The sequence below is a fragment of the Agromyces sp. Soil535 genome (genome assembly GCF_001428255.1).
Lineage (GTDB): Bacteria > Actinomycetota > Actinomycetes > Actinomycetales > Microbacteriaceae > Agromyces.
The window spans coordinates 1-113,988 of sequence record NZ_LMRW01000001.1 but is presented as its reverse complement, the minus strand read 5'-3'; the positions used below and the strand labels follow the sequence as shown (position 1 = coordinate 113,988).

At 68.6% G+C, this 113,988-nt stretch carries 102 protein-coding genes, 1 tRNA gene and 3 pseudogenes (1 of these 106 only partly in view); 66 read left to right on the top strand and 40 right to left on the bottom strand.

Features of this window, described 5'->3' with window-relative positions:
• From ASG80_RS00520 to ASG80_RS23270, 8 genes and pseudogenes are all read left to right on the top strand, one after another.
• A protein-coding gene (locus tag ASG80_RS00520) for an alpha-galactosidase (RefSeq protein WP_056727422.1) crosses the window boundary here: on the top strand, positions 1 to 587 show its end. The gene continues 1,546 nt to the left of window position 1, outside the view; only the last 587 of its 2,133 coding nucleotides appear in the window; the start codon falls outside the window, past its left edge; the stop codon is at positions 585 to 587.
• Positions 588 to 646: 59 nt separating this feature from the next.
• Positions 647 to 1,819, top strand: coding sequence for an ROK family transcriptional regulator (locus tag ASG80_RS00515; RefSeq protein WP_235507886.1), 1,173 nt, complete (start codon positions 647 to 649; stop codon positions 1,817 to 1,819).
• 239 nt (positions 1,820 to 2,058) lie between these two features.
• On the top strand, positions 2,059 to 2,295 hold the full coding sequence (rpmB, locus tag ASG80_RS00510) for a 50S ribosomal protein L28 (protein WP_056727420.1): 237 nt from the start codon (positions 2,059 to 2,061) through the stop codon (positions 2,293 to 2,295).
• Positions 2,295 to 2,454, top strand: a pseudogene (gene rpmG / locus ASG80_RS22655) (50S ribosomal protein L33). Before rpmB ends, rpmG begins: the two are co-directional and overlap by 1 nt.
• Before the next feature lie 3 nt (positions 2,455 to 2,457).
• A complete protein-coding gene (gene rpsN, locus ASG80_RS00505; RefSeq protein WP_056727418.1) occupies positions 2,458 to 2,763 on the top strand; it encodes a 30S ribosomal protein S14 in 306 nt (101 codons plus the stop codon).
• 68 nt (positions 2,764 to 2,831) lie between these two features.
• Positions 2,832 to 2,948 (top strand): annotated as a pseudogene (locus ASG80_RS00500) (30S ribosomal protein S14); the annotation flags it as partial.
• A 93-nt stretch (positions 2,949 to 3,041) separates the two neighbouring features.
• Positions 3,042 to 3,431, top strand: a pseudogene (locus tag ASG80_RS24680) (metal ABC transporter permease); the annotation flags it as partial.
• A 143-nt stretch (positions 3,432 to 3,574) separates the two neighbouring features.
• Entirely contained in the window at positions 3,575 to 3,940 is a 366-nt protein-coding gene (locus ASG80_RS23270; RefSeq protein ID WP_235508085.1) for a Fur family transcriptional regulator, read from the top strand.
• On the opposite strand, the gene ASG80_RS00490 is transcribed toward ASG80_RS23270, so the two are convergent.
• The gene (locus ASG80_RS00490; protein ID WP_056727416.1) at positions 3,930 to 4,925 is read right to left on the bottom strand and encodes an RNA polymerase subunit sigma-70; all 996 of its coding nucleotides are present in this window, start codon (positions 4,923 to 4,925) and stop codon (positions 3,930 to 3,932) included. The two genes, ASG80_RS23270 and ASG80_RS00490, sit on opposite strands and share 11 nt — an antisense overlap.
• A gap of 222 nt (positions 4,926 to 5,147) precedes the next feature.
• Here ASG80_RS00490 and ASG80_RS00485 point away from each other — a divergent pair, with 222 nt between their 5' ends.
• The 4 genes from ASG80_RS00485 to ASG80_RS00470 all read left to right on the top strand — a co-directional run bounded on the left by ASG80_RS00485 (position 5,148) and on the right by ASG80_RS00470 (position 9,133).
• Entirely contained in the window at positions 5,148 to 5,879 is a 732-nt protein-coding gene (locus ASG80_RS00485; protein ID WP_056727413.1) for an SDR family NAD(P)-dependent oxidoreductase, read from the top strand.
• Positions 5,880 to 6,105: 226 nt separating this feature from the next.
• Positions 6,106 to 6,411 carry a 30S ribosomal protein S14 gene (gene rpsN / locus ASG80_RS00480; RefSeq protein WP_056727411.1) on the top strand — a complete coding sequence of 102 codons (306 nt, stop codon included), beginning with the start codon at positions 6,106 to 6,108 and terminating at the stop codon, positions 6,409 to 6,411.
• 187 nt (positions 6,412 to 6,598) lie between these two features.
• Positions 6,599 to 6,886, top strand: coding sequence for an HU family DNA-binding protein (locus ASG80_RS00475; protein ID WP_056727408.1), 288 nt, complete (start codon positions 6,599 to 6,601; stop codon positions 6,884 to 6,886).
• Between the two features lie 309 nt (positions 6,887 to 7,195).
• Positions 7,196 to 9,133 (top strand): cytochrome c oxidase assembly protein, encoded by a 1,938-nt coding sequence (locus ASG80_RS00470; protein ID WP_164470556.1) that lies wholly within the window; start codon positions 7,196 to 7,198, stop codon positions 9,131 to 9,133.
• 1 nt (position 9,134) lies between these two features.
• Here ASG80_RS00470 and ASG80_RS00465 read toward each other — a convergent pair whose 3' ends face one another.
• Complete coding sequence (locus ASG80_RS00465) at positions 9,135 to 10,181, bottom strand: hypothetical protein (protein ID WP_156401580.1); 1,047 nt, start codon at positions 10,179 to 10,181, stop codon at positions 9,135 to 9,137.
• Between the two features lie 182 nt (positions 10,182 to 10,363).
• Between ASG80_RS00465 and ASG80_RS00460 the strand changes: the two genes are divergently transcribed.
• Positions 10,364 to 11,689, top strand: coding sequence for an ATP-dependent RecD-like DNA helicase (locus ASG80_RS00460; protein ID WP_056727403.1), 1,326 nt, complete (start codon positions 10,364 to 10,366; stop codon positions 11,687 to 11,689).
• Positions 11,690 to 11,694: 5 nt separating this feature from the next.
• On the opposite strand, the gene ASG80_RS00455 is transcribed toward ASG80_RS00460, so the two are convergent.
• Both ASG80_RS00455 and ASG80_RS00450 read right to left on the bottom strand, forming a co-directional pair.
• Positions 11,695 to 12,270, bottom strand: coding sequence for a hypothetical protein (locus ASG80_RS00455; RefSeq protein WP_056727401.1), 576 nt, complete (start codon positions 12,268 to 12,270; stop codon positions 11,695 to 11,697).
• Positions 12,271 to 12,281: 11 nt separating this feature from the next.
• On the bottom strand, positions 12,282 to 12,689 hold the full coding sequence (locus tag ASG80_RS00450; RefSeq protein ID WP_056727398.1) for a DUF4383 domain-containing protein: 408 nt from the start codon (positions 12,687 to 12,689) through the stop codon (positions 12,282 to 12,284).
• Between the two features lie 176 nt (positions 12,690 to 12,865).
• On the opposite strand from ASG80_RS00450, the gene ASG80_RS00445 reads away from it, so the two are divergent.
• The 6 genes from ASG80_RS00445 (at position 12,866) to ASG80_RS00420 (ending at position 19,747) form a co-directional block, all read left to right on the top strand.
• Entirely contained in the window at positions 12,866 to 14,149 is a 1,284-nt protein-coding gene (locus ASG80_RS00445; RefSeq protein WP_156401579.1) for a serine hydrolase, read from the top strand.
• A 15-nt stretch (positions 14,150 to 14,164) separates the two neighbouring features.
• On the top strand, positions 14,165 to 14,731 hold the full coding sequence (locus ASG80_RS00440) for a dihydrofolate reductase family protein (protein ID WP_056727393.1): 567 nt from the start codon (positions 14,165 to 14,167) through the stop codon (positions 14,729 to 14,731).
• A gap of 121 nt (positions 14,732 to 14,852) precedes the next feature.
• Positions 14,853 to 16,493 (top strand): MFS transporter, encoded by a 1,641-nt coding sequence (locus ASG80_RS00435; RefSeq protein WP_056727390.1) that lies wholly within the window; start codon positions 14,853 to 14,855, stop codon positions 16,491 to 16,493.
• Positions 16,490 to 17,953 carry a DUF2252 domain-containing protein gene (locus ASG80_RS00430; protein WP_082589612.1) on the top strand — a complete coding sequence of 488 codons (1,464 nt, stop codon included), beginning with the start codon at positions 16,490 to 16,492 and terminating at the stop codon, positions 17,951 to 17,953. Before ASG80_RS00435 ends, ASG80_RS00430 begins: the two co-directional genes overlap by 4 nt.
• A gap of 112 nt (positions 17,954 to 18,065) precedes the next feature.
• On the top strand, positions 18,066 to 19,265 hold the full coding sequence (locus ASG80_RS00425) for a low temperature requirement protein A (protein ID WP_056727387.1): 1,200 nt from the start codon (positions 18,066 to 18,068) through the stop codon (positions 19,263 to 19,265).
• Positions 19,266 to 19,369: 104 nt separating this feature from the next.
• Complete coding sequence (locus ASG80_RS00420; protein ID WP_056727385.1) at positions 19,370 to 19,747, top strand: hypothetical protein; 378 nt, start codon at positions 19,370 to 19,372, stop codon at positions 19,745 to 19,747.
• Here ASG80_RS00420 and ASG80_RS00415 read toward each other — a convergent pair.
• Together ASG80_RS00415 and ASG80_RS00410 are read right to left on the bottom strand one after the other, a co-directional pair.
• The gene (locus tag ASG80_RS00415; protein ID WP_235507881.1) at positions 19,708 to 20,673 is read right to left on the bottom strand and encodes a biopolymer transporter Tol; all 966 of its coding nucleotides are present in this window, start codon (positions 20,671 to 20,673) and stop codon (positions 19,708 to 19,710) included. The two genes, ASG80_RS00420 and ASG80_RS00415, sit on opposite strands and share 40 nt — an antisense overlap.
• 55 nt (positions 20,674 to 20,728) lie before the next feature.
• The gene (locus ASG80_RS00410; RefSeq protein WP_056727383.1) at positions 20,729 to 21,217 is read right to left on the bottom strand and encodes a heme-degrading domain-containing protein; all 489 of its coding nucleotides are present in this window, start codon (positions 21,215 to 21,217) and stop codon (positions 20,729 to 20,731) included.
• A gap of 141 nt (positions 21,218 to 21,358) precedes the next feature.
• Here ASG80_RS00410 and ASG80_RS00405 point away from each other — a divergent pair, with 141 nt between their 5' ends.
• Positions 21,359 to 21,985 (top strand): TetR/AcrR family transcriptional regulator, encoded by a 627-nt coding sequence (locus tag ASG80_RS00405; RefSeq protein ID WP_056727381.1) that lies wholly within the window; start codon positions 21,359 to 21,361, stop codon positions 21,983 to 21,985.
• On the opposite strand, the gene ASG80_RS00400 is transcribed toward ASG80_RS00405, so the two are convergent.
• The gene (locus tag ASG80_RS00400; RefSeq protein ID WP_056727379.1) at positions 21,972 to 23,006 is read right to left on the bottom strand and encodes a Gfo/Idh/MocA family protein; all 1,035 of its coding nucleotides are present in this window, start codon (positions 23,004 to 23,006) and stop codon (positions 21,972 to 21,974) included. The two genes, ASG80_RS00405 and ASG80_RS00400, sit on opposite strands and share 14 nt — an antisense overlap.
• 85 nt (positions 23,007 to 23,091) lie before the next feature.
• On the opposite strand from ASG80_RS00400, the gene ASG80_RS00395 reads away from it, so the two are divergent.
• Together ASG80_RS00395 and ASG80_RS00390 are read left to right on the top strand one after the other, a co-directional pair.
• Entirely contained in the window at positions 23,092 to 24,612 is a 1,521-nt protein-coding gene (locus ASG80_RS00395; protein WP_056727377.1) for an ABC transporter substrate-binding protein, read from the top strand.
• A gap of 88 nt (positions 24,613 to 24,700) precedes the next feature.
• Positions 24,701 to 26,446, top strand: coding sequence for a SulP family inorganic anion transporter (locus ASG80_RS00390; protein WP_082589699.1), 1,746 nt, complete (start codon positions 24,701 to 24,703; stop codon positions 26,444 to 26,446).
• A gap of 27 nt (positions 26,447 to 26,473) precedes the next feature.
• Here ASG80_RS00390 and ASG80_RS00385 read toward each other — a convergent pair whose 3' ends face one another.
• On the bottom strand, positions 26,474 to 27,256 hold the full coding sequence (locus ASG80_RS00385; RefSeq protein ID WP_056727375.1) for an SDR family oxidoreductase: 783 nt from the start codon (positions 27,254 to 27,256) through the stop codon (positions 26,474 to 26,476).
• A gap of 180 nt (positions 27,257 to 27,436) precedes the next feature.
• Here ASG80_RS00385 and ASG80_RS00380 point away from each other — a divergent pair, with 180 nt between their 5' ends.
• The 13 genes from ASG80_RS00380 to ASG80_RS00325 all read left to right on the top strand — a co-directional run bounded on the left by ASG80_RS00380 (position 27,437) and on the right by ASG80_RS00325 (position 39,443).
• Positions 27,437 to 27,634 (top strand): hypothetical protein, encoded by a 198-nt coding sequence (locus ASG80_RS00380; RefSeq protein WP_056727373.1) that lies wholly within the window; start codon positions 27,437 to 27,439, stop codon positions 27,632 to 27,634.
• A 19-nt stretch (positions 27,635 to 27,653) separates the two neighbouring features.
• Positions 27,654 to 29,138: a multicopper oxidase family protein gene (locus tag ASG80_RS00375; RefSeq protein ID WP_369816191.1), complete on the top strand. Its 1,485-nt coding sequence runs from the start codon at positions 27,654 to 27,656 to the stop codon at positions 29,136 to 29,138.
• 403 nt (positions 29,139 to 29,541) lie between these two features.
• Positions 29,542 to 30,195, top strand: a complete 654-nt coding sequence (locus ASG80_RS00370; RefSeq protein WP_056727368.1) for an RNA polymerase sigma factor — start codon at positions 29,542 to 29,544, stop codon at positions 30,193 to 30,195.
• A 270-nt stretch (positions 30,196 to 30,465) separates the two neighbouring features.
• Positions 30,466 to 30,942, top strand: a complete 477-nt coding sequence (locus ASG80_RS00365) for a hypothetical protein (protein WP_056727366.1) — start codon at positions 30,466 to 30,468, stop codon at positions 30,940 to 30,942.
• 180 nt (positions 30,943 to 31,122) lie between these two features.
• On the top strand, positions 31,123 to 31,602 hold the full coding sequence (locus ASG80_RS00360) for a GNAT family N-acetyltransferase (RefSeq protein WP_056727365.1): 480 nt from the start codon (positions 31,123 to 31,125) through the stop codon (positions 31,600 to 31,602).
• Between the two features lie 347 nt (positions 31,603 to 31,949).
• Positions 31,950 to 32,189 (top strand): hypothetical protein, encoded by a 240-nt coding sequence (locus tag ASG80_RS00355; RefSeq protein ID WP_056727363.1) that lies wholly within the window; start codon positions 31,950 to 31,952, stop codon positions 32,187 to 32,189.
• Complete coding sequence (locus ASG80_RS23265; RefSeq protein ID WP_156401578.1) at positions 32,165 to 32,332, top strand: hypothetical protein; 168 nt, start codon at positions 32,165 to 32,167, stop codon at positions 32,330 to 32,332. The genes ASG80_RS00355 and ASG80_RS23265 overlap by 25 nt, the downstream gene beginning before the upstream one ends.
• A 76-nt stretch (positions 32,333 to 32,408) precedes the next feature.
• On the top strand, positions 32,409 to 33,416 hold the full coding sequence (locus tag ASG80_RS00350; protein WP_056727361.1) for a heparan-alpha-glucosaminide N-acetyltransferase domain-containing protein: 1,008 nt from the start codon (positions 32,409 to 32,411) through the stop codon (positions 33,414 to 33,416).
• 127 nt (positions 33,417 to 33,543) lie between these two features.
• Positions 33,544 to 34,842, top strand: a complete 1,299-nt coding sequence (locus ASG80_RS00345) for a sodium:proton antiporter (RefSeq protein ID WP_162256574.1) — start codon at positions 33,544 to 33,546, stop codon at positions 34,840 to 34,842.
• A gap of 100 nt (positions 34,843 to 34,942) precedes the next feature.
• Positions 34,943 to 35,455: a hypothetical protein gene (locus ASG80_RS00340; RefSeq protein ID WP_056727357.1), complete on the top strand. Its 513-nt coding sequence runs from the start codon at positions 34,943 to 34,945 to the stop codon at positions 35,453 to 35,455.
• 101 nt (positions 35,456 to 35,556) lie between these two features.
• Entirely contained in the window at positions 35,557 to 35,988 is a 432-nt protein-coding gene (locus ASG80_RS00335) for a DUF6153 family protein (RefSeq protein WP_056727354.1), read from the top strand.
• A gap of 86 nt (positions 35,989 to 36,074) precedes the next feature.
• On the top strand, positions 36,075 to 36,683 hold the full coding sequence (locus tag ASG80_RS00330; RefSeq protein ID WP_056727352.1) for a DUF305 domain-containing protein: 609 nt from the start codon (positions 36,075 to 36,077) through the stop codon (positions 36,681 to 36,683).
• A gap of 264 nt (positions 36,684 to 36,947) precedes the next feature.
• Positions 36,948 to 39,443, top strand: coding sequence for a cation-translocating P-type ATPase (locus ASG80_RS00325; protein WP_056727351.1), 2,496 nt, complete (start codon positions 36,948 to 36,950; stop codon positions 39,441 to 39,443).
• Between the two features lie 193 nt (positions 39,444 to 39,636).
• Here ASG80_RS00325 and ASG80_RS24060 read toward each other — a convergent pair whose 3' ends face one another.
• From ASG80_RS24060 to ASG80_RS00300, 5 genes are all read right to left on the bottom strand, one after another.
• A complete protein-coding gene (locus ASG80_RS24060) occupies positions 39,637 to 41,139 on the bottom strand; it encodes an ABC transporter ATP-binding protein (protein WP_200952451.1) in 1,503 nt (500 codons plus the stop codon).
• A 92-nt stretch (positions 41,140 to 41,231) separates the two neighbouring features.
• A complete protein-coding gene (locus ASG80_RS00315) occupies positions 41,232 to 43,559 on the bottom strand; it encodes a cation-translocating P-type ATPase (protein ID WP_056727349.1) in 2,328 nt (775 codons plus the stop codon).
• A 2-nt stretch (positions 43,560 to 43,561) separates the two neighbouring features.
• Positions 43,562 to 43,897 carry a heavy-metal-associated domain-containing protein gene (locus ASG80_RS00310; protein ID WP_056727346.1) on the bottom strand — a complete coding sequence of 112 codons (336 nt, stop codon included), beginning with the start codon at positions 43,895 to 43,897 and terminating at the stop codon, positions 43,562 to 43,564.
• Positions 43,898 to 43,950: 53 nt separating this feature from the next.
• On the bottom strand, positions 43,951 to 44,250 hold the full coding sequence (locus tag ASG80_RS00305) for a metal-sensitive transcriptional regulator (RefSeq protein WP_056727344.1): 300 nt from the start codon (positions 44,248 to 44,250) through the stop codon (positions 43,951 to 43,953).
• Positions 44,251 to 44,440: 190 nt separating this feature from the next.
• The gene (locus ASG80_RS00300) at positions 44,441 to 44,713 is read right to left on the bottom strand and encodes an SHOCT domain-containing protein (RefSeq protein ID WP_056727342.1); all 273 of its coding nucleotides are present in this window, start codon (positions 44,711 to 44,713) and stop codon (positions 44,441 to 44,443) included.
• A 211-nt stretch (positions 44,714 to 44,924) separates the two neighbouring features.
• On the opposite strand from ASG80_RS00300, the gene ASG80_RS00295 reads away from it, so the two are divergent.
• The gene (locus ASG80_RS00295) at positions 44,925 to 45,170 is read left to right on the top strand and encodes a hypothetical protein (RefSeq protein ID WP_056727339.1); all 246 of its coding nucleotides are present in this window, start codon (positions 44,925 to 44,927) and stop codon (positions 45,168 to 45,170) included.
• A gap of 382 nt (positions 45,171 to 45,552) precedes the next feature.
• Here ASG80_RS00295 and ASG80_RS00285 read toward each other — a convergent pair whose 3' ends face one another.
• The 3 genes from ASG80_RS00285 to ASG80_RS00275 all read right to left on the bottom strand — a co-directional run bounded on the left by ASG80_RS00285 (position 45,553) and on the right by ASG80_RS00275 (position 48,281).
• Entirely contained in the window at positions 45,553 to 45,981 is a 429-nt protein-coding gene (locus ASG80_RS00285; protein ID WP_056727336.1) for an SRPBCC family protein, read from the bottom strand.
• 138 nt (positions 45,982 to 46,119) lie between these two features.
• Positions 46,120 to 47,571 (bottom strand): FAD-dependent monooxygenase, encoded by a 1,452-nt coding sequence (locus tag ASG80_RS00280; protein WP_056727335.1) that lies wholly within the window; start codon positions 47,569 to 47,571, stop codon positions 46,120 to 46,122.
• Positions 47,572 to 47,627: 56 nt separating this feature from the next.
• Entirely contained in the window at positions 47,628 to 48,281 is a 654-nt protein-coding gene (locus ASG80_RS00275) for a TetR/AcrR family transcriptional regulator (RefSeq protein ID WP_056727332.1), read from the bottom strand.
• Between the two features lie 279 nt (positions 48,282 to 48,560).
• Here ASG80_RS00275 and ASG80_RS00270 point away from each other — a divergent pair, with 279 nt between their 5' ends.
• From ASG80_RS00270 to ASG80_RS00260, 3 genes are read left to right on the top strand one after another with little or no spacing between them, the layout of a single operon-like run.
• Positions 48,561 to 48,956 (top strand): group 1 truncated hemoglobin, encoded by a 396-nt coding sequence (locus ASG80_RS00270; RefSeq protein ID WP_056727330.1) that lies wholly within the window; start codon positions 48,561 to 48,563, stop codon positions 48,954 to 48,956.
• Positions 48,957 to 48,960: 4 nt separating this feature from the next.
• Entirely contained in the window at positions 48,961 to 50,169 is a 1,209-nt protein-coding gene (locus ASG80_RS00265) for a globin domain-containing protein (RefSeq protein WP_082589610.1), read from the top strand.
• A 35-nt stretch (positions 50,170 to 50,204) separates the two neighbouring features.
• The gene (locus ASG80_RS00260) at positions 50,205 to 50,888 is read left to right on the top strand and encodes a DivIVA domain-containing protein (protein WP_056727328.1); all 684 of its coding nucleotides are present in this window, start codon (positions 50,205 to 50,207) and stop codon (positions 50,886 to 50,888) included.
• Between the two features lie 261 nt (positions 50,889 to 51,149).
• On the opposite strand, the gene ASG80_RS00255 is transcribed toward ASG80_RS00260, so the two are convergent.
• Complete coding sequence (locus tag ASG80_RS00255; RefSeq protein ID WP_082589609.1) at positions 51,150 to 54,956, bottom strand: discoidin domain-containing protein; 3,807 nt, start codon at positions 54,954 to 54,956, stop codon at positions 51,150 to 51,152.
• 300 nt (positions 54,957 to 55,256) lie between these two features.
• Entirely contained in the window at positions 55,257 to 56,264 is a 1,008-nt protein-coding gene (locus ASG80_RS00250) for a LacI family DNA-binding transcriptional regulator (protein ID WP_056727324.1), read from the bottom strand.
• A 400-nt stretch (positions 56,265 to 56,664) separates the two neighbouring features.
• Between ASG80_RS00250 and ASG80_RS00245 the strand changes: the two genes are divergently transcribed.
• The 5 genes from ASG80_RS00245 (at position 56,665) to ASG80_RS00225 (ending at position 62,119) form a co-directional block, all read left to right on the top strand.
• Positions 56,665 to 57,717, top strand: a complete 1,053-nt coding sequence (locus tag ASG80_RS00245) for a LacI family DNA-binding transcriptional regulator (protein ID WP_056727321.1) — start codon at positions 56,665 to 56,667, stop codon at positions 57,715 to 57,717.
• 78 nt (positions 57,718 to 57,795) lie between these two features.
• Positions 57,796 to 59,082, top strand: a complete 1,287-nt coding sequence (locus ASG80_RS00240) for an extracellular solute-binding protein (RefSeq protein WP_056727319.1) — start codon at positions 57,796 to 57,798, stop codon at positions 59,080 to 59,082.
• A gap of 62 nt (positions 59,083 to 59,144) precedes the next feature.
• Positions 59,145 to 60,128, top strand: coding sequence for a carbohydrate ABC transporter permease (locus ASG80_RS00235; protein WP_082589607.1), 984 nt, complete (start codon positions 59,145 to 59,147; stop codon positions 60,126 to 60,128).
• 99 nt (positions 60,129 to 60,227) lie between these two features.
• Positions 60,228 to 61,061, top strand: a complete 834-nt coding sequence (locus ASG80_RS00230; RefSeq protein ID WP_082589696.1) for a carbohydrate ABC transporter permease — start codon at positions 60,228 to 60,230, stop codon at positions 61,059 to 61,061.
• A 71-nt stretch (positions 61,062 to 61,132) separates the two neighbouring features.
• Positions 61,133 to 62,119, top strand: coding sequence for a glycoside hydrolase family 68 protein (locus ASG80_RS00225; protein WP_056727314.1), 987 nt, complete (start codon positions 61,133 to 61,135; stop codon positions 62,117 to 62,119).
• Between the two features lie 9 nt (positions 62,120 to 62,128).
• Here the strand turns inward: ASG80_RS00225 and ASG80_RS00220 are convergent, their stop codons facing one another.
• From ASG80_RS00220 to ASG80_RS00195, 5 genes are all read right to left on the bottom strand, one after another.
• The gene (locus ASG80_RS00220; RefSeq protein ID WP_082589606.1) at positions 62,129 to 64,120 is read right to left on the bottom strand and encodes a DNA/RNA non-specific endonuclease; all 1,992 of its coding nucleotides are present in this window, start codon (positions 64,118 to 64,120) and stop codon (positions 62,129 to 62,131) included.
• 37 nt (positions 64,121 to 64,157) lie between these two features.
• Positions 64,158 to 67,433: an ATP-binding protein gene (locus tag ASG80_RS00215; protein ID WP_082589605.1), complete on the bottom strand. Its 3,276-nt coding sequence runs from the start codon at positions 67,431 to 67,433 to the stop codon at positions 64,158 to 64,160.
• Entirely contained in the window at positions 67,430 to 69,244 is a 1,815-nt protein-coding gene (locus ASG80_RS00210) for a serine protease (RefSeq protein WP_056727310.1), read from the bottom strand. Before ASG80_RS00210 ends, ASG80_RS00215 begins: the two co-directional genes overlap by 4 nt.
• Positions 69,245 to 69,602: 358 nt before the next feature.
• Entirely contained in the window at positions 69,603 to 70,445 is an 843-nt protein-coding gene (locus ASG80_RS00200; protein ID WP_162256573.1) for an alpha/beta fold hydrolase, read from the bottom strand.
• A gap of 196 nt (positions 70,446 to 70,641) precedes the next feature.
• On the bottom strand, positions 70,642 to 71,457 hold the full coding sequence (locus ASG80_RS00195; protein ID WP_235507878.1) for a hypothetical protein: 816 nt from the start codon (positions 71,455 to 71,457) through the stop codon (positions 70,642 to 70,644).
• Between the two features lie 209 nt (positions 71,458 to 71,666).
• Here ASG80_RS00195 and ASG80_RS00185 point away from each other — a divergent pair, with 209 nt between their 5' ends.
• The 3 genes from ASG80_RS00185 to ASG80_RS00175 all read left to right on the top strand — a co-directional run bounded on the left by ASG80_RS00185 (position 71,667) and on the right by ASG80_RS00175 (position 73,008).
• On the top strand, positions 71,667 to 71,978 hold the full coding sequence (locus tag ASG80_RS00185) for a hypothetical protein (protein ID WP_056727300.1): 312 nt from the start codon (positions 71,667 to 71,669) through the stop codon (positions 71,976 to 71,978).
• Positions 71,978 to 72,643 (top strand): TetR/AcrR family transcriptional regulator, encoded by a 666-nt coding sequence (locus tag ASG80_RS00180; protein WP_056727298.1) that lies wholly within the window; start codon positions 71,978 to 71,980, stop codon positions 72,641 to 72,643. Before ASG80_RS00185 ends, ASG80_RS00180 begins: the two co-directional genes overlap by 1 nt.
• Positions 72,644 to 72,780: 137 nt before the next feature.
• Complete coding sequence (locus ASG80_RS00175; RefSeq protein WP_056727297.1) at positions 72,781 to 73,008, top strand: hypothetical protein; 228 nt, start codon at positions 72,781 to 72,783, stop codon at positions 73,006 to 73,008.
• Between the two features lie 213 nt (positions 73,009 to 73,221).
• Here ASG80_RS00175 and ASG80_RS00170 read toward each other — a convergent pair whose 3' ends face one another.
• The 3 genes from ASG80_RS00170 to ASG80_RS00160 all read right to left on the bottom strand — a co-directional run bounded on the left by ASG80_RS00170 (position 73,222) and on the right by ASG80_RS00160 (position 75,751).
• On the bottom strand, positions 73,222 to 74,268 hold the full coding sequence (locus tag ASG80_RS00170; protein WP_235507870.1) for an AI-2E family transporter: 1,047 nt from the start codon (positions 74,266 to 74,268) through the stop codon (positions 73,222 to 73,224).
• 204 nt (positions 74,269 to 74,472) lie between these two features.
• Positions 74,473 to 75,006 carry a hypothetical protein gene (locus ASG80_RS00165; RefSeq protein ID WP_056727295.1) on the bottom strand — a complete coding sequence of 178 codons (534 nt, stop codon included), beginning with the start codon at positions 75,004 to 75,006 and terminating at the stop codon, positions 74,473 to 74,475.
• A 139-nt stretch (positions 75,007 to 75,145) separates the two neighbouring features.
• Positions 75,146 to 75,751: a hypothetical protein gene (locus ASG80_RS00160; protein WP_056727294.1), complete on the bottom strand. Its 606-nt coding sequence runs from the start codon at positions 75,749 to 75,751 to the stop codon at positions 75,146 to 75,148.
• Between the two features lie 147 nt (positions 75,752 to 75,898).
• Here ASG80_RS00160 and ASG80_RS00155 point away from each other — a divergent pair, with 147 nt between their 5' ends.
• Positions 75,899 to 77,200 (top strand): CdaR family transcriptional regulator, encoded by a 1,302-nt coding sequence (locus ASG80_RS00155; RefSeq protein WP_056727292.1) that lies wholly within the window; start codon positions 75,899 to 75,901, stop codon positions 77,198 to 77,200.
• Between the two features lie 231 nt (positions 77,201 to 77,431).
• Here the strand turns inward: ASG80_RS00155 and ASG80_RS00150 are convergent, their stop codons facing one another.
• The 4 genes from ASG80_RS00150 to ASG80_RS00135 form a co-directional block, all read right to left on the bottom strand.
• Complete coding sequence (locus tag ASG80_RS00150) at positions 77,432 to 78,532, bottom strand: NAD(P)-dependent alcohol dehydrogenase (protein ID WP_056727291.1); 1,101 nt, start codon at positions 78,530 to 78,532, stop codon at positions 77,432 to 77,434.
• On the bottom strand, positions 78,529 to 80,022 hold the full coding sequence (locus ASG80_RS00145; RefSeq protein ID WP_056727290.1) for an aldehyde dehydrogenase: 1,494 nt from the start codon (positions 80,020 to 80,022) through the stop codon (positions 78,529 to 78,531). The genes ASG80_RS00150 and ASG80_RS00145 overlap by 4 nt, the downstream gene beginning before the upstream one ends.
• Before the next feature lie 67 nt (positions 80,023 to 80,089).
• Entirely contained in the window at positions 80,090 to 80,809 is a 720-nt protein-coding gene (locus ASG80_RS00140) for an alpha/beta hydrolase (protein WP_056727287.1), read from the bottom strand.
• Positions 80,810 to 80,943: 134 nt separating this feature from the next.
• Positions 80,944 to 83,196, bottom strand: coding sequence for a LuxR C-terminal-related transcriptional regulator (locus ASG80_RS00135; RefSeq protein ID WP_056727284.1), 2,253 nt, complete (start codon positions 83,194 to 83,196; stop codon positions 80,944 to 80,946).
• Positions 83,197 to 83,814: 618 nt separating this feature from the next.
• Here ASG80_RS00135 and ASG80_RS00130 point away from each other — a divergent pair.
• Both ASG80_RS00130 and ASG80_RS00125 read left to right on the top strand, forming a co-directional pair.
• Positions 83,815 to 84,819 (top strand): AraC family transcriptional regulator, encoded by a 1,005-nt coding sequence (locus ASG80_RS00130; protein ID WP_162256572.1) that lies wholly within the window; start codon positions 83,815 to 83,817, stop codon positions 84,817 to 84,819.
• Between the two features lie 234 nt (positions 84,820 to 85,053).
• Positions 85,054 to 86,589, top strand: a complete 1,536-nt coding sequence (locus ASG80_RS00125; RefSeq protein WP_235507868.1) for an FAD-binding oxidoreductase — start codon at positions 85,054 to 85,056, stop codon at positions 86,587 to 86,589.
• Positions 86,590 to 87,154: 565 nt separating this feature from the next.
• Here ASG80_RS00125 and ASG80_RS00120 read toward each other — a convergent pair.
• Positions 87,155 to 87,754, bottom strand: a complete 600-nt coding sequence (locus ASG80_RS00120) for a hypothetical protein (protein WP_200952449.1) — start codon at positions 87,752 to 87,754, stop codon at positions 87,155 to 87,157.
• A gap of 581 nt (positions 87,755 to 88,335) precedes the next feature.
• The gene (locus ASG80_RS00115; protein ID WP_056727281.1) at positions 88,336 to 88,539 is read right to left on the bottom strand and encodes a hypothetical protein; all 204 of its coding nucleotides are present in this window, start codon (positions 88,537 to 88,539) and stop codon (positions 88,336 to 88,338) included.
• Positions 88,540 to 88,706: 167 nt separating this feature from the next.
• Here ASG80_RS00115 and ASG80_RS00110 point away from each other — a divergent pair, with 167 nt between their 5' ends.
• From ASG80_RS00110 to ASG80_RS00100, 3 genes are all read left to right on the top strand, one after another.
• The gene (locus tag ASG80_RS00110; protein WP_056727279.1) at positions 88,707 to 89,054 is read left to right on the top strand and encodes a YciI family protein; all 348 of its coding nucleotides are present in this window, start codon (positions 88,707 to 88,709) and stop codon (positions 89,052 to 89,054) included.
• A complete protein-coding gene (locus ASG80_RS00105; RefSeq protein WP_056727278.1) occupies positions 89,048 to 90,235 on the top strand; it encodes an RNA polymerase sigma factor in 1,188 nt (395 codons plus the stop codon). The genes ASG80_RS00110 and ASG80_RS00105 overlap by 7 nt, the downstream gene beginning before the upstream one ends.
• A 320-nt stretch (positions 90,236 to 90,555) precedes the next feature.
• Positions 90,556 to 93,207: a PEP/pyruvate-binding domain-containing protein gene (locus ASG80_RS00100; protein ID WP_056727276.1), complete on the top strand. Its 2,652-nt coding sequence runs from the start codon at positions 90,556 to 90,558 to the stop codon at positions 93,205 to 93,207.
• Positions 93,208 to 93,412: 205 nt separating this feature from the next.
• Here ASG80_RS00100 and ASG80_RS00095 read toward each other — a convergent pair whose 3' ends face one another.
• Positions 93,413 to 94,549 (bottom strand): DUF4232 domain-containing protein, encoded by a 1,137-nt coding sequence (locus ASG80_RS00095; RefSeq protein WP_056727274.1) that lies wholly within the window; start codon positions 94,547 to 94,549, stop codon positions 93,413 to 93,415.
• Positions 94,550 to 94,675: 126 nt separating this feature from the next.
• Here ASG80_RS00095 and ASG80_RS00090 point away from each other — a divergent pair, with 126 nt between their 5' ends.
• From ASG80_RS00090 to ASG80_RS00075, 4 genes are all read left to right on the top strand, one after another.
• Positions 94,676 to 95,029, top strand: coding sequence for a PadR family transcriptional regulator (locus tag ASG80_RS00090; RefSeq protein WP_056727273.1), 354 nt, complete (start codon positions 94,676 to 94,678; stop codon positions 95,027 to 95,029).
• Entirely contained in the window at positions 95,026 to 95,763 is a 738-nt protein-coding gene (locus ASG80_RS00085) for a hypothetical protein (RefSeq protein WP_056727271.1), read from the top strand. Before ASG80_RS00090 ends, ASG80_RS00085 begins: the two co-directional genes overlap by 4 nt.
• Positions 95,760 to 96,500 (top strand): hypothetical protein, encoded by a 741-nt coding sequence (locus ASG80_RS00080; protein WP_156401575.1) that lies wholly within the window; start codon positions 95,760 to 95,762, stop codon positions 96,498 to 96,500. The genes ASG80_RS00085 and ASG80_RS00080 overlap by 4 nt, the downstream gene beginning before the upstream one ends.
• An 82-nt stretch (positions 96,501 to 96,582) precedes the next feature.
• On the top strand, positions 96,583 to 96,975 hold the full coding sequence (locus ASG80_RS00075; RefSeq protein WP_056727268.1) for a cupin domain-containing protein: 393 nt from the start codon (positions 96,583 to 96,585) through the stop codon (positions 96,973 to 96,975).
• 236 nt (positions 96,976 to 97,211) lie between these two features.
• On the opposite strand, the gene ASG80_RS23260 is transcribed toward ASG80_RS00075, so the two are convergent.
• Positions 97,212 to 97,283: transfer RNA gene (locus ASG80_RS23260), tRNA-Ser, on the bottom strand.
• Positions 97,284 to 97,491: 208 nt separating this feature from the next.
• On the opposite strand from ASG80_RS23260, the gene ASG80_RS23255 reads away from it, so the two are divergent.
• Together ASG80_RS23255 and ASG80_RS00070 are read left to right on the top strand one after the other, a co-directional pair.
• The gene (locus ASG80_RS23255; RefSeq protein ID WP_156401574.1) at positions 97,492 to 97,980 is read left to right on the top strand and encodes a hypothetical protein; all 489 of its coding nucleotides are present in this window, start codon (positions 97,492 to 97,494) and stop codon (positions 97,978 to 97,980) included.
• A 115-nt stretch (positions 97,981 to 98,095) separates the two neighbouring features.
• Entirely contained in the window at positions 98,096 to 98,611 is a 516-nt protein-coding gene (locus tag ASG80_RS00070; RefSeq protein WP_056727266.1) for an Imm26 family immunity protein, read from the top strand.
• A gap of 411 nt (positions 98,612 to 99,022) precedes the next feature.
• On the opposite strand, the gene ASG80_RS00060 is transcribed toward ASG80_RS00070, so the two are convergent.
• Positions 99,023 to 100,024 (bottom strand): LacI family DNA-binding transcriptional regulator, encoded by a 1,002-nt coding sequence (locus ASG80_RS00060; protein ID WP_056727264.1) that lies wholly within the window; start codon positions 100,022 to 100,024, stop codon positions 99,023 to 99,025.
• A gap of 78 nt (positions 100,025 to 100,102) precedes the next feature.
• Here ASG80_RS00060 and ASG80_RS00055 point away from each other — a divergent pair, with 78 nt between their 5' ends.
• The 5 genes from ASG80_RS00055 to ASG80_RS00030 all read left to right on the top strand — a co-directional run bounded on the left by ASG80_RS00055 (position 100,103) and on the right by ASG80_RS00030 (position 106,458).
• Positions 100,103 to 101,119, top strand: coding sequence for a carbohydrate ABC transporter permease (locus ASG80_RS00055; protein WP_235507865.1), 1,017 nt, complete (start codon positions 100,103 to 100,105; stop codon positions 101,117 to 101,119).
• Positions 101,116 to 101,919, top strand: coding sequence for a carbohydrate ABC transporter permease (locus tag ASG80_RS00050; protein WP_056727258.1), 804 nt, complete (start codon positions 101,116 to 101,118; stop codon positions 101,917 to 101,919). The genes ASG80_RS00055 and ASG80_RS00050 overlap by 4 nt, the downstream gene beginning before the upstream one ends.
• 7 nt (positions 101,920 to 101,926) lie before the next feature.
• Complete coding sequence (locus ASG80_RS00045; RefSeq protein WP_056727256.1) at positions 101,927 to 103,951, top strand: glycoside hydrolase family 43 protein; 2,025 nt, start codon at positions 101,927 to 101,929, stop codon at positions 103,949 to 103,951.
• 2 nt (positions 103,952 to 103,953) lie between these two features.
• A complete protein-coding gene (locus tag ASG80_RS00040) occupies positions 103,954 to 105,255 on the top strand; it encodes an ABC transporter substrate-binding protein (protein ID WP_056727254.1) in 1,302 nt (433 codons plus the stop codon).
• A gap of 477 nt (positions 105,256 to 105,732) precedes the next feature.
• Positions 105,733 to 106,458 carry an NYN domain-containing protein gene (locus ASG80_RS00030; RefSeq protein WP_056728373.1) on the top strand — a complete coding sequence of 242 codons (726 nt, stop codon included), beginning with the start codon at positions 105,733 to 105,735 and terminating at the stop codon, positions 106,456 to 106,458.
• A gap of 545 nt (positions 106,459 to 107,003) precedes the next feature.
• On the opposite strand, the gene ASG80_RS00025 is transcribed toward ASG80_RS00030, so the two are convergent.
• Positions 107,004 to 109,121 (bottom strand): CHAT domain-containing protein, encoded by a 2,118-nt coding sequence (locus ASG80_RS00025; RefSeq protein WP_056727251.1) that lies wholly within the window; start codon positions 109,119 to 109,121, stop codon positions 107,004 to 107,006.
• 175 nt (positions 109,122 to 109,296) lie between these two features.
• Between ASG80_RS00025 and ASG80_RS23250 the strand changes: the two genes are divergently transcribed.
• Positions 109,297 to 109,776, top strand: coding sequence for a hypothetical protein (locus ASG80_RS23250; RefSeq protein ID WP_156401572.1), 480 nt, complete (start codon positions 109,297 to 109,299; stop codon positions 109,774 to 109,776).
• A gap of 165 nt (positions 109,777 to 109,941) precedes the next feature.
• Here ASG80_RS23250 and ASG80_RS24295 read toward each other — a convergent pair whose 3' ends face one another.
• On the bottom strand, positions 109,942 to 110,151 hold the full coding sequence (locus ASG80_RS24295) for a hypothetical protein (RefSeq protein WP_235508149.1): 210 nt from the start codon (positions 110,149 to 110,151) through the stop codon (positions 109,942 to 109,944).
• On the opposite strand from ASG80_RS24295, the gene ASG80_RS00015 reads away from it, so the two are divergent.
• A complete protein-coding gene (locus ASG80_RS00015; RefSeq protein WP_235508084.1) occupies positions 110,087 to 110,644 on the top strand; it encodes a Gmad2 immunoglobulin-like domain-containing protein in 558 nt (185 codons plus the stop codon). The two genes, ASG80_RS24295 and ASG80_RS00015, sit on opposite strands and share 65 nt — an antisense overlap.
• A 77-nt stretch (positions 110,645 to 110,721) precedes the next feature.
• Here ASG80_RS00015 and ASG80_RS24290 read toward each other — a convergent pair whose 3' ends face one another.
• From ASG80_RS24290 to istA, 3 genes are all read right to left on the bottom strand, one after another.
• The gene (locus ASG80_RS24290) at positions 110,722 to 111,072 is read right to left on the bottom strand and encodes a leucine zipper domain-containing protein (protein ID WP_369816202.1); all 351 of its coding nucleotides are present in this window, start codon (positions 111,070 to 111,072) and stop codon (positions 110,722 to 110,724) included.
• Between the two features lie 562 nt (positions 111,073 to 111,634).
• A complete protein-coding gene (gene istB / locus ASG80_RS00010) occupies positions 111,635 to 112,441 on the bottom strand; it encodes an IS21-like element helper ATPase IstB (RefSeq protein WP_056727245.1) in 807 nt (268 codons plus the stop codon).
• The gene (gene istA, locus ASG80_RS00005; RefSeq protein ID WP_056727243.1) at positions 112,438 to 113,763 is read right to left on the bottom strand and encodes an IS21 family transposase; all 1,326 of its coding nucleotides are present in this window, start codon (positions 113,761 to 113,763) and stop codon (positions 112,438 to 112,440) included. The genes istB and istA overlap by 4 nt, the downstream gene beginning before the upstream one ends.
• Positions 113,764 to 113,988: the final 225 nt, after the last annotated feature.

Sequence of the window (113,988 nt, the reverse complement as noted above, 5' to 3'; positions counted from 1 at the left end):
ACCCACTCGAGCGCCAGGAGATCCAACGCTGGACCAGCCTCGTGATCCCGCCGGAACTGCTGGGAATGCACATCGGACCAACGATCTCGCACACGACCGGGCGTCGGCACAGCATCCAGTTCCGGGCGATCACCGCGCTGTTCGGGCACGCCGGCATCGAATGGAACCTCCTGGAGGCGACCGACGACGAGCGTGCCGCCATCCGGGACTGGGCCGTGTTCTACCGGGCCGAGCGCGACCTGCTCCACTCGGGCCGCGTCGTGCGGGGCGACCACGGCGATCCCGCCGCGCTCGTGCACGGCGTCGTCGCGCGGGACAGGTCGCGTGCGATCTTCGCGTACGTGCAGAAGTCCCCTGCGCAGGGGAGCGTGCCCGACACGTTCGTCCTTCCCGGGTTGGACCCGGACGCCGTCTACCGGGTCTCCAGTCGCGACTTCGGCGGTGCCCCGGCCGTGCAGCACCGCCCCCCGAGGTGGATGGCGGGCGCGGAGCTGACCGGGGCGGCCCTGGGCGAGATCGGCTTGCGCCCACCGATCGTCTTCCCGGAGGAGGCCATCCTCGTCGTCTGCGATCGCATACCCGGCTGAGCCGCAGCCGACGGGCGCGTGCGAGGATGAAGGCGCTGCGGAACTGGAGGTGGACGACGTTGGCCGAGCTGGTCGTACCGGATGCCGCTCCCGCGCGTGATCCGAGCGTGATCGTCGCCCGCTCGATCCTGATCCACGGGCCGATCTCGCGCACGGAGGTGGCCGACCAGCTCGGCTTGTCGCAGCCGACGCTCACCCGGATCGTCAAGTCGCTTATGGACTCCGGTCTCGTCGTCGAGACGGGGGATCGCATCGACGGCGTCGGCCGTCCGTCGCGGCCGCTCCTCGTCCGCGCGAACGGGCGAACGTTCATGGGTGTGAAGCTCACCGGCACCGAGGCCTTCGCGACCGCGACCGACTTGACGGCGAGCGAGGTCGCCGTCGCGAGTCATCCGCTCGACGACCACCGCCCCGAAGCGGTCGTCGCCGTCATCGCCGAGCTCGAGCAGCGGCTCCGCACGGCCACCGGCCGTCCGTTCGAGGCGATCGGCGTCAGCCTCGGCGGGAGCGCCGAAGACGGCCGCCGTGTCGACCGAGCCCCGTTCCTCGAATGGCGCGGCGTCGAACTCGCCGAACTCGTCGAGCGCGCGACGGGCGTCGCCACCATCGTCGAGAACGACGTCACCGCGTTGACCGCCGTCGAGCACTGGTTCGGAGCGGGGCGGGGGGAGACCGACTTCGCCGTGGTGACCATCGGCGCGGGAATCGGCCTCGGCCTCGTCACACGCGACCGCGTCGTCCGCAGCCGGGATGCCGGGCTCGGCCTCGCAGGACACATCGCACTCGACCCGCTCGGGCCGCCATGCATGCTCGGCCACCGGGGGTGCGCGACGGCGATGCTGACGATTCCCAGCATGTGCGCCCAGGCGACCCTCGGACACGGCCGCCCTGTCACCTTCGAGGAACTCCTCGAACACGCCGCCTCGGGCGAACCGCTGTGTTCGTCGATCGTCTCGACCGCGGCCCGCGCGCTCGGGCGACTGATCGCGTTCGTCGCGAATCTCTCGCTCGTCGACGTGGTGGTCGTGAGCGGTGAGGGGATCGCGATTCTCGATGTCGCAGAGGCGGAGCTGACAGACGCGCTGCTCGAGAATCGCGACGCGGACGCCCATCCACTCGACGTGCGCTACGACCGTAGCGATTTCGGCAGCTGGGCTCGAGGCGCGGCGGCGGTGGCGATTCAGGCGGCTCTGCCGAGCGTCGTGGCCGAAGGGAGAGCCACCACACCATAGCCTTCGCGGCCCGACAGGCCGCGATCGAGGTGCTCGCTCGCGAGCCGTACCCATACGCGGCATCCGCTCGTTTCGGCCGATCGGCGCCGGTCTGGTAGGCTTTCCCTTTGGCTGGGCGCTTCCACCGCTCAGACCGTGGACACCCCCTCGGTATCTAAACTGCTCAAGCAGTCGGGGGTTGCCTGCAGACAAGAGACCTTGGGAGGGGCATCCGCCCCTCGGTATTGGAGGAAAGACCAATGGCAGCAGTGTGCCAGGTGACTGGAGCCGTTCCCGGCTTCGGACACAACATCTCGCACTCGCACCGCCGGACGAAGCGCCGCTTCGACCCGAACGTGCAGAAGAAGACATACTACGTGCCGTCGCTTCGTCGTAACGTCACCCTGAACGTGTCCGCCAAGGGCATCAAGGTGATCGACGCCCGCGGCATCGAGGCGGTCATCAAGGACATCCAGGCTCGTGGGGTGAAGCTCTAATGGCCAAGCAGCAGGACATCCGCCCCATCATCAAGCTCCGTTCGACGGCCGGCACCGGGTACACCTACGTGACCCGCAAGAACCGTCGCAACGACCCCGACCGTCTCGTGCTCAAGAAGTACGGTGCGCAAGCACGTCGACTTCCGAGAGGAGCGCTAAGACATGGCGAAGAAGAGCAAGATCGCGCGCAACGACCAGCGCAAGGTGGTCGTCGACCGCTATGCGGCGAAGCGCCTCGAACTGAAGAAGGCGCTCATCGACCCCAGCGGCACCGACGAGAGCCGCGAGGCCGCTCGTCGAGGCCTGCAGAAGCTGCCGCGCGACGCGTCGCCGGTTCGCCTCCGCAGCCGTGACGCCATCGACGGCCGTCCCCGTGGCATGCTCACCAAGTTCGGTGTCTCGCGTGTTCGCTTCCGCGACATGGCGCACCGCGGCGAGCTGCCCGGCATCACCAAGTCGAGCTGGTAAGCAGCAGCGTTCACCGAGAGGGGCGTCCCGAAAGGTGCGGCATCACCAAGTCGAGCTGGTACTCGCGTGACGCCATCGACGGCCGCCCCCGTGGCGTGCTCTCGAAGTTCGGTGTCTCGCGTGTTCGCTTCCGCGACATGGCGCACCGCGGCGAGCTGCCCGGCATCACCAAGTCGAGCTGGTAAGCAGCAGCGTTCACCGAGAGGGGCGTCCCGAAAGGGGGCGCCCCTCTCGTCGTCCCCGGTGACGGATGCCGCGGCATCCGTTCGCGACACGCCGTGTGGAGATCGTCCGAAGTCCCGGAAATCCGCGGGATTCCGCCATCCGTTCGCGACACGCCGTGTGGAGATCGTCCGAAGTCCCGGAAATCCGCGTCCCGAAAGGGGGCGCCCCTCTCGTCGTCCCCGGTGACGGATGCCGCGGCATCCGTTCGCGACACGCCGTGTGGAGATCGTCCGAAGTCCCGGAAATCCGCGGGATTCCGGGGATCTCTGCTGGTCGTCGTCGCGGCCGCGAGCACCGTCGGCACGCTGCTCGTGGTCGCGCTCCTGATCGTGCCCGGCGCGGTCGCCCGCCTCGCGACGAAGCGCCTGTGGTGGCTATTCCCGGTCGCGGCCGTGTTCGCCGCGGTCGGCTTGTGGCTCGGCCTCGCAGCGGGATTCGCCATCTCGGTCGGCGCCAGCGTCGATCTGCCCACGGGCAGCACGATCGTCGCCATCTTCGTTCTCGGCTGCGCAATCACGCTCCTCCTGAATCGAGTGGGCAGAGATCGCCCTCTATCGCGCAACGAAGAGCAATCTCTGCCCACTCAATTGGGTTGGGGGGTGCGCAGGCACGGCACTCCTCGCTGCATGCGAGCGGATCGCCGATCGGCCTCGCCACCGTCTACCGGGCGCTCGGCGACCTCGCATCGAACGGCGAGGCGGATTCGCTGCAGTCGTCCGACGGAGAAGCCCCCTACAGGGCGTGCAGCACGACCGGCCACCACCACCACCTCATCTGCCGCAACTGCGGGCTCACGGTCGAGATCGCCGCCGACGAGGTCGAGACCTGGGCCAAAGGCGTCGCCGCCGTGCACGGCTTCACGCAGGCGGCCCACGTCGTCGACGTCTTCAGTCTGTGCGCCGACTGCAGTGCGGGCGCGACCACGCACCTGACCGGCGCGACTAGGCGCTGATGCGGTTGGGCAGCCCGAAGTAGGGCGCGAGGCTCGCCTCGAACCGAGTGAATTCGCTCACCCCGCCGCAGTCGAGGCCGAGTACCTCGATGCCTGCGATGATCAGCCCGCCCGAGCACGGGTCGCGGTGGTAGTCGCCCCACGCCGGCTGGCCGTTGGCGTGGGTGGGCACGAGCCTTACCGACCCCCTCCGATGCGAGGCGGCGGCAGCGAAGAACTGTTCCGCAGCCTCGCGGCCGTGGTACTCGAACGGCAGCGGAGGCATTCGAACCCAGACGTCATCGTTCATGAGCGCAACCAGACCGGCGATGTCGCCGCTGAGCAGCGCCTCGACGAGTCGGTCGACCAGGCGCTGCTCTTCGACTCCGCCCGAGGGCGGCGGCGATTGCGGGCGATAGCTCGTCGCGAGTGTCGCGCGCGCTCGTTGCAGGGCGCTGTTCGCCGACTCGACGCTGGTGTCGAGCACGCCGGCGGTCTCACGGGCGTTGTATCCCAAGACATCGCGCAGTAGCAGCACGGCGCGTTGCTTCGGCGGCAGCAGCTGAATCGCCGTTACGAAGGCGAGCGAGATCGCCTCGCGTGATTCATGAACGGCGTCGGGGCCGCGCTGAGTCGAAGCGAGTTCGTCGAAGAGCACGTCGGGGTAGGGCTGCAGCCAGAAGACCTCACCGAGGCGTGTCGGTTCGGGAGCGGGCACTGGAAGTGCCTGGTCGGCGCCGGGGCGGCGCCGAGCTGAGCGCAGCAGGTTCAGGCAGCGATTGGTCGCGATGCGGTACAGCCAGGTTCGCAGTGACGAGCGAGCGGCGAAGCCGTCGAGAGCCAGCCACGCCGAAAGCAGTGTCTTCTGCACCGCGTCTTCGGCGTCGTGCAGCGAACCCAACATTCGGTAGCAGTGCACACGCAGTTCGTCGCGGTGCGGCCCGACCAGTTCGTCGAACGCCGCCCGATCGCCCGCCTTCGCCGCATGCATGAGTTGATCCGACATGTCCCCTCCATCCCTGATCCGCTGGCCGGATTTTCCACCAGATGCGGATTCTCCGCCAGCTGCGCCGTTCCAATGGGGTAGACACCTCCGATGGCACGAACTCATCGCTCACGCACCGATCGGTTTCGGCCACTCCGCGTGTCCACCTCTGTGAGACCCGCGTGAACACCCACGCGAGACCACCACTGAGGTCACGCACCTCACGAACGACAGGAGCACACCATGGCCGAGCCATTCACCGTCGACGGCAAGACCGTACTGATCACCGGAGCCAATCGCGGCCTCGGCGAGGCGCTGGTCGCCGAGGCGCTCCGCCTCGGCGCCGACCGGGTCTACGCGGGCACGCGACAGGCATTCGCACACCCAGACGCTCGAGTCACCCCGGTACTGCTCGATGTCACTGATGTCTCGCAGATTCGCAGCGTCGTAGAAACTATCGACGAGGTCGACCTCGTGATCAACAACGCCGGGGTCGCTGCGGGCGACGCGATCACGAGCTGGAGCGACATCGAGAGCCACGTGATGGTCAACCTCCGCGGACCCTTCGAGGTGTCGAACGCGCTGCGACCGCAACTGGCCGCGGCCCGCGGTGCGATCGTGAACGTGCTGTCGCTGGCCGCGCTCGCGTCGGTTCCCATGCTCGCCGCCTACTCCATCTCGAAGGCGGCCGCGTTCTCGCTGACCCAGGCGCAGCGCGCCCACTACGCTCGCGACGGCATCCAGGTGCACGCGGTGCTGGCCGGGCCCATCGACACCGACATGACACGCGATCTCGAGCTGCCGAAGACACCGGCAGCGGATGTCGCGGGCTCGATCTTCGCCGGCCTGCAGGCCGGGCACGACGAGATCTTTCCCGACCCGTTCGCCCAGATGTTCGCCGACGGGTGGCACGCCGGCCAGCTCAAGCAGCTCGAGCGGCAGAACGCCGAGCTGTTGCAGGTGTTGGGGGGCTGAGCGCTGACGACTCCAAGTGGGTCGAAGCGCCCGCGACATCCGCTCGCATTCGCCCCGCGACATCCGCTCGCTCTGCCCTGCCCCTCCCGTCTGGTTCAAGCTGAACCTTTGGCTGGGCACTTCCACTGCCCAGACCGCGACCCTCCCCACCGAACCGCCGCGAGAAATCGCGACATTCGCGTGGGGAGTGCGCAAGCACGTCGACTTCCGAGAGGAGCGCTAAGACATGGCGAAGAAGAGCAAGATCGCGCGCAACGACCAGCGCAAGGTGGTCGTCGACCGCTACGCGGCGAAGCGCCTCGAGCTGAAGAAGGCGCTCGTCGACCCGAACGGCACCGACGAGAGCCGTGAGGCCGCCCGAGTCGGCCTGCAGAAGCTCCCGCGCAACGCGTCGCCGGTGCGCCTGCGCTCGCGTGACGCCATCGACGGCCGCCCCCGTGGCGTGCTCTCGAAGTTCGGTGTCTCGCGTGTTCGCTTCCGCGACATGGCGCACCGCGGCGAGCTGCCGCGCCCCTCTCGTCGTCCCCGGTGACGGATGCCGCGGCATCCGTTCGCGACACGCCGTGTGGAGATCGTCCGAAGTCCCGGAAATCCGCGGGATTCCGCGGATCTCTGCTACATTCGAGGCGGCCCGATCGGCCACGGGGGCGGTAGAACGATCGCTCCCGAATACGCAGAGATAGCTGTACCGAACAGCGAAGGTCCGAGGAGGACATTCAATGGCTGACAAGTCGCTCAACAAGACCGAGCTCGTCGCAAAGGTCGCAGCGTCGACCGGGCAGAGCCAGGCCACCGTCGACGCCGTGCTCGGGGGCCTCTTCGAGGCGCTCGCCGAGTCCGTGGGCTCCGGCACCAAGGTCTCCATCCCGGGCTGGCTCGCCGTCGAGCGCACGCACCGTGCCGCGCGCACCGGCCGCAACCCGCAGACGGGTGCGACCATCGACATCCCAGCCGGCTACTCGGTCAAGGTGTCGGCGGGCTCGAAGCTCAAGGCTGCTGCCAAGTAGCATCCGAGACTCTCGAGGGGCGTGCGGCGATGGCCGTGCGCCCCTTCGGCGTCTGCGGCTTGAGGACGCGCGGATGCGGCGGCGGCGGCCCGCGACCGAGAGAACGCAGGAGATTCCGGCGTATGCATCCGCTGGCGGGTCCATGGGGCGGAATCCCCTGCATTTCCGCAGGCGGTACAGCGGATGCCGGGGCGGGGCGCTCCTCAACCCCCGGAGGCCGCGCACGGCGACGGCGTCTAGGCTGGTTCGGTGCCCCGCTCCGTCCGCGTGCTCGGCCCCGCCGTGCTCCTCGCCGTCGCGCTCCTCGCGATGTTCGCGGCCCTCGCGTACGGCGGCGGCGCTGCACCCCTCCCCATCCAGGACCCTGGCCCTGTCGCCCGCTTCGGCCTCCCCGTCGCCAAGCTGGTGGTGAACCTCGGCGCGGCCGGAATGATCGGCGCGCTCGCCCTCGCCGTGTGGGCACTCACCCCGAAGCAACGCGAGTTCGACGTCGCGCTCGACGTCGCCGCGGCATCCGCCGCCGTGCTCACCGTCGCGAGTGCCGCGACGGGGGTCTTCACGTTCCTCGTCGTCACGGGTGAGCCCCTGGACTTCGGCGAGGCGTTCGGCCAGAAGCTGGGACAGTTCGTCACCTCGATCGAGCTCGGACAGGCCTGGCTCACCACCACGCTGGTGGCGGCCGCGGTCACCGTGCTGTGCTTCGCGGTGCGCAACCACACCGCGCTCGTGTTCGTCACGGTGCTGTCGGTCGCGTCGCTCGTGCCGATGGCGCAGCAGGGCCACGCGGCGGGTGCCGCCGGGCACAACGCCGCGATCGCGTCGCTCGGCCTGCACCTGGTGTTCGCGGCCGTGTGGCTCGGCGGACTCGTCACGATCGTGCTGCTGCGCCGCGTGCTCGAAGGCGAGCGGCTGCCCGTGGTGCTCGCCCGGTACTCCACCGTCGCGCTCATCTGCTTCATCGTCGTGGCCGTCTCGGGCTATGCGAACGCCGCACTGCGGATCGGCACCTGGGACGAGCTCGGCACGCACTATGGCGTGCTCGTGCTCGCGAAGGTCGCCGCCCTCGTGGCGCTCGGCCTGTTCGGTGCGGCGCAGCGCCGCTTCCTGGTGTGGCGGATGCAGCGGCCCACCTCCTCGCATGGCGCAGCTGCCGGAGCATCGATCACACGCGACTTCTGGGTGCTCGTCGTGGTCGAGCTCGCGTTCATGGGCCTGGCGTCGGGGATCGCGGCCGCGCTCGCCCGCACCGCGACGCCGGTGTCGGAGGACGCGGCGGGCTCCCTCGCGCGCACGCCCGCCGAGATCCTCACGGGCCAGCCGCTTCCGCCGTGGCCCGACTGGGCCCGGTATTTCAGCGAGTGGAGCCCCGACCTCATCTGGTTGTTCGCCTGCGGCTTCGGCATCTTCTTCTACCTCGCGGGCGTACGCCGGCTGCGGCGACGCGGCGACCACTGGCCGGTGTACCGCACGGTGCTCTGGGTTGCGGGCCTGCTGCTGCTCGCGTTTGTCACGAGCGGCGGGGTGAACGTCTACGAGCAGTACCTGTTCTCGGCGCACATGAGCGCGCACATGATGCTGACGATGGCCGTGCCGGTGCTGCTCGTGCCCGGCGCGCCCGTGACGCTCGCCGCCCGCGCGATCCACCCCCGCAAGGACGGCTCGCGCGGCGGCCGCGAGTGGATCCTCCTCGCCGTGCACTCGAGGTTCGCGTCGATCATCGCGAACCCGATCGTCGCGGCCGTGCTGTTCGCCGGGTCGCTCTGGGTGTTCTACTACACCCCGCTCTTCCGCTGGACGATGACCGACCACATCGGCCACGAGTGGATGATCGCGCATTTCCTCATCGTCGGGTACCTCTTCGTGCAGTCGCTCATCGGCATCGACCCGGTGCCGTACCGGCTGCCGTATCCGTTCCGCCTCGTGCTGCTGCTCGGCACGATGGCGTTCCACGCCTTCTTCGGCCTCGCGATCATGTCGGGCACCGGGCTGCTGCTCGCCGACTGGTACGGCGCCATGGGCTGGGGCACGGATGCACTCGCCGATCAGCAGCTCGGCGGCGGCATCGCGTGGTCGATCGGCGAGATCCCGACCTTGGCGCTCGCCATCACGGTGGCGGTGCAGTGGGCGGGCAGCGACGAGAAGGAGTCGAGGCGCCGCGACCGGCACGCCGACCGCACCGGCGACGCCGAGCTCGAGGCCTACAACGCGCGGCTCGCGGCGATCGCCGAGCAGGACACCCGCAAGTAGCTCACTTCAGCTGGATCGCGATGCTGCCGTCGGGGCGGATCGACGCGGTGAGTGCGAGCAGGAACGGGCGGTCCTCCTCGAGGGTGTAGAACTCGCCGTCGAACAGCGACTGCAGCTCGACCGAGATGTGCGCCACCCCTTCCGTGGGCGGCATCTCGAACGCGGTCTCGCCGGGAGCGAGCGTCACCACGGGGGTGCTCACCATGGTCCAGACCGGCTCGCTCACGACCCGGTCGTCGATCTCGATGCCGAAGGGGCATCCGGCGGGCTGCAGCACCTGCTGGGTCGTGCACTCCTGCAGGTAGTCGTCCACCTTCACCTGCACCCGCTCGACGAAGGTGGCCGTGGGCACCGAGTCGACCGTGACGGCTGCGCGGGCCGACGGCTCGACCGGCAGGGCCGTCGGCACCGCCTCGAGCAGGGTCGAGGTGTACCCGAACTCGTACACGGCGGGTGCGATCGCGAGGTAGGGCGCCATCTGGGTGAATGCCGCGAGCTCGTCGCCCGACTTCGTCGCGCGGGTGTCGAGGGTGAGCGAGCCAACGGTGAACAGCGGGTTGTGGGCGGCGGTGACGTCGATGACCGCAAGCGGGCTGACCGCGAACTCCCACCGGTTGAGCACGCCGTACAGGGGCTCGATCGGGCGCACGTCGAAGGTCGTCTCGACGATCGCCACGTCGAGCCGGTAGCTCGCCGTGACGGAGTGCGAGCCGTCGGCGTTCGCCACGTCGCTCACGATGCGCACGTCCTCGGGGCCCGCCTCCAGCACGCCGGAGCGGAACATCGCCGTCGAGACGTTCTCGTGCAGCCCGAGTGCGGCGAGCTCCTCTGCGTCGAGGGCGACGCCTGGGGTGGTCGACGCGGTGGCGATGTCATCGTCGGCGATCGCCTCGAGGTAGCGCTCGACGAAGCTCGTCGCGCCGTAGATGGTCTGGTTCAGGGCGCCGAGTGCCGAGAGGAACGCGGCGACGAGGATCACGGCGAGGCCCGCCCAGCCGGCCACGGCCGCGAACGACACCCGACCCTCGCGCACGCCTGAGCTCCCCACCCGCACAGTCTATGTGGGGGCGCGAAGCGGGCCCGTCCTCCCCAACGGCGGGCCCAGCAACGTCCGCCGGGCGGCGACTCGCTCGGCCGCGGCGGGCCCAGTGAGGTTACAGTGGGATCGCGCCCGCACGGGCGCCATCGTCGCGGGAGCCGCCCGCGGCATCCGCTCGCCGAAGGCAACCAGTGCAGAACGTCACGCTCACCCGCGAACAGGTCGCGGTGTTCCAGGCCATCGAGGGCACTCGCGAGCACGTCTTCGTCACCGGCCGCGCGGGCACCGGCAAGTCGACGCTGCTCAACCACCTGAACTGGCACACGCAGAAGCAGATCGTGATCTGCGCGCCCACCGGCGTGGCCGCGCTGAACGTGGGCGGCCAGACGATCCATTCGCTGTTCCGCCTGCCGATCGGGGTCATCGCCGACCAGGACATCGACCAGAACGACGCCGTGCGCAAGATCCTCAACGCCATGGACACGCTCGTCCTCGACGAGGTGTCGATGGTGAACGCCGACCTCATGGACGCGATGGACCGGTCGCTGCGCCAAGCCCGCCAGCGGCCGTACGAACCGTTCGGCGGTGCACAGGTGGTGCTCTTCGGCGACCCGTACCAGCTGGCGCCGGTACCGGGCAGCGGCGACGAGCGTCGCTACTTCGCCGACACGTACGAGTCGATGTGGTTCTTCGACGCGAAGGTGTGGCGCGAGGCCGACCTCCGCATCTACGAGCTCGGAGAGGTGCACAGGCAGCACGACGACGAGTTCAAGCTCATGCTCAACGCGGTGCGGCACGGCATGGTGACCGCCGAGATCGCGGGCGTGCTCAACGACGTGGGCGCGCGCAGGCCGCTGCCCGAGCAGGGTGCCATCACGCTCGCGACCACGAACGACACCGTGAACCGCATCAACCGCACGCAACTCCACCGGCTGCCGGGGCAATCGATCGCGAACGAGGCCGAGGTGAACGGCGACTTCGGCGGCAGGGCCTTCCCCGCAGACGAGCACCTCGAGCTGAAGCTCGGGGCCCAGGTGATGTTCCTGCGCAACGACAACGCTGTGCGCGGCGACGGGCCGCGCTGGGTGAACGGCACGATCGGCACCGTCACGTCGCTGAAGCGCGAGGTGCGCGTCGAGATCGACGGCGAGGAGCACGAGGTCGAGCCCGTCACGTGGGAGAAGTACCGCTACACGTGGGATCCGACGGCGAAGAAGCTGCACCGCGAGATCGTCGCGGAGTTCACCCAGTTCCCGCTCCGTCTCGCGTGGGCGGTCACCATCCACAAGTCGCAGGGGGCGAGCTACGAGACGGCGATCATCGACCTCGGGCCGCGCGCGTTCAGCCCTGGCCAGACCTACGTCGCCCTCAGCCGGCTGATCGCGCTCGACGGGCTGTACCTCATGCGGCCGCTGCGCCCGAGCGACATCATCGTCGACCGTGACGTCGAACGGTTCATGGCGGGCGCGCTGCGCGAGATCGGCGCGGATGCCGCAGGGCCGGTCGCCGCGGGGTAGTCCCGTCAGTGGTGGTGTCCGTCCCCGCCGTGTCCGTCCCCGCCGTGGTCGGCGTCGGTCACCGAGGAGCCGCCGTGCTCCCCGTGGGGCACGGCGAGCTCGCCCGCCTCGGTCGCGGCGAGCGCCGGGGTCGCGAGCCCCGCCACCAGGAGGGCGCCCGCCGCGAGCCCGGCGAGCGAGAGCCGTCCTTCGAGCGCCGGCCGGGTCGGATCCTCTTCGGACATCTCGGCCCGGGCGCGACGGCGCACGACGAATGCGGTGTGCCCGGCGACGACCGCGATGAAGACGGATGCCGCGAGCAGCGGGCCGACACGGACATCCGTCGCCGCGGCGAGGCCGGTGCCGATGAGGGCGCCCGCGCCCACGAGGAGCGCGGCACTCACGCCGAGCGCCACGCCCGGCACGATCGCGCGCCCCGCCCGGAGCGAGAGGACGCCCCAGCCGAGACCGGCGATGCCGGCCCCGGCCAGGACACCCCCCGGTGCTCCCCCTGCACCGGCGCCGAGGGCGAGGAGCACGAGGCCGCCGCCGAGGGCGGACAGCATCGGCCACGTTCGCGCCAGCGACGTCAGTGCGCTCATGGCCGGGCTCCCTAGGCCGTCGCCACGCGTGCTGGCCGCTCGGCTCCGAGCCCCACGCCGAGCAGCACGATGGCGCTCGCGAGGTGCAGGAAGTGGTCGGCGGTGTTGAGGGCGAGGATGTTCGCCGCGGTACCCGTGAGGAAGAAGCCGACGATGCCGAGCAGCAGGTAGGCGCCGCCGACGACGGTGTTCACGATCTTCGAAGCGGCCGCCGTCATGAGCCCGGCGATGAGCAGCGCCGCACCGATGAGGAGGTGCGCGACGTCGTGCGCCGGGTTCACCTGGAAGATGCCGAGCAGCATCCCTCCCTCCGTGGCGAGGAACCCGACCCCGCCGGTGACGGCGAAGCCGAGCAATCCGACGAGCAGGTAGACCGCGCCGAACACGGTTGCGACGATGCGGTTCGGGGAGTTGCGCATGAGGTGCCTCCTTCGTGGGCCCGGCGATCGCCGGGTATGCGGGTGGTTCGACGCGCGCAGCCGATCGGATTGGTCGCCTGCGGGATCCGCTCGATCGCAGGTCGCGCGTCGACCCGCAGTGGTACGCCACCTCTGCGGGTTACAATCGCAACGGACACACGGCTAGGGGGGCTTGGGTGGCTGACCGACTGGGGAGATCCCGGCGGCGGGGGGTCGTCGTCGCGGCCGCGGCCGTGGCGCTCGCCATGGGGCTGAGCGGTTGCTTCAGCGGCTCGGTCGACCCGTCGGCGCAATTCGATCCCGTCGACGTGCCCCTCGGCGAGGAGGTGTCGGCGAACCTCGGGGCCGTGCTCGACCAGGCGGTGGCGCTCAGCGGCTCGAGCGGCGGGATCGCGGGGGTCTGGGCGCCGTGGGCGGGCGAGTGGACCGCGGCATCCGGCACCGTCGGCTTCGGCGAGGGCGACGCACGCGTTCGCACCGGCACCGCGTTCCACCTCACGACCGTCACGACCGAGATCACCTGCACCGTGCTGCTGCGACTCGTCGACGCCGGCACCGTGGCGCTCGACGACGAGGTCGCCGACTACGTCGACTGGATCCCCACCCTCGACGGCATCACGCTCGAACAGCTCTGCCGGCACACGTCGGGACTCGCCGACTACTACCCCACGCTGCGCAGGCACTTCGTGTCGAACCCCGAGCGGCTCTGGTCGCCGACCGAGCTGCTCTCGAACGGGCTCGCGCTGAGCCGCATCGGCCCGCCGGGCGAGCAGGTGCGCGAGTCGCGCACCGGCATCCTGCTGCTCGCCCTCGCCCTCGAGCAGCGCACGGGCAAGCCGTGGGCAGACCTCGCCGAACAGTACGTGTTCGGTCCGCTCGGCCTGGAAGACACGCGGATGCCGCAGCCGAACGCCACCGATCATTCCGGCGCCATGGGCGGCTACGCGTCTGCCATCGCCGCCGACGGCGCGGTCGACTGCGCCGCGCTCCTCGACGACTCCGACCAGTCGAGCTCCATGGGCGGCGCGGCCGCCGGTGCGGTCTCGACGCTCGAGGACACGCGTCGACTCAGCGAGGCCTTCGCGACGGGCGCGTTGCTCAGCGAGAGCTCGGAACGCAGGCAGTGGGCGTCGATCCCCCTCGGCGGGTCCGCGCCGGCCTGGCAGTCGGCCGGCATCGGCGGCCTGCAGTTCGGCCCGATGCGTGGCGCTGCCGGCGAGAGCGCGGGCGCGCTCACCGCCGCCTTCACCGATCCCGAGAGCGGGCTCACCGTGGTGATCGCGCTCAACAACTCGACACCCGGCGCCGGCTTCGTGCGCGAGGTCGCGTTCGCGCTGGCATCCGTGGCGTCCAAGGCCGACCCGGCGAGCGGACGCGAGCGGCCGCTCGTGGAGCTGCCCTGGTCGGTCGACCAGGCCATGGCGAAGATGAACGAACTCGGCATCTGCCCGAAGGCGTGATCGAAAGGAGACCCCGTGGGCTCGCTCATCTGCACCGGGATCACGTCGCTCGACGGGTACATCGCCGACGAGCACGGCGACTTCAGCTGGGGCGTGCCGGATGCCGCGGAGCACACGTTCGTGAACGACCTCGAGCGCCCGGTCGGCACCTACCTCTACGGTCGGCGCATGTACGACGTGATGCGCTTCTGGGAGACCGCAGACGGTATGCCCGACCTGCCCGAGGCGGAGCGAGACTACGCCGCCATCTGGCAGGCGGCCGACAAGGTCGTGTACTCCTCCACCCTCGCCGACACGCCGACCCGGCGCACGCGACTCGAGCGCAGCTTCGACGCCGACGCAGTGCGGCGGATGAAGGCGGAGTCGGTCCGCGACCTGTCGATCTCCGGTCCCGGGCTCGCGGTGCACGCGTTCCGGGCGGGACTCGTCGACGAGGTCCGGATGCTCCTGCACCCGGTGGTGCTCGGTGGCGGCACGTCCTTCCTGCCCGACGGCGTGCGGCTCGACCTGGAGCTGCTCGATGAGCGCCGGTTCGGCAACGGCGTGGTGTTCCTGCGGTACGCGGTGCTCGAGTCGCGCTGACGCGGCATCCGCGCGGCCTCTTCCCGTTCGCGCGGATCGGTGGGAGCATCTGACGTGAGGGCGGCCGGGGGGCCGCCCGAAGGTCGCCTACTCTCCCGGGCTGGGCGGGATCGGGGTCGAGATGAAGAACTGGCCGGTCGTGGCGATCCTCGCGAGCGCGCAGTTCGTGATGGTGCTCGACGGCACGGTCATGAACGTATCGATCTCCGCGGTCGTCGAGGACCTCGACACGACCGTCGACGCCATGCAGGCCTGCATCACGTTCTACACGCTGACGATGGCGGCCCTGATGCTGCTGGGCGCGAAGCTCGGCGACGTGTGGGGGCGGCGCCGGGCCTTCGTCATCGGCTCGATCGTGTACGCGGTCGGCTCGCTGACCACCGCCCTCAGCCCGAACGTCGTCGTGCTCTTCCTCGGCTGGTCGATCGTCGAGGGCATGGGCGCGGTGCTGGTGATCCCGGCGATCGCGGCCCTCATCGCCGACAACTATGAGGGCCACGCCCGGGTGGCTGCCTATGCGATCATCGGCGCAGCCTCGGGCGCGGCGGTCGCCGCCGGACCGCTCATCGGCGGCTTCGTCACGACCTTCTTCAGTTGGCGGTACGTGTTCGTGGCCGAGGTCGTGATCATGGCCGGCGTCGTGCTCTTCTCCGGTCGCGTCACCGACCGCGCAGGGGCCCGGCCGGTGCGCATCGACCTTCTGAGCGTGCTGTTGTCGGCGGCCGGGCTCCTGTTCGTCGTGTTCGGGATGCTGCAGAGCAAGACGTGGGGCTGGGTCATCCCCTTGCACCCGCCGGTCATCGGCGGCGTCGAGGTCGCACCGCTCGGGGTGTCGCCGACCACGTGGTTCATGCTCGCCGGGGCTGCGCTGATCTGGGCGTTCGTCGGCCGCCAGCGGCACCTGGTCGCCACCGGCCGGCCGCCGCTCGTCGACATCACGCTGTTCAGGATCCTGCGCCTGCGCAGCGGGCTCTCGGTGCTCCTGGCGCAGTACGCGATGACCGCGGGCCTGTTCTTCATGTTGCCGGTGTACCTGCAGATGACGCTCGGCCTCGACGCGCTGCAAACCGGCATCCGGATCTTCCCGCTGTCGATCTCGCTGATCCTGTTCTCCATCCTCGGCACCCGGATGTCGCTGCGGTGGTCGCCGCGGCGCATCATCCGGGTGGGACAGGTCATCCTCGTGCTGGCGTCGCTCCTGCTGCTCGGCTCGGTCGACCTCGAACTGAAGGGCATCGCGTTCGGCGCAGGCATGTTCGCCGCGGGTGCGGCGCTCGGCCTGCTCGCGTCGCAGATCGGCAACGTGAACATGTCGAGCGTCGGTGAGGACCAGTCGAGCGAGGTCGGCGGGCTGCAGGGCGTGTTCCAGAACCTCGGCTCTTCGCTCGGCACGGCCCTGATCGGGTCGGTGCTGATCGGTGCCCTCGCGACGTCGTTCGCGACGGGCGTGGCCGAGAGCGACCTGCCCGCAGAGACCCAGTCGGTGGTGAACGAGGCGACGGCGGGCGGGGTCGACATCGTGCCCGCGGACTCCGTCTCCGACCTCGCCACCGAGGCCGGGCTCGACGATGCCGAGGCGGAGGAGCTCGAGCAGGTCTACGCCGAATCGCAGGTCGAATCGCTACGGGTGGCGCTGGTGGGCCTCATCGTGATCGCCGTGGTGTCGTTGTTCTTCTCGCGCGGCATCCCGACGGAGGTCGCGGGCAGGCCGCGCGAACAGCTCCCCGACGGGGAGGGGAAAGCGGAGGAGGTCTCGTCATGAGCGCCACAGGGGGCACGCCAGGAGTCCGGAGCGCGATCGAGGAGCTCGCACCACCGGCGTCGACCGATTTCGCGAGTCGAGCGGAGTACGGCAGGGAAGCGCGCCGACGCACGCCGCGTTCGTCGCACGCGGGATGGGCCCCGTCGCCGGATCGGCCCGACCCGGTCGCAATGCTCGAGGAACAGGCGACCACGCGGGTGCCCGAACTCGTTCCCATCCGCCACGCGCGAATGCTGGTCTCACCGTTCACGTTCTACCGCGGTGCGGCGCTGCTCATGGCGTCGGACCTCGCCGGCACGCCCGTCTCGGGCATCACCACCCAGATCTGCGGCGACGCGCACCTGTCCAACTTCGGCGTCTTCGGCACGCCCGAGCGCAAGATGATCTTCAACATCAACGACTTCGACGAGACGCTGCCGGGTCCGTGGGAGTGGGACGTGAAGCGGCTGGCCGCGAGCTTCGAGGTGGCGTCACGATATCGCGGCTTCAGCGCCGAGGACGGCCGCGAGATCACCCTCACGGTCGTGCGCGGCTATCGCGAGCGGATGCTGCAGGCCGCCGCGTCGCGGGTGCTCGACGCCTGGTACGACCAGCTCGACACCGCTCGATTCATGGAGCAGATCGAGGCGGAGCGCCAGGCGAAGCGCCTCACGGAGAAGCAGGTGAAGGCCGCCGATGCCAACCTCGCCAAGGCCCGCACGAGGGACAGCACGCGTGCGCTGGCCAAGCTCGTCGAGGTGGTCGACGGCAAGATGCGCATCGCTGCCGATCCCCCGCTCATCGTGCCCGTCGAGCACCTCGTTCTCAGCGGCCAGACACGACAGCAGCAGGAGGAGTGGGCGCAGCGGCTGCTGACGTCGTACCAGTCGACCCTCGAGCGGGGGCATCACCCGATGCAGGAGTTCTCGTACGTGCACATGGCGCGCAAGGTCGTGGGCGTCGGCAGCGTCGGAACCCGCGCGTGGATCATCCTGTTGCGCGGCCGCGACGACGGCGATCCTCTGCTCCTCCAGGCCAAGCAGGCCGAGGCGTCGGTGCTCGAGCGCTACCTGTCGCCGAGCGAGTTCGACCACCACGGCGAACGCGTGGTCAGGGGGCAACGGCTCATGCAGGCGGCGAGCGACATCTTCCTGGGCTGGGAGCGTGTGGTCGGAGTCGACGGCGTCGAGCGCGACTTCTACATCCGCCAGTTGCACGACTGGAAGGGCTCCGCGGACGTCGAGGCGATGGTGCCGTCGGGCGCGAAGGTCTATGCACGCTTCTGCGGTGAGACGCTCGCACGGGCGCACTCCAGGTCGGGCGACCGCGTGGCGATCGCGGCATACCTGGGGCACACGGATCGCTTCGACCGTGCCATCGCGGAGTTCGCGGTGGCGTACGCGGACCAGAACGAGCGCGACTACGCGGCGTTCGCGGACGCGGTTGCGTCGGGGCGGCTGGAGGCGGCGGCGTCGGTGTAGCGGCGACACGCGTCAGGGCGGCGCGGCGTCAACGGAACGCCATGAGCGAACACAGGGACCCTCTCGAGGCCGACCCCTCGATCGGCGCGCGGTCGTTCGGCATGCTGTTCCCATGCAGGATGGATCCCGGGCCCCGAACGGCCTCGTCGGACGCGGGCGCGTCGCGGAGGCCTCGAGTCGCGTGACGACGTTCGAGCTGTTCTTCGACCTCGTCTACGTCTTCGCCTTCACGCAGGTGAGCCGCCTGATGGCCGACACGCACAGCGCGTTCGGCATCATGCAGGCGCTCGTCGTGCTCGCGCTGATGTGGTGGACGTGGGTCGCCTACGGTTGGCTGGCCAATCAGGCGCCCGCCGACTGGGGCGTCATGCAGGTCGGCATGGGGGTCGCCATGATCGTGGTGTTCGTCGCCGCGCTCACGATCCCCGAGGCCTACGTCGACCTGCCGGGCGGATGGCACGGGCCACTCGTGTTCGCGCTCGCCTGGACCCTCGTGCGCCTCATCCACATGACGATGTACCTCATCGTCGCGGGCGACGACGCCGCGCTGCGCCGGCAGGTGCTCGTCACCCAGGCGGTCGCGATGGCGCCCGCGGCCGCGGCGCTCATCGTCGGCGCCGTCGTCGGCGGCCCGGCGCAGACCTGGATCTGGCTCGGCGCGTTCCTCTACGACGCCGCGCTCACCTACGCGAGCTCGCGCGGGGGCGGCGGATGGCGCATCCGCTCGGTGGCGCACTGGGCGGAGCGGCACGCGCTGGTCGTGATCCTCGCACTGGGCGAGTCGATCGTCGCGATCGGCGTGGGCGTCGCCCGCGAGCCGATCGACGGCGCGATCACCCTCGGCACCGTGCTCGCCGTGACGCTGTCGATCCTGCTCTGGTGGGCGTACTTCGCGCGCCTCTCCGCAGCCGGCGAGCGGGCGCTCGAACGCCGAGCGGATGCCGCACGCGTCGTGCTCGCCCGCGACGCGTACACGTATGTGCACTTCATGTTCGTCGCGGGCGTGATCCTCGCAGCGCTCGGCGTCGAAGAGGCGATGGCGCACGTCGGCGACGCCGAGCCGTTCGGATGGTTCGGGGCGTCGGCGCTCGCCGCGGGCCTCGCGGTGTACGTGGCGGCCACCGTCGTGTTCGGGCGGCTGGTCGACGTGCCGTGGCCGGTGACGCGCATCATCGGGGCGCTCGCGCTCGCGGCATCCGTGCCCCTGCTCGCCGTGGTCTCGTCGATGCTGTCGCTCGCGATCGTCGTCGTGCTGCTCGCGGCGATGCTGGCGAGCGAAGCCGCCGCGTCGGCAGCCCGCAACGCCCGCTAGTCGTCTGATCGCGATCTGCGACGCCCCGAACGGGTGATGGACACTCCGACAGGCCTGGGAGTACGGTGTGGCCACCGTTACTCGGCTGATCGAAGGAGATCATCATGGCAGGTCCTCGTCCGGGTGGAGTCACCCTTGTCGCCGTCATCGCATGGATCAGCGGCGTCTTCAGTGTGATCACGGGCATTCTCCTCCTCACCGGAGGCGCGGCTGCCGACTCGACGACGGTGACGACGGCGGCATGGGTGACGATCGTCATCGGCATCGTGACGATCCTCGTCGGCGTCGGCCTGTTGCGCGCAAGCAACCTCGCACGCATCGTCGCGACCATCGTGTTCGTCCTGAACCTCGCGTCGGCGATCTGGACGATGTTCGCAGTGCCCGGGCAGTTCTGGTCGGCGATCGTGTCCGGCCTGCTGGCCCTGATCGGCCTGGCCCTGCTCTACTCGGCTCGCGCGAACGAGTTCTTCCGGGCTGCCTGACGCGTGCTCACGCCGTTCGTGCCGTTCGTGGGGTTCTCGCTCATCGGATAGGCCACGTAGGCGAACCGGGCGGAGTCAGGGGCCCAGCTGTTCACGTTCAGCGTCCCCTGACCGCCGGGCAGCGGAAGCCGGAGAAGCGGCGTGGCCCAGTCGTTCGTGGAGACGACGACGATCTCCACTGAACGATCGGCCGGATGTCCGAGGGTGCCGGGCGGGAAGCGAAGGTACGTCGCGAACTCGCCGCTCGGCGAGACATGGGGGAACCAATCGACCGTCTCGCTCTCGGTCAGCCGTTCGAGGTCGCTGCCATCGACCCGCACGCGGCCGATCTGGGCGTGGCCGGGGGCCTCGGTGAACGCCTCGGTGTTCAGGTGGATCCATGCGCCGTCGGCCGAGTACTCGGGCCCGTCGGAGTGGCCGTCGCCGAGATCGATCATGGTCGGGGCGCCGCCGGTCGCGGGCATCGTGAACAGGCGCCCGGGGCTGGTGAGGTCGGATGCATCGAGCCCGATGTAGGCGAGCTCTGCGGCATCCGGGCTGATGCCGTGGAGGAAGTGGAAGAAGCCGTCGTCGTCCGTCACGCGCACGGCCGCACCGCCGCGGAGGTCGCCGCGATAGATGTGGCCGTCGTTGGCGGAGACGTAGATGCCGTCGGTGCGGGGGTCGAGCACGTGGTCGTTGTTGAGCGCCGGGACGCCCTCGAGCGGCACTCGTCGGAGGACTCGGGCTTCGAGGCCGAACGTCCACAGCGCGCCGTCGCCGTTCAGCACGAGCCGTCCGCCGTCGTGCGTCCAGTTGGGGGCTTCGAGGAGGAGCTCATCGCTCGCGTACACGAGTTCCGACGCGCCGGTGACGATGGAGGCGATGCGCACCTCGCAGGTCTGGCCGGGACGCAGCGAGCGTGAGGGGATCAGGTCGTCGGGCATGCGAACTGCGATCTCCGCCAGACGGTCGCTCCGCCCCGTGAATCGCCTCTGGACGTCATGCGGCCCTCGATCGGGCGGCTTCGAGGGCGGCGACGACGAGGTCGTGATCGTCGCGTTCGGCGAGCCCCGACACGCCGACGAAGCCGACCAGCGAGCCGTTCACCCGCAACGGGAATCCGCCTCCGGCGGCGGCGTAGCGTGCGGGATCCAGTCCGGTGACCTGGTGGAAGTCCACGCCGGCCGACCGGAATCGTGCCCCGACGAGCAGTGACGGCGCGTTGAACCTCGCGACGACCCGGGCCTTTCTCGACAGCCAGTCGTCGTTGTCCGCACTCGTTCCGGGACGGGCCGCGTGGAAGACGCGCTGCTCGCCGAAGAGGATCGCCACCGTGATGGGGAGCTGGTCCGCGATCGCCCGGGCGACGAGGTCGCGCCCGAGTGCATCGGCGTCGTCATAGTCGAACGAGTCGAAGCCGATCCTCGAGTCCTGGGCCTCGAGGAGGGCGAGGAGTTCATGGTCGGCGAGTTCTGGGCTCGGGGGCATCGTCGGTCTGCTTCCTCTCGCGCCATGGAATCCGGGGGCGCACGCAGGACGATACCGATCGCATGCGCCGGGAGCAAGGGTTTCTTTTGCATCGGTAAATTCCGATGGGTGCAGTGGGGACGTGACGCGTAGAGTGAGTGCGTGGCGAGAGCGGGACGATTTGCGAAGGGCGCGGCTCGCCGCGAGGCGATCCTCTCGACCGCGACGGAGGTGCTCGCGCGCGACGGCTACCGGGGCACCTCGCTCCGCGCCATCGCCCGCGCGCTCGATCTCGAGCCGGCCCACATCCTCTACTACTTCGACAACCGGGAGGATCTCCTGCAGAAGGTCGTGGAGCGCTGGGATGCCGAGGCCATCGCGTCCATCGGCGGCGAGCCCGCCCCCGCCGACACGCTGGATGCCTACGCCGAGCTGATCCGGAGGAACCTCGAGATCCCGGGACTCGTGCACCTGTACCTGATCTTCGCTGCGGAAGCCGCGCAGCCCGATCACCTTGCCCACCAGTTCTTCCGCGACCGGTTCGAACGCGTCCGGCGCTGGCTCAGCGTCGCGATCGCCTTCGAGCAGGGTGCAGGCCTCATCGATCGCGCCATCGACGCCGATCGCGCCGCACGGATGCTGATCGCCGTCGCGGACGGCGTCCAGCTGCAGGCCCTGGTGGATCCCGGCGTCGATGCCCCGGCCGACCTCGCCGCGACGATCGCGCAGCTCCGCGGGCGGACTCGCGCCGAACTCGCCGGACACGAGTCCCGAGCTACTCGCCACTGATCTGGTGCCGCGCCTCGCCGATCGTCCCGAGGATCGACACGGTCTCGTCGAGCGTGTGCAACGGTGACTCGGTTCGCCCTTCGCCGACGAACGAAGCCAACGCCGTGGCCTCCCAGGCGAGTCCGTCGAAGAGCGTGAGCCCCGTCGGGTCCTCCCACCGGAGCGTGTCTGTGAGGAACCCGTTGTCGGCGAGGACGAGCGAGGTCGGGATGTGGAACGGAGAGCCCATCTCGATCCTCGCCTCGGAGCCCATGATCGCCGCCGTCGTCGGCGTTCGCGCGAGCATGGTGGTCGAGACCGTCGATTGGGCGGCGGCGCCATGGTCGAGCACGAGGGTGGCGTACGCATCGACGCCGGTGTCGGTCATGCCGCCGGCGGCCGTGACGCGAGTGGGGGCGCCGAACACCATCGAGTCGAGCTGCACGGGGTAGATCCCCAGATCGAGGAGGGCGCCTCCGCCGAGTTCGCGGCGGTAGAGGCGGTGCGTTGGGTCGAAGGGGATGGCCTGGCCGTGGTCGGCATACACCGCGCGCAGCTCACCGAGCACTCCGTCGGCGATGAGGGTGCGGATGACCGAGGCCTGCGGCAGGTATCGGCTCCACATGGCCTCCATCAACAGGACGCCTGCGGCGCGGGAGGTTTCGACGAGCGCGCGAGCGTCGGCTGCGTTCGTGGCCAGGGGCTTCTCGATGAGGACGTGCTTCCCGGCGGCGATGGCCAGCAGACCGAGGTGGAGATGCTCGCTCTGCGGCGCCGCCACGTAGACGACCTGGACGCCCGGGTCGGCGACGAGCTCCTCGTACGTGCCGTAGGCGCGCTCGATCCCGTGATCCGCGGCGAACCGTTCTGCTCGTTCGAGGGCGCGCGACCCGACAGCCGCCACCCGTTGCTCGGTGTGGCGGTGCATCGCGCCGACGAAGGCGCCTGCGATGAGCCCGGGGGCCAGGACCCCCCATCGCAGTGCGGGTTCACCTGAGTCGGGGGAGAACAGGCTCGGATCGGGGAAGGCGGTGGGCAGCATCGGCCGTGGTCCTTTCTGTCGGTCTCGCGAAAAAAAGTTATCACTGATAAAGTCCAGCCACCACCACCCAGTGAAAGGTTCGATGATGCACCGATTCCGCACCGCCGCAGCGGCGGTCGTCGCCACGCTCGCCCTCGCCGGCTGCGCCGCCGGCTCGCCCGAGGGAGGGAGCGACTCTTCCGGCGGCACCCTCCGTCTCGGGCTCTTCGTACAACCGACCACGTTCTCGGCGCAGGAAGCGAACTGGGGGAACGAGTCGCCCTACATCCAGGCGGTCTACGACACGCTGCTCATCACCGACCCCGACGGCGAGCTGCAACCCCACCTTGCGACCGCCTGGGAGTACAACGACGACCACACCGTGCTCACCCTCGAGCTCCGTGACGACGTGAGCTTCACCGACGGCACCGAGTTCACGGCAGATGTCGCCGCACAGAACCTCCTGCGGTTCCGCGACGGCTCGTCATCGAACGCCGCCTACGGTCAGTCGATCGCAGACGCCGCCGCCGTCGATGCCGACACCCTCCAGATCACGCTCACGGCGCCCGACCCGGCCTTCCTGGGCTACCTCGCCTTCAACCTCGGCGCTCAGGAGAGCCCGGAGGCGTTCGACGACCCCGACATCCAGACCGACCCCGTCGGGTCGGGGCCGTACGTCCTCGACACGGAGGCGACCGTCACCGGATCCTCGTATCGCTTCACCGCGAATCCCGACTATTGGGCGCCCGAGCTCCAGCACTACGACGAGATCGTGATGAACGTGTACCAGGACGCCACCGCCATGCTGTCGGCGATCCAGGCGGGGGAGGTCGACGCGGCGAACCTCGCCAACAATGACGCCCTCGACCAGGTCGAGTCGGCCGGGTTCACGGTCTCCAGCTGGGAGCAGAGCTGGTACGGCCTGTTCCTCTTCGACCGCGCCGGCCAGATGAACGCGGCGATCGCCGACGTGCGGGTGCGGCAGGCGATCAACTACGCGTTCGACGCGGAGGGCATGCTGCAGACCGCGGGCGGCGGACACGGCACCCAGACGGGGCAGATCTTCCCCGAACGTTCGGTGGCGTTCGACCCCGAGCTCGACTCGGCCTACCCCTACGACCCCGACAAGGCGCGCGAACTCCTGGCCGAGGCCGGGTATCCCGACGGCTTCACCCTCGACATGCCCACGGCCGCATATTTCCCCTCCTCGGTCATGGCCCTCATCCAGCAGCAGCTCGCGGATGTCGGCATCACCGTGCGGTACACCGACGCGGGGAACAACTTCATCGCGGACATCCTCGCGCCGAAGTACCCGGTGACGCTCATGCAACTCCAGCAGGACGCCGACTGGGCCCTCATCAACTTCTCCCTCGCACCGGGTGCGACGTTCAACCCGACGCGATTCGAGGACCCGCGCGTCGACGAGCTGATCGAGACGGTCCACTTCGGCACCCCGGAGGAGTCGGATGCGGCGGTGAAGGACCTCAACCGGTACATCGTCGACCAGGCGTGGTTCGCTCCGTGGTTCCGTGTGCAGTCGAGCTTCGCCACCGACGCCGAGACGCAGGTGGCGGTCCAGACCGACAACGCGGTTCCGTGGCTGTGGAACATCAGCCCGGCATCGTGACGCGCTGATGCGGTGCAGGGCCCGCTCGTGCCCACGGGCGGGCCCTGCGGCATCCGACTGCGCCATGATGGACCACAAGGGGACCGACATGACGGCGAAGCGGATGCGGCGGTGGCTGCCGGCGGGCGTCGAGACGGCGCTGCACTACCAGCGCGCCGACCTCCTGCCCGACCTGCGGGCGGGACTCGTCGTCACCGCCCTGCTCATCCCCGCGGGCATGGGCTATGCGCAGGTCGCCGGCCTGCCGCCGCAGTCGGGCCTGTACGCGACGATCGTGCCGCTGCTGGCATACGCGCTCCTGGGCCCGTCGCGCATCCTCGTGCTCGGGCCCGACTCGGCGCTCGCTCCGATCATCGCCGCGGCGATCCTGCCGCTCGCCCTCGGCGACGACGCGCGTGCGATCGCGCTCGCTGGGCTCCTCGCGATCATGGTGGGCGCGATCCTCCTGCTCGGCGGCGTGCTGCGCCTCGGTTTCGTGACCGACCTGCTCTCGAAGCCGATCCGCGTGGGCTATCTCAACGCGGTCGCGCTGATCGTGATCATCTCGCAGGTGCCCAAGCTGCTCGGCTTCTCGATCGAATCCGGCTCGCCGTTCGGCGACGTGGTCGCGATCGTGGAGGGCATCGCCGCAGGCGAGGTCCAGCCGCTCGCGGTCGCGTTCGGCGTGGTGTCGCTCGCGGTCATCCTCGTGCTCACGTGGCTGAGGTCACCGGTGCCGGGGGTGCTCGTCGCCGTCGTGGGCGCGACGGCGCTCACAGCGATCCTCGGCTTGGCCGACGTGCTGCCGGTGGTGGGTGCGCTGCCGCAGGGGCTCCCGGCCCCGGCGCTCGGAGGGCTCGAGTGGGCGGATGTCGCGGCGCTGGCCCTGCCCGCGGCCGGCATCGCGCTCGTCGCCTTCACCGACACGGCGGTCCTCTCACGCACGCTCGCCGCCCGTCGGGGCGAGACGGTGAGCGGCAGTCAGGAGATGGCGGCGATCGGCGCGGCGAACGTCGCCACCGGGTTCCTCGGCGGGTTCCCCATCTCGGCGTCGGCGTCCCGCACGCCCGTCGCCGAGCAGGCGGGTGCCCGCACGCAGCTCACCGGCGTCGTCGGCGCGGTGCTGATCTTGGCGTTCATGCTCCTCGTCCCCGGGCTCACCGGGTTCCTGCCGTCGGCGACGCTCGCGGCCGTCGTCATCGCCGCGGCCGCGCGCCTCATCGACGTGCACGGTTTCAGGCGCCTCGTTCGGATGGACCGGGTCGACGCGTTCCTCTCGCTCGCGTCGTTCCTCGGGGTCCTCGTGTTCGGCGTGCTCGCCGGCATCGCGGTGGCGATCGGCTTGTCGCTCCTCGCGTTCGTGAACCAGGCCTGGCGGCCGTACCGCGCCGAGCTGGGGCGGGTGAAGGGGCTCCGCGGCTACCACGACCTGTCGCGCTACCCCGATGGCGAGCGGATCCCGGGCCTCGTGATCGTGCGCTTCGACGCGCCGCTCTTCTTCGCGAACGGCGGGATCTTCGAGGACTTCGTGCGTTCGCGGGTGAAGGCGGCGGGGCCAGGCATCCGGACGGTCATCCTGGCGGCCGAGCCGATCACCGACATCGACACGACCGCGATCGACGAGCTCGTCGAGCTCGACGACTGGCTCGCCTCACGCGACATCCGCCTCGTGCTCGCCGAGATGAAGGATCCAGTCGTGGACGTCCTGCGCGACTACGGACTGACGAAGCGCTTCACGCCCGACCGGTTCGCGCCCACCGTGGGCGCCGCGGTCGACGACGTCACGGGGCGGTTGCGCGGCGACATCGAGGGCACCAAGTGGGAGGAGGAGCCGGACGACGAGCGGGACGAGTAGCATCGGGTCGGCCGCCTGCGCTCGAGGTCACCACGTCGAGTCGCCGCGGATGACGGCGTCGGATCCTCCGTCGATGAAGACGACCTGTCCGCAGAGGTGCGCGTTCTCCTCGCTCGTGAGCCAGGCGAGCAGGTACGCCGCGTCGCGGGGCTCGAAGATGCCGTTCAGCGGCATCGGCACCATCTCGAGCAACGACGCTCGCGCTTCCGGGGTGTCGATGTAGGCCGCGGTCATCGGCGTGACGACGACCCCGGGAGCGATCGCGTTGAGCGGGATGCCGGCGCCGGCCCAATCGGGTGTCGGGGCGTTCCGCCGGATCCACAGCGCGAGCGCGCGCTTCGTGGTTCCGTAGATCTGGTTCGCGGCTTCGGGGCCGGCGGCCTCGAGTTCACGTGCCCGCGCCATCGCGGCGGATTCGTCGCCCGCCTGCAGCACAGCGAGCAGGGGTTCGTCGGGCGGAAAGAGCGACGCCATCGACAACGTCGCGACCGCACGGGGTGCGGCCGATCCGGCGAGGAGTGGCCGAAGGCCGGTCAGCGTCGCGAGCGTCCCGAAGTAGTTCACCGCCACCGTCGCGGCGTTCGGCGTGGCGAGTCCCGCGTTCGCGATGATCGCGTCGATCGTGCCGCCGCTGGCCGCCGCGACCTCGCCAACGAGGTCGGTGCGGCCCTGCTCGGTCGCGAGGTCGACGGTCACGTCGGCGTCGTGCAGGTCGACGCCGATCACGCGATTGCCGCGCTCGACGAGCAGCTCCGACGTCGCCTTGCCGATCCCGCTCGCGGCTCCGGTGACGACATACGTTCGAGTCATGGGCTTCTCCCTGCGTGATCGTCGAGCGCGAGTCGCCGGCCCCTCGCGGCCGGGGCTCGAGGCCAGTCTCGACATCACACGGCCGCGCCGATGGGCCATTGGACCCGCGGGCCCGCGGAGAGGCGAAGGTCCCGGTCGCCGGCCCCGCGCGAACATAGCCTGCCCCACGGAGGTGCGGACATGGCTGACAGGTACTACTCGAACTCCGGCTGTTTCGCCGGCGGCGGTGCGATCTACGGGCTCGGCATCATCGGTGCCTGGGTGTTCTTCTTCCAGCGAGCCGATGAGTTCTGGCTGTTCATCTGGGCGTTCTTCCAGGGCCTCTTCTGGCCGGCGTTCATGGTGTACGAGTTGTTCAGGACGCTCGTCGGCGGCTGACGGGGCATCCGTGGAGCCTGTGACCCGGCGGACCGTCCTGGTCCTCGGCGGGGTCGGTGCGGCGGCACTCGTCGGCGGTGGCCTGTTCGTGTGGAGCCGGACGCAGTCGGGCGAGCCCGACCCGCGGACGGCGGCCACTCCGAGCCCGACTTCGACCCGATCGCCGCCCGGGGAGGAGACCGGCACCCTGCTCGAGCCCGAGGTGCTCACAAGCTCGGGAGGGCGGCTCGGCCTGACGCTCACCGCCGCGCTGACCGACGTCGTCGTCGCGGGCACGCCGGTGCGAGCGCTCACCTATAACGGCACGCTGCCGGGGCCGACCCTTCGGGTGCGGCCGGGCGACAGGATCGCCCTCGGATTCCGCAGCGAGCTGGATGCTGCGACCAACCTCCACATGCACGGGCTCGTGGTCTCACCTGAGGGCAGCAGCGACAACCCCTTCCTCCTGATCGAGCCTGGCGACACGTTCGACTACGAGTACCAGCTCGGCGCCGACCATTCGCCGGGTGTGTTCTGGTACCACCCGCACCGTCACGGCAACGCCGCCGAGCAGCTGTTCCGCGGGCTGTACGGCGCGATCATCGTCGAGGACGAGGAACCCGTCGAGGCGACGCGTGAGCGATTGCTCATGATCTCCGATATCGCCTTCGACGGCGGCGGCGTGCATGTCGCATCCCAGTTCGAGCGGATGCTCGGGCGCGAGGGCGACATCGTGATGGTCAACGGCCAGGTCGGCGCGACGCTCCTGGCGAAGCCGGGGGAGCGGGAGCGGTGGCGCATCGTCAACGCCTGCAGTTCGCGTTTTCTGCGGCTGCGCCTCGACGGGCAGCGGATGCAGCTGCTCGGCGTCGACGCCGGCCGGTACGCCGAGCCGCAAGACGTGGAGGAGATCATGCTCACGCCCGGGAATCGCGCCGACGTCATGGTCACCGCGGTGGAAGGGACCAGCGTGCTGCAGACGCTTCCCTTCGATCGCGGCGGCATGGGCATGATGGGCAGCCCGTCGAGCACGACGACGGGCGCGGACCTGCTCACCCTGACCGTGGCGGGCACGCCGAGCACCGCACCGCCCCTCGTGGTCCCGCAGCCCACGACGCGGGACCTCCGGCTCGAGCAGATCACCGGGCAGCGCACCGTCACGCTCGCCATGGGAGCGATGGGAGCCATGGGAATGGGCGGGATGAGCTTCACGATCGACGGACGGGAGTTCGATCACGAGCGCGTCGACACCGAGGTCTCCCACGGGGCCATCGAAGAGTGGACGATCGTCAACACGAGCCCGATGGATCATCCGTTCCACCTGCACGTCTGGCCGATGCAGCTCGTCGAGGTCGGCGGAACGTCACTCGCCGACGTCGACTGGCGGGACGTCGTGCCCGTGCGCGCCCGCAGCACGACCGTCGTGCGCATCGCGTTCGGGGGCCTCCTCGGCAGGACCGTCTACCACTGCCACATCCTGGACCACGAGGACAACGGGATGATGGGCGTCATCCGGGTGGACTGAACCGGCTATACCCGAGGGGTATTTTGGCGAATACCCCGGGGGTATCCTACGATGGCCGAGGCGCCATCCGCGTCATGACTCATCCGAGACGACTTGGGATCACCCCGAAGCGAGGAGTACCTCCATGTGCAGTGCCGTCACCTGCCGCAAGTGCGGCAAGACCACGTGGGCCGGCTGCGGCCAGCACGTCGACCAGGTGATGCGGGGCATCCCTCGTAGCCAGCGATGCGAGGGACACGCGAAGGAACCCGGCAGTGGCTTCTTCGCGCGCTTATTCCAACGCTGAGGGCGGCCCGGTGGCTGAGTGATCGTCGTCAGGGTGCGGCGCGCTCCGCGGCATCCTCGCGACCCCTGTGAGTGATCCCGTGCGCTCGGCGGCGGCATTGCCTACACTGTTGCGGTCATGACCGACTTCGAAGGCGCGCTGTCCCGTGCCACGTCCCGCGCTCGCGCATCGGCCCGCGGCGCCGACGGTCGAGCGACGGGCGGCGAGGCCTTCCCGGGCGTGCTGCTCGCAGCGCAGTCGGGTGCGTCATGGGCGTGCACCAACCTCTGGATCGACTACGCCCCCGCCGTCATGGGGTTCCTCAGGGCGCGCGGCTCCCACGAACCCGAGGACCTGACGAGCGAGGTGTTCCTCGCCGTCTTCGACACGCTCGACCGCTTCAGCGGGAGCGAGGCGGAGTTCCGCGCGTTCGTCTTCACGATCGCCTACCGGCGCCTCGTCGACGAGCTGCGTCGGCGGTCTACCCGCGGCATCCACGTGGAATGGGACGACGCAGCCGACCCCCGACGCAGCGCGAGTGCGGAGCACGAGGCGATCGGCAAACTCGCGGATGCCTCGGCGCGGGCGGTGCTCGACGGCCTCCCGCCTGACCAGCGCGACGTCATGGTGCTGCGCATCATCGGCGACCTCACGATCGAGCAGGTCGCCGAGATCGTCGGCAAGCGCCCCGGCGCGGTGAAAGCGCTGCAGCGGCGCGCCCTCGGTTCGCTTCGAAAGAAATTCCCCGCAGGGCGTACCCCTGCAGAGGCCTCCGGCGATAGCAGGGAGTGAGATGAACGAGCACCGGATTTCGGATGACGCGGCTGAGGCCGTGCTGCGAGGGCGTGCCCCCGAGGGCTCTCCCGAGCTCGCCGCGGTGGCGGAAGCCGTCGCGGAGTTCCGGCGCGTCTCGTTCGAAGCGCCCCCCAGCCGTCGGCCGAGCTGGCGCTTCGCCTCGACCTCGAACGTGCGGCGAGGCTCTCGACCGACCGACAGAACGTTTCGACCGCGGTCGTCGCGCTCCCCATCGGGGCGTCGACGCCGAGAAAAGGAAGACGAAAAGTGGCACTTGGTGCATTCGCAGGTCTCGGACTCGCAGCGAAGATCGCAATCGGCGCGGGCGCTGCTGCGGCCGTGGGCGTCGCCGGCGCAGGAGCGGCGGGCGCCGTCGACGCGCTGCCCGCCCCGGCGCAGGAGGTCTTCAACCAGGTCACCGGGCACCCCGGTGGCGAGCACGTGAGCGAAACGGGTATCGAGAACAGTGAGTTCGGCCAGAAGACCGTCGCGGAGGCGCGTCAGAAGGCCGAGGCGAAGCGCCAGGCCGCGCTCGAGAACGCCGAGGAGAAGCGCCAGGCCGGCCTCGAGACCGCCGAGGATGCGAGCCAGACCGGCGCCGAGCACGCCTCGGACGCGGGCCAGACCGGCGCTGAGCACGCCTCGGACGCGGGCCAGACCGGCGCCGAGCACGCCGATGAGGCGACCACCGGTGTCCCCGAGCAGGCCGGCGGCGATGCGGGTGAAGGGGCGAACGACCGCTGACACCCCACAGACGGCGGAGCGAACGTCCCCCCACGTACGCTCCGCATGGGAGGAGCGATCGTCCCCCCACGAAAGCTCCTCGTGAATCGGACCCCCGCCATTCGGCGGGGGTCCGTTTCCATTCGCTGTCGCGTTCAGCTGGCGGAAGGAGACGTGAACGCAGAGCGCTAGTGTGGCCGGATGTCCGTAACGCTGAGTCCAATGCCTGAATCTCGGATGCCGGATTGGTTGCGGCGGAGTGCTGACGAGTATGCGCGAGACCTCATCGCGATAGGTCGCCCCGAAGCGGACGCGCACAGGGCAGCAGCCGAGAGCATGGCCCAATCATTTCCGGACGGGCAGCCAGCCATCGGGCATGCCGTCTTCGACGTCTTGGAGGACGGACGCGCCGCCGGGTACCTGTGGATTGGACCGTCTGGCGCAGATGACCCTGGTGCGTGGTGGGTGTGGGACATCGTCATCGATGAGGACTGTCGGGGTCGAGGGCTCGGGCGCGCGGCCATGCTGCTCGGCGAGGAGTTCGCGCTGGCGAACGGCGCGCACACCATGGGGCTCAGCGTGTTCGCGTTCAACACCGGTGCCCGCCGTCTGTACGAATCGCTTGGCTTCGAGACGATCACTCTGAAGATGAGCAAGCCACTCGGAGCGCGCACGACCTGAGTTCGTCGGGGACCAAACGACGTCATCGCGTCCATGGCCCACGGCAGACGCGATCTCACGAAAGAACGCGAGAGCGGCATGGGGGGCCGGGTCGGCAATCCTCATCGGCCTCTACGTGCTCGGCAACTCGGCCGAGGAGCTGGGACCGTTCGCCTTCGTGCAGTACCTTCGCCGTTCACGTACACGAACCTGTCGAGGGCCATGGTTCCCGGGGTGGAGGCTCACTGGCTGTCAATGGCGGGCATGGTCGTGATCGGCGTCGCGGCGATCGCCGCGTCGGCCTGGTCCTTCGAACGACGCGACATCGCCTCCGCATACGGCGCGACGTCGCGCTCTCGGCCTCGCTCATGATCCCGCTGATCGCCGGTTACGTGGTCTCCCAGGCGACGAAGTGGACGGCAGACTTCACCGCCGGCCGGGTCGGGATGCTCCTCACGGCCCCAGTCTCATGGGCACGAGTGCTCCTGACGCGCATCTCGATCACCGTGCTCGGCACAGCCGTCATCGCCGCGGCATCCATCGCCACCATGACGATCGGGGCGTCCATCGTGCAACGGTTCCGATGCTCGACTGGCCGGAGTGGGTGAACCGTCTTTCGGTGTTCCACGCGTTCGGCAACCCCTACATCGAGTGGCCGACGTTCGCGGAATCGACCGTGATCGTCGCGCTCGCGGGCCCCGGCCTGCTCCTGGCCTTCATCCTGACCGCCCGAAGCCGGAAGGTGCCGTGACCGCGTCTCGGCCTGAGGAACATGCGCCGCGCCGCGGCGCATCGGGTGGCGCACGCCTGCGAGTACCGTTGGCCATATGCGGCCCGCGGCGCGAGGCGAGCCGGTCGACGCGAATGAGGGACCCCAAGGCGATCGGCCTCTGGAACCGGCCCGGAATCTCGCGATCGACCGGTTCCGGGGCCTGCTCGTCATCCTGATGGTGGGTGGCGACTACCTGATCGGCGTGCACGTCGTACCCGCGTTCCTCAAGCACGCGCCCGACATCGGATTCACCGTTGCCGACGCGGTCGCCCCGGCGTTCGTCTTCGTCGTCGGCTTGAATTACGGGCCTTCCTTCGCGGGGCGGATGCCGGGGGGCGCCGTCCGCGCCTACGGGCACTTCATGCTGCGGTATCTCGCCCTGATCGGGATCGGCGCCGTCATCGCGGCCGGGGCGACGACCGTGGCCGGTGCGCCGACCGACTGGGGCGTGCTGCAGGCGATCGGCGTGGCGGGTCTCTTGTGCCTGCCGTTCATCCGCCTTCCCAGCTGGGCGCGCTTCGTCATCGGGTTGCTGATCCTCGTCGCCTACCAGGCGCTGCTCGACTCGTCGATGCTCGCCGTGGTGCTCGACTCCTCCCATGGCGGGCTCTTCGGCGCCGTCTCCTGGGCTGCGCTCCTCGTGCTCTCCACAGCGGTGGCCGACGTGTGGCGCACGGGACTCCGGCAGTACGCGGTCTGTTGCGCCGCGCTCGTGGCCGCGGCGGTGATCGCCGCCGTACTCGTGCCGGTGAGCAAGAATCGTGTCTCGCTCAGCTATATCCTGATCTCCCTGGCGATCAGCGCCATTGTCTTCCTGGCCTTCGATCTCGTCGCTCACGTCATCGCGAACCGCGCGGGATTCTTCTGCTGGTGGGGCGAGAACCCCCTCGCGCTCTACCTGCTGCACCTCGTGATCCTCGGACTCGTCACGCTCCCCGATGTCCCGTGGTGGTACGCCGGGGCTCCGGCCGGGCTCGCCGCCCTCCAGCTGGCCGTGATCCTCGGGTCGCTTTCGGTGATCGCGTGGTGGATGCACCGGAGGCGGGTGACGATCCGCCTGTGAGGAGCGGGCAGCAGACACGAGGCTCACTCGGAGGGGGCCGGAAGGCCCTCACCCCGCTTCGTCGCATTCGTACGATTGCCGTGGGCCGCCTATGGCGGGAAAGCGCACGATCGAGAGCAGGGTCCGCATGGTGGCGGCGACGACGGTTCTGGCGATCATCATCATCTGGAGCGTGTTCTCCCGGCCGCTCGACCACCGCGGGATCACCTCGGCCCTGTTCCTCACCGCCGCGGGCTTCGTGGTCGGCACGTCGGCGCTCGGCTGGCTCGACATCTCCGTGGAGTCCGCCGTGGTCGAGCGGATCGCCGAGGTCGCGCTCGTCCTGCTCCTGTTCAGCGACGCCACTCGACTGGATCTCCGCTCGCTCCGTCGCGAGCTCGGGTGGCCGAGCCGCCTGCTGCTGATCGGGTTGCCGCTCACGATGCTCGCCGGGGTCGGGGCCGGGGCACTCGTCTTCCCCGGCATGGCGCTTGCATCCGTGGCCCTGCTCGCCACGATGCTGGCGTCGACGGATGCGGCGCTCGGCCAGAAGGTCGTCACCGACACCGCCGTGCCGGCCCGCGTGCGGCAGGCGCTCGACGTGGAGAGCGGGCTCAACGACGGACTAGCCGTGCCCTTCTTCCTCGTCGCACTGGAGATCGCCAACGCCGAGCTCGAGACCCTCCCCGCTTGGGCCGTCGTCGGCAACATGACCGTCCAGATCGGCTGGGGGCTCACCGGCGGACTCGTCGCGGGCATCCTGGGCGGACTGCTGTTCCGCGTCGCAGATCACCGCGGGTGGATCGGCCACGAATGGCGACAGGTCGTGCCGCTGGCGGTGGCGCTGGTGGCCTACACGATCGCGCTCGCGCTCGGGGGGAGTGGCTTCATCGCCGCCTTCGTCGGCGGCATCGCGTTCGGGCGATTCTCGGGCGCACGCGGGTCGATCGTGACCCTGCTCACCGAGGAGGCGGGAGGCTTCCTCGCGGCGGTGACGTGGATCGGCTTCGCCGCGTTGGCGCTCACGCTGGTCATGCCCTACATCACCTGGCAGGTGCTCGTCTATGCCGCGCTGAGCCTGACGCTGGTGCGCATGATTCCAGTCGCGATCGCCTTCGCCGGCCAGGGCGTGAAGCGTCCGACGGTGGCGTTCATCGGATGGTTCGGCCCGCGCGGGCTCGCCTCCCTCGTGTTCGCGCTGCTCGCGCTCGAACGCGGCGTGCCCGACAGCGAGGTCGTGCTCACGACCGTGATCGTCACCGTCGCGCTCAGCGTCATCCTCCATGGCCTCACGTCGGTTCCGCTGGTCGCCGTCTACCACCGCTGGTACGCGGCCCACTCGGCCGAGCATCCGGCGGCGGAGGAGGCGGTGCCTGCCACGATGTCCCGTCCGCGACGGCGACTCGCCGATCCGGTCCGGCCTGATCGCGGCGGAGAGTCGGCCTGAAGGCGACCCACACGGCGTGGCCCGGCCGTAGCGGAGCCGTCTGGAGATCCGCGCGGGTCTCTGGGAGACTCGCACCTATCCGGAGCGAGGTGGTGGGCCCGTGACGACGAACGAGTGGGTGGCGGTCTTCGTCGCCATCGTGAGTGCGATTGCCACGGTGGTGGGTGGCGCCGTTCGTTCGAGCCGCGCCTCGCAGCTTCGCAAGGCGATCTCCGACGATCTGGCCATCGTGAAGTCACTTCCACGCGATGGAGGCGCGAGACCCGCCTTGGAGGCGGGGATCAAGCGCCAATCCGCTGAGCTCGCCGCGCTCGTGCTCCATCCGATGCGGGCGTCGGTGCTCGCCTTCGCATTCCTCGCCTTCGTCTTGTGGGGCGTGGTCCTGATCGTGTATCTCACCGAAGGATGGCGCCCGTTGGCGTTCGCGGAAGGAGTCGGCCGCGGTCTGACCAACTGGGCGTACGTGGTGGGCGGCCTGGCCACGTTTGCGCTTTTCCTCCGCGGAATCAGGCGCATCGCCGTGGAACGGAAGCTCGAGCGCGCCCGGATACTCGAGGCGGGGGACTCCGAGTCCACGCGAGCGGGTCCGCCGGCGCGGTCGGACGCGGCGTAGTTCGAGAGCACACGGCACCTCGGAGAGCCGATGACGTCGTGATGACAAGCACGCCCAAGACGCAGGGGTCATCCGCTACCGTGATCTGAGGAGGGAGCGCGATGATCTTCGTACTGCGTGCACGACGCAATGTTGCGTGGCTGCGACTCCTTCTTGCGCTCACCGCGGTCCCGGCGATCCTTGCCGGGTTGCTCGCCATGCACGTGCTCTCCGGTGGGGGAGACGAAAGCACTTCGGCCGGCCATCACGCGGTGGCCCTCACCCAGCCCGCTGGCGCGGGCGCCATGACGGCAGGGACCGACCACCACGAGGCAGCCGCAGTCTGCGGTCCCGATTGCGAGCGCGAGCACCAGGTGAGCGCGGTTGCCTGCGTACTCGCGCTCCTCGTCGCGGCGTTCGCGCTCGCGATCGGCACTGGCTGGTTCCGTATCGGGTGGCTCCTTCGGCCTGTCCGCTACCTCTCGGTCACCACCCGCTCCCCTGCTGATCCCTCCCCACCTTCTCTCCTGGCTCTCTCGATCAGTCGTACGTGATCCGTGTGCGCCGCCAGGCGCGCTCGCATCCTTCGCTCACCCTTGCGGTGCGTGACCCGTAACGACTGACTGGAAGAGAACCACCCATGAATTTGCGTACCACCGCACTGCCCGCAATCGGCCTGATCACTGCCCTGCTGCTCGCCGGTTGCGCCGGCACCCAGGACGACGACACGACGGGCGATATGCCCGGGATGAGCAGCGGCTCTCCCTCTTCCCCGGATGACGCCGAGAGCTCGGCCGAGTTCAACGACGCTGACGTGGCGTTCGCGATGAACATGATCATGCACCACCAGCAGGCCATCGAGATGTCGGACATGGTGCTCGAGAAGGATGGCGTCGACCCGGAGGTCGTCGCGCTCGCACAGGACATCAAGGACGCCCAGCAACCCGAGATCGACATGATGAGCGGGTGGCTCGACGACTGGGGGCACCCCTTCTCCGGCATGGAGGGCATGGATCACAGCGGCATGATGATGTCAGGCGACGACATGGCCGAGCTTCAGGCCTCTTCCGCAGCGGACGCGGGTCGCCTGTTCCTCGAGCAGATGATCGAGCACCACCAAGGTGCGATCGACATGGCCGAGGAGCAGATCACCGACGGTCAGAACCCCGACGCGATCGCTCTCGCGGAGAACATCGTCGAAGACCAGACCGCTGAGATCGCCCTGATGCAGGAGCTTCTGGCCAGCTGACGGGTCGGCCAGCGGGCACGCGGGATCGAACGCGTGCCGAGCGGATGGGGGCCATACACCGTCGCCCCTTCGGAGGCCCCCGTCCGCGCCCGACCGTCTGTCGGTGCCCGCCGGCCCGCCTGATGCTCTGGTCTCGCGAGTTCAACGCACGGAAGATGGGTACCGCACCCGATCACTGTCACCACTCGGCGCACATCCAGGCACCAGAAGCACGCATACGAACGCCGGCGCGTGGTCGGCGAGAGACGAAGGGATGTTGTAGCGATGAGTGGAACCCAAACCGTGGTGTTGGAGATCTCGGGAGTCCAGTGGGCCTCCTCGAAGTCCGTCGCCGAAACCACCCTCCGCCGCAGACCGGGGGTCATCGACGTCGAGGCGAACCCGGTGTCGCAGACGGCGAACGTGCGCTACGACCCGCAATCCACGAGCGTCCACGAGCTGCGGAGGTGGGTGGAGGATTGCGGGTTCCACTGCAGCGGGCAGTCGGTGCCCGGCCACATCTGCGACCCGATGGATGAACCGGCGCCCCGCCCATCCGATACCGCGACCGATGCAGCCCCGGCCGGGCACACCGCGCACACGGTGGATGCAACGCACACGGCGCACGACGCGGCATCCGGACACGTGATGTCACCTGCCGAGAGCGCCCCCCACCTGGCACACGGTGAAGCGGCGCCGCCTCGGACACCGCAGGAGGTGATGGGCCACGGCGGGCACCACGTCGGCGCGAGCATGGACGACATGATCCGCGACATGCGGAACCGGTTCCTCGTCGCGGCGATACTCTCCGTGCCGATCGTGCTGTGGTCGCCGATCGGACGAGAAGTCCTCGGGTTCACGGCGCCGGCGCCGTTCGGACTTCGCGACGACGTGTTCTCGCTGATCCTGTCGCTGCCCGTGATCTTCTATTCCGCGTGGATCTTCTTCGACGGCGCCTACCGTGCGCTCCGAGCCCGCACGCTGGACATGATGGTGCTCGTCGCGGTCGGTGTCGGAGCGGGATGGCTCTACAGCCTCGCGATCACGCTCACCGGCGGTGGTGAGGTCTTCTACGAGGCCGCCACGGTGCTCGCGGCGTTCGTGCTCCTCGGGCACTGGGTCGAGATGCGCGCCCGGGGCGGTGCGAACGATGCGATCCGCACACTATTGGAGCTCGCCCCGCCGCGCGCGGTCGTGATCCGCGACGGAGAACCGGTCGAGGTCGCCACGTCGGAAGTCGTTCCGAGTGACCTCATGCTGGTGCGGCCGGGGGCGAAGGTTCCCACCGACGGTGTCGTCGAAGACGGCGACTCCGAGGTGGATGAGTCGATGGTGACCGGGGAGAGCCTCCCGGTCGTCAAGGCACCCGGATCCGACGTCGTCGGCGCCACCGTGAACACCACGGGGACGCTTCGCGTTCGCGCGACCAAGGTCGGCGCCGACACCGCGCTCGCGCAGATCGTCGCCTTGGTGCAAGAGGCGCAGAACTCCAAAGCGCCCGGGCAGCGCCTGGCCGACCGAGCGGCGTTCTGGCTCGTCCTCGTCGCATTGATCGGCGGAACTCTCACGCTCGTAGTGTGGCTCCTGCTCGGCGCCACGTTCCAGGCGGCACTCCTGTTCGCCATCACCGTGGTGGTGATCACCTGTCCCGACGCGCTGGGGCTCGCGACCCCGACCGCGATCATGGTCGGCACTGGCTTGGGTGCCAAGCGCGGCGTGCTGTTCAAGAACGCGACGGCTATCGAGTCGGGGGCCGGCATCGACACGGTCGTGCTCGACAAGACCGGGACCCTCACCAAGGGCGAGCCCGAAGTGACCGACTACATCCCGATCGACTACGACGGGCTCGAACTCCTCGCGTTGGCCGCGGCCGCCGAACGCGAGTCGGAGCATCCGCTTGCCAAAGCGGTCGTCGCGTACGCCGACCAGCAGGGAGCCCGTCGCGTCAGTGCCGGGTCGTTCCGCAACATCACCGGCCAAGGCGCGGTCTCCACTGTGGACGGGCACCGAGTGCTCCTCGGCAACACCCGACTCATGGATGCCGAGGGGGTCGACAGCAGCAGCGTCGCCGAGGAGCAGCGGGCGCTCGCGAGCACGGGACGCACCGCGATCATCGTCGCCGTCGACGGCGTGGCCGCGGGAATCATCGCGCTGGCGGACGCACCTCGCGACACGGCGACGGCTGCCATCAGTTCGCTGCACGACATGGGTGTCGAAGTGGTCATGCTGACGGGTGACAACGAGCCGACCGCCCGGAGAATCGGCCAGCACCTCGGCATCGACACGATCATCGCGGAGGTGCTGCCCGAGGACAAGTCCGCCAAGATCGCCGAGTTGCAGCAGGCCGGCAAGAAGGTCGCCATGGTCGGAGACGGCGTGAACGACGCGCCCGCGCTGGCGAAGGCGGATCTCGGCATCGCCATCGGCGCCGGCACGGATGTCGCCATCGAGACCGCCGACGTGGTGCTGATGCGTTCGGACCCGTTGGATGTTCCGATCGCCCTGCGGATCGGCAAGGGCACGGTGCGCAAGATGCGCCAGAACCTGGGCTGGGCGATCGGATACAACGCCGTCGCACTCCCGATCGCTGCCGGGGTGTTCTATTCGGCGTTCGGACTCATGCTGAGCCCGGAGATCGCAGCGATCTCCATGTCGGGATCGAGCGTGATCGTCGCGGTCAACGCGCTCCTGCTCAAGCGCCTCCGCCTCCCGCGGCCCCAGGCGGGCACAGGATCAGGCTCGGCGCGAACCGCCCCCGCGCCCGTCGTGGCGCCGGGTTAGGCGTTGCACCATCGAGGTGCGACGCCGAACCCATCACGTCTGGACGGACGGCGCCGGGCCTCGCTCCGCCATCCGGAGATGCCTGGCAGTCCGCGCCCGTCTGCGTGCAGGGCCGGTTCGTGTGGCGAAGACGAGAGTGACCACGAGCGCAAGGCCCACCGCCCACGCGGAGCCGATGAGCAGGCCGCGGACCTCATCGAACCCGTCGCTGAGCCCCGCGTCCATCAGGACCCGGTACGGCCCGTATCCCGGGAGGAGCACGGCGAGTTCCGGGGGCTCGATGCGGAGCATCGGGCTCTGGGTGATCCCGAGGCGACCGCCGACCGGCGCGGGTCGCACGAGCGAGCAGCAAGCTGCTTCCCAGCAACGCCGCGCCCACCCACACGAGCGCGACACCGAGGTCGCCGAGCCCCCCTCCGTGCCCGGAGGGAAGGTCGACCATCCAGAGCGTCACGAAATGGGTGGGCATCCACCTGGTGATCTCCACACGGTCGGGCGACGTGAGTGCGGGGCCGAAGAAGACGTCCAAGATCCAGATCAGCAGGATCACGACGGTGCCGTTGACCGGGTCCCGGACCGCGGCGCCGACCGCGGCACCGATTCCCACATAGATCGCCGCGAACATCAGGGTGCCCGCCGCCACCCGGAACGGGTCGTCCACATCGGTCCGCAGAAACAGCGTCGCCAGGGCGGCAGCCGAGACCAGCACCGCGACGAGCAGACCGGTCGTCATGCGGGCGACGACCAGAACCGATGTCGGGAGGCCGGCGATCGCGAGGCGTCGATCGGCCGAGTGGGCCTGCCGGGTCTGGAAGTACATCGCCAGCGCCGCGAGGAACGCCGCCGCCCAACCCGTCGTGGCGGTCTCCACCGCGGCTCCCGTGCCGCCGAGGAGCTTGGCCGCGTCCGCCATCGGCTCCGCTGCAACCCACACGAACACGACCGGTATCAGCACCAGCACCAGCAGATTGACCGGATTGCGGCCGTACTCGATGAGGAAGCGTCGGGTGAGGACTGCGACGGCACCCATCACTTCACCGTCGCCTTCCCGTCGGGGCTCGATCCGGTCGAAGCGGTGTTCGTCGGCGATGAAGTGGCTGATCACGAGGACTGAACGCCCGGCCTCGCGGCGATGCTGAACGAGATCCCAGAACCGGAGGTACGTGTCCCAGTCGAAGCCGGCATACGGTTCGTCGAGGAGCAGCACCGCCGGATCCGCAAGCATGGCGAGGGCGAGATTCAGCTTCGCGAGCGTGCCACCTGAGAGTCGGTCGACTCGTGTATCCGCGTAGCGCTTGAAATCGAGGTCCTCGTACAGCCGCTCCTGCTCCCGGAGCCGTTCCTCGCGCGTCAGCTCGTATGCCTCACCGAACAGCTCGAAGTGCTCGTTGCAGGTCAGGCGATCGAACACCACGGGCTGCTGGGGACAGTACCCCAACGATCCGTGGACGTCGACCTCGCCGGAGTCAGCAGGCAGGGATCCGACGAGGATCTGCATGAACGTCGACTTACCCGAGCCATTCTCTCCGACGAGCCCGACGATCTCTCCGCGATGGAGGGTCAAGCCAGCCTGGTCGAGCACAGGGTTGCGCTTGCGGAACGGCCAGATGCCCTGTCGGTAGGTCTTGGAGACCCCGCTCGCCTCGAGCACCAGGCCGCCCGCGACCACGGCGGCGGGTTCGCTGTCCAGCGTCATCCCGAACAACCCCTTCCCTGATCTCCCAGGAGCCTCCCACCGACCCCCACGTCCGGCGGTGACCTTGGTTCCAGCCGGTTCCAACCCGACGCTCAACGCCTCCCGCGGGTGCGCGCGCCTGACGCGAGCGCTTCACGTTGGCCCCTCTCGCCGGTCGAGCGGGGCGCATCCGCGTCCACCGTCGATCGGGTCTCGGCTGCGCGGAACCTGCGGAGTCGCAGGCTGTTGGTCACGACGAACACCGAGGAGAACGCCATGGCGGCGCCGGCGAGGATCGGATTCAGCAGGCCGAGCATTGCGATCGGGATCACGGCCGTGTTGTAGGCGAAGGCCCAGAACAGGTTGCCCCTGATCGTGCGAAGGGTGCGTCGGGAGAGTTCGATCGCGTCGCCGACGACGAGCAGGTCCCCACTCATCACGGTGAGGTCGCTCGCCGCGATGGCGGCATCCGTGCCCGCGCCCATGGCGATGCCCAGATCGGCTGCGGCGAGCGCCGCGGCATCGTTGACTCCGTCGCCGACCATGGCCACGGTCCGACCGCCGGCCTGCAGTCCACGGATGATCTCCAGCTTCCCGGCGGGGGTCACCCCCGCGTGGATCGTGTCGATGCCGACGGCGGATGCCACCGCGCGAGCGGCACCGTCGTTGTCACCGGTGAGGAGCACCGGAGTGAGTCCCAGCCGTCGGAATCGAGCGACCGCCTCGCCGCTCGTGGGCTTGATGGCGTCGCCGACCACGAACGCCGCGCGAACCGCGCCGTCCGCCGCCAGCACGATGACGGTCCGCCCGGCGTCCTCGGCGGCTGCGATGCCTTCGGTGAGCGACGCGGGAACCGCGACGGCCCATTCCCGCTCGATCCACGCCTGCCGGCCCACAGTGACCAATCGGCCATGGGCCGTGGCCGTCACGCCGAGTCCGTGGCTGGATGCGAAGCTCTCGACCGCGAACGGCTCGATTCCACGATCGCGCGCGGCCGTCACGATGGCACGGCCGATCGGATGCTCCGAGCCGTCCTCGGCGGCAGCGGCGAGCGCGAGCATCTCATCGGGGTCCTCCCCCGTGGCGGTCAGGACGTCGAGCAGTTCCATCCGGCCACTCGTGACCGTGCCGGTCTTGTCGAGCACGATCGTGTCGATCCGGCGGGTCGACTCGAGGATCTGCGGACCGCGGATGATGATGCCGAGCTGGGAACCGCGGCCGGTGCCGACGAGCAGTGCCGTCGGGGTCGCGAGGCCGAGAGCGCAGGGGCAGGCGATGATGAGGGTCGCCACGGCGGCGGTGAACGCCGCCTCGACCGAACCGTTGACGATGAGCCATCCGATGAGGGTCAGGATCGCGAGCACGATGACGACCGGAACGAAGACGGCCGACACGCGGTCGGCGAGGCGCTGTACTTCGGCCTTGCCGTTCTGGGCGTCTTCGACGAGGCGGCCGAGCCGGGCGAGCTCGGTGTCGGCGCCCACCCGGGTCACCTCGACGACGAGGCGCCCACCGGCGTTGACGGTCGAGCCGATCACGCGGGATCCGGCAGTGATCTCCACGGGCACGGACTCACCCGTGATCATGCTCATGTCCACGGCGGATGCTCCATCGATGACGAGTCCGTCGGTGGCGATCTTCTCGCCGGGACGGACGACGAACACGTCGCCCGGCGTCAACTGCGCGACCGGAACACGGACCTCGACACCGTCACGGAGGACACTCGCATCCTTGGCGCCGAGCTCGAGCAGGGCCCGCAGTGCGGCTCCAGACTCCCGCTTCGTGCGGGCCTCGATGTAGCGGCCGCCGAGGATGAACACCGTGACCGCGGAGGCGACCTCCAGGTAGATCTCGCTCGCGCCGGCTTCCGGGTCGGCGAAGAAGCTGAACGTCATCTGCATGCCCGGCTCGCCGGCGGTGCCGAAGAAGAGGGCATACAGGGACCATGCGAATGCGGCGAGGACGCCCACGCTGACCAGCGTGTCCATGGTTGCGGCGCCGTGGCGGGCGTTCACCCACGCCGCGCGGTGGAACGGCCATCCGCCCCACACCACGACAGGCGCGGCGAGGGCGAGGGCGAGCCACTGCCAGTTCGTGAACTGCAGCGCAGGAATCATCGACAGGAGCACGACCGGGACGGTGAGCACCGCCGAGATGATGAACCGGGTCCGCAGGGCCGCGAGCTCATCCGGAGTCGACGAGAGCCCCTCCGCGGCCTCCGCCAGCGGCGGCGGCGGAACCGCAGCGGAGTATCCGGCCGACTCGACCACGGCGATGAGTTCCTCGGCGCTGACGCCATCCGTCGCGAGCACCCGCGCCTTCTCCGTCGCGTAATTCACGGTGGCCTCGACGCCCTCGAGCTTGTTCAACTTGCGCTCCACGCGCACCGCGCACGAGGCGCAGGTCATGCCACCGATATCGAGCTCGACCTCTGCGGCCATCGTCACAGCTCCACGAGGGCGTATCCGGCCTCGTCGATCGTGGCCCGAACCGCATCCGTGTCGAGCGGGACCGCACTTGCAACCGTCACCGAGGAGACGCCACCGGCGTTCAGCTGCACGCTCACCGACTCGACGCCGTCGAGCGCCGAGAGCTCCTCGGTGACGCTCGAGACGCAGTGCCCGCAGGTCATACCCGACACGGCGAGGTCGGTCGTGACCAGGCTCTCCGAGGCGGGAGCCGCGTCATCCGTCGCCTGCGAGTGGTCGTGACCGCAGGCGCAGCCGCTCCCGTTTCTGTCGGTGAGGCCGAGGTCGTTGATCGTGTGCATGGTGGACATACCTACTCCTCTTTATTCGACGTGTCGGCGGTTGCCTGTGTCGACGTTGCGGTTCAGGAACGGACGAGTCGAGCGATGGCCGCTGACGCCTCTTGAATCTTCTGGTCGGCGACCGGACCGCCTTCTCGTGTCGCCTCCGCGACGCAGTGGCCGAGGTGGTCCTCGAGCAGCAGCAGCGCAACGGACTCCAGCGCCTTCGTCGTTGCCGAGACCTGCGTGAGGATGTCGATGCAGTAGTCGTCCTCCTCGACCATGCGCTGGATGCCGCGGACCTGGCCCTCGGCGCGGCGCAGCCGCTTGATCAGGTCATCCTTGCGGTCGACGTAGCCGTGCGTCGTCGTCGGGTTGTCCATCGGATCCTCCTCGCGCCGGCGCCATACCACCTGGGGGTATCCACAGGTTACCCCTACGGGGTATCGCGGTCAAGTGCGCGAGCGGCCCTGTCTCGGCGGGTCCGACGGTACTGCAACCCCGGACGCGCTCGAAGTCAGGCGCCAGCTCGGAGACTCGCTCACGACCGGTGAGCGAATGCACCGGTCTTGGCTACTGCTGACGGGTGTCGTTCAGGGTCGTGATGAGCTCGCGGAACTCGTCGGCCGTGATCTCGCCCCGCGCGAGTCGTTCCTCGAGGATGCGCCGAGCCGAGTCCTCATGCGGCTGGCCCGGTGCGGTCGTGCTGGTGCCCGGGCGGGCTGAGGCTCCGGTCGAGCGTACGAGCAACACGATCAGGACGATGACCCCACCGACGATCAACAGCGTGAACAGCAGGCCTGGGATCCACATCCACCAGGCGCCGAAGCCGTAGTCCCACATCATCAGCGGCACCTTCCTCGCGCATGAACTCGGCGGCGTCCGCCGAACGCTTCAGTGAACCACCCCGGAGTCAGGTGCGGCGGGGACTTTCGACCTCCTGTGGAACCGATCCGAGCCGGCGCGAACTCACTCCCGCCCCCGCGTCATGATCGCGTCATCCCCGCGTCTCTTTGGTGGAGCACGGGATGTCGTGCAGGCGAAGGAGGGAGTTACTGTGCGTGAGGTGTGGATGAGGGTGGTCGCCCTTGCAGCGATCGGGGCTGCGGGCCTGCTCGGATACGCCGTTGCGCGGCTGATCCTCGCAGCGGCGCTCTCCGTGGAGTTCGCGAAGCGATCGGAGGTCGCGAGCTGGGCGGACCCGTACCGCGGCACTGAACCCATCGGATTCGTCGGCGCGCTGATCGCGGCGTTCATCGTCGCCTCGGTCGTCGCACTCCGGGCGAGCCGGGCGGACCGTTAGGCGACGGATGCTGCTGAACCTGCAGATCTGGCGACGGGCCGGCAACGTGCGTCGTGGTGACCAACCCGGTCAGTACACGGACGACGGTGCGTACGCCGAGTACCAGCGATGGGTCGCGGCCGGACGGCCGGAGCTTCCCCCTCTGCCCTCGACCACGCCCCTGGGTGCGGGACGCTTGAGCAGCGCTGACGCCAAGGAACCGCTCTCGTGGCGCACCCGGGTGATGCCCACGGACTACTCCGTCGGGACCTATGGCGGACTGGGGAGCCTGCCCGTGCCCGCACGGTCCGAGGAATCGGATCCGTGAACGCGGGAACACCCAACCTGGTGGAGCCGCATCCGGACGGCGTCTCCAACGGCAGCGAGCCTACGAGCGGCGCCATCAGCCATCGGGCTCGGACTCTATGAGGCGCCTGATCGTGTCCGCACTCCGCTGCACGAGCGGGGCGAGCTTCTCCGCCATTGACTGGTCCGCGCCGGGGAGCTCAACGTGCATCGTCAGCCGAGTGCGATTCCGATCCTCGACGGTGAAGGTGGCGCGGCCGCTCATCTCGGTCTGCCCATCGCGGATCTTCGCGCCCATCGCGCGCAGAGGATCGAATTCCACGATCTCCATGGTGCCCTCGATCGGAGTGCCGAAGCGTGTGGTTCGCCTTCTAATGACAGTGCCGACCCCGATCGGACCGCTCGTCACCTGCTCGAGCGACATGTCCGGATCCCAGCGGGGATGATTCTGCACCTGGTGCACCGCATAGAAATCCCAGACGATCGCAACTGAGCGCTCGATGATTGTCGTGGCTTCGACGTCCATGGCGAAGGCCTCCTCCGACGCGGCGATTCTACGCTCGCCGCGGCACGCTTGCGCAGGCCATGAGTGAGGCGGCACCGAGAAGTGCACTCGCCGCACGGCCATCGCATGCGAGTTGCAGTGCCTCACCAAGGAACGCGGTCACGGCTTGCCGAACCAGAGGGTGAGCGCCTCGTCGAGGCCGTTCGGGGCGGTGCCCTCCCACGCGACGTAGCAGTCCGGCCGCAGCAGCAGCGCCGTGTCGAGTCCCGGGGCGGCGATCAGGTCCACTTGGTCCGCCCAGGGGCCGGCGTCCAGTTCACCGGTGGGGTCGAGCAGCAGCGGACGCCCGGTCCGCGTGAGCTCCGACAGGCCCGGCACGTCGGGCGCCCACCGGCCGACGTGCGGCCCGGTCGCCGTCCCCATGTCGTAGACGATGTCCGCGCCCGCGATGAGCGCGGCGATGTGCCGCCGGCTCTGCGCGTTGTCGAGCATCTCGCCGAAGAGCTGCCGAAGGGCGGTGATCTCCCCGCCCGGGCCGGTCAGCACCGTCTGGGCCTGGGTGTGCATGGTGACCCGCTCACCCACCGGCCGCCGCTCGGTCCCGTATGTGTCGAGCAGTCCCTCCGGCGCAGAGCCTCGCTGCACTGCGGCGAGTTTCCAGCCGAGGTTGATCGCGTCCTGCAGGCCGAGGTTGAGGCCGGATCCGCCGATCGCCGAGTGGACGTGCGCGGCGTCGCCGACCAGCAGGACGCGCCCGTCACGGTAGCGCGACGCCAGCCGGGTGTTGCCGCCCTCCAGCCGACGCAGGAGGTGCGGGCCGGCACCGGTGGGCGGCCCGAGCGGCACGTCCGCGCCGAGGACCCGCTTCGCGGCGGCCCGAAGCTCGTCGAGCGTCATCTCGCCCTCGCCGGGCTGGTCGTGCTCGCTGACGCTGATCAGCGGGTCCCGTCCGGGGAGCGGCGCCCACACGAAGATGCCTCGCTCGGTGCGGGTGTGCAGGAACGGTGGGACGAGCCCGAAACCGGACACGGTCAGGCCGCTCGGCGAGACCATGGCCGCGGGGACACTGACGTGCGCGGAGCGCGAGACCGACCGGTCCGTGGTGATCCCTGGGAAGTCGATCCCGGCGAGCTTGCGGACCACGCTGTGGCCGCCATCCGCGCCGATCAGGAACGCCGCCTCGATCGCGTCCATGCCGGTGGCCTCGACCGTCACCGACGTGTCGTCCTGGGTGAAGCCGAGCACCTCGTGCCCGCGTCGGATCTCGACGCCCAACTCCGCCGCCCGCTCGGCCAGCATCTGCTCGATCCGGCGCTGCGGCACCATCAATGTGTAGAGCGGGTTGTCCGGCAGGTCGTGCAGATCCAGCGGGAACGCGCCGAAGACGAATCCGGGTACAGGCTCCGGCGCCGCGGCACTGCCGGTAAGGCGCCCGTACAGGCCGCGCCGGTCGAGCATCCGCACGACCTGGCCGACCAGGCCGTTGGCCCGCTGCTCGACGGTGGGCTCGCGAAGCTGCTCGAGGACGAGCGGCCGGACACCCGCGAGGGCCAGCTCGCAAGCGAGCATGAGGCCGTTCGGTCCGGCGCCGGCGATGACGACATCAATCATGGTCAAACCCCTTTCGAGGGTACGGTTCATCGGCCCCGCCTGCGGCGGGCTGGTATTCACTGGGCTGGTCGTGGGTTGGGCTGGTCTCTGCCACTCAGAGGGCTAGGGGTGGGCAGGCCCGCGGCGAGCTGGGTGAGCGCGTCGGTGAGCAACCGGTCCATCGGCACCGGCGGGTCGGCGCGCAGGTAGTGGGCCGTGGCGACGTTCGTAGCGGCCATCAGGGCGGCCGCCACAAGATGCGGATAGAGGTCCGCTGTCAGGTTTGTGCGTGTGCGCTCGGCTACGGCCTCCGCGACCTCCGCCTGTGCGCGCGCACTCGCGCGCAGCATCTCGCCCTGCAGCGACGGCTCGGCGACCATGACCCGCACTCCGGCCGTCCACTGGACGGGGTCGCTCACCGGGTGGGCGAGCATCTCGGGCCCGGGCTCGAGCTGGGCAAGTGCCGCCCGGCGGATCGCCTCCCAGAACGGCTCCTCCGCGGGCCGACAGCGCAGCTCGTCGGCGACGCGCAGGAGGCGGTCGAGATGACGGGACACGATCGCCTCGCCCTTGCTGGAGAAGTAGTTGTTGAACGTACGGGGCGAGACCCCGGCCGCCTCAGCGATGTCCTCCACCTTGACGTTGTCGAGTCCGCGCTCGACGGTGAGCCGAATCGCAGCCCAGCTCAGCGCCGCACGTGTCGCGGCCTTCTTGCGTTCGCGGAGCCCCATGCCCACCACGTTAGCCGAAGTTGCGCGCCACGCAAAGATGCGCGGGGCGTAATTTTCGACTCATCCGCGAACTCACCCTCCAACGTCGAAACGACCCATGCCTCCCGATCCGACCACGCCTTCGAACGGTCCGCCCTCTCGTCGATGACGGTCGAACGACGCGGCCCTCGGCGTGCCTGGGGCCGTCGGCGGGCACCTTGCCTGTGGAATTCGATTCTGCTCAGAGGTTCGATTCTGCTAAGAAGGTAAACCCGTGCCGTGCCAGCGATTGGATGAAACGTGACGAATCAACCCGACCTCGAAGAGCGCAGTGACTACGCGGCCGTGGGCGGCGGACCGGCGATCGCCGCAGTGGTGGACCGGTTCTACGTGCTGGTGCTCGCCGACGACCGGCTCCGCGGGTTCTTCGACGGGGTCGAGATGGTCCGGCTCAAGCGTCACCAGGTGGCGCTGGTGTCGCAGGTCATGGGCGGGCCTGTCAGCTACGCTGGGCGCGACCTGCGTGAGGCGCACGAGGGAATGAGCATCTCACCGGAGGATTTCGTCTCAGTGGCCGAGCACCTGGTGACAGCGCTGACGGATGCCGGGGTCGAGCCCGCCATCATCGACCGGGTGGTGGCCACGATCGCCGGCACGGAGGCTGACATCGTCGAGACCCGCCCGGCGGCCGGTTGAGGCGGTGGACACCGCCGCACTGAAGGAGACGTGGGCGCTGGCCGAAGGCCTCGGGGACGAGGTGCCCCTGTTCTTCTACTCGCACCTCTTCCTGTCCCACCCCGACTTGCGGAGCTTGTTCCCGGTCTCGATGGCCACACAGCGGGATCGGCTCGTCGGTGCGCTCGGCCGAATCGTGTCGGGCGTGGATCAACTCGACGACGTGGCCGAGTTCATCCAGCAGCTGGGCCGCGACCACCGGCGCTTCGAGGTCATCGCCGCGCACTACAGCGCGGTCGGCGCATCACTGCTCGCCACGCTGAAGCACTTCCTGGGCGAGCGGTGGACGGATGAGGTTGCGGCGGACTGGGCCGGGGCCTACGGGCTGATCGCCACGGTCATGGTCGAGGCGGCCGAAGCGTCCGAACGGACCAGCCCGGCATCGTGGGCGGGTCACGTGACCGCGGTGGAGCGGCGGGGCTTGGACATCGCGGTCATCCAGGTTCGCCCCGAGCCCGAGCTGTCGTTCGTGCCGGGCCAGTCGGTGGCGGTGGAGGTACCCTCCCGGCCGCGGTTGTGGCGCTATCTCAGCCCGGCCAACGCACCCCGTTCCGACGGCACCATCGAGTTCCACGTCCAGATGGTCCCCGGTGGTCAGGTCAGCAGCACCATCGTTCGCTCCCTCGAGGTCGGCGAAACCGTCCGCCTCGGCGCCCCCGTGGGTCAGGAGCTGACCCTGGACCAGCTCGAGCGCGAGCGCGACCTGGTCATGGTCGCCGGCGGCACCGGCCTAGCTCCGCTGCGAGCCCACCTGGAGCGGATCGACCAGGACTGGCAGTCGACCGGGAAGGCGCCTCAGGTGCATCTGTTCCACGGGGCGCGGCTTCCGGGGAGCCTCTACGAGAACCGGCTGTTCCAGAACCTGGCTGGGCGGCCATGGTTCACCTACACACCGGTCGTCTCGGATGACCCCAGCTACCCCGGCCGGCAAGGCCTGGTCGGCGATGTCGCCGCCGACAGCGGTGCGTTGCGTGGACGTCTCGCGCTGGTGTGCGGATCGCCCGAGATGGTGCGGCACACGGTTTCCCGCCTCCGTGCCGGAGGGATCGCGCAGACGGACGTCCGCTTCGAGCAGTTCGCGACCCTCGACGACGACAGTCATGCCATGCACCGCCACACCCATGATCCGCAGCCGTCTCGGCTGCCTCAGAGCGAAGAGGGGGACCACGCATGACGCAGAACGGGACCGGCCCCGATAGCCTTGCTGCCATGTCCGGCACCGAGCTCGAGCAAGCCCTGGCCGCCGCGGTGAGCCACCTGCCGGACGCCCACCCCGTGGCCTTCACCATGAAGATGAGGGGCGGCGCGTACGACCGACTCGAAGTCGACACGTTCATGGCCCACCTCGCGCAGGCGACCGCCGAGGCCCGGGCAGCCATGGCCAGCGCCCAACAGGAGCTCGCTGCACTGCGGGCCGAGAACGCCGAGCTTCGCGCGTCCGGCGCGGACACCAAGCTTCGCGCGTCCGGCGCGGACACCGAGGAGGAGATCACGGCCGGAGCGGTCGGGTTGCTCGCCCAGGCGCAACTGATCGCCGACAAGGCGGTTGCAGACGCCGAGCAGTATGCCCGCGACCTGGTGATCACCGCTCGCAACCAATACCGGGAGATCCTGGAACGTGCCGAGAGCAGCGCCGGCCAGGCGACCGCGACGCTCGCCACGCACCACAGTCCAGCCGTCCCGGAAATCGAGTACGTACGCACCTACGCCCAGGTCGCACAGATCCAGTTGCGCTCGGTCCTCGAGGCACTCACCGAGCAGGTCGACCGCCTCGGCAGCCTGCCCCATGCCGCACTCGAACCCGTCGCGCAGCCGGACTCCGACGACGGCCCCGCGGGCGAACCCGACTGGGAGCCTTCACCCTCGGGGCCGCCCACCACCCAGCCGCGCTGACGGGCTGCGAGTCCGAGGCGACATCGTGATGACGCGCGGCGAGGAGACCCGTAACGAGGTGCTGCGCACCTTGACCGCGCCTGCCCCGACCCGCTCCCCGCGCCCCGAGAAGGAACACTGCATTGCCCGGTTCGAGCATGCCTCCGACATCGGACATCGTTTGCGTTTCCCGCCCGTCCGGCGAGCAACGTGGACCGGCCCGACCTGACTCCGAGCCCGAGTCAGCAACGCCGACCAGGGCCCGGAGGTCAGTGTGCGTGGTCAGTCGTAGACGTTGAACTCTGTGATCGACCACCAGTTGCCGGCACTGCCGGTGTTGACGACCTTGACGTAGCGGGCCGTCTGCGTGGGGAAGGATGCCACCTGGGTCGGTTGGCCGTCCCCCACGATGGACGCGACGTTCGTCCAGTCGGCTCCGTCTGAGGACACGTAGACATCGGCGCTTCGCGCGTAGTCGTCCGCGTTTGGGCCGGAGTCGAGCTCGACCCTGTTGAAGGTCTGCGCCTCGCCGATGTCGACCTGGATCCACATGCCGGCGTACTGGCTCGTCCCGGAGCTGTATCGAGAGACCGAATCGCCATCCAGGATGTTGACCAGCGCATCGTTGGGCCACGGACTCTCATCCGACGCCGTGGCCGACCAACCGTCCCGGGCCAGCGGATCATCCAGATCAGGGTCGTAGTAGACATTGAACTCTGTGACGGACCACCAGTTGCCGGCGTTGCCGGTGTTGACGACCTTGATGTAGCGGGCGGTCTGCGTGGGGAAGGATGCCACCTGAGTCGGTTGGCCGGCCCCTGCGATCGAGGCGACCTTCGTCCAGCTGCTTCCGTCGGAGGACACATAGACGTCTGCGCTTCGCGCGTAGTCATCGGTGCTGCTTCCGGGGTCCAGCTCGACCTTGTTGAAGGTCTGGGCCTGTCCCATGTCGATCTGGATCGACATGCCGTCGTAGAGGCTCGTCCCGGAGCTGTACCGGGAGCTGGTGTCGCCATCGAGGATGTGCACGAGCGCATCGTTGGGCCACGGACTCTCATCCGACGCCGTGGCTGACCAGCCATCCCGGGCCAGCGGAGCGTCCGGGTCCGGTTCGGGATCCGGCTCCGTGTTGTGGTACACGCCGAATTCTGCTATCGACCACCAGTTGCCGGCGCTGCGCGTGTTGACGACCTTGATGTACCTGGCGGTCTGCTCAGGGAACGATGCCAGCTGGACCGGTTGACCGCTCGCCAGCACGGAGGTGACCTTCGTCCAGTCCTCGCCGTCCGAAGACACGTAGACGTCTGCGCTGCGGGCGGTGTCGCCGAAGCTGCTGCCGGAGTTGAGGACGACCCGGTTGAAGGTCTGCGACCGGCCCATGTCCACCTGGAGCCACATTCCGTCGTACTGGCCCGTTCCCGAGGCGTACCTGGTGTCGACATCGTCGTCCAGCACGTGCTCCACCACGTCGGCGGGCCACGCACTCACGTCCGACGCGGTTGCCGTCCAACCATCCCGGTCCAGCGGCGTCCCCAGACCCGAGAGGGTGAAGGGAGCTCCACCTGCGGCCTCGCCGCCGGCGCCGTTCACGGACACCTGGTAACTCCCCGAGGGGAGTCCATCCGGAACGTTGACGATGATCCTCGTGTCCGACCAGCTCTCGATCCTTGCCTGGACCGATCCGAAGAAGACCGTGCCCCAGCCCTGGGTCTCCCCGAAGTGAGAACCCGTGATCGTGAGCCGGTAGCCGGGGAGGCCGCGTTGGGGTGCCACGGCACCGAATGTGGGCGCCGGGGAGCTCGACGGGCCCTGGGTGGTGAACATCGCCGACGTTCCGCTGGGCAGGGTGTAGGTGTACGAGCCGTCCGCAGAGACGCGGAAGCTCTGCTCGCTGCCGCTTCCGTTGTAGACGACGGCGACCTTCGCCCCGTCCGGGCTGGTCCAGTCCTTCAGCTGGAGGTTCTTGGACACCGTGGTCGGGGCCTGGATCGAGCCGGTCCCGCTCTCGGACCCGTACACGCTGACCTCACCTACCGACCAGTGGAAGTGGAACGAGTCATCGGTGCTGACGATGCGGACGTACCGCGCCGTTTGGGGTGCGAACGAGATCGAAACGCTGCCGAGGTGCCCGGTGCCGCGGGCGACCGCGGTGCCCCAGTCGACACCGTCGTCGGATACGTACACCTGGTAGTTTGCGATGGCTTCGAAGGCGTCGTCTGCGGCGTTGTCGAGGACGATCTTGCTGATGTTCCTCGAACCGCCGAGGTCGACCTGGAACCAGTCGCCGTTCTTCGCCCGGAGTCCGGTGCGCCATTTCGTGTCGACGTCGCCGTCGATCGCCTTCGCTGCCGAGTGTCCTGCGGAGCTCGTGGACGTCTCGACGGTCCATCCGGTCCGGTCGAGCTCACCTCCCGGGGTCGTGAATGAGGCACCGACGGGAAGGGAGTACGAGAGCAGGTCCTCACCGGTCCTGATGGTGTTCTGGATGGGAAGCAGGTCCGGATCGTACGTGATTGTCACCGACTCCTGGCCATTGGCGACATGTCCCCGTGACTTGGACGTCCCGAAGACGAAGTCGTGCGTGGGATCCGTGACATTGGCCGCTGCGGGGGTCTTGCCCTCCTGCGAGGGCCCGGAATAGGTGAGCGTCACCGCATCCCCAGCGCCCAAGGTGTAGTCGAACGACTGCGTTCCGTCGGCAACGCTGAACGTCTCGGCGGCGTCCGCATCGTTGTAGGCGACCAAGACCTTCGATCCATCGGGGTTCTGGAACGCGACATTCTCGATGCTGCCGGCGCCGAAGCTGTTCGAGTAGATCCGGTGGGCGCCGGGCTTGACGAACCTGCTGACATGCGCGAGTGCGTGGTATTCGGGGTTGTACGTCACGGACCCGTTCGCCGGATCGACGACCACCACTCCGCGGTTGAGGGGGATGCCGTTGGTGTCGCTGTTGAGCGGACGACCCTCGGGGTCGAGGGCGATGTTCCACAGCATCACGCCGTTCCCCCAGTTGCGCGTGCTGCCGATCATCCATGTGTTGAGTGCATCGTGGAACGCGACCTGCGTGTTGGCCTGGTAGGTACCGCCCGTGGCTTCAGTGAGGTAGTTCTTCTTGCTCGGGTAGTCGTTGTGCGCCACCGTCTGGTAGATCGGGCTGCCGCTGTAGATGTGCCAGCCCGCTCCGACGGCGTAGTCGGCGGTGGCGGGGTCGTCGTAGATCGTCTCCGGGTACGACGGCACATCCCAGTTGTGGTCCCACGTCAGGATCTTCGTGGACAGGTCGTTGGTGGCGAATGCGTCGCCCATGTCCTTGATCAACGTGACCTGCTGCGACGGCGTCAGCTCCATGCCGGGCCATGTGGGAGCAGCCAGGGGCTCGTTCTGCGGGGTGACGTAGTCGATGGGCACACCGGCCTCTCCGTAGGCTTGGATGAACTTCACGAAGTACTCGGCCAGCGCTGGCGAGTACTCATCCTTGAGCGTTCCGCCGATCATGTTGTCGGAGGTCTTCATCCAGCCGGGCGGGCTCCACGGGGTGGCGGTGAGTTTGAGCGACGGATTGAGCGCCAGTGCTTCCTTCAGCTGCGGGATGATGTACGGCTCGTCATGCGCGATCGAGAAGTTCGACAGTGTCGGGTCGGTCTGTCCCGGCGGCATGTCGTTGTAGGAGTAGTTCCCGGTCGCCGTGAAGTCCGTAGCACCCATCGGCACCCGAACCATGCTGAGACCGATCCCGTCCGCAGGATCGAACAGGTTCTTCATCAGGGCGTCACGTTCGTCAGCCGGCAACTCATTGATGAGCCAGGCCGACGAGTCGGTCAACGCAGCCCCGAAGCCCGTGATCTCCTGGTACTTGACGCTGTCGTCGACCTTGAGCGCCAGCGGGTTCGACGTCTGCTTCGTCTCGAACGCGACGTCGTCCTGCTGCTCGACCCACTTCTCGCTCGAGACGTCCGTCAGCCACACCTGTACGGGGCTTCCAGTGTTCGACGGCGGCGCTGCCTGTGCGGGTGGTAGCGCGACGGGTAGCGCCGCGAGGCTGACACCCAGGGCGGTCACGAGAAGTGACCTACCTCTCAACTTGGCCATGCTTCATTCCTCCGAAGGAACTCGTTTTGTCAGAAATCGTGCTGTTCGAAGCGGCCGTCGCTGTCGGCGCCCTCGCCGAGGAGCTACAGCCGCTCACGGGCGGCGGCTGCCATCCCCGTGGCTGCGCCTGGCGTGCCGATGGCAGGTCTTGCGTCGAGGCACACCAGAGCAGGACTACTCACCCGAGAGGACTAATTCGGGTTAGTGGATCAGACTCTAAGGGTGCCTGTCTCCCGCGTCAAGATCCTGTGACACGGGATTCCGCCGCACCCACGGGCGTCTGGCCCGGTTCGGCCGACTTCAGGAGCCGGCGCGCCGGCGGGCCGGTGCCGCCGTGGAGTCGCGCATCACGAGCGGGCAATGCACCAGGGTGCGGCCGTTCCGAGCAGGGCCACCAGCGGCCAGCTGCTCGGCCGCCAGCCGTCCCATCGCGGGGTACGGGAGGCGCACCGTGCTCAGGGCTGGTCGGATCTCCGCCGCGAGTTGGAACTGATCGTCGTACCCCATCACCGAAACGTCCTTGGGCACGCGGATGCCCGCCTCCACGAGGCCCAAGAGCGCGCCCACGGCCATCCGGTCGTTGCCGCACATGATCGCGGTCGGCAGGCGGTTGCGCCGCAGCAGCGTGCGCACCAGCTCGTAGCCGGAGTCCGCGTGATAGTTGCCGGACAGCACGATGTGGTCGCGCGGGTTGAGTCCCGCGCCGCGCAGTGCATCGCGAAAGCCACGCAGCCGGGCTTTGGTGGCCCACTGGCTGGGCTTACCGGTGAGGTAGGCGATGTCGCGGTGCCCGAGCTCGAGCAGCGCCTGGGTGGCCTCGCGCCCGCCCCGTACCTCGTCGGGCAGGATTGCGGGGGTGGAGTCGTGCGAGGTGAAGCAGTTCAGCAGGATCGTCGGAACCCGGCGGGCCGCGTCCGGGAGCACCACCGGCCTGGTGCCGACCGCAGCGAAGATCAGGGCGTCGACCTGCCGGTCGAGTAGCTCGACGATCAGTTGGGCCGCCTGATGGTTCGAGCCGCCGGTGTTGACCAGGAGCAGCAGATTCCCCTGGCGGATGCACACTTCGTGTGCTCCCTTGATCGCAGAGGCGGCGAATTCGCCGAAGTCGACGTCGTGATTGACGAAGCCGATGGTCGCGCTGCGTCCCTGCCGCAGCCCCTGCGCGGCACGGTTGGGGCGGTAGTCGAGTTCGGCGACCGCTTGCAGGACGCGTTGTCGGGTTTCGTCGCTGATCGTCTGCCCGGCCGTCCGGTTGACGACGAAGGAGACGGTCGCCGGGGAGACGCCGGCCAGGCGTGCGACATCCACTCGGCGTGATCTCCTCGCCGCCGGTCGGTCGCCTCCTTGGGTTGACATGCGGCAAGAGTACAAGCCGGTCCGCCCAGAGTCCGGCGCGGTGGGGCCGGACAAGTGAGGCAGAAGTGCTCCTCGCGAACGCGTTCACCATGCGCCGGCCCTGAGGCGGCCGCGTCTCCGCGCTCATTCCCGCGACTGCTCTCGCGAGCCCATCGTGGCCCGTTGCGCCAGCGACGCTCCAGCCTCACTCCAACCGCATTCCCCGCCGCTACCCGCTGCTCGGCCGGGTTCGCGCCGCGTTTCCGCCGCGACCCGCACGATCCAATTTCCCTCTTGACATCGATGTCAGCGTGTTGCACACTGTCGCTCAATCGTTTTAGCAAACTCACGAGGAAGTGGAGGTGTCATCGAAATGCCACGAGTTCGAATCTCGGATGTCGCCGCGGCGGCCGGTGTGTCGACCTCCACCGTCTCACTTGTGATGAACGACCGTGACGCCAGAATCCCCCCTGAGACCCAGGCGCGAGTGCGGGCGGCGGCGGACGAGATGGGGTATACGCCGAACTCCGTCGCCCGCGGCCTCCGGACGCAGACCACCCGCACCATCGGGCTCGTCTCCGACACGATCGCCACGACGCCATACGCCGGCCGCATGCTCGCGGGCGCCCAGGATGTCGCGCGCGAGCACGGTCACCTCGTGATCCTCGTCGACACGGGCGCCGACGCCGATGTCGAACGCGAGGCGATCCGCGCCCTCGCCGACCACCAGGTGGACGCGCTCGTCTACGCGTGCATGTGGCACCAGGTCGTCAGCGCGCCCGATCACCTGCCGGCCCGCACGGTGTTCCTCGACTGCCGGCCGGTCGACGCCGGGCACCCGGCGGTCGTGCCCGATGACCGCGCCGGCGGCGCCACCGCCGTTCGGGAACTCGTGGCGGCCGGCCACCGCCGCATCGCCTTCGTCGACGTCGACGAGGCCCCCGCGCCGATCGCCTCTGGGCTCCGCTTCGAGGGGTACCTCGAGGTGCTCCGCGAGGCGGGCATCGCGCCCGACCCCGCACTGCACGTGCGAGGCGCCGTCTCAGCGGCGGGCGGGCGCAGCGCGACGGATCTGCTGCTCGACCTCCCCGACGATCGCCGCCCGACGGCGCTGTTCTGCTTCAACGACCGTATGGCGGCGGGCGCGTATGTCGCCGCGCGCCACCGTGGTCTCGACATCCCGCGTGACCTGTCGATCGTCGGCTTCGACGACCAGCAGCTCGTCGCGGCCGAGCTCGACCCGCCGCTCACGACGGTGGCCCTGCCCCACTACGAGATGGGGCGATGGGCGACCGAGGTCGCGCTCGGCGTGCGGACACCGGATGACCCCGGTGCCGTGCGCCTGATGGAGTGCCCGATCATCCGACGGGACTCCGTGGGCCCGCCGCCGGCAACGGGTGGTGACCCCAGCCGACGGCGGACTTGACGAAACCCAGCAGACCGCCGAAGGCGGTCGCCGAGTGGTACCCGACCTGGACGTCGGGCACCGTGAAAGGAATCAGCAATGAAGCGCAGATCCCTCCCAGTGATGGTATCCCTGTGCGCTGCGTCGGCCCTCGCGCTGACGGCGTGCGGGCAGGCCGGCCAGGGTGGCGGGTCCGGAGACGGACCTATCGAGCTCACGATGTGGACGCATTCGGCGGGGAACCCCGCCGAGCTCGAGGTGTACGACAAGATCATCACCGACTTCAACGCCTCGCAAGACGAGTACGAGGTCGTCGAGGAGGCGTTCCCGCAGGGAGCGTACAACGATGCGATCACCGCCGCCGCCGCCGCGAACGACCTGCCGTGCCTCCTCGACATGGATGGCCCCATCATGCCGAACTGGGCGTGGGCCGGGTACATCCAGCCGCTCGACCTGCCCGCGAGCATCACCGACGAGCTCCTGCCGACCGCGGTGGGCACGTACCAGGATGAGATCTACTCGGCTGGATACTGGGATGCCGCGCTGTCGATCTTCGCGCGCAAGTCGGTGCTGGACGCCAATGGGATCCGCATCCCGACGGTCGACGAGCCGTGGACGATCGACGAGTTCGACGCCGCGCTTGCGACGCTCCAGTCGGCCGGATACGCGACGCCGCTCGACATCGGCGCCGAGGACACGGGCGAATGGTGGTCGTACGCGTACTCGCCGATGCTGCAGAGCGCCGGCGGCGACGAGATCGACCGCGACTCGATGCTCTCCGCGGACGGCGCCTTGAACGGACCCGAGGCCGTCGACTTCTTCACCTGGTTCCAGAACGCTTTCAAGAAGGGCTGGACGAGCAGCGCCGGCACGATCGGCAACCAGGAGTTCGTCGACGACGAGGTCGCCCTGAGCTACACCGGCGTCTGGAATGCGCTGGCGTCGATCGAGGCGGTCGGCGACGACCTGCTCATCCTGCCCCCGCCGGACTTCGGCACCGGACCGAAGATCGGCGGCGGCTCCTGGCAATGGGGCATCTCCTCGTCGTGCAATTCGCCCGAGGGCGCACGCGCGTACCTGGAGTTCAGCTTCAAGGACGAGTACCTCGCCGAATTCGCCGACAAGCAGATCGTGATTCCCGCGACGGCCGGCGCCGAGGCCCAGTCGCTGCACTTCAAGGAAGGCGGCGATCTCCGCCCGTTCGTCGAGCTCTCACAGAAGTTCGCGCTGGCACGCCCGGAGACCCCCGCATATCCCGTGATCTCGAGCACGTTCGAGAAGGCCGCGAAGGACATCATGAACGGTGCCGATGTGCAGTCGACCCTCGACGGTGCGGTGCAGGAGATCGACGCGAACATCGAGTCCAACGACGGGTACGGCTTCTAGGCCGACCTCCTGAGCGGTGGGGGCGGCGTGGCCGCCGCCCCCACCGGATCGGATCACTCATCATGCTCCAGACGACGACGCACAGCGCGGTCGCGGTATCCGCGGCTCCCACAGTGCCGCCCTCCGAGAAGACCGGGCGAACCGCGCGCGCACGACGGCGTTCGAACCCCGCGGTGCGTCGAGAGCGGCGTGCCGGCCTCGCCATGGCGGCCCCCGCGGCGCTGTTGCTCATCCTCTTCCTCATCATCCCCGTCCTCCTCGCCTTCGGCCTGTCCTTCAGCAACGCTCGCCTGATCTCGCCGAATCCGCCACGGCTCGTGGGCATCGACAACTTCCTGCGCGCCTTCAGCGACCCCGTCTTCCTGCGCTCGACGCTCAACACCTTCGTGTTCGCCGCGGTCGTCGTGCCCGTGCAAGCCGGGCTCGGGCTGCTGCTCGCCGTGCTCGTCAACCAGAAGATCCGCGGCGTCACCGCGTTCCGGGTCATCTTCTTCATCCCGGTGGTCACCTCGATCGTCGTCGTGTCGATCCTCTGGAAGTTCATGTACCAGCCGGACGGGCTCATCAACTCGTTCATCGACTCCATCACGTTCGGCGCCTGGCAGGGCACCGCGTGGCTCAACGACCCGAACACCGCCCTCGGCGCCATCATCGTGCTCTCGATCTGGCAGGCCGTCGGATTCCACATGCTGATCTGGCTGTCGGGGCTCCAGACCATCCCCGAGGAGCTCTACGAGGCGGCGCGCATGGACGGCGCGAGCTCTTGGCAGCAGTTCGCGAACGTCACGTGGCCTGGGCTCCGCTCGACGATGGTCTTCGTGCTGGTGACGATCACGATCGCCGCGCTCGGACTCTTCGTGCAGATCGACGTGATGACACAGGGCGGGCCGGTCAACTCGACGTCGACGCTCGTCTACCAGGCCGTGCGCAAGGGCTACCGCGAGCAGGAGATCGGCTATGGCGCCGCGATCTCGCTCATCTTCTTCGTGCTGGTGCTCATCGTCTCCGTCGTGCAGCGCTACCTCACTCGTGACAAGGAGGACTGAGCCGTGACCACGCTCACCCGCAACATCTCAGAGGTACGCCGGAGCAACCTCGGCGAGCGGCAGTTGCGTCGCCGTCGCCGCACCTGGACGTACCTCGCGATGGCGGCTCTCGCCGCCTTCTTCCTCTTCCCGCTCGTCTTCATGTTCGTCTCGAGCCTGAAACCCGACGGGCAGATCCTCTCCGACTCCGACTCGATCCGGGCGTTCCTGCCCGTCGGCGACATCAGCCTCGACAACTACGCCGGCGTGTTCGATCGCGTGCCGGTCGCGCAGTTCATGTTCAACTCGATCTTCGTCACCGTGTCGATCGTCGGGCTCGGCCTCGTCGTGAACTCCATGTGCGGTTTCGCGCTCTCGCGCCTGCAGTGGAAGGGCCGCGGGCTCGTGCTCGCCCTCATCATCGCGACGCTCATCATCCCGTTCGAGACGATCGCGGTGCCGATGGTCTACTGGGTCTCGAAGCTGCCGACCCTGGTCTTCGAGGATGGGCTTCTGAAGTACGACTTCGGATGGCTGAACACCTACCAGGTGCAGATCATCCCGTTCGTCGCGAACGCGTTCTCGATCTTCCTGTTCACGCAGTACTTCTCCACGATCCCGAAGTCGATCGACGAGGCCGCGCGCATCGACGGCGCCGGCTGGTTCACGATCTACCGCCGCATCATCGTGCCGCTCTCGGGTCCGGCGTTCGCGACGGTCGCGATCCTCACGTTCCTGCCGGCGTGGAACTCCTACCTGTGGCCTCTCATGGTGGTGCAACAGGAGGAGTTGCGCCCGGTCATGGTCGGCATGCAGTACTTCTTCCAGCTGAACACCGCGTGGGGCGAGGTCATGGCGTACACCTCGATGATCACGCTGCCCGTGCTCGTGGTGTTCCTGGCCTTCCAGCGTGCCTTCGTGTCGAGCGTCGCCGCGAGCGGCGTGAAGGGCTGAGCCGCATGGCACCCGTGGCCGCCGCGGCATCCGCTCTCCGACTCTTCTCATTGCACTTCTGAAAGGTTGATGTGTTCGCGCTTCCCGACTCCTGGGTGTGGGACTTCTGGTTCGTCGACGACGGCGAGCGGTACCACCTGTTCTTCCTCTACGCCTCGCGTGCGTTGCACGACGCCGACGCCCGTCATTACCGCGCGTCGATCGGGCACGCGGTCTCCGACGACCTCGAGGAGTGGACACGCGTGGCCGACGCGCTCGTACGCGGCGATCCTCCGGCGTTCGACGACCTCGCGACGTGGACGGGCTCGGTCGTGCGGCATCCCGACGGCACGTGGTTCATGTTCTACACGGGCACGAGCCTGACGCCCGATGGCAACGTCCAGCGCGTCGGCTACGCGACGTCGACCGATCTCATGGAGTGGCAGAAGTCGACCACGAACCCCGTCGCGCAGGCCGACGCACGCTGGTACGAGACGCTCGGCTCGGGCGAGTGGCGCGAAGAGGCCTTCCGCGACCCGTGGGTGTTCGCAGATCCGGCGGGCGACGGATGGCACATGCTCATCACCGCGCGCGCGAACACCGGGCCCGCCGACGACCGGGGCGTCGTCGGCCACGCCGTCTCGCCCGACCTGCGGAACTGGGAGGTGCGCCCGCCGCTCAGCGAACCCGGTCAGGGCTTCGGTCACCTCGAGGTGTTCCAAGTCGAGGTGGTGGACGGGCGCCCGGTGCTGCTCTTCTCCTGCACGGCGCCCGACCTCGCAGAGAGCCGGCGTGCGACCGGCACGACCGGCGGCATCTGGGCGAGCCCAGCGGCATCCGTGGTCGGACCCTACGACCTCGCGGGTGCACGACTCGTCACCGACGAGTCGCTCTACGTCGGGCGCCTGCTGCGCCGGCGCCACAACGGCGAATGGGTGATGTTCGCGTTCCACAACCTTGCCGCCGACGGCTCGTTCGTGGGCAGTATCAGCGACCCGATGCCCGTGGGGTGGGAGGGTCACGAATTCCGCGTGATTCCGGAGGCCATCTCAGTAAGGGGTGAGCTCCGCCAGGGGTGAGTCCGCAGGCTACACGACCATCTGGTCGAGCGAGGCCAGCGGCAGGAAGAGGGGCTCGTTCGAGGCGATCGCCTCGGTGCCGCTCTCGGTCTGGGCGAGCGGATCGGCCGCGACGTACGTCGACAGGTCGAGGCCGGTCGCGAAGGCGAGGTCGGCGACCGAGACCTGGAACGTGCGATATGCGCCCAGCACGAAGCCCTCGACCGCCTCGACGCGCGAGCGCTTCTCGAGCAGCTCGCGGATGAGGTCGCCCTGGCTGAGGAGGTACGCCGTCGCGTGGAGCTTCCCGCCGCCCGCTGCGGGCATCACGACGAGCTTCCAGAACTCCTGGGGAATCGCCACGCCGTTCGGGAGCTTCGGATCGCCGGCGCGCAGGATCGGCCCGGTGAACACGCAGGCGCGGAACCCCTCGGTGCGGGCGCTGTCGAGGATGTAGTTCTCCAGGCCCTGCCAGAGCTGCTTGCCCTGGTTGAGTCGCGAGTGCTGCACGGCGGCGTTCGTGTAGTGGAACGTGTCGTCGTTCGCGAGCTTCGCGAGCGCGGTCACGTCGCCGACGCCGGTCGCCGCGGTGTCCCAGTTCGGGTCCTCGCGCCGCACCATGTGGCCGCGGTCGATCTCGGGATCCGCGTAGTCGTCCTTGGTGAGCTGGGCCGCGACGGGGATGCGCTCGTCGAGGAACCACTTGTCGCCCTCCCGTTTGATGCGCACCGGGTGCTCGCCGTCGATGTTGACCGCCGTCATCAACGGCTGCCGCCGGGCGAGGTGGTACTTGACGCCGAAGTGCGTGTAACGGAGCTCGAATGGGCTGTCGCCGACCTCGTCGCTGGGGTGGGCGAGCGCCTGTTCGAGCGAGGCGGGCATGACCGGCCAGGGCGCGGCGAGTCCGTCGCCGAGGAACCCCGGCTCGTAGCCCGCGCGGCCGTCGAAGAAGCCGGCGGCGTGCGAGCCGTCGGCCGCCGCCTCGGGGTGCGCCTCGGATGCCGCCTCGAACCCCGCGGCGAGCACGGGGCGTTCACCGGCGGCGAGCCGGCGAAGCGTGCCGACGCCGACGGCACTGTTCTCGACGCCGTACAGCCCCGAGTAGTGCAGGCCGACGACCGTTCCGTCCTCGAGGCTGAGGAGCGGCGAGCCCGAATTGCCGCCGAGGCTGGTGCAGTCGTGGGTCAGGGCCTTCCTGCCGCGGAGCCCCTGCATCACGAATCCGGGCGCGAACCGCTTCACCTCGAACAGGTCCTTGAAGTAGCGGGCCTGGTCGCCGGGATCGTTGCGCGGGTCGTACGCCGGATACCCGATGAGGGCGACGCGCAGGCCCTCCTCGGCCTCCGCGTCGGCGAGCGGCAGGGCCGACGGCAGGCCGTCGCCGGAGATGCGAAGCAGGGTCACGTCGGGGGAGGTGTCGTCGGCGAGGTAGACGACCTCCGTGACCTCGAAGGGCTTCGCGTCGCCGGGGTTGGAGCCCACCTCCTCCTTGAAGTCGATCTCGGCTCCGTACCGCAGCCCGCTCACGGGCGAGCGCAGGAAGATGCCGCTCCCGTCGTCGGCTCGTTCGGCGACGATCTTCGCGACGTGCCGGTTGGTCGCGATGACGCGGGTCGACGCACCCTCCTCCGAGATCACCCAGCCGGTACCGCCCCACGCCATCGAGTGGTTGACGAACTCGACGCGGCCGACCGATTTCACGCTCCGTTCGACGCCCTTGATGAGGGCGTCGGTGTCGGCGGGGAACTCGGGCAGGGGCTCCAGCTCGACCATGTCGTTCCGGACGATGAGCGGCGGCCGCCCGATCTTCCTCACGATCGCCTCGAGGGCGTCGACGGGCATGACGCTCTCGAGTGCGCCGCCCTGGTCCAGTCTCTCGGCGGCCCGCGTGGCGTCGATTTCGGCCGGGAGGCGGCCCTCGGTGATCGCCTTCTCGACCTCGGCGCGCAACGCAGGTGACTCCTCGAGCCGCCTGCGGACGTCTCCGATCCGTCGCTCCTCGTCGTCGTGTTCGTTCGGCATGATCGTTCCCTTCCTGTGCTGGGTAGCGTGATGCGGCTCAGGCCGGCCGCTGGGGGCGGGGTGGATGCTGCGGCCTCGGCGACCGACGCGTCCCCGGCGGCCGGCGGCCGCCGAGGAGCACGACGGCGCCGGGCACGAAGGCGCTGGGAACGGTCCGCCGGAGCAGCACCGCTGCCGCCGCGGTCGGGTCGCCGTCGGCCGCGGCCTTCGTGGCCGCCCGGATCGCCGCGGGGGAGCGCTTGCGCAGCAGGCCGACGAGCTCATCGCCGCGGAGCCGGTCGGCGCCCCATGCCTCGAGTTCCGCGGTGGCGCGGTCGATCGCATCGGACTCCGCGAGCAGCGCGCCCAGCCGATCGGCGATCGTGACGTCGACCGCGCGGTCCCATCCGGGCGGTGCGCCCGCACGCCCGTACGACCATGCGCCCGCGATGGTGCGTCGCCAACGCTCCGCACTCTGCGCGACGAGGCCGAGGTCGCGGTCCCGTCGCACGTAGGCCGCCGCGCCGATGAGCTCGGTGAGCAGCCCGAGTTCGGTGAGGGCGCGCACGGCGAGCGACGGCGCGGTGTCAACGTAGTCGTGCAACGGCTCGGATCCCCGCGGGGCGAGGTTCCCGAGGTCGTTGAGCCGCTCCCGCACCGTCGCGGCGTATTCGCCGAGGTGCTCGTGGCCGGGCAGGCTGCCCATCGTGCCGACCAGTTCGGCGAAGGGCGTGAGCACGGCGAGCGATCGGGCCATGATCACGGCGGGGTCGGCTTCGCCGGTATCGACGGTCCCGGTGCGAGCGATGATCCGGTCCCAGCCGGGCGGAGACGCCGCCACGATCGCGGGCGCCGCTCCGTCCGAGCCGGCTCCCGCGCCGCCAGCCGCAGCTCCGGTGCCGTCGGGCGCGGCCGGAGCGGGATCCACTGGGCGCCAGCACTCGACCGCGACGCCCGCAGCATCCAGCGCCGCCCGGCGAGCACCGACGGCGACGCCCGCACGGTGGAGCGCGAAGCGCAACCCCGCGCCGGTGAGGGCCGTGAGCGACGGTTCGGCCGCCATGCGGGCCAGCCGCTCGGCGAGGGCGGTCTCGTCGCGGAGCGCCTTCGTCATCGCGTCGAAGTCGAACTCGGCGCCGAGCTCCGCACGACAGAGCTCGTCGAGCCGGTCGCGTCCCGCCGCCCCACTGGGGGTGGACTCGTCGCGGTGCCAACCGCCCTGCCCCGTGCTGAGTCGCTTCGCCTCCGACCACCGCCCGGATCGCCACAGGAACGTCAGCGCGGCATCCGCGTCGGCGCTCTTCGGATCGAGGGTCGCATCGGCGAAGGCGTGGTCGTAGAGGTAGTCGCCCTCGAGCCAGTCGGAGCGGTCGTTGATCGACCGCAGCTCCCGGGCCGCGTGCGGGTCCAGCGGCGCACCGGCTGCGGACCGCGTGCCGCGGAAGGCCGCCGACCGGTCGCCCAGGCTCCGGTGTACGACGTTCTGGGCCGCGGCCGGCAACTCTGCGGTGGCGGCGGCGTCGAACCGGGCCAGCACCCCGGGGTCGATCGTCGGCACTGCCGCCTCCCGGCGCATCAGCTGGAGTCGGTGGTACGCGGCGTCGACGGCGCTCCACGGCTCGGGTCGGGCATCGAACCAGCGCGCGGCGGAGCTGTCGATGCGCGCCGATCTCGCCGGCGCCGCCTCGTACAGGAGCGGGAGGAGCCGCGCGCGCAGGTCGGGGCGAGTCCGCACGAAGCCGTCGGCGACGGGATCGGGCTCGACCAGCCAGTCCTGGCCCGCCAACGCCTGTGCGAGGTGCTGGGCCCGCTGCGGGGTGAGCCGCCCGAGGCCGACCCGGGGTGCGATGACCTCGCGGATCACGTCGGCGTCGAGGTGCCGCACGAGGAGACCGGCGGCGAGCCGCCTCAGGTCGTACTCGCCGGACTCCGACAGCAGGAGGCGGTACAGCTCGGCCCAGGTCGCGTCGCGCGACCGCGACGCCTTCGCGAGCGCATCGAGGCCGTGCTCGTCCGCGATCGCCGCGGCCAGTCGGAGCGCGAGCGGATCGCCCTTCGCGACCGATCGGATCGTCTCGAAGGCGGCGGGGTCGACGCCCAGGCCGGCCAGCAACCGGTCTGCGCCGACCTCGTCCAGGCCGCGCAGCGTGAGGTGCTCGCCGACGCGGGCGTGCGCGCGGCCCAGGGCATCTCCCCGACCGGCGCCGATGACGGCGATGGAGGTGCGCGCGACCGCGGCGAGCTGGTCGATCCAGTCGAAGAGACGGCCGGGGTGCGTCTCCCCGCGAGCGCGGAGCACTTCGAGGGCGTCGAGGATCAGGAGGATTCGGCGGGGCGGGTCGGCGAGCGCCTTCGCCAGCTCGATGCCCAGCTCCTCGGGGACGAGTTCCGGCGTGTCTCCCTTGAGCGGGGACCGGCCGGACGGCGCTCCCGCGGTCTGCAGCCGCACCTCTCCGATCCTCGCCTCGGCGCCCGGCACCTGGGCGGACACCTGCCGGGCGAACTCCATCGTGAGGCCGACCGCGTCCTGCACGTCGAGCCCCGCCCGGTCGAAGTCGAACCGCACGACGACCCAACCGTCCCCGTCGCCGAGCAGGCTCGCGGCGACCGACTCGAGCAGCGTCGACTTGCCGACGCCGGCCGGCCCGTCGACGTACATCGCCGCCGACGGGCGGTCGCCGACCGCGGTGTCGAGCCAACGGGTGATCCGGTCGAGTTCGAGGTCGCGGCCCAGGTCGCGTCCTCGGGCCTCGCCGCGCTCACCTGCGCCGACGGACTCGAGGAGCTCGAATCGGGTGAGTGCCGCCTTGACCTTCGCCAGTTGCTCGCGTTGCGGAGCCAGCGCCCCGGACCTGCCGAGACCGACGGCGAGGCGCTCGAGCATCGACTGGTCGGAGGCGTCGGCCAGCGCGGCCGAGACGGCATCCGCCGTGAAGATCCCCTCGCCGGCGATCGCATCGAGCAGGTCGATCGTGGGCTGGTCGTCGGCGGTCCTCCTGCGATCCGCGACCGCCGCATCCACCTGGTCGGCGCGGACGAGCGACTGGAGCGCGCGGCGGCGCTGCACGCCCCGCATGAGCCACTCGTGGCCCGCAGCGGTCGTCGCCTTGTCGCAGGCCTGCGACAGGCTCGCGGCGATCGCGGTGAGGTGCGCCGGATCGATCGCGTCCACGCCGTCGATGGTGCGCAGGGCTCGCACCGGATCGAACGGACCGGAGAGCGCAGCGTACCGCCGTGCGTGCTCGACGCCGTGGTCGACGACGGCGCGGCGACGCGCGGTCGCGGCATCCGTCGCCACAATCGGCGCAGCAGGCACGGCGTCGGGTTCGGTCATGGCGCGCCGCCGCCCTGCTTGCGGAGGAGCTGCAGGTAGGGCTGCAGTCGGGTCACGACGGTGCCGAGATCCGCGTCGGCGTACTCTCCGTTGAAGTCGGCGATGTCGAGCAGCGCCACGTCGACCCAGGAGCCGATCACCGCCGGATCGGCCCGGCCGACGAGGTCATTCGCCGCCAGGGTCAGGCAGTCGAGCAGGTCGTCACGCGTGAAGCCCCCGACGTAGTCGACCACCATGCCGGCCGGCCCGTCGGCCTCGGCCGCGGCAGGGCTGGAGAACTCGAGGCCCGCGAGCGGCATGGTCTCGAGGCCGGCCACCACCAGCCGGAGCCGGGGCTGCGCGAGGCAGGCGGCGACGAACCCCTCGACGTGCAGGCGCGCGGGCTCCGTCAGCGGCACGGAGGGGTTGTCGATGAAGAACCAGACCGTGCGCGAGGCCGACGCAGCCGCCTCGTTCACGGCGCTCGCGAGCCGGCTCGCCTCCTCCAGCGCCGCCGCCTCCGGGGCGGCCGGTCGAGCGGCATCCCCTGCCTCGGCCGGCGCGACCACCGGGATCCCCGCCGCTCGGACGCGCTGCGCGATGTCGGACACGAGGTCGGGAACCTGCTCGTCGAGGGGGATCGTGACGAGGAGGTGCTCGCCGCCGCGGCGCATGAGCAGCTCGCTCAGGATCCGGTACGAGAAGCCGAGGCCGGTCTCGTCGCCGGCCGCCGGCCGCCGCCGCCGCACTCGGATGCCGCGTACCCGTGTCGTGTCGCGCCCGGCCGCGGCGACGGATCTCACGAAGAGGTCTCGCGCGATCACGAGCTGCGAGCTCTCCCCGTCGAGATGCCAGACCGCGGTCGGGGCGACATCCGCGCTGACGAATCCGACGAGCTCGTCGCGGAAGAGCGAGAGGGGGACGAGCCGGCCGTAGTTGCCGATGCGGCCCTGATGCAGCCCGAGCAGCTCGAAGCGACCGTCGAAGCAGGCGCCGCCAGACGAACCGCTGTCGGTCTCCACATCGTGGCGGAGCCGTTCCGTGAGGTTGCGGATCTTCGAGGCCCTGCCGGGGCCGAGGCCGAGATTCGCGCCCTTCGGGAAGTCGAGGAGGAACACCGGCGACTTCGAGCCGACCGCTGGGGCGGTGGCCGGCAGGGTCGCGTACCCGAGGTGCCGCGCCGCAGGCGTCAGCAGCGACAGCAGCGCGACATCGTGGCGGTCCTCGACCTCGCTGTCGGCGCGAGGCGCGCGAGACCTCCACTCGCTGTCGCCGCACTCCGAGGCATACGTGAGGGGCACGCGCGTCTCGTGGGTGCTGCCGTCGGCGAGGACGACGCTCACCTTCGGCTCGGGATGCTGCTCGATGTTCGGGCCCTGGACCCGTACGACGTGCCATGCGGTGAGCACGAGACCGGGGCCGAGCAGGCAGCCGCTGCCCTTGAAGGTGCCGTCGACCTCGACCCGGCACCGGAAGGTCTGGGCTCTCACGGCGAACCTGGCCAGCTCCTCGAGGTCGACGCGTCCCGACGTGGGCCCGATTGCTTCGGCCGCCTCCGCGTCCGCCACCGCCCTGGCCACCTTCGTTCCCTCGTCGCCGAGCTGGACGCCGCGCGCCATCAGGGCCTGCGCGAACGCGTCGACCAGGCCTTCGGAGCGGAGCTGCCGGACGCAGAACAGCGCCGGATCCACGCCACCCACCTCGGCAGCGACGGTGAAGGCGTCGAGGTCTGCCGGAGCGCTGTCACCACCCTGCTGGATCGCCTTCACCGCCTGGTCGGCGACGGCGGGGGAGCTGCGGATGACCTCGACGAGGTCGTCGTCGGTCCACATCGCCCGCACCTCCCGCCTGCCGCTGATGATCGGGCGTCAGCCCTCTGGCTCGGGCCCGCTCCGATGAGCGGTCGCCGCACGGGACGACCGCGAGATGTCGCCGGATCGACGCCTTGAAGGGCGGCCCGCGAAGGTGAGAAGCGTCATGGACTCCCCCAAGTCGTTGCGCCTCGCGCGGCCGCCGACGTCCAGGAGGACGCCGAGCGCCGCGGTCATCTCACTCAATACCGGAGTCCGACTGCGTCCGCAAGAGTGGGAGCCCCGGAATCGCGCGGTTGGTGAGCCGATGTGAGTCGTGGTGAACGACGAATCACCAGGTGTCGAGGGGTGTGGTGCCGCCTCCTCACGGCCGACCGACCTAATGACCGGCAGTCGCGTGGGCGGCCAGAAACAACTCGAGCTCGTTGACGTACTGGTCGGTGTGGGTGAACAGAGCGCCATGTCCTGCGCCGCGAAGGATCCGGACGGTGGCGTGCGGGTATACAGCTTCGATCTCAGCGGCCTGCGCGGCGAAGGCCCTGTCACGTTCGGATTGCAGCAGCAGCACCGAACCAGCCCACGCGCTCAGGTCTCCCGGTATCGGGCGATGGTGGGCGGTGAAGTCAGCGATCGCGGCCGTGACCGCCACAAGGTGCGCCTTCGACAACTCGGTCTCGAGGATGTTGTGCAGCAGTCCCATCCAAAATCGCTTGTCCCCGCCGATGTCGGCGATCAGCACCTGCCAGGTCCGCCACATGAACCAGCGCACTACGGGGGCGGGCGCTGCCTGCAACAACCACCGCAGCACGGTGATCGGAGTCGGGCCGACGAAGTGGCGCACCCCCGTCTGGGCCAGGATCAACGTCGACACACGCTCGGGATGGGCACGCACCATGCACTGGGCGACGTACCCACCGAACGACGACCCGAACACGTGTGCCGCCGGGACTCGTTCAGCATCGAGAATGGCGGTGGCCCCGCGGACCAGTTCAGCCATGGACCTGGCTGGCGGGTACGCCGCCGCGATGACCTGGTACCTCCGGCCGAGCTCCTCGATCACTAGGAAGAACGGGTCCGGCACCAGAGTTCCTCCGGGCAGCAGCAGCACACTCGGCGCGTTCCGAGCGCCACCGAGGCGATAGCGCCAGGCCACGCCGTCCACGGCGGTTTCGCGGTATGGGTAGCTCCGCCGGAACGCTGCCAGACGATCAGTAAGATCCACGCCCGCATCACCCAGTCCCGGCTCGGATCGTGCTCCAGCCTACATGGTGCCGTGATGTGCCCCTTCGGGCACGCCCAGCCCTGCAGTGCGCCCGCGTACGTCGGGCTCGTGTCGAAGTCACCGGACTCGACCGCATTCTACGCCAGCGGGATTACCGGTCCGACGCCCCCCTCGCCGGCCAGAACCGGCATCGTCGTCATTCGTTTCGAACTGGATGTGCCTCGAAGGATCTCGCGTTGGTCGTCGCCGACCCCGGCGAACGCATCCGTCCCTGTCGGCCGCCGGAGCGCGAACGAGGTTCAGTCGTCGAACTCGCAGTGGTGGCATCGCGAAGGATCAGCGGGAGGACCTCCCGGACGTAGTCGGAATCGTGGAACGTGGATTCCTCGTTCAGCCCCAGTAGCCAGCCCTCGAACGAGCGCTCGTAGGTGTCGAGAATCACCCGAGCGAGAACGCGAGGGGGCCATGAGAACCGACGACCGAGCTTACCAAGGAGCGCGTGCAGGATGTCCACCAACACCGCGATCAGTGCGTCCTCCGAGCCCGCTACGGCATCACCGCCGTCCCGGCGACGTACGGCAGCGATCCTGCGTTCGACACGGATCATGAGCCCGGCGCGGTCGAGCGGGGACGACCGGGCCAGACAGGTCGCGGCCCGCACGAGATCGTCGGGGTCATCGCCCTCGGGGCGGAACTGCTCGATCATCCATTCCATGCGACTCGCGGCCTCGGCGACCAGGAGTCGGGCGATCTCATCCAGCAGGACATCGGGCGTCGGGAAGAGCACGCGGTACGCGTGGGGATGGATCCCGGCCTGCTTGCACGCGTCCTCGATGGTGGGCGAAGTCAGCCTTCCGTCGAAGGAGAGTGCGGCCCGGGCCGCCTTCGCGACCAGCAGACGGGAGCGCAGCTGGCGCTCGGCGCTGCGGACCGGAGCGAGCGTCCTAGGCACGATCGGCCGACGGCTCGGTGCGGTGCTCCAGCGCGGCGGAATCGCAGAACGGCGCGTCATCTTCCTGCGGCAGTATCCGCTGTCCTTCGATCCAGTGCGGATCCGTTCGCTCGGTCGTCTTGGTGTCGCACCGTTGCGAGATCCTCAACGAACCCTCTCCCTCCACCGAGGCCACCTTTGGGCTAGGACTCGACTGATGATATCATCTGAAGTGAAGATATCTTCAATCACGTGGAGGTGGTTGACTGGCAAAGCTCGAACAGACGGCGTTGAGCGGTGAGCTCCACGACACGCACAGCGATATGCACAGCGAGCAGGGAGCCCTGAGGGATGAGCATCCCGGTCGGTCCCGAAACCCGATCATCAAGGTCGCAGGCGCGGTCGCCGCCGTGGTTCGCCCGGACTTCACCGTCGCCATCGCGGGAAGCGACCCAGAACGGATGGTGGCGCGCCTCCCGGGCCTCGCATCGATGCGGACCGTCGCCGACCGGGCGCAGGCGCAGGGGTGCGGGCGTCGGCGGCCGGTTGATGCCGTCTCCCGGGCGCCGGCGACCAGCGAGTGCAGTATTCTTCAGGACTGATGACAGCGGAGACGCAGGGACGGGGAGGCGGCGCCCCACGAGGTGCCGCCAACCGTCTCGATCGACGGAAGGCGCGGACCCGGGCGGCACTCATCGAGGCAGCACAGGCGCTGCTCGCGGAAGGTCGCACGAACACGCCCGTCAGCGTCATCACGGAAGCCGCTGACCTCGGGACCGGCTCCTTCTACAATCACTTCGACACCAAGGAGCAGTTGTTCGAGGCTGCGGTCGCCGACGCTCTGGAGCGGCACGCCGACTATGTCGAAGAGCTGACGAGAGGACTGGACGATCCGGCGGCGGTGTTCGCCCAGAGCTACCGCCTCACCGGCCGCCTGCACCGGCAGCAGCCGATGTTGAGCAAGGTCGTGCTGGGCGACGGCCTGCGCTCCCTGAACTCCGCGGACGGCCTGGGGCCTCGCGCCCGCCGCGACATCCGGGCCGCCGCGGCTGCCGGGAGATTCCGGGTGGCCGACCTGGATGTCGCGATGATCACCGTCATGGGTGCCGCCCTGTGCCTGGGCCAGATGATCCACGATCGGCCGGAGGCCGACGATGCGTCCCTCACCGATCGGGTGACCGCCGACGTTCTCCGCGTGCTCGGCATGAGCGCTCAGGAGGCGGAGGCGCTCGCGTTCTCCCCGCTGGGGACTTCGTCGAGCGAGTGAGAGGTGCGGGCTGCGGGCGGCGGTCGTCAGGCCGCTCGGGGAGGTACGTGCCGGTGGCAGAAGTCGTTGGGAGATCGAGCCGAGCGTCTGACACGGACGCTGTGCGCTCGCACATGTTGCCGGCGTAACGTCCGATCATGAGTGACACGCACGGATCCAACCGCCCCGCGCGCGCCGTCCCCGACGCGCAGATGCACCGCTTCCATGCGGCCAACGCCGAACATCGCCATGTCGCGGCCTTCTGGGCGCAGTACGACCGGGCCCCTGAGAGCCCCCGCCGATGGTCCGACGCGGCCGCGGCGTACTGGCGGTCGGCCGCCACGATGCGGGTCGGCGTGGACCGGCACGAGTCGATGTACCGCTGAGGGCGTCGCGAAGATCTCCCCTCGAAGACCGGAGGATCCTCCCGTGACGGATGGCGACGCGGTTGCCTTGGGCATGGTCGCCCTTCGGAGCGGCCGGACCAACCGATGTGAGGGAGCGCACGCCATCACGTCTGCGTTGTCTCTCGACCGTCGGTCTCCTGTCCGTAGGTCTCTTGTCCGTCGGTCTCTTGTCCATCGGGCGCCAACACAGGGTCACCGCATTTCATCCGAGCGTGGTGCTGGCCGATCGCGCGTCTTCGGGCGTGCCCAGCGGGCGGGGAGGTTGTCGCCGTCCCACACTTGCACGACGCCCCAGGCCGCGGCAGTGAGCGGGACGGCGAGTAGGGCTCCTGTGATTCCGCCGACGGCCGTGCCCGCGGCGATGACGATGAGCACGACGAGGGCGTGGAGGCTGACCGTCTTGCCCATCAGGATCGGCTTCAGGACGTTCCCTTCGAGCTGATTGACGATGATGACGACGAGCACGACGAGTGCCGCGTTGAGCGGTCCGTTGGTGACGAGGGCAACCAGGGCGGCGACGGCACCCGCGCTCACGGCGCCGATGATCGGGATGAAGGCGAGCAGGAAGGTGAGGATCGCGAGCGGTACCGCGAGGGGGACCTGCAGGATGAGTAGGCCGATGAAGATTCCCACGGCGTCGAACAGTGCGGCGGCGGCGGTGCTGGAAATGTAGCCGCCGAAGACGTCGACGGTCTTGCGCCTGATGCGCTCTGCGCGGTCGTAGGCGATTCCCTCGAAGGGTCGGACGAGGAACTCCCACATCTGCGGGCCGTCTTTGAGGAGGAAGAAGAGGATGATCGCCATCATCCCGAGGCTCGCGCTGACTTCGGTGACGGCGCCGATTCCGCCGAGCGCCCCGGATCCGAACTCGGCGCTCGTGACGAAACCGCTGATCTGCTCCGTGAAGTCATTCAGCTGACGCTGGTCCGGTGAGAACGGAAGCGTCTGCACCCAGGCCACAAGGCGCTGGAAGCCGTCCTGGGCCTTGATCGCGAGCTCGCGCCATTCGTGGCCGACGGATCCCACGACGAAGACGAGAGCGCCGATGATCGCCGCGAGGAGGAACAGGAGTGCGAGCGCGGCGCCAAGGGCGGGCGGCAAACGGTGTCGTCGCGTCCACTCCATCCACGGTGCGAACGCCGCTGCGAAGATGAGCGCGAGCACAAGGGGGATCGTGACGATCGACAGGCGGCTGAGTAGCCAGACAAGTGCAACGACGACTGCACCGACGAGGAGCATCTGCGCCCCGCGGGTCCCGGCGCGCCCAAGACCGTCGCTCCAAAGCCGCGAAAGGGATGCCCGGGGGGAATTGGCCGGCGCGGAGCCGAAGGTCTCCGGATTCGCGCGATCCTGCTGTCCGCTTCGGACTATTTCGGTCGTGGGTTTGTCCAGGTAGCTACTTCGGAATCGCATGCTTGTCCTTCGTTCGCGAGATGTGGTGGGCTAATGGACGATGACCTTGAGCAGGACGACTCCGCCGACGGCACCCAGCTGGAGCAACAGGTAGCCCGTTTTCTGCCCCTTCGTGGTGGCGCTCCCGCGCAAGCCCCAGAGAACGAGGACGAGCTGGGTGACGGTGAGAGCCGCAATCGCGAGAGTCAGCCCCGTCCTCAGACTCCAGATGCCGGTGTCGCTGAGCAGCAGAAGAACGGCGGGCACGACGGTGATTTCCAGCGTGCGGATCGACGCTCCGAGGATGCGGCGCATCGTGCTACGCCGCGTTGCTCCTCCGCCCTCACTGGCGTGCGCGATCGTGTCGGCGACCAGGCCTGCGGCGAACAGTCCTCCCATGGTGCCGAGGAGGCTGCTCGCGGCGGATCGTCCGGTGAACGCCTCAGACGACGGGATCATGACCAACAGAGTGGCGACCCCGGTGATGGACGCGTACAGCGCCTCCCGGGCGTGCTGCGTCATCCGCGCCGGTCGTCTGCCGTGTCGGGCGCCGCCGGTCACGAGCACCTCTCGTTCGATCTCCATGTCTTCCAGTCCGTTCGCTTCTGGGTTCGGTTGTCAGGAGCCGACAGAGCAACTCCTCGCCGATGCCCTGAGGAGTCGCGGCGATCGGGGCAACCGTGCGCGCGGGAACGCGGCTCGGTGCCCCGATCGGCTCCTGGACTCAGGAGATGGCGAGCTTCTCCTTGAGGGCCGCCTTGCGCTCCGCGGCGTTCTGGCGGCGCTCAGCCTTCCGCTGTTCGCGCGCCACCCGGTCGGCTTCCTTCTGCGCCTTCCGGTAGGCGTCCTCTGCCGCCTCGAGCTCGGCGAGCACCACGTCGGCGGAACGCCGATACACGGTCCCGCCCTGCTCAGCCATCAGCTTGTCCACGACCTCGACGGCGTACTCGTTGACCTCCGCGACGACGGCCGTGCCGCCCAGGGGGATGTAGCGGCTGATCTCTCCGAGCACGCTGTCGGAGCGGTCCTCACGACGGATGTCGAAGGCCCCACCGACCAGCAGGCCTCCGGTCCACCCGAACAGCATCCCGATCGGGCCGCCGATGACGCCGATCATGAGCCCGATCAGGCTGCCTCCCCAAGTGGCGGCCCCACCCACGGCGTCGCCTCCCTCCGGGGCGTCGAGTCGGCCCTGCTCGTCACGGGTGACGATGCTCGCGGAGAGCACTTCGACTCGCCCCTCCAGCCCGGCGCCCTTGAGCTCGCTGAGCGCTTGATACGCATTGCTCCGGTCCTCGAAGGAGGCGGCGATGACATTGTGTTCGAACATATGGTTGTGACCTCCAGATCACGTCTTTGCGCGGCATTTCCGCGACATATCAACGTTCCCGTGGATCGGTATTCGGGTCATCGTGCGCTCTGTCGCAGCCCTCGACGCAACCATGTGCACTCTGCCCTCCTGGGTTAGGCTGACCGTGTGTCCATCGCGGACTCGATGGCGAAGGTCATCTCCACGCTCGATTGGGACAGTGACCCCCGACCGGCTCCGCTGGCCGTACACGAGGCCGAGCAACTCCGCTCCCGACTGGGAGACGGCGCAACCCGGTGGGTGGCCGGGGCCGTCGAACAGTCCCTCGCCGCACTGCAAGAGCAGATTCACGACTCGCTCGCACCGTGGCCGCTCATTCGAACGTTTGCCCAGCACGTTCTCACCGCGACCCTGCTCCGCCTCGCTGACGGGGACAGGCTGCCCGCCGACACGGAGGCGATCGATCGCGATCTCGCAGAAGACATCGTTGCGCGGGACATCCCTCTGTCGGATATCACCCAAGCACTGCGGAGCATGCAGCATGAGTGGCTGTCGCTCCTCATAGATGCCGCCGTAGGCGTGCGTCCAGACGGCATCAGCGTCGTCCCGGCGTTGGCGACATCCGTTACCGGAACGATGGATGCGTGGATCGGCGCAGCAACCGATGCGATCGTCGAGGAGCGCCGGCGTGTCTACCTGGCAGAGCAGGTTCGCATTCGAAGCGCGATCGAATCGCTGGTGACGGCAGAGCCCGTGGATGTCGAAGCGGCCACACAGTTGCTGCGGATCCCGCTGATCGGCTGGCACCTCAGTTGCGCGATCGGAGTACCGCCGGGAGGTGCGGTCGAACGGCGAGTTCTGGAAGGCATCGTGCATGTGTTTGCTCGGGTAGTCGGCAGCGAACGAATGCTGCGATACGAAACGAGCGCTGGGAAGGTTCACCTCTGGGTGACCACTGATCGCCCGCCGCGGACACCCCGAGTTGAGGATCTCCGCGTGCCGGCACCGCTGCTCGTCGGCATCGGCGAACCACACCCCGGAGCCGACGGATTCCGGCGAACCTTCCTGGAAGCTTCCGATGCGCTGCGGCTGGCCGCCAGTCTGGGCGTCAACGGCGGAGTCTCCTACGGCGACGTTGCGTTGGCGATCGTACTCAGCCAGGATGAGGAGCGCGCCCGCTGGTTCGTCGAGCATGAGCTTCGTGATCTGGCCACTGACAGCCCGGAAATGGCCGACATGTGCAACACACTCCGGACGTTCTTCGACACGCGGATGCGCATCGCTCCGGCAGCCGAACGCCTCTTTCTGCATCGCAACACGCTCATCAACCGGCTCGAGCGGATTCAGGCCGTTCTCGGACACGGCGTCGCCGAACGCCCGGCCGAGACCCAGGCAGCGCTCGTGCTTGCCGAACTCTTCATACGGCGTCTCGACGATCCAGCCACCAGGCGCGATGAGTACGGTGCTTGACCGACAAGTTCATTGCCCGAGTCCGTCGCCGCCTTCGAACTCAAGCGTGCAAAGACGAGCATGCTGCGCGTCCACGGTCGCCGGGGCGAACCGTGCCCGGAGTGCGGCGTCACCTCCGGTAGGTCACCTACTCCGACTCGGCGCTCCAATGCTGTCCTACCTGCCGGACCGGCGGCAAGCCGCTTGCGGATCGAGTGCTCAGCCGCCCGGTGAAGTGACGATCGCCCAAGCTCAGAACACGATCACGGGCTTGACGGTGACGCCGTGGTGCATGTCGTCTGCCGCGCGACCGATCTCGTCGAGCGGGTAGCGCTTCTCGAGCCTCTCGAGCGGCAGCTTCCCCTCGGCGTGCAGCGCGATCAGGCGCGGGATGAGCGTCGCCGGGTCCGTGTCGCCCATCGTGACCCCGCGCAGCACCTTCCCGGAGAGGATTCCCTGGATGTCGACGGCGATCTCGGTCCCAGGAGGCGGGGCACCGCAGACGAGCACCGTGCCGCGCACCGAGGCGGCATCGAGGGCTCCGCGCGCGACCCTCGGGTTGCCCGTGGTATCGAAGCTCAGGCTGACGCCGCGCCCGCCGGTCAGCGCGGCGAGCCGCGCCGCGACGTCCTCGGTGCCGGCGTTGATCGTCGCCGTCGCGCCGAACTCCTCCGCGAGCCGCAACCGCTCATCGACGAGATCGATCGCGATCAGCTGGGACGGATTCCGCTGCGCCGCCGCGATGACCGCTGACAGCCCGACGGCGCCGGCCCCGTAGACCGCGACGATGTCGCCCTCCCTGGGATCGAGCACGTTCCACATCGACCCGAAACCGGTGAGCACCCCGCAACCGAGAGGGGCGAGCACAGTGAGATCCGCCCCCGCGTCGACCTTCACGGCCGAGCGCTCGTCGGCGATCGCGTACTGGCCGAACGACGACTGGCCGAAGAAGTGGCTCGCGACGGGGGCGCCGTCCCGCGTGACGTCCGCCGAACCTTCCGGACGCAACATCCCCAGGAGGTTCCGCGGCAGCCAGGTCTCGCAGTAGGCCGGGTGGGCCGAGTCGCACGCCTCGCACGATCCGCACGAGGTGAAGCTCAGCAGCACCTTGTCGCCGACGGCGAGGCCCGTCACGCCCTCGCCGACACGGTCGACGATGCCGGCGCCCTCGTGACCGATGATCCCGGGCGAGGGGAAGGGGATCCCACCGGCGATCACGCCGAGGTCGGTGTGGCACAGGCCCGAGGCCACGAGCTTGACGAGCACCTCCCCGGGTCCGGGATCGGCGAACTCGACGGCGCTGACGACCAGCTCGCCCGGCGCCTCGAGGACGGCGGCGCGCCCCCTCGTCACTGGGCGGTCCCCTGCTCGAGGTTGAACACGATCGAGTGCGAACGCTGATACGAGGCCATCGCCTCCGGTCCTCCCTCGCGACCCCAGCCCGAGGCCTTGACCCCGCCGAAGGGAGTGGCGGGGTCGAGCAGGGCCCAGCCGTTCACCCAGGTGATCCCCGCCTCGAGCCGTGCGGCGACGCGGTGCGCCTTCGCCAGATCCGAGGTCTGGATGCCGCTCGCGAGCCCGTAGCGCGTGGAGTTGGCGAGTTGGATCGCCTCCTCTTCGGTGTCGAAGGGCTGCACGGTGAGCACCGGGCCGAAGACCTCCTCCGACACGGCCTCGGCGTCGGCGCCGAGATCGGCGAGCACCGTCGGGCGGTAGAAGAAGCCGTCGAGCTCGGCCCTCTCGCCTCCCGTGATCACCCGGGCGCCGGCCGCCTTCGCACGGTCGACCATCGCCGCGACCTTCTCGAGCTGGGTCGCGCTCGCGAGCGGCCCGATCACCGTCTCGGGATTCGTGATGTCGCCGAAGGGCACGTGCGGCACCGCCTCGGCGAGGATGCCGAGCACGACGTCGTAGATCGGACGTTCGACGAGGAGCCGGGGTCCCGCCATGCAGAACTGCCCGGTGTTGAAGACGAAGGCGGCGATGACGGTGCGCATCGCCGAGTTCAGGTCCGCGTCCGCGAAGAGGATGTTGGCGGCGTTGCCGCCGAGTTCGGCGGTGAACGGCTTGAGGGTGCTGCCCGCGAGCTGCGCCGCGTGCGCGCCGATCTCGGTCGAGCCGGTGAAGGCGACCTTGTCGACGCCCGGATGCGCGACGAGGTGATCGCCGATCGCGGCGCCCGAGCCGGTCACGACGTTGAAGACGCCGTCCGGCACGCCAGCCTCCTGCAGGATCTGCGCCATCAGAAGCGCGCTCAGCGGGGTGTCGCTCGCAGGCTTGTGCACGATCGTGTTGCCGGCGATGAGCGCGGGGGCGATCTTCGTGCTCGACAGGATGAGCGGGAAGTTGAACGGTGTGATCGCCGCGACGACGCCGAGCGGCTCCTTCTTGACGTAGACGTGCGTGTGGCCGGTGGTCTCGCGCACCGCGCCGTCGAGGTGGTGCCCGAGGCTTGCGTAGTACTCGTACAGCTCAGCGGCGTTGTTGACGTCGACGACCCGGGCGAACGTGATCGGCTTGCCGACGTTCGAGCTCTCCGCGTGGGCGAGCTCCTCGGAGCGCTCGCGCATGAGCGTGTAGGCGCGCTGCAGGATGCGCGCCCGTTCGCGACTGGACAGCCCCGACCACACTCCCGAGTTGAACGCGGCGCGCGCGGCCGCGACCGCGGCATCGACGTCGGCGGTCGTCGCCTTCGCGACCTCGGTGAGCTTCTTCCCGGTCGCGGGGGCGATCACGTCCATGCGGCCGCCGTCCGAGGCATCACGCCACTGCCCGCCGATGAACAGTCGTCCGGGCGGGAGGGCGGTGGTGGATGCGGACGTCGGGGTTTCGATGAGGGTCATGGTCCTGCTCTTCTCTGAGTGGTGGATGCGGTCGTCGCTCTGGTGCTCGGTTGTCCGACTGGCGCGTTCAGCTCGCGAGGGACGAGAGAGCCGCGACGCGCTCGAGCAGGTCCGCGAAGCCGGCGGGGTCCTCCTGGAACGGCGCGTGACCGTGAGGGATGCGGACGATCTCGGCGCCGCTGCGCACGGCGAGCGACTCCTGGAACGCGGGCGAGACGACGCCGTCGTTCTCGGTGAGGATGAAGGTCGCAGGCTTCACCCGCCACGCGACGCGGGAGACCTCGTCGCCGAAGGAAGCGAGCGACTGCGGCCGGAACAGATCGGCGAGCTGCTCGGATGCCTCGCGCGGAACTCCGGGGGGCATGTCCGCGGCGATCAGGTCCACGCGCTCGTCTCGGCTGCGGCCCATCGTCAACTGACCGTCGGCGATGCCCCACACCTCGGGGAGGGATCCGCCCATCGAGGCGATGACGCTCTCACCGGCGTCGAGCGCGAACGCCGCGACGTACACGATGTGCTCGACCGCGGGGTGATCGCCTGCCTCAGTCACGGGCACGCCCCCGTAGGAGTGCGCGACGAGTACGACCGGCCCGCCGGCGCGATCGATCGCAGTGGTGATCGCCGCGGCATCCTGGAACATGCTCTCGGTGGTCCCGGTCGAGGGAAGATCGAGCGCGTCGACCTCCCAGCCGCGTTCGCGCAGGACCTGCACGAGCGGGCCGAATTCCCAGGCGCCCACCCAGGCGCCGTGGACGAGGATGATTCGGGGGCGGTTCTGCGCAGTCATCGGAGATTCCATGCCTTTCGGACGAGATGCGCACGGGTTCCTGTGGAGATGCCCGGCGTTGCGCATCTGCTGAGTCGACGTCGGTGTCGTTCCCCCAGCGTGCCGCCGCGCGCCAGGCGGCGGTATCCGTAGGACTACCGAATCGACGGCGCCGAGGCGAACGTCGCCTCGTACCAGGCCGCGATCTGGGCGCGCGACGAGAAGCCGAGTTTCCCGAGGATACGCTGCACGTGAGTGTCGACGGTGCGCACCGAGAGCACGAGTTCCCCGGCGATGTCGCGATTGCTCATCCCGCGATGGATGCGCATCGCCACCTCGCGCTCCCGCGCACTGAGCCCGCCCGTGACCGTGGACTTCGGCTCGAGGGCGAACGCGACCGCCTCGTCGGGGTCGAGGTGCCCGCCTGCACCGACGAGCTTGTCGTACCGCTGTGGGCCGAGCCGCCGGCGGAGTTCAGCGACGCACCGATCGTGATGAGCCGCGAGCTGCGGTCCCATGACCGTGATCGCCGACCCGATGAGCCGCCAGCGGGCATCGGTCGCCCCGAGCAGGATCGCGGCCCGATCCGCGAGGCCGCGCTCTGCGTCGACCCAGCTGAGCACCTCGAGCATGAGGCACTCACCGACGGGATCGTCGAAGCCGCGTTCCGTCAGAATGCCCTCCCGCGCGAATCGCTCCGCGGCATCCAGATCGCTCTCGACGAACGCGGCGAGGCCGAGCGACCACAGCGCGTGCGACTGCATCCACGTCTCGTCCACGGACTCTGCAAAGGTGAGCGCGTCCCTCCCGGCACGGGCCGCCTCGGGCTCGCGGAGATGGCTCAGCGCCGTGGTGAGCTGGAACTGCGCGAGGAGAGCCTCCTCGGGGTGTCCGCACTCCTCCGCGGCGCGGATCGACGCTTCGAACTCGCCCACGGCATCCCGCGGCCGGCCGGAGAACATCGCATGCGTGCCGCGCCAACGGTGGATCTCGACGCGGATCGTGGCCGCCCGGTCCGCCGTGAACGAGGCGCCCGGCATCTGGCTGTCCGCCTCGTCGAGTCCCGCCGCCGCTTCGTCGAGGTCGCCCTGCAGCAGGCACAGCCAGGCGGCGTTGATGAGAGCCGGAACGCGGTTGGTGGCGGAGCCTCCCGGCAGGGCGAGCACGCGCGTCGCCCAGCCGCGTCCCTCGGGGAGGAACCCGCCGACCGCCCAGTGGTAGCGCAGATCGGAGAACAGGGCGAGGGCCGTGTCGGTGTCGATCGCGGTGGCCACGGTGAGCGCGGACTGCAGTTCGACGCGGTCGGCGCGCAGTCGCGCGAGGACGGCCGTCTGGCGCGGGCCGTACCAATCCACGCGCGAGCTCGCGGCGAGGGCCGCGAAGTGGTCGAGGTGGCGTCGGGTCATCAACGGCGACCGGCCCTCTTCTTCGGCGCGCTCTCGTCCGTAGCCGCGGATCGTCTCGAGCATCCGGAATCGACCGGTCTCATGATCCGCCTCGACGACGGACTGGGCGACAAGCTCGTCGAGGGGATCGACGATGCCGTCGATCGTGTAGCCGCCGACCGCCGCGGCGGCCTCGAGGTCGAACGGGCCGGAGAACACAGCGAGCGCGCACCAGAGCTCGCGCTGCTCGGGCGAGCACAGCTCGTAGCTCCAGTCGACCACCGCACGCAGGGTGCGCTGACGCCCGACGGTGCTGCGGGAGCCGCCGCGAAGGAGGGTGAACCGGGAGGAGAGACCGCTCGAGAGCTCCGAGATCGAGAGGGTCCGCAGCCGCGTCGCGGCGAGCTCGATCGCGAGCGGCAGCCCATCGAGGGATCGGCACAGCTCCACCGCGGCATCCGCCTCCGTCGGGCCGAGCTCGAAGGCGGCGTCGGCGGCACGCGCCCGGGCCACGAGGAGCGACACCGCCTCGGACGGCCCCTCCGACTCGGCATCCATCGACAACGGGGGCACCGCGTAGACGAGTTCGCCGTCGAGCTCGAGCGGACGACGGCTCGTCGCGAGCACGGTGAGCTGCGGGAGCGCGAGCAGGAGTTCGTCGGTGAACGAGGCGGCGGCATCGATGATCTGCTCGCAATTGTCCAGGACCAGGATCGCCGGCGTGTCACGAAGCGCGGCGACGACAGCTTCGAGCGGATCCGCCGCCGACTGGTCCGCGAGCGGAAGGGCGCGCACCACCACGCGCGGCACGCGCTGCGGGTCCTGCACGGACTCGAGCGGGACGAACCAGCAGTCGATGCCCTCGTGTTCTGCGTACCGGTTCGCCGCACGCATCGCGAGCCGGGTCTTGCCTGCACCGCCGACGCCCGTGAGCGTCACGAGCGAAGATGCGTCGAGGAGCGATTGGAGAGCCGCCAACTCGCGATGGCGACCGACGAACGCGCTTCGCGGCTCTCTGATCATCACGACTCCAGCGTCCTCGCCCGTCACTGGCGCGGATGCACCCGGGCGGGTCGATTATCGCAGCGTTCCCTGAATCACCGGCGCCCGGTTCGCCTCCGAGCGAGGATTTGGGGCGGCGCGACTCAGCCCTCGTCGTCCTCCTCGCGAGGCTTCCCCCCGTCCCGTGCCGCGGCCCGCAGTCCCGTCGTCCGACGGCGTGCGGGTGACACGCATCCTTGACAACGGCACTGTGTTGGTGCGCCGGACCCGGTTCCAGACCAGGCGGACGCTCGCCGGCGCGATCGCCTACATCACAACATCGGTGACAGTTCCGGCGCGGTTGGTGGTGACGGTTCCCCTTCACGCCCGCAGAACGCGCCGAACTCCACGGCCTCGCGGTCCCCGTGACCGCCGTGGGCGGGCGCATCCGCGGCGTGAGATCATCCGCCTCCGATGAATAGGCGCCCCGCGGCGAATGTTGCGATGTCCAGCATGGTCGTCCTCCTCGTTGAGGTTTCCGATCGTGATGAGTATGCGTTCCCGCGGCTGCGTCGCCGGGGCGGTGCGCATTTCGGACAATCGCCCGAGCAAAGGGGGTCTTCGCTTGCAACGGGCGGTGGCCGGTGGTACCCCAGATGCATGGTCGACGACGCAGGTGTCGCGCGGCGGGGTTCGATCTCGCCAGTCGTGACGCTGCGTGACGCCCCCATGGAGGAGGCGATGAGTGTCGGCGGAATGGTCTTCCACCGTCATGTGCTGATACCGCTCGACCGGGCGCGGCTCCCACAGTTGACGTTGCATTCGACGCAGAGCGGACCTGTCACGATTGGGACGATCCAATACAGCGCTGGTGTGCGGGTGGAAACGGGCCCGGTGCGGGATGGGTATCAGATCAACATTCCGCTGATGGGGCCGCTCCGCACCGCGCGAAATGACGAGACACTACTGGCGACGCCGTCCAGGGCTGCTGTGTACGGCCTCCACCAGCACGCGTTCGAGGGTTTCGAGACATCGCAGCGAATGCTCGGCGTGAAGATCGACAAGCTCGTCCTCGAGCGGCGACTGGAAGTGCTGCTGGATCGCTCGCTCCACGGAGCCCACATCGAGTTCGCGCTCGGCTTCGCGCTCGACAGCCAACGCGGCAAGGACTGGTACACGGTCCTGCAATTGTTGGCGCGGAGGATCTGGGTTGCTGGCGCACTCGCGCAGTACTCGAGCGCATTGCTGCATCTGCAGGACGCCCTGATCACTGGCTTCCTCATCGCTGCACCGCACTCGTACCAGGATGAGTTGAGTCAGCCGGTCGGCCCGGCAGCTCCGCGCGCGGTGCGACGCGCGGTTCAGCATGTGTGCGAGCACCCCGAAGCTTCGCTTCTGACCGTTCCTGAACTGGCGGCGCTGGCCGGGGTCAGCGTGAGGGCGCTGCAGAGCGGGTTTCGGGATGCGCTCGACACATCGCCACTCGCATTCCTGCGTGATCGGCGCCTGACTCACGCGCGCCGCGAGCTGGAGGAGTCTTCACCGCGAACGGGAAGTGTCGCCGAGATCGCGGAGCGCTGGGGATTTGCTCACCACGGGCGATTCAGTGTCGACTACAGGCGGCGGTTCGGAGAGCAGCCCTCGCAGACGCTGAGCCGGATCTGATCGCGGCGCGACGGATTCGGAGCCTGCGTATCCGAATCGCGCACCGACGTTGACCAGCGACCTACTGGGTCTGAGCCTGAGAGTCGATCGGCGGCACTGCCGCCGCCTGACACGAAGGAGTGTTCTGTGCTCACCTCACCATTGATCTCACCGCTCGCCCATCCGGAAGCACCGCCCAGCCGCGTGCTGCCGCCCGATGTCTCGGAGGAGTCATTCGCCGCAGCATTTGGTGCCGTGCGCGCCGTGATCGGAGACGACAACGTCCACGACGACTTCGAGACGGTCTCGCGGTACTACGACGCGTTCCCGGTGACCGACGGAGAGACAGACTTCGCGCCGAGCGGGGTGGTCTACCCGGCGACGACGGAGGATGTCCAGGCGATCGTTCGAATCGCGAATGAATACCTCGTTCCCCTGCACGCGTTCTCGACCGGCCGGAACCTCGGCTACGGCGGTTCCGCTCCGCGAACGGCCGGCACGCTGCTGCTTGACTTGGGCAAGCGCATGAACAAGGTGCTCGAGATCAACCCCAAGTACGCCTACGCGCTGGTGGAGCCGGGCGTCAGCTACTTCGACCTGTACAACGCCATTCAGGAGCAGGGCTACGCGCTCTGGATCGATGCACCCGACCTGGCCTGGGGCAGTGTCATCGGGAACACTCTGGACCGCGGCGTCGGCTACACCCCCTACGGCAACCACGACATGTGGAAGTCAGGTCTCGAAGTCGTCCTGCCCGATGGTGATGTTCTGCGCACCGGGATGGGCGGGTTGCCGGGGAGCAACACCTGGCAGCTCTTCTCACCGAGCTTCGGCCCGCAACCGGACAACTTGTTCGTTCAATCCAACTACGGCATCGTCACCAAGATGGGCATCCAGCTTCTGCCGACGCCGCCGGACTCCCTGACATTCCAGATCACGTTCGAGAACGCATCCGACCTCTCCGCCATCATCGACACGATGCTGCCTCTGCGCATCAACATGGCACCGTTGCAGAACGTGCCGGTGCTGCGGAATATCTTCCTTGATGCCGCCCAGGTCTCGAAGCGCTCGGACTGGTTCGACGGCGTTGGCCCCATCCCCGAGAAGGTCGTCGAAGAGATGAAACGCGAGCTGAACCTCGGCTACTGGAACTTCTACGGAACCTGCTACGGACCACGCCCCGTCATCGACCAATACATCGGCATGATCGAGGACGCATTCAGCCAGATCCCCGGAGCCAAGTTCTACACAACCGAGACCCGGCCCCACACGGAGGAAGACCGCGGCGCCCACACCCTCCACGACCGGCACAAGATCAACACCGGCGTGCCGACGGTTGAAGAGGCCAACGTCTTCAACTGGATCCCCAACGCCGGCCACTTCTTCTTCTCGCCCATCTCCGCACCCGACGGCGCCGACGCGGAACGGCAATTCCAGATGGTCAAGAAGCGTGCCGACGAGTTCGAGAAGGATTACTGCGCCCAGTTCGTCGTCGGCCTACGCGAAATGCACCACATCAGCCTGCTGCTTTACGACACCCGTGACGCCGACCACCGCCGCGGAACCCTCGGGCTCGTGCGAGAGTTGATCGACGAAGCCGCTGCCGAGGGGTATGGCGAGTACCGCTCGCACAACGTACTCAACGACCAGATCGCCGCGACGTACTCCTGGAACGACAACGCGCAGCGGCGGTTCAACGAGAAGATCAAGGACGCGCTGGACCCGAACGGCATCCTGAACCCCGGCAAGTCCGGCATCTGGCCAGCACGACTCCGAGGTCGAGGACTGTAGAGCCCCGAGCCAGGTGAGCCGGCGGCGACGTAACGCCGCGGGCTCGCCCGGCACATAACGCGAACCAAGCCGAGGCAGGGCTCGAGCGATCACCGCAACCTGCCGCGGCCCAGTCGTCCGCGGTCAGGACCTCTCTTGCATCCACCGATGGCTTCCTAGCCCGGTGGCGGAGAGATTGAGACGGGTCGCCCTTCTCGTCGATGCCCTTTGCAGCTCGCGCACCACGTCGCGTCGCTTAGTGACTACGTGCTGTGTCTTGCTATCGAAAACCGTGGCAAGTGGAGCAATAAAACCCCTGATCAAAGCGGATGACGGGAATCGAACCCTCCATGTGGGTACACGTCCAACCGCCGGTTCGAACTGCTATGAGAGGTCACGGCCTCGGTCTCACCGGCCGCGAGTATCCACCCGTTGGACGCTGATGGGGGCTGCACAGCTGGGGCGTTCGAGCACATCGGAAGATGCGCCGCACTGCGGGATCTCCGCCAGTTCGCCGCCGCCTTCTGGAGCGTGATCGCGACGATCGCGTGAGGTCCGCGCCAGATCACGCAGCCCATGCCTGCGCCTAGGAGGTGACGGGCACATCCGCCTCGGTGCGGACATCCGCCGCCTCACGCGACGCGCCCACGAAACGCGCCGTGTCCGACACGGCGGAGGTGAGCAGGGCGACGAGTCGATCGTCGGGATCCCCGACACACGCCCGCGCGATCCCGTCGACGGCGCCGGTCACGATGTCCCGGCACTGCCGCACGGTCATGCCCGGGCGGCCCGGACCGAGTTCCTCGATGAACTGGATGGCCCAGGCGTCGGCGGCGGGGGCGGCGCGGAGGGCGGCCTCCGCGAGTTCGCGCGACTCCGCGGCGAGCTCGTCGTCGCGTTCCGCGAGGACCGTGAGGGCGACGCGCAGCCCCACCGCCTGCGAACGCTGGCGCTCCTCGGCGGCGATGGGCAGGGCGGCGTGGGCGGCTCGCACGGCGAGCAGGACGTCGAGCAGCGGATCGTCGCTCGTCAGGCCGATGACCGTCGGGATGAGCGGCGTGAGCCGGCCGCGGCCGGCTTCGCTCGTCCGGTCGTTCACCATCCGTGCGAGATGCGCGAGGGTACCGTGCGTACACGCGGGATGGTCGCTCCAGCGCTCGCCCGCGAGGTAGGACGCGAATTCCATGAAGCAGGCTCCGCGCCGTGGCGAGCGGTGCCGGCCCGGGGAGAGGATCGGCATGACATCCGGTTGAGCCATCGCGTCGCGCATTGGACCTCCCTCGCTCCTTCCACTGTGCGCCTGCCGCAGCCGCGATTCAAGTGCCTCGGCCGGATGTCACTGAGCCAGCGCTGCGCGCAACGTTCAGATGGGTCACGGCCCAACCTTGTCGAGATCCCGGGCACGATTGGCGACCGGGGAGTCTGAACTCGGGTGAACCAACGTGTGAACCAACGTGATGGCGAATTGTGACTATCAGGTGACGACGGGCGCGCCGCGGCGGCGAGTGACGGGCTCGACCTGACGTTGCAGTTGACGCCCCTTTGCTGGGTACTTCACTACAACGGGTGTACGGGACACTTGTTCCGCGGCGAGCGCGGACGTTCGCGATCCGGGACCTCGGGCATCAGCGGACCGGCCTGCGGGCGGCTACGGGCGACGCGCAGTCACTCGTCGATGAATGAACTGCCGGCCGAGACCAGGCGAACTCTTCCCGAGCCGATCCAGAAGGTGTGCCTTGGCGAGTCGAGCTCGGGTGGGGGCGTGGCCTAATGCTTCTTGTGCGCGGCATCCCCCTGGTGCCAGGCGCCCCGCTTGTGCGCCTGGTCTGCCTCATGCGCCTCTTGCACCGCATCGGACGCGGCGCTCATGTCGTGTTCGTGCTCCTTCGCGTGCTTCTCGGCGCGCTTCTCCTTGAGCGTCTTGGTGGCCGGCTTCTTGACGTGATGCTCGTGCGGCGACTTGTCAGGCATGATCTCTCCCCAATTAACCCACTGTACCCGCCACTCCGGCGGTTCGAACGGTTTCGAACGGTTCGCTCCAGCACGAGTCGAACAGCCATGATTCGGTGTCGAGTGTCGATTTCGCGGGCGGCCGTTCGTCCTATTGTCACCAGTGTGGTCATGACGAGGAGGTAGCAATGAAGTACATCATGGTGATCTATCAGGGTGACGCGCAGGAGCGGCAGGCGGCGCTGTCCGAGGAGGAGCAGAAGCAGGTCTACGCCGACTACCAGGGGATCAATGAGATGCCGGGCGTCACTTCTGTGCCGCCGTTGGGCCAGCCCGAGAATGCGACCACTGTGCGGGTCGAAGGCGGCAAGGCCCTGACGACGGACGGCCCGTTCGTCGGGATGAAGGAGGCGGTGGGCGGCTTGTTCATCCTCGAGGCGGACGACCTGGATGCGGCGATCGAAGTGGCCGCCCGCGTCCCAGCAGCTCGCTATGGTGGCGCCGTCGAGATCCGCCCCTCCGAGGTGAATTGGTAGCGACGCTCGAACAGGTCTTCCGCGAGGAATGGGGCCGCGTCCTGGCCACCCTCGTCGGCTTCCTCGGCGACTTCGACCTCGCCGAGGAAGCCGCGCAGGAGGCGTTCGCGATCGCCGCCGACCGGTGGCCGCGCGACGGCGTCCCAAACAACCCGCGCGCCTGGTTGATGAGGACGGCCCGCAACCGCGCCACGGATCGCATCCGCCGCGACCGCGCTCTCGCCACCAAGCTCGGTCTGCTCGCCGCGGACGCCCGCGAGGAGGTGCTGATGAATCCCACCATATTTCCGGACGAGCGTCTGGAGCTCATCTTCACTTGCTGTCACCCGGCACTGACGGTCGAGGCGCAGGTTGCGCTCACCCTGCGCATCCTTGGCGGGCTGACCACCGATGAGATCGCCCGTGCCTTCCTGGTGCCGGAGCCGACGATGGCGCAGCGGCTGGTGAGAGCCAAGCGCAAGATCAGAGCGGCGGGAATCCCGTTCCGAGTGCCCCCGGCTCACCTGTTCCGCGAGCGTTTGGACGCCGTGCTCGCCGTCGTCTACTTGATCTTCAACGAGGGCTACGGCGGCCGCGACGAACTCGCGGCGGAGGCGATCTGGTTGGGACGCGCGCTCGCCGAACTGATCCCGGACGACCCCGAAGTTCGCGGGCTGCTGGCGATGATGCTCCTGCACGACTCCCGCCGCGACTCGCGCTTCCGCGGCGGCGAACTCGTGCTGCTCGACGATCAGAACCGCTCCCGGTGGAACACTACGCAGATCGCCGCGGGACGCGCCGAACTCGACCGCGCGATCGCCCTGGGCGGCCGCGGGTCGTATGTCCTGCAGGGCGCGATCGCCTCGTTGCACGCCGAGACGCCGTGCGACTGGGCGCAGATCGCGTCGCTGTACGGGGAGCTCGCCCGCCTGACCAGTTCGCCGGTCGTGGAACTGAACCGTGCGATCGCCGTCGCTGAGATCGACGGACCCGAGGCCGGCCTGCGCATCATCGACGGACTCGGCCTTGAGGATTTTCGCTACCTGCACTCGACCAGGGCAGAACTGCTGCGACGCCTCGGACGGAGCGATCAGGCACGGGATGCCTACCGACGCGCGAGAGAGCTCACCGACGACGGCGCGGAACGCCGCTTCCTCGAACGGCGACTCACCGAACTCTCAGCCACCATGGACTCCGGATAATGGGTGTCGTCGGCAAGACCGGGTGCCGGGGGACGGTGAACCGCGTTACGCGACCCACGCTCGCAGGCCGCTGGAGCGAGTGATGGTGAAGTTGCTTGCCTGCTCGGCCGAGTCCGCGCGCGCCGTGCTCGAGCTGACTTCGTCCCCCGATCGGGCGAGTGCGGCATTGGGAGGGGCTTGCGTCAGTACGTTGCGCTTCGCTCGGCTCGTTGGGATGACGCGCCGTGACGCCAGCGGCGGTTGCGTGGTCTTGCGGCCGGGTCCGTGGGGTGCGATGCTAATTCCACAGCTGTGGAATTACGTGGTCTGAAGGACGGCAGATGGTCGCACCCAGCCGAGCAACCTCCGTCGACGGCGACAACGCCCTCGTTCTCGATCTCGCGCAACTGACGGCCGACCATATCGGGGCGGTCGGCGGCAAGGCCGCGAATCTCGGCGAGCTGATCCGTGCCGGCTTCGACGTGCCGGCCGGCTTCTGCGTCACCACGGAGGCCTACCGGCGGGCGGTGCGGGGAACGACCGTCGAGGCCGGAACCAGCACGGATGCGCCGGCCGCGCGCGCGGCCGTGCTCGGTGCACGGTTCCCGGAATCGGTGGCCGCCGCCGTTCGAGACGCCTACGCGCGCTTGGAGACCGGCGCCGACGGGCCGGTGGCGGTGCGATCGTCGGCCACCGCGGAGGACCTGCCCGGCGCGAGCTTCGCCGGCCAGCAGGACACCTACCTCAACGTCGCCGGCATCGACGATGTGCTCGACGCCGTGCATCGCTGCTGGGCGTCGCTCTGGACCGACCGAGCGGTCGCCTACCGCGCCGCCCAGGGCATCGACGGCTCCGGGCTCGCGCTGGCCGTGGTCGTGCAACGGATGGTGGACGCCGAGTCGGCGGGCGTGCTGTTCACGGCCGACCCGGTGACGGGCCGGCGGCACCAGGCCGTACTCGACGCCGCGTGCGGCCTCGGCGACGCGGTGGTATCCGGCGCCGTGGACCCCGACCACTTCGTCGTCGACACCGGAACCGGGCGGATCCTCGACCGGCGGCCCGGAGGCCCGGCCGACGAGCGGGCGGCCAGCCTGACGGACACGCAGGTGCGAGCGCTGGCGTCGCTCGGCGACCGAGTGGAGAGCGCGTTCGGCAGCCCGCAGGACATCGAATGGGCCGTGGACGCCGACGGACACGCGTGGCTGACGCAGTCCCGGCCGATCACGACGCTGTATCCGGTCCCGGTGCGCAGCGCGCCGCTGCCCGCCGACGACACCCGCGTCTACTTCTGCATCAGCCTCGCGCAGGGCCTCCACCGGCCGATCACGCCGATGGGCATCGCCGCCATCCGCGTGATCGGCTCGGGGTTCCTGGACCTCATCGGCCGCCGACCCGAGCGGATCATCGACGGGCCGGGCGGTTTCGCAGTTTCCGGCGACCGGATCTTCCTGGACGCCACGCCGATCGTGCGATCGTCGGTGGGCCGCGAGATATTTCCCCGCGCCCTGGACGTGATGGAGACTCGGTCGGCCGTCGTGCTCCGGGGACTGTTCGCCGACCGGCGGTTCTCGGTGCTGCCGGGGTCCCGGCGCCGTTTCGCGGGGCCCGCGCTTCGTCTCGCCGCCCGGGTCCGGCTGCCGTTCCTCGTCGGGCAGGCGCTCGTCAGCCCGGCGGCCGCGCAGCGCCGCGTGCGGCGGCTCGCGGACGAGGTCCGCGCCGGAGACGTCCCGGCGGGCGGCGACATCCCGACCCGGGTCGACGCCGTCGTCGACCTGCTCTTCCGCACGATGCCGCTCGCACCGCGCAGCTTGCCCGGTGCGGTCGTCGGCTTCGCCATGCTCGGGCTCGCCGGGCGCTTGTTGCGCGGCTCGACACGGTCAGGCGACCTGCAAACCGTCCTCCGCAGCGCGCCCGACAACGTGACCACGGAAATGAATCTCGAATTGTGGCGCGTCGCCGTGCGCGCACGGGACGACGCCGACTCCGCGTCCGCGCTGGGCACGCAGACCGCGCGCGACCTCGCCGACGGCTACCGCGCGGGCACCCTGCCCGCCGTACTGCAGCTCGGCATGACGGAATTCCTGGACCGCTACGGTCACCGCGCCGTCGCAGAGATCGATCTCGGCACGCCGAGGTGGTCTGAAGACCCCGCGCACTTGTTCGGCGTGCTGTCCGGATACCTCCGCTTGGACCCACACGCGGAAACGCCCGAACGGCATTTCACGGACGGCGCGCGCGACGCCACGACCATGGTGCGCACGCTGGTCCGCCGCGCCCGCCGGCGCGGCCTCCTTCGTGCCGTTGCCGTTCGGTTCTGCCTACGGCGCGCTCGGGCGCTCGTTGGGATGCGCGAGATGCCGAAGTTCCTCATCATCACCGCGATGAGCCGCGCGCGCGCGGCAATGCTCCAGATCGGCGGCCAGCTGGCCGATTCGGGCCGGATCGCGGAGCCTGAGGACGTCTTCTTCCTCGATTTCGACGAGACGAAACGCGCCGCCGCGGGAGATGACCTGCGCACCACGGTCAGCGAGCGAAGGGACCGGTACGACGCCGAGCTGCGGCGCCGGCACGTGCCGCGGCTCCTGCTGTCCGACGGGACGGAACTCGAGGCCGTCGGTTCCGGGTCGGCGGCGACCCAGGAGGGGGCGCTTCGCGGAACTCCCGCGTCGGCCGGGACCGTCACGGCGCCGGCGCGCGTGGTCCTGGACCCGGTCGGCGCCCGCCTGGAGCCTGGCGAGATCCTGGTGGCACCGTCCACCGACCCAGGCTGGACCCCACTGTTCCTCACGGCCGGCGGGCTCGTGATGGAGATGGGCGGGGCCAACAGCCACGGGGCCGTCGTCGCGCGGGAGTACGGCATCCCGGCGGTCGTGGGGGTGCCGCGCGCGACGGAGGCGATCACGACAGGCGCAGAGGTGACCGTCGACGGGGCCAGCGGCGTGGTGACCCTTCCCTCGCGCGCCGCCGCACCCGCCGGCCGACCCGCGCAGTGACGTCCGCGTCGGCATCGAGACGAGGGCGGCCGCCCGATGACCAGATCAGTTCAAGGCAGAGTGCCGAGACGTTGCGGCATCCAGGACATGGCTTCGTCGGCGCCCCGCGGGACTCGAGGACGAGCTCGGGGCATCCGTGGTCGGAATGTGGAACGGCGCCGCGAGCGAACTCAACGGCGCCGTCCTCACCTTGGGTGACTGAATCTCAGGCGGCGGTGAGCGGCCCGATCTCGAGCACCGTCGACCCGTCCGCGCAGACCGGGATCTGCGCGGTGCCGACGACGCCGGGGCCCGCGCCGTCCGACGTGACGTAGGCCCGCAGGTGGTCCGCCGTCATCGCCTCGCAGCCCCACGCTGCGGGGTCAGGCGCCGAGCCGAGCACGATGGCGGCGTCGCCGTTCGCGAGCACGAACGGCTCGCCCATGTCGCCGACCGTCCACGACGAGCCGATCCGGGTGCCGTCGGCCGACTCCACGATGAGGCCGGGCCATCCCCACATCGAGCACGGGGTGTCCGTCGCATTCGTGAACACCAGCTCGAATCCAGAGGCCCCGACGACCGACAGGTCCGGCCGAGAGATGAACTCGAGGGTCAGCTGCTCGTCCTGGCACTTGGCGGGGAGCGGCTCCGGTTCCTCAGGAGGGGTGACCTCGCCCGGTGCGCCATGGAGGGCCACCAGGGGTCCGAGCCAGAGCGTCCACGTTCCGTCCGTGCAGACGGAGATCCGGGCGTCGTCGACGATTCCGCCGCCGGCTCCGTCCGAGGAGATGTAGGCCCGCAGGTGGTCGGACGTCGCCTCGGGACAACCCGACACGGACGGGAGGACCGCCGTGCCCTCTGCGGCGGCCTGGCCACCGTTCGGGGGCAGGACCACCAGTGTGCTCGTCGATCCGGATGCGAGCGCCCAGGTGAGGGTTCCGCCATCGGCGCCCTCCGCGACCAGGCCGGGCCACCCGTCGAACGAGCACGGTTGCGACCCCGCGTTCGTGAAGATCAGGTCGAACCCGAGGGCCTCAGAGGTCGACCGGTCGGGGCGGTCCCGGTAATCCATGGTGAGCTGCCCGTCCTCGCAGTGGTCCGGGCCCGCCAGGAACGCGTGATCGCCCTCATCGGCCTGGGAGGTGGCCGGGCCTCCTCCCGGTTCCGCCGCCGTCGTGGCGGCGGATGTCGTGCTCGCCTCGGCAGCCAAGACCTCGCTGGTCGCCGCGGATGCGGATGACACGGCGATGGGGTCCAGCCCAGCCGCGTCGGCCGCGCCCGCCACCATCGCCGATCCCCCGGTGAGCGCCGCCGTCAACGCCACCCCGGCGACCGCCCGAAACACCACCCTCTTGGTGTACATGTCGTTCCCTTCTGAGCCACCAGATGAGGCGGCTCGGGGTGGACGCTAGCATATGGGCAGATATCTTCCTATAGTCCGGGCGATATCTTCCTATACTTTGGGGCGATATCTTCCTATGCTGGGTGCATGCCACGCAGACGGGAAGGGCGGCTGGTCGACCTCGAGGTCGACATTCTCGGCGCAGGTATCGAGCTCCAAGCCGAGGAGGACGACTTCTACGGCTTCGCACTCGCGAAGCGCATCGCGGACCGCGCCGGAGCCACCGCGCTCACCGCGCACGGCACCCTCTACAAGGCGCTCAGCCGCCTCGCCGAACGCGGCCTCGTCGAATCCGAATGGGAGGACCCGAGCATCGCCGCAGAAGAGGGCCGCCCTCGGCGGCGGCTCTACCGGGTGACCGGCGCGGGCGTGGTCGCCTATCGGGCGGAGACCGAGCAGCGCACCGTGCTCGCACCGAGCCCGCGATCGGCGTTCGCATGAGTGCCGTCACGCTCGGGCCGGACGGCGGGGTCGAGCTCGAGGCATCCGCTCGCATTCGACACCGGGCGGCGGGGCGCGTGGACACAGCGGTACTCGCCTGGTGCCATTGGTACACCGCCGACCTGCCCGACGATGTCGCGGCCGAACGCCGGGCCGAACTCGCCTCCGACCTCTTCGAGGAACGCGAGCACTCGGGCGCCCGTGCAACGGGGTCGATCCTCGGGAGGGCAGTCCGCGGCATCCCGGCCGACCTCGCTTGGCGTGGGGCGCGGCTGCGCCGCGCCGCGATCGGCGCACCGAGGGGCACGTTCCCGCTCGCGATGCCGGCGCTCGCGCACCTCGCCGCGATCGCGCTCGTCGCCTGGGGCGGGTTCATCGTCTGGCGCATCGCGCGCAGCGTGCTCATCGGCGACTGGCACGGCGCGGCGGACGTCGCCGAGCTCTCGGTCGTCGGCCTCCTCCTGGCCCTCGTCGGGTCGTGGCTGCTCATGGTCGCGCGCCGACGGGCGTTCGCCGGACTCGTGCTCGCGGTCGCGGCGTACCTGCTCCTCCGCTTCGGCACCTATGCGCTCATGGAGACGAGCGTGAGCTTCACGGCGTTCTTCTCGACCTCGACTGCGCAGATGGTGCTCCTGAACCGGGTCGCGACCGGCGCGGCGGTGCTCTTCTTCCTCTCGATGGCCGCGTGGTGGACCTCGCCGAAGGCCGCCGCCGAGTCGGACGAGGCGTCATGATGGACGTCAGGCGCCTGGCTGCCCCGCTGGCGATGGGCGGCCTCCTGGTCTGCGCCGCCGCGGTCGCGCTCACCGCCGCCGGCGCGTTCGGGATACGCCTGTTCGAACCGCCGCCCGCGGACGTCGCGGGGGCCGGCGAGACCGTCGACTCCGGCGGCGATGAGGCGAGTGCGTCGACCGTCGACGCCCTGACCACGGAGACGTCCGACTCCGAGCCCCTGTCGATCGAGGACCGCTCGGAGTACATGGGCCGCGAGCAGGTCATCGCCGAGTGCATGGCCGAGAAGGGCGTGGAGTACCTGCCAGCCGCACCCTGGCTCAACCAGGACGCGCAGCCGCGAGGACTGAGCTTCGAGCAGTCCATCATGTGGCTCAACGCGTTCTACGGCGAGGCTCGCGAGGACTGGTCGGTGCCGGCTTCCGAGTGGAAGCGGCGAGGGTGCCTCGGCGTGGGGGAGCATGCCGTGGCGGTCGCCCGAGCGGCCGGGACCCCGCTCTCCGCGCCCATACCCGAGCCCGACCCGAACGCGATGACCGAGGCCGAAGAGCTGACGGCGTTCAACGAGGCGATCGAATCGTGCATGGCCGAGAAGGGCTTCGGCGCGGTCGACGACGGCACGGAGGGCTGGTGGGACGCCATGTACGGCGACGCGGGCACCGGTGCCGCCTACCGCTGGGAGGACGCGGGATGCTCGGGCTACGCCACCCACGTCACCGGCAACGACAACATGCATTGACCGTGCGCCCGCGGCCATTCGCTCGCCGATTCTACCGAGGCGTCCGTGCGGGATAATGCTTGGAAGCACATGGAGGTTCTCCATGCAGACCCGCTCGTTCCCTTCCAGCCCGGATGGCCGCTCGCCTGCCGGGGCCGAGATCCGGTACCTGATCGAAGGCGAGACCGGCGGCATGATCCACTCCACCGTCCCGTCAGGTCAGGTGAATCGGGCGACCGTCCACGCCACCGTGAGCGAGTTCTGGCACGTTCTCTCGGGCGAGGGGCAGATATGGCGACAAGACGCCACTGGTGAGGAGACGACCGTTCTGCGGAGAGGCGTTTCCATCGACATTCCCGTCGGGACGGCATTCCAGTATCGCTGCACCGGTGTCGACCCGCTCCAGTTCCTCTGCATCTCAATGCCGCGCTGGCCCGGGGACAAGGAAGCGACGGTCATCGAGGGGCCATGGAAACCGACCGCTCCCGAAGGTTGACGACAGCGTCACCACGTGTGGATCGTCCCCCTCGGCGTCGATGATGTCACGTCGGCCTCACCCGCGGTGCATCGGAAGTCACGGACACTGCAGGGGTGAAATCCCCGATCAGACCTGCAAACGCCTTGCAGGCGGGACATCGTGGGTTGGTTCCGCACAAGATCCGCTCGCGCGCCGGCATGCAGTAGCGCTGCTGCTGGTGAAGAAAACGGCCCTGATCAGGTTATTTACCGAAGAGCGGATGACGGCAATCGAACCCGCGCTATCAGCTTGGGAAGCTGAAGTTGTCAAGTGCTGGTTCACGGCGCTTCACAGCGCCTCACAGTCGCGAGAGTTCGCGGCTCCGTGAGTTCGAGTGAGACCAGGTGAACTCCAATTTGTGGCGACTAAAAGGAGACATACATGCCGATGTTCGCCCCAGGATTCAACAAGTCACGGAGGAAGGGCGATCTCTGCAGCTGGTTCACCTCAGGGCGATGACCTGGGCTCCACCTGCGTGACGCTTATTGTTGCCTCATGGTCGCATCCACCCGTCCTCGTGACGGAATCATCCTGTCGGCCGGCGGGGCGCTGCATGGGATCCTCGTCTGGCAGTCGGTGATGGGGCTCTCTTACATGGGATTTCATCTGTACGCGGCAGAGAAGAGCCGAATTCATGGCTTCGAATCATCGCCGCTCCCCGATTTCGTGCTCTGGCAGGCCGCATATCTCATCGCGGCTGTGCCGTTCGGCTGGTTCTGTTATCGGCTCGCGGGCGTGACGCACCCCTGGCGTTCGGAACGGCGATCATTGTTGGTCACCGCTCCCGTGTCTGCCGTCCTTGGCCTCTCGTTCGGTTTCGCTGGGTACGCCGTCAGGGGTGATTACGCCGCCGCGCCGAGCTGGTACGCCCTGTTCAACGCTTGCGTTGTTGCTGGTGTCGTTCTCGCTGGTGCCGTGAGTTTCTATCGCATCGGCACGCGCGAGAGTCGAGAAGCATCGGCGCAAGTCGTTCTTGAGCAATGATCTGCCGCTCCATGACCCTCTGGCCCTCTCTACCCCTGCCGCGACCTCTAACGGAGCGAACGGCCACGGAGATTCCGGTGCATCTTGGGAGGGGTTGGGAAGCTGGTGGGGACCCGTGGTGAGGCAACGCCCGAAGCTTGGCGACGTATTCGTCGTGCCGCTCGACGACGGCAAGTTCGGTGTCGGCCAGGTCGTCGGCACGTACGGCAAAGAATCGTACTTCTTCGCGATCTTCGACGTGGTGATCCCTCTTGAGCACGCGAACAGGCAAGCGGTCGAGGCGGTAGATCGTCCCGTGTTGTTCCTCGCGCTCTCGATGGACGCCAAATTGTATGCAGGGCATTGGCGAGTCGTCGGACAGGAGCCGGTGCCTCCGGAAGTACCGCTCCCGGCCTACAAGGAGGCCGTCGGATCGCCGCCCAACTTTGAGGTCGTCGACTACTCCGGCACGCGCCGGCGGCCGGCAACGGCCGCCGAGGCCCACACGCTCCCGAATCGCAAGGTGGTCGCGCCGGTGCGCGTAGAGAAGGCGCTTCGCGCTCATCTCGGGCTCGAGCCGTGGCTGGACGCATTCAACGAGCTACGTCCCGAAGGGCGAGCCACAACTGCTGACCTCTTCAATCGACGCTGAAAGCGAACCAGCCGTGGGATTGCATGAAAGAGCTGTTTCGGCCCATGAGCTTGAGAACGAACTGGCGAATAAGTGGAGACAATGCCATCGGATTGCCACGAAACCAGTCCGAGCGGACGACTAAAACCCCTGATCAGAGCGGATGACGGGAATCGAACCCGCGCTATCAGCTTGGGAAGCTGAAGATATCCAGTAGTGATTCACTCGGCTTCACCCGGACTCACGTGCCGCGGAATCACGGGGAAGTGTGAAGTCGAGTGAACCATGGTGATGCCGAAATTGTGACTATTAAGTGACTACGAGAGGACGGGCGCGCCAGTCCGGCGGCGACCTGCTGTACGGAGCAGTGACGGTCGTGGACGAGGTCGGCGAAGAATTGGGGCGACCGGTCTCGTGATCGCCGGGCGTGCGTCAGGCGCTCTCGCGTATCACGAGCTCGTGAGGGAGCACGTGTCGGCCGATCGGTTGCTCCTCGAGACGGTCGATGAGATCGAAGACGTGGTCGGCGATGACTTCTGGGCCCGGTCCAACGGTCGTCAGCGTAGGGACGGTGTACCGCCCCTCGTCGATGTCGTCGAACCCGACCACGGCTACATCCTCTGGCACGCGTATCCCGTTCACGGCGAGGGCGTGGAGGGCCCCGAAGGCGAGGGAGTCGTTGAAGCAGAACAGCGCGTCGACCTCAACCCTCGCCCCGAGCATCTCCTCCACAGACCGAGTTCCCTCCGCCCGGGAGAAGTGGACGACCTCGCGCAAAAGCGCCGGATCCACTGCGATGCCCGCCCCCGCCAGCGCCTCACGATAGCCGAGCGCACGAAGCGACGATGAAGCGTTTGGGCCCGAGTTCTGGATACCGATCGCCGCGATCCGGCGACGCCCCTGAGCGATGAGATGTTCCACAGCGGCCCGCGATGCGGTGACGTTGGGCATCCCGAGATGCACGATGCTCTCGTCCAGGAGCACGGCCGCCTGCTCGCCGAGCAGCACGAGTGGAGTGCGGCTTCGTCGTGCCCCGAGGTCCTCGGCCGTGAGGGCCAGCGGGCTCAACACAAGTGCGTCGATGGATGGGAGTCCCTCGCCCTCGATCAGCGCACGCTCGATGTCGCGGTCGGCGCCGGTCTGGTTGATCAGAACCGTCCGACCGCGCTTCTGGGCTGTGCCGACGAAGGAGGCGGCAAGCTCCGCGAAGTAGGGTTCGCGAAGGTCGGGGACGGCGAGCGCGAGAAGGCCGGTGCGCCCGTGCCGGAGTTGCCGAGCTGCGAAGTTGGGGCGGTAGCCGAGTTCGCGAATCGCCTCCTTGACGCGGTCGCGTACCTCATCGCTGACCCACCCCGTCCCATTGACGACGTTCGAAACGGTCTTCGCACTCACACCGACGGTCAGTGCCACGTCGCGCAGGGTCACGCCCGCCATCCGAGCTCCTTCTGTCGCCCACATCCGAGCAGGCTTCCGACCCGTGGGGCCTTTGCAGCATAGCGTTTCAAGGTCGGGTTGTTCAACGTTGAACTATGGGATAGCATCTCACTCGATCGTCCGTCATTCAACGTTGAATCATCCCATCCGCGGCTTCCTCCCGAGTCCGTCAGCGTTGACATCGCCCTGGCGGCACTGGGAAGAAAGGAGGCCGAGTTGAGCTCCATGTTGCGACGGGGGAGCCCGTATTTCTACATCCTGCCGATCGTGGTCTTGGCCGGCGGGCTCATCTACTACTGCATCGGCTTCTCCGCGTACGCGAGCCTGACCGATTGGAACGGCCTGACGCGGATGGATTTCGTCGGCGTCGCCAACTATGCCGATCTGATCGAGGACCCGACCTTCTGGATTGCATTGCGCAACAACCTGGTGTTCATGGCCGCGACCATCGTCATCCAGGCCGTCCTCGGTCTGCTGATCGCCGTCATCGCGAAGGAACGGCTGCCCGGTAGCAACGTCTACAAGGCGATCTTCTTTCTCCCGATCGCGATGGCGCCCGCAATCATCGCCACGGTGTTCAAGTACATGCTCGAGGCCAACTACGGAACGCTCAACGAATCCCTCCGCGCGCTGGGACTGATCGGCCCCGATGCGGTCATCCAATGGCTCGGCAAGGACCTCGGAATCTGGTCGATCATCCTCATCAACGTCTTTCAGTGGATGGGGTTCTCAATGATGACCTACTACGCCGGCCTGATGTCCATTCCAGACGAGCTCTACGAGGCCGGGATGATCGACGGAGCGGGCTGGTGGCGCCGCCTCGTCAGCATCACGATCCCCTCGCTCCGAGGCACCACCAGCGTGCTGGTGATTCTTGGCATCGTCGGGTCACTCAAGACGTTCGACATCGTCTGGCTCACGACCGGCGGCGGACCCGGCGTCTCGACGCAATTCCTGAACACCTTCCTCGTCCAGACACGTGCCGACCGCGAGGCCGGTTACGCCTCCGCCATCGGCGTCGTCATTCTCGTGCTCGCGTTCGCCCTTGCGATGCTCCAGATCCGAGCATCGAACCGTGAGCGGAGCATCCGATGAACGGGACGAAACGAGTGGGACCGCGCATTGCGATGTACGCGACGCTGACGTTCCTCGCGGCCATCTGGCTCTATCCAATCGGCCTCGCGATCTACAAGTCGGTGAGCGTCGGCGGCTGGGGGAACTACGCCGCCGTGCTCAACCATCGGACGTTCAGCTACTGGGCAGCCGTCGGCAACAGCTTCCTGCTCGCGGGAGCGTCTGCGATCGTGATCGTGCTCATCGCCTCACTCGGCGGGTATGCGTTCTCGAAGCTGCAGTTCCCAGGCCGAACGGCGATCTATTACGTGCTCCTCGCTTGCCTCGCGGTCCCGGTGGCGTCGGTCGTCACGCCCCTGTTCTTCACCGTCAACAACCTCGGATTGCGCGACAGCTACACCGGGGTCATCGTCCCGCTCGTGGCGTTCAACGTGATGATCATGCTCATGATCATGAAGAACCACTTCGATTCGCTTCCCGACGAGCTGATCGAAGCGGCCAAACTCGACGGGTCGAACTCGTTCGGGACCTTCTGGAGGATCCTGGTGCCGCTCAGCGGCTCGAGTCTCGCGAACATCGGTGTGCTCTCGTTCGTCTACGCATGGAACGAGTACCTACTTCCGACCCTGCTGCTCACCAGCCCCGAGCGGTTCCCCGTCACCCAGGCGATCTCGCTGCTCGAATCCGACCGGATGAGCCAGGAGCAGATCTCCCAGCTCTACGCAGGCCTCATCCTCATGACCGTGCCGTCGATCCTCGTCTACTTGGCGAGTCAGCGGTTCCTACAGGCCGGCGTCACCGCCGGCGCAGTCAAGAGTTGAGGCGACGATGACCGTTCCCGACCGCCAGTACGAGCTTCCCCGGCTCGACACGCGCTCCTACCGCAATCCACTCAGCTACGTCGACGGCATCCGCCGCACCAACCCCGACCCGTTCGGCTTCAAGCACCGCGGACGCTACTACTGCTATTCCACGGACGAGCACGGTGTCAACGTGAGCCGCAGCGATGACTTGGTGACGTGGGAGCACCACGGTTACGCGCTCCAAATGCCGGGACGCCGCAACTTCTGGGCACCGTGCGTCTTCTACGACAACGGAACCTTCCACCTCTACGTCTCGAGCGTGCCAGAGGACTCGGAGGACCCGCACGACGAGCGGCTCATGGTGGCGGTCAGCGATGACCCGCTGGGCCCGTATCAGTACGTCGCGACGTTCTTCGACAAGTTCGCCATCGACCCTCAGGTCGTCCGCGACGTCGACGGGCAGCTGCACATGTTCTACTCGACGAACGACGTGACCGGCCTGAATTCCGCGGATGCGGGGACTTCGATCCTCGTCGATCGGATGCTCGATGCCGTGACGCTCGCCGGTTACCCGAGGCCGGTGCTCCTGCCGACGCTGCCCGAAGAGGTGTATGCGGTAGACCGATTCGGTGACGGGCGGGACTGGCACACGGTTGAAGGCGCCACGTACCTTCGCCACCGAGACCGCGCCTTCCTCACGTACTCGGGCAATGCGTACGTCCGCGAGAACTACTTCGTCGGTTACGGACGTGCGACCGCGGATGCCTCCATCCACGATCTCGTGTGGTCGAAGTACCCGAGCGATCACGACTATCACGCACTCATCAGCCGCAACGACCGCGTCGAGGGCACGGGACACAACTCGATCGTCATCGCGCCGAACCTCATCGACCCGTGGATCATGTACCACGGCCGGGAAGCGGACGAGGAACTCATCCCGGGCGTGGAGCAGCGGAGCCTGCGTATCGACCCGCTCTTCATCGACGGCGACACCCTCGACACCAACGCCCCCTCATCCGAACCTCAGGACGCACCCGCCCTGCCCGATCTGCGCGACGCGTTCGACGACGCACGACTCGGTGAGGATTGGGTCGTGCTCGAGGGCACGTGGACGAGCGGCGATCGCGCCGCAACCACCTCCGCTGATCGGGCGCGATCGCTCGCCGTAAATGCGCTGCGTATCGAGTCGTACCGGGCGGAGGTGGATATAGCGGCCACTCTCGACCACGCCGGCGCACGCGCGGGCATCGTCCCCGTCTACCTCGGCCCGAATGAGTTCGTCGAAGTGCTCTTGGACTCCGGTCTGGCGCGGATCACCGCCCGGCACGTGACCGGCAACGTCGGAGTGATGCTTGCGAGCGCGCCGCTTCCCCGTTTCGACGTCACCAAGTTCCACCTGGTCGGCGTGCAGCGGCTCTTCGACCGTGTGACGGTGCAGCTCGACGGGATCGACGTGCTCACCTTCTGCGCACCTGAAGGCCCTGCCTCGTTCGGGCTCACCGCCCACCAGACAGCCGCGCGCTTCTCGGGCTTCAGCCTTACGCGCCACCTCCAGCTATGGGGCGAGAGCCTTGCGCTGCTGCCACGAATCTACGCCGCCAGCCGCCAGGCCGACGTGACGCTGGACGGTCTTGCCGCTCTCGGCGGAGAACTCGAACTCGTCGCGCTCGACGACCGAGCAGAAACCGTCACCACTCACGACTTCGAACTGATGAGCAGCACTCGCGGCCGGATACGGTTCAGCCCCGCATGGCTCGACGACCAGAACCAACTGCTCGTCGAGGTGGATGCGTCGGGGCTCCGGGTCATCCGTATACGCGGTGGCCGACGCGATGAGCTCGTGCACGCGCCGCTCGCCGAGCGCCGCTTCAGCGTGCGTACGACGGTGTTGGCCGACCAAGTCGCGGTGCACGCCGCGGGCCGAGGTGTAGTCGTGCCGATGCGCACGGCCGGATCCTCCCAGCGGATGACCCTCCTCACCTCGCGACTGCGAGCGTACGAGGCGACCTCATTCAACGGACCCCCCCAAGAAAACGAAGAAGAAGGATGACTGTGTTCACGACAACAAAGCACGCAAGGACGCTGCTCGCTGGCGTCACCCTCGTGGCAGTCGGAGGCCTCGCGCTGACCGGCTGCGCCGCCGAGCCCGAGAGCTCGGACGGCACCATCGAACTGACGTTCCAGACGTGGCTGCCCACACAGGACCAGTGGCCCGACATTATCGCCGCATTCGAAGCGGAGAACCCGGGAATCAGTATCGAGTTCGACCGGGACGAAGATTACGATGCATACCGCACCAACCTCGACAACTCCATCCTGGCCGGTGAGGTGCCCGACCTCTACGGCATTCAGGTCGGTGCCTCATTCGACGACTACTCCGAGTTCGCGCTCGATACCGACGAGTACGCGAGCGACTGGATCGGGCAGGTGAGCAGTGCTGCGCTCGAGCAGACCACCAACTCCGACGACGTGGTCGCCGCCGTGCCGATCCTGCTCGGCGGCATGGAGTACTACCTCTACAACAAGACCCTGATGGATGAACTCGGGCTCACGCTGCCGAACAACTACGACGAGCTCGTCGCGGTGAGCAAGGCAGCCAGTGCGGCAGGGTACTCGCCCTTCGCCATGGGCGCAGCCGACACCTGGCACGACGCCGACTTCTTCGTCTGGCTGAGCAACCAATTCGGCGAGGGCGGCGACATCTATCGGGCCGCCGGTGGCGAGATCCCGTGGGACTCGGAGAGTCTCGTCGCGGCGGCAGAACGGTGGCAGTCGCTCTTCGCCGACGGTGTCTTCCAAGACGCCGCGACCACCGTTGCCACATACCCGAACGCGCGCGACGACTACTTCCTCGCTCGCAAGAGCGTGTTCTTCCCAACCGGCTCGTGGCACGTCGGAGCTGCACTGTCGACGAGTCCCGAGGTGCCGGGCAGCGCAGTCGAAGGTGACGAGATCGGCTTTGCGGTGTTCCCCACCGTCGGCGAGCAGGACGCCGGCGTGACATCCGGTGTCGACTTCGCCCTCGCGATCAGCGCCGACTCCAGCCCCGAGAAGCAGGAGGCGGCGGCCAAGTTCGTCGAATTCCTTGCGGTCGGCGCCGGTCAGCAGCTGTGGGTGAACACGCTCCAGGGTTTCCCGGTGGCTGAAGGTGTCACGGTGGAGCTCGGCGACGGCGAGAGCGAGCTCGCGAGGCAGAGCGTCGACCTGACGACCGAGTCGCTGCAGTCGAGCGAGTATGCCCGCAAGCTGCTCGCGCCCGGTCGCGACTCGCTGGAGAACGACCTGGGTATCGTGCTGCAGAACATCGCCGACGGTGCCGACCCGGCGAGCGAGCTCACCACCCTGAACGAATAGTTCGAGCAGACTGAGAACGGCCCCCGGGGTTCCCTCCGGGGGCCGTTGTCACCGGCCGCAGGCAGTTCGCAGCTCTGAGGCCAGTCGGGCCGGATCGTGGCGAACATCCGCCTCGTAGTCGGTTGTCTCGGACTGTGAGTATGAGAACAACATGGCCAATAAGTGACTACGAGAACCGTTTACCATCGAAAGCGGCGCCGTCCGACAGGGAAAAACCCCTGATCAGAGCGGATGACGGGAATCGAACCCGCGCTATCAGCTTGGGAAGCTGAAGATATCCAGTAGTGATTCACTCGGCTTCACCCGAGCTCACATGCCGCGGAATCACGGGGAAGTGTGAAGTCGAGTGAACCAACGTGATGCCGAAATTGTGACTATTAAGTGACTACGAGCGCCTCCCGCCGGCCGTAGGCGTGCGCGAACCTGCCTCCATGCAGGGTAGCAACTGAGGTGCCCGGCTGCGCTACGGTGGCGCTCATGCGAGTCGGCGTCTACATCGACGGGTTCAATCTCTACTACGGTGGTCTTGCCCAACTGGGAAGCACAGCTGGATGGAAGTGGATCGACCTGCGCGCACTCGCCTCGCGGTACGCATCTTGGCAGGGGGCGCACGTCGAACGCGTCATCTACTGCACCGCCCGGGTGAATGATCCAGACGACCCGGCGCAGACGCAGCGGCAGGACTTCTATCTCAAGGCACTCAAGCTGCATGGCTCGGTGGACGTCATCGAGGAGGGCTACTACGCGTCCTGGGCGAATGAGTCCGTCATGACCGTAGAGCCCGCAGGCACCCGAGCGCCGTCGGTGATGCGCGATCCGAAGCGCCTGCTGTCCTGGTCACCTGGCCTGCGTGTGCGCCGCAACGGCGATGGCACGATGTTCGCGACGGTGCGCAAGCGCGAAGAGAAGGGATCGGATGTGAACGTCGCGACACACCTGCTCGCCGACGTGTTGCAGGGGCATGTCGAAGCGGCCATCGTGATCTCGAACGACTCCGATCTGGCGTTACCTATCCGCATCGCACGCGAGCACGTACCGATCGGTCTCATCAACCCGGGACGGAAGCCACTCGCTGGAGCGCTGAAGGGTCACGCCGGCGAGGGAGTCGGCCGCCATTGGTGGCGTCGGCTGGACCCCTCCGACTTGCAGGAGTGCCAGTTGCCCAACCCCGTAGCCGGCATCGCGAAGCCTTCAACTTGGTGACCGCCGCACCGGGCAGTCATGCTACAGTGGGAGCACCAACCCGCTCCTCCATGTGAGGGCGGGTCTTTTCTTTCGGTGTGACGCGACCGGCGTCCATCCGCGAGTGGTTGGCCTGATGAGTCTGGAGACTCGATGGTTTCTCTCAGGTAGCCACGGGCCACGGCTCCGGTGTGCTCCAGCGGTGGAAGTATGCGTCGATCGCGTCCTGCGAGTTCTGATCGACGGCGAGCCATTCCACCGGCCTTGCGCCCGACTTGGTTGCACAGCCGCTCGGACATTGGGCCGCCGGGGGCGTCGTTGAGGTCGCTGACCGACATCCACAGCCAATAGGCTGTACCGCCGTGCGAAAGATCGAGGAACTCGTCGACGAACTGATTGGCGTGATCGATGATGATGTCGTACCCCGCCGACGACGACGGTCCATGATTTCCTCGGCCACGCTCGTCATCGCTGCCCGGAATCGCAGTTCATCATCCGAGTCGTCCACCGTGCGTCCGCTCCCAAGGCCTAAGTGTTCGTCGGAGGATGCCAATCCCTATCGGAGATTAGTAGCCGGGCGGCGGTTCCTGGCACGGAGGCTCGTAGCCTTCTTGGAAGTAGGTCGGCGAGGCGCGGCGGAATACGGAGTAGCAGTCGACGCCGCCCAGGTAGACGGCCTCGTATGCCGCATGGTCGAGCGGTGCGGTAACGTGCAGTGGGTCGGCGTCCCGCGGTGGGACGACGATCGAGGATCGGTCGTCGCCGCCGAGGATGTCGAGTCTCAGCCGGTACTTGCAATCCCCTTGCTGGGTGGAAGCGCTCACGAGCATGACGACCTGTTCCGCTCTTTCGAGCGTGATGGTGTGGTTCGGGAAGTACGGACCTTCCAGGGCGCCGGTTTCTGATCGGTACAAGCCTGGGGCGTCGGGTCTGTCCAGGTCGAAGTCGATGCGGATGGCATTTTCGCTGCCTGCGCTCGGGTAGGTGAACACGCTGCCGTCGAGCGGGTCTCCGCACTCGACTTCGGGCTGCATGTCAAGGATTCGGACAGGAACCTCGGATTGCGTGCCTTCGAGGACAATCCGTGTGGTGGGGCTTCCGATCTTGACGGCGTCATGCGAGAAGAGCCAATCCGGCTGAAACTCAGATTCCGGAAGTGCATTGAGTTCTGTGAGGAACTCTTCGCTGATCTCGGTGCCCCGTTCGAAGGCGAACTCGCCGTGGCCAGGCAGCGGCTCGACCGAGACCACGCGGACTGCCGGCCCTTGCTCGACGACTCGGGCGAATAGTCCGCTGAACATCGGAACGAGCTGATTCGTGATCGCTATTCCAAGCGCGCCGACAAGGACACTCGCGACCCAGGTAATCGGTCGTTTCCACAAGGGGAGGTGGCGGGAGACTGACTTCACGGCGCCAGCGAATTCGGGTGCCGATACGGGTTCGGCGGCCGGTTTCGGTTCGGCGACCGGTTCCGATTCTGGCGCTGGTTCGGGCTTGCGCTTGAGGCCGGGCTCCGCTGGCGCTGCGGTCGGGTTCGGCGTCCTGGAAATCGAGAAGATGTACGGATCGTCGCCGCGGAGGTAGAGCATCGGCGTCACCCATTCAAGCGTCCCGCGGCCGAGCCCCAGGATGCCGATGCGGCCGCTTCGCACAGCCTCGTCCACTCCCCGGCCGTAGGCGAGGGACGCGTAGAAGCCGCGTGCGAACGCGATGGCGGCCGCGTCGCTGATCGAGAACTGCATGGCGGCGACCGCGCGGATGCCGCTATGCGCGAGTGCCGCGGCCGTGCCCGAGAACAGGTCGGAGCCACTGGCCGCGCCCGACTGGCAGGAGTTCAGCACGCCGAGCCGCGGCGATGGCTCGGCCTCATTGAGCAGGTCCGCGAGCGCGTTCGCCGGCACGAAGTCCGCTCGCCCGTCCTGGCCTACGAAGGCGAGCAATCCCTCGTCAGCCTCGGTGTCGAACGTGCCGTGCCCGACGAAGTGCAGCACGTGCCACTCCCCGGCGAGGAGCTTGGTGTGGATGGCGTGCCAGGACGCCTCCTCAAGCCATTCGAGGTAGACGCGACCGTCGTGGAGCTCGGGCCGCAGGGCATCCTCGAGCCGCTCGCGCTCAGCCTCGACGTCGAGCATGGGTAGCCCGCGGGGCGAGGCAACCATGGCCAGGATGCGCAGCGGTGGCGTGACCGCTAGGGCCGGAGGAGAGTGCGGGGCCGGTACGCGACGGACGAGCGGCTCCTTGCGACAGAGGTAGACGCCCGCATCCGGGTCGAACAAAGACTCCCACGGGAGGGTGGCGAGCTCGGGCGCTGTTATGCGCAACGCAATCTGGAGGTCCGCCCCACGCTCCGCGGCAATCGCGCTACTCGTGCGATACGCCGACCCGACCGCGCCGTCGAACGTGGCGACGAACAGCCTCTCGCCGACTTCGCGCAGCACCGCCTCGGTCGCCGGCAGGATCCGTCGCGCAGCGACGGCCGACGACAGCACGGTGGCTTCGACAAGCGGCCGACGCGCGACGAGCTCGTCGAGGTCGAGTCGGATGATCCCAGTGGCCTCGTCGCCGCTCACCGAGTGGAGCACGCGCACCGAAAACACATCCTGCTCCGGGCCAGGCCCGATCTCGAGCTCCATCACTGCGCCCACGCGGGAACCCTGTCGCGACGGCATCACCACCGCCACCATGGCGGCACTGAAATTCTCTCAGGATTTCGGAACCAGCGGATAGCCGGGACCCCGGAAGCTTCCGACGAGAGCTGGTTCGACAGCGCAGCGTTGATGGATCCGCTTGCGAACGTCCGGTGACGGACCCCTCACTAGGACGACGGTAGAGCCGTTGGGCCGCCGGGATAATCGAGCCATGGATGGCACTGAGGTCACGCGCGGGCGAGTACTATCGCTCGAACCTATTCAATCGACTGCGTTGGCATTGGCTTGTGCGCAGGCTCTCGTGCGTGCCAGCGCCGACCGGGACACGGAACTGAACGAGGCGATCAGCCACGGATGGGACATTGCAGAGGCACAACGGTCCGCGCCGACGGAAAGTGATCGGATTGCACGCCGTCCCGATATCGACGAAGACGCAGTGGCGGCCACGTTCTACGCTCTCCGCGCGGTGGATGGTTCAGCCGAGGACGCTTGGTGGGCGGTATCGCGGTTCGTGGACGCGGCCTTTGAACAGGCGGAGTATCCGAACACGGCCCCTCAATTCCGGCCATTGGTCGAGGACAGCGCCGTCCCCGATGTTCGTCTGCGGATGCATCAACTGGAGGCATGGCTACGCGCAGCAGAATCCTCGATGACCGTGAGTGAATTGATCGAGCAGCTAGAGCGGAAATAGCCCTGCCCGCAAGCCAATCGGGATCCGGGTCTGCCCTGAGCCGGAACGTCACCGGCGGCGATAGCATCCATACCTAGAAAAGTGAGGCCAACTCATGTTCTCTCGACGTGGATTTGCAATCGGTGCTCTCGTCGCGTTGGCGACAGTGACGCTCGTCGCCTGTGGTCAGGGCGGCGGCGGGCTGTACCAGGCGCCGTCGCCGTCTTCCACCGACGGCTCACCGCCGTCGGCGAGCGAGACGGGGGCCGCAGGATCCGCGATCGTGATCGAGAGTCCGACTGAGGGTGAGAGCGTCTCGGTTCCATTTTCGGTGAGCGGTGAGGCGAACACCTTCGAGGCGGCCCTGACCGTCGAGGTCGTGGACGGATCGGGCACGGGGATGTGCGTACGCCAACTCATGGCGACGTCGGGCAGCGGTACCCCCGGCACGTGGGAGGGCACGCTCGCCTTCCCCCCGGAGCTGAACCCCCTGCCCGTCATGCTGCGGGCGTATGCGCGTAGCGCGAAGGACGGTTCGGTCATCGACCTCGTGGAGTATCCGATCACCATCGCGACCGATCGACCGCCGATCATCCTCACGAGCCCCGCGTGCTACCAGGTGTACGACCTCGGAGGCCTCATGATGGTGACCGGCACGGCCGCACTCTTCGAAGCCGCGCTCACGGTCGACGTGCGGGACGCATCCGGGACGACCGTCGCCACCCTGCAGGTGACCGCGGACGAGTGCTGCGTGGAGTCGAACTTCAGCTCGTCGCTGACGCTGCCGGATGACATTCCGCCCGGCCTGTACGACGTCGTGGCGTACAGCCTGAGCCCGAAGGACGGCAGCGTCGAGAACGAATTCCCGGTGCAGATCGAGATTCGCTGATCGACGGCCTCGGGTACAACGTGGGGCGCCCCACGGGGCACAGGTCACCGCCACACTCAACCGCCGATTGCGAGCGGCTAACGGCGTCGGAAAGGCCGCGAGCACCCGCCAGCACCGCATGGACGGTGGACGAACGGACTCCGAGCTCGCCTCCGATCTGCTCGAAAGCGGTCGGCTTGATCGGTAAACATCCCGGCCCGCCCCTCGGCCCTGAACCGGACCGCCCACTTACCCTCAGTCACGGTCGAGACCGTGAACATCCTCGCCGCGAGAGCTGGCTTCCAGCCTTCCTCGACGATCAGATTCCCCAGCCACAACCAGGCTCGCGGAGTCAGAGCAGCGTTAGCCTGGGATACGAAGGCCTCCTGGGAGCGGAGCGGTGAAGGGGACAGCTCGACTTCACAACCGGAGGCCTTCGCCAACAGCACGGGCAGCCGTCGCTGCGCCTGCGCAGGGGGCGTGACCGCGGCATCCGAAGTTGCGGCGGCCGGTTGTTCCCTAGTGTCGACGCCGGCAGAGCTTGTGGTCGAGCCACGGGATCGAGTGGCGATCGAGATCAACGGCGAGCTGCGCGGGATGCTGATGATCACGCTCTTGGCGTGCGTTCCCCCTTCCGCGTTGGATGTCGAGCGCCACCGAGCGGACAGAGTCACGCTGGCCGGCGCGTCGGACGGCCGCGTGGTAGTAGAGGGTCGTATTCGGGGCAGTTGAATCAGAGCATGGATCCGAGGTCGGATCCGATGGACGGGTATGTCGCCACCATTGATTTGAGCTGCCGAGTGGTCAGGCCGAGCTTGATCGCGAGCCCTGACGGCGCTCAGCGATTTTCCCCAGTTGTGCTYGTCGAAAGTCCCCAGGTCGCCGGGTCAGGTTAGCGCAGGTTGGTTCCGGTGGTGACGCGGCGGAGTTCGTCGGCTTCAGTCACGTGGTTGCGGAGCCGGTAGGAGGCTCCGTCGAGGGGGTCGAAAGTCCCCAGGTCGCCGGGTCAGGTTAGCGCAGGTTGGTTCCGGTGGTGACGCGGCGGAGTTCGTCGGCTTCAGTCACGTGGTTGCGGAGCCGGTAGGAGGCTCCGTCGAGGGTGATCACGACGGATCGGTGCAGGAGCCGGTCGAGCATGGCTGCGGCGACGGTKGTGTCGCCCAGGATCTCGCCCCAGGCTCCGACGGGCCGGTTCGTGGTGAGCACGATCGAGGTTTTGAGGTAGCGCTGGTTGATGACCTGGAACARKGCCGAGGCGGCCTCACCGGGCAGCGGGAGGTAGCCGAGTTCGTCGATGATCAGCAGGGTGGGGCCGGCGAAGWAGCGCATCATGGTCGCCCATTTCCCTTCGATCGCGGCGCGGTGACACCGTGCTGCGAGGTCCGCGGCGGAGGTGAAGTAGACCCGGTAGCCGGCTTTGACGGCGGCGTGGCCGAGGCCGGTGGCGATGTGGGTCTTCCCGACGCCGGGCGGGCCGATCAGGAGCACGTTGGTGGCGGTGTCGATGTAACGGCAGGTGCCCAGCTCGGTCAGCAGCGACGTGTCGATGCCGGACGCGGCGTCCAGGTCGAAGTCGTCGAGGGTTGCGCCGGTGGGCAGGTTCGCGAACCGGAATCTGCCCGCCAGGCGTCTGGCGTCGGTCGCGGTGACCTCGATCCGCAGGAGCTGTTCGAGGGCGTGGGTGAGGGTCCATCCCTCGGCCTGCGCCTGGTCGAGCACTTTCGGGAGTGCGTCGGCGGCGTCCGCGAGCTTCAGGTCGACGAGGTGGTTCCGCAGCTGCTGGTAGATGGTTGCTGCGGTGTTCGTGGTGGTGGTCATCGGAGGGTGTTCCTGTTCTTCGCGGCCTGCTCGTACGCGGCCAGATCGATCACGGTCGAGGGGTGCTGGGTGCCGGTGAGGATCGCGGCGGCGCGCAGCGCGGCGGGTCCAGGAGGGATGCGTTCCTTGCGCCGGTGCGGGCGTGCCGGCGGCGCCGACGCCATCGCGATCGCTTCCAGCGCGGTGACGTGACCGGTGTCGCGGACCGTGACGCCCAGGCCGGGTTCGGCGACCTGGTGCCGGGCGACCACGGTCCCGGCAGGAGTGGCGATGTCGATGGTGTCGGCGCCGAGCCGCTGATGAACGGTCACCTTCGCCGCGGCCAGCTCGGGTGGGACGGAGTACCGGTTCCCGCGCCAGTCGATCAGCGCCTGCCGGGTCGCGGTGCGCTGCTCGGTGACGACCACGGGAAACACGCTCAGAGGCAACGGGCGGAGCCGTTCCGCGGCGAACATGGCCTTCGCGGTCGTCGACCCGGACTCGGCCTCACGGCGCCGGTCGTCTTGTCGCCTGGCGAATGCCTCGACGCCAGCCTGCGCTTGCTCGAGGCTGAGGTCGTCCGGGAGGTTCCGCCACCACCGTCCGGCGGCAGTGTGGTTGTTCTTCTCGACCACGCCCTTCCGGTTCCCGCTGCGTGGCCGGCAGGCGACGACGGTCACGGCGTGGTGCTTCGCGAACGCCGCGAACATCGGTGTGAGATCGTCCGACCCGGCCTTCAGGACCGTGGTCATCCGATCGAACCGCCAGACCCTCGTGAGCCCGCCCAGCAGGCCCAGCAGCGTCGTCATCGCGGCCAGCAGATGCGGCAGGTCCATCGATGGGGAGAGCACCGCCCGCCAAACCCCGGAGTGCGCGAGCGACCCGACCAGCGCGTACGCCCGCTTCGTCGGGAACCCCCAGTGCGCGGGCGGGTCGGGCAGCTCGACCCAGTCGAACTGCGTCTCCTCACTCGGCGGGTGCTCGATGACCGCGTTCGGGCGCTTCGTGACATGCGCGCACGCCGTGCAAGCCGGTCGCAGCCCGCGATCCCGGATCTGCCTCGTGAGGGTCTGGTACGACCCGGAGTAGCCCAGCGGCACCAGCTCGTCCAACAGCGTCGCCGCCCAGAGATGAGGGTCCTCGGCAAGGCGGGCGCTCACGTAGTCGGCGAACGCATCGAACCCGTCGGGCGCGGCGCGCTGACGCACCCCGGGTGTGCGCTCCCCGGACAGATACGCCCGGATCGTCTTGCGGTCATGGTCGGTGCGGCGGGCGATCTCACTGATCGTCATCCCCTGCCGTCTGAGCGCGTGGATGTCCACGTCGTCCTCCTCTGAAAGCATGAGGAACGGGCCTCCCTCGAAGGCTGGTGTGTGGTCAGAGACCACCAGCATCGAGGGAGGCCCGCCTCATGCGACGGAGCGACCCAGGGTGGGGAATTTCGGTGAGCGAAAGTGAGGAATTTCAGTGAGCGCCGTCAGSCCGAAGATGTTGACCAGTTCCGCGGTGAGCGAAAGTGAGGAATTTCAGTGAGCGCCGTCAGGCCGAAGATGTTGACCAGTTCCGCG

Bases quoted from the DNA above. Each gene is read 5' to 3' on its own strand.
- ASG80_RS00300 (WP_056727342.1), bottom strand. From the start codon at position 44,713: ATGATGTGGGACTACGGCTTCGGCGCCTGGTGGATGTGGATCCCAGGC.
- ASG80_RS00030 (WP_056728373.1), top strand. From the start codon at position 105,733: ATGCGAGTCGGCGTCTACATCGACGGGTTCAATCTCTACTACGGTGGT.
- ASG80_RS00245 (WP_056727321.1), top strand. From the start codon at position 56,665: ATGCCACGAGTTCGAATCTCGGATGTCGCCGCGGCGGCCGGTGTGTCG.
- ASG80_RS00310 (WP_056727346.1), bottom strand. From the start codon at position 43,897: ATGTCCACCATGCACACGATCAACGACCTCGGCCTCACCGACAGAAAC.
- ASG80_RS00085 (WP_056727271.1), top strand. From the start codon at position 95,026: ATGAGTGCCGTCACGCTCGGGCCGGACGGCGGGGTCGAGCTCGAGGCA.
- ASG80_RS23255 (WP_156401574.1), top strand. From the start codon at position 97,492: ATGGTCGCATCCACCCGTCCTCGTGACGGAATCATCCTGTCGGCCGGC.
- ASG80_RS00195 (WP_235507878.1), bottom strand. From the start codon at position 71,457: ATGACGCGCCGTTCTGCGATTCCGCCGCGCTGGAGCACCGCACCGAGC.
- ASG80_RS00455 (WP_056727401.1), bottom strand. From the start codon at position 12,270: ATGAGCGCACTGACGTCGCTGGCGCGAACGTGGCCGATGCTGTCCGCC.
- rpsN (WP_056727418.1), top strand. From the start codon at position 2,458: ATGGCGAAGAAGAGCAAGATCGCGCGCAACGACCAGCGCAAGGTGGTC.
- ASG80_RS00305 (WP_056727344.1), bottom strand. From the start codon at position 44,250: ATGGACAACCCGACGACGACGCACGGCTACGTCGACCGCAAGGATGAC.
- ASG80_RS00060 (WP_056727264.1), bottom strand. From the start codon at position 100,024: ATGGCGGGCGTGACCCTGCGCGACGTGGCACTGACCGTCGGTGTGAGT.
- ASG80_RS00100 (WP_056727276.1), top strand. From the start codon at position 90,556: ATGGTCGCACCCAGCCGAGCAACCTCCGTCGACGGCGACAACGCCCTC.
- ASG80_RS00360 (WP_056727365.1), top strand. From the start codon at position 31,123: ATGTCCGTAACGCTGAGTCCAATGCCTGAATCTCGGATGCCGGATTGG.
- istA (WP_056727243.1), bottom strand. From the start codon at position 113,763: ATGCTTTCAGAGGAGGACGACGTGGACATCCACGCGCTCAGACGGCAG.
- ASG80_RS00210 (WP_056727310.1), bottom strand. From the start codon at position 69,244: ATGTGGACCGACGACGACCTCGTCGAGGTCATCCGCAGCTCCCCCGCC.
- ASG80_RS00475 (WP_056727408.1), top strand. From the start codon at position 6,599: ATGGCTGACAAGTCGCTCAACAAGACCGAGCTCGTCGCAAAGGTCGCA.
- ASG80_RS00280 (WP_056727335.1), bottom strand. From the start codon at position 47,571: ATGATTGATGTCGTCATCGCCGGCGCCGGACCGAACGGCCTCATGCTC.
- ASG80_RS00410 (WP_056727383.1), bottom strand. From the start codon at position 21,217: ATGCCCCCGAGCCCAGAACTCGCCGACCATGAACTCCTCGCCCTCCTC.
- ASG80_RS00325 (WP_056727351.1), top strand. From the start codon at position 36,948: ATGAGTGGAACCCAAACCGTGGTGTTGGAGATCTCGGGAGTCCAGTGG.
- ASG80_RS00385 (WP_056727375.1), bottom strand. From the start codon at position 27,256: ATGACTCGAACGTATGTCGTCACCGGAGCCGCGAGCGGGATCGGCAAG.
- rpmB (WP_056727420.1), top strand. From the start codon at position 2,059: ATGGCAGCAGTGTGCCAGGTGACTGGAGCCGTTCCCGGCTTCGGACAC.
- ASG80_RS00235 (WP_082589607.1), top strand. From the start codon at position 59,145: ATGCTCCAGACGACGACGCACAGCGCGGTCGCGGTATCCGCGGCTCCC.
- ASG80_RS00170 (WP_235507870.1), bottom strand. From the start codon at position 74,268: ATGCTCCTCGTCGGTGCAGTCGTCGTTGCACTTGTCTGGCTACTCAGC.
- ASG80_RS23265 (WP_156401578.1), top strand. From the start codon at position 32,165: ATGCTCGACTGGCCGGAGTGGGTGAACCGTCTTTCGGTGTTCCACGCG.
- ASG80_RS00285 (WP_056727336.1), bottom strand. From the start codon at position 45,981: ATGGACGTCGAAGCCACGACAATCATCGAGCGCTCAGTTGCGATCGTC.
- ASG80_RS00435 (WP_056727390.1), top strand. From the start codon at position 14,853: ATGAAGAACTGGCCGGTCGTGGCGATCCTCGCGAGCGCGCAGTTCGTG.
- ASG80_RS00045 (WP_056727256.1), top strand. From the start codon at position 101,927: ATGACCGTTCCCGACCGCCAGTACGAGCTTCCCCGGCTCGACACGCGC.
- ASG80_RS00130 (WP_162256572.1), top strand. From the start codon at position 83,815: ATGGTCGACGACGCAGGTGTCGCGCGGCGGGGTTCGATCTCGCCAGTC.
- ASG80_RS00080 (WP_156401575.1), top strand. From the start codon at position 95,760: ATGATGGACGTCAGGCGCCTGGCTGCCCCGCTGGCGATGGGCGGCCTC.
- ASG80_RS00395 (WP_056727377.1), top strand. From the start codon at position 23,092: ATGCACCGATTCCGCACCGCCGCAGCGGCGGTCGTCGCCACGCTCGCC.
- ASG80_RS00145 (WP_056727290.1), bottom strand. From the start codon at position 80,022: ATGACCCTCATCGAAACCCCGACGTCCGCATCCACCACCGCCCTCCCG.
- ASG80_RS00160 (WP_056727294.1), bottom strand. From the start codon at position 75,751: ATGTTCGAACACAATGTCATCGCCGCCTCCTTCGAGGACCGGAGCAAT.
- ASG80_RS00335 (WP_056727354.1), top strand. From the start codon at position 35,557: ATGATCTTCGTACTGCGTGCACGACGCAATGTTGCGTGGCTGCGACTC.
- ASG80_RS00120 (WP_200952449.1), bottom strand. From the start codon at position 87,754: ATGGAATTCGCGTCCTACCTCGCGGGCGAGCGCTGGAGCGACCATCCC.
- ASG80_RS00095 (WP_056727274.1), bottom strand. From the start codon at position 94,549: ATGTACACCAAGAGGGTGGTGTTTCGGGCGGTCGCCGGGGTGGCGTTG.
- ASG80_RS00240 (WP_056727319.1), top strand. From the start codon at position 57,796: ATGAAGCGCAGATCCCTCCCAGTGATGGTATCCCTGTGCGCTGCGTCG.
- ASG80_RS00215 (WP_082589605.1), bottom strand. From the start codon at position 67,433: ATGACCGAACCCGACGCCGTGCCTGCTGCGCCGATTGTGGCGACGGAT.
- ASG80_RS00165 (WP_056727295.1), bottom strand. From the start codon at position 75,006: ATGGAGATCGAACGAGAGGTGCTCGTGACCGGCGGCGCCCGACACGGC.
- ASG80_RS00115 (WP_056727281.1), bottom strand. From the start codon at position 88,539: ATGCCTGACAAGTCGCCGCACGAGCATCACGTCAAGAAGCCGGCCACC.
- ASG80_RS00260 (WP_056727328.1), top strand. From the start codon at position 50,205: ATGTCCGGCACCGAGCTCGAGCAAGCCCTGGCCGCCGCGGTGAGCCAC.
- ASG80_RS00330 (WP_056727352.1), top strand. From the start codon at position 36,075: ATGAATTTGCGTACCACCGCACTGCCCGCAATCGGCCTGATCACTGCC.
- ASG80_RS00370 (WP_056727368.1), top strand. From the start codon at position 29,542: ATGACCGACTTCGAAGGCGCGCTGTCCCGTGCCACGTCCCGCGCTCGC.
- ASG80_RS00025 (WP_056727251.1), bottom strand. From the start codon at position 109,121: ATGGTGGCGGTGGTGATGCCGTCGCGACAGGGTTCCCGCGTGGGCGCA.
- ASG80_RS00090 (WP_056727273.1), top strand. From the start codon at position 94,676: ATGCCACGCAGACGGGAAGGGCGGCTGGTCGACCTCGAGGTCGACATT.
- ASG80_RS00430 (WP_082589612.1), top strand. From the start codon at position 16,490: ATGAGCGCCACAGGGGGCACGCCAGGAGTCCGGAGCGCGATCGAGGAG.
- ASG80_RS24060 (WP_200952451.1), bottom strand. From the start codon at position 41,139: ATGACGCTGGACAGCGAACCCGCCGCCGTGGTCGCGGGCGGCCTGGTG.
- ASG80_RS00425 (WP_056727387.1), top strand. From the start codon at position 18,066: ATGCAGGATGGATCCCGGGCCCCGAACGGCCTCGTCGGACGCGGGCGC.
- ASG80_RS00400 (WP_056727379.1), bottom strand. From the start codon at position 23,006: ATGCTGCCCACCGCCTTCCCCGATCCGAGCCTGTTCTCCCCCGACTCA.
- ASG80_RS00420 (WP_056727385.1), top strand. From the start codon at position 19,370: ATGGCAGGTCCTCGTCCGGGTGGAGTCACCCTTGTCGCCGTCATCGCA.
- ASG80_RS00345 (WP_162256574.1), top strand. From the start codon at position 33,544: ATGGTGGCGGCGACGACGGTTCTGGCGATCATCATCATCTGGAGCGTG.
- ASG80_RS00390 (WP_082589699.1), top strand. From the start codon at position 24,701: ATGACGGCGAAGCGGATGCGGCGGTGGCTGCCGGCGGGCGTCGAGACG.
- ASG80_RS00075 (WP_056727268.1), top strand. From the start codon at position 96,583: ATGCAGACCCGCTCGTTCCCTTCCAGCCCGGATGGCCGCTCGCCTGCC.
- ASG80_RS00485 (WP_056727413.1), top strand. From the start codon at position 5,148: ATGGCCGAGCCATTCACCGTCGACGGCAAGACCGTACTGATCACCGGA.
- ASG80_RS23250 (WP_156401572.1), top strand. From the start codon at position 109,297: ATGGATGGCACTGAGGTCACGCGCGGGCGAGTACTATCGCTCGAACCT.
- ASG80_RS00180 (WP_056727298.1), top strand. From the start codon at position 71,978: ATGACAGCGGAGACGCAGGGACGGGGAGGCGGCGCCCCACGAGGTGCC.
- ASG80_RS00230 (WP_082589696.1), top strand. From the start codon at position 60,228: ATGGCGGCTCTCGCCGCCTTCTTCCTCTTCCCGCTCGTCTTCATGTTC.
- ASG80_RS00355 (WP_056727363.1), top strand. From the start codon at position 31,950: ATGATCCCGCTGATCGCCGGTTACGTGGTCTCCCAGGCGACGAAGTGG.
- ASG80_RS00350 (WP_056727361.1), top strand. From the start codon at position 32,409: ATGCGGCCCGCGGCGCGAGGCGAGCCGGTCGACGCGAATGAGGGACCC.
- ASG80_RS00450 (WP_056727398.1), bottom strand. From the start codon at position 12,689: ATGCGCAACTCCCCGAACCGCATCGTCGCAACCGTGTTCGGCGCGGTC.
- ASG80_RS00135 (WP_056727284.1), bottom strand. From the start codon at position 83,196: ATGATCAGAGAGCCGCGAAGCGCGTTCGTCGGTCGCCATCGCGAGTTG.
- ASG80_RS00380 (WP_056727373.1), top strand. From the start codon at position 27,437: ATGGCTGACAGGTACTACTCGAACTCCGGCTGTTTCGCCGGCGGCGGT.
- ASG80_RS00490 (WP_056727416.1), bottom strand. From the start codon at position 4,925: ATGTCGGATCAACTCATGCATGCGGCGAAGGCGGGCGATCGGGCGGCG.
- rpsN (WP_056727411.1), top strand. From the start codon at position 6,106: ATGGCGAAGAAGAGCAAGATCGCGCGCAACGACCAGCGCAAGGTGGTC.
- ASG80_RS00140 (WP_056727287.1), bottom strand. From the start codon at position 80,809: ATGACTGCGCAGAACCGCCCCCGAATCATCCTCGTCCACGGCGCCTGG.
- ASG80_RS00050 (WP_056727258.1), top strand. From the start codon at position 101,116: ATGAACGGGACGAAACGAGTGGGACCGCGCATTGCGATGTACGCGACG.
- ASG80_RS00315 (WP_056727349.1), bottom strand. From the start codon at position 43,559: ATGGCCGCAGAGGTCGAGCTCGATATCGGTGGCATGACCTGCGCCTCG.
- ASG80_RS00110 (WP_056727279.1), top strand. From the start codon at position 88,707: ATGAAGTACATCATGGTGATCTATCAGGGTGACGCGCAGGAGCGGCAG.
- ASG80_RS00275 (WP_056727332.1), bottom strand. From the start codon at position 48,281: ATGGGGCTCCGCGAACGCAAGAAGGCCGCGACACGTGCGGCGCTGAGC.
- ASG80_RS00470 (WP_164470556.1), top strand. From the start codon at position 7,196: ATGTTCGCGGCCCTCGCGTACGGCGGCGGCGCTGCACCCCTCCCCATC.
- ASG80_RS00220 (WP_082589606.1), bottom strand. From the start codon at position 64,120: ATGCCGAACGAACACGACGACGAGGAGCGACGGATCGGAGACGTCCGC.
- ASG80_RS00255 (WP_082589609.1), bottom strand. From the start codon at position 54,956: ATGGCCAAGTTGAGAGGTAGGTCACTTCTCGTGACCGCCCTGGGTGTC.
- ASG80_RS00415 (WP_235507881.1), bottom strand. From the start codon at position 20,673: ATGCCCGACGACCTGATCCCCTCACGCTCGCTGCGTCCCGGCCAGACC.
- ASG80_RS00175 (WP_056727297.1), top strand. From the start codon at position 72,781: ATGAGTGACACGCACGGATCCAACCGCCCCGCGCGCGCCGTCCCCGAC.